We start from the raw sequence: 109,755 nt of genomic DNA, 5'->3' as shown, positions 1-109,755 counted from the left end.
ATCAGGATTACGTCCGATAAACAGAACCAAGGCTACGGGAAAGAAGCGTTACGCTTGCTTGAAGTGATGGTAAAACGGATGAACGTCAAAAAGATTTCGTTACACGTCTTCGCGCATAACGAACGGGCGATTCATGTCTATGACTCGCTTGGGTATGAGAAGACGGATTACTATATGTCGAAACGTCTCGATGACAGCCATTAAAAAGGGGCTGACACAAAAGTCGGTCTCTACAAAGATAAGGGTGGCAGAATGATGATCTGATTGCCTGATCTCATAATAAAAACAATGACGCGTCACACGCCACTCCTACAGGAAAAAGCGCATCTTTGCGCTGTCAGAGACAAACAAGACCCGCTTTCCTGCTTAAATGAAGCGGGAAAACTGGCTTGTGTCTCGCCTGAGGAAAGGGCGTGAAAAGACGCGTCATTCTTTTTTGAGTCAGCCTCTTTCGTTTAACGCCATGTCTGTAAGGTATTCGCGAACTGGATGTTCGTCTCAAGTTCTCCCGTGATTTCGTTTGCTGCGAAATCATTGCCAGCAAGCCAGTCGGCAAAGTCGAACGTGACCGGTTCCTGGTCACCACCGAGTGCGAACCAGACCTTTAACTCCTCCGGGAAATAGGCAGACGTATGGATCGTTCCTGCCCACTGAGCGTAAAGATCAGCGAAGACCCCTTTATCGGTATCGTTGAGTAACCGGAAAGCGGACTCCGCATCCTGAATCATGTGTTGATGGGTCTTCAGCTCCATCATCCGGCGTTTGGAATCATCGAGATGGTACCGGTTCTCGTGTTGGAGCAAATCGAAGTGATTGGTGCACATGTTTGTCTCGCGCACCTGTACATCGCGCGCCGTCGCCTCGATGACGAATGAACGCGCCGATTTATCGTGAACGACGTAAGTGAACGACCCGCGATGCGGAATTTCCTTGACGAGTGAAATCGCATCCTCGACCGACGTACACATCTCGAGAATGATGCGTCCGATCATGAAACTGACGAATCCGTCGCCCGGACGGCGACGGTTGATGAAGTTATAGCCCATCGCAAGACCATGTTCGTTCATCCCGTCCATCCGTCCCGTCACACGTGATGCCGGACCGATGATCGCCGATCCGCCATCGTTTGGCTGAAAGACAGAGAAGCGTCCATCGTACGTCATCGGATGATAATCGTAGTTACGGACGAGGAAATTATCCCCGGTCATGATCGAACAGCCGCTTTTCGGTCCTTCGACGCGGTAATGTCCGAAATGGAGTAACGTATCCGCTAACGACAGTTCAAGCTCATCCTGGAGTCCGAGTAATTCATCCCACATATACGGGGCATATCGGAGAAACATCTCCTTCGTCTCGGCCGGGTCGACCTGAAAACGCGGAACCCGGATTTTCCAGTTGTCCTCCCGGTTATGGAGCAACTGATTTCGTTTGACGTAACGGCCTTGTTCGCGGCCGAAGTCATAGTGACTGCCGCGGAACTGAGTGATCTCATTGGCTACTCGTTGCATGTGATCCACCCTTTCTTCTGCTACTGTATGCTGATTATATCGAACAAGTGGCAGAAAGTCGTACGACAGGTCCTTGACCGGGCACATCAAAATCAAGGAATATTGAAAAATCAATCAACTTTTTCATTCTTACACCGATAACAAAACGGGAGGGGATAGAATGAAACACATGTCAGTCAGACGAAAGATTCAAGCGCTGATTGCGACAGCGGTCATTGCGATGTTGTTGATTGCAGGAGCTGCGCTGTATTTCTTGAATCAGATGTCAAATGCTTCACGCGCGATGTATCAGGAAAATCTGATGCCGATCCAGGAAGTGGCACAAATCCGGATCGATACCCGGGCTCTTGATTCCTTTTTGGTCGAGATGATCTTGACGAAGGACGATGCACGGGTCACGCAGCTACAGGCGGAGATCGACACCCGCCAGGCGCAAATCCGGTCGTCGGTCACAAAAGTCGAGAAGTCAGGGCAATTCACGGCACAATCGAAGAAACAACTCGAGGATCTCAAGGATAATGTCCTCGCATACGATAATTCGATGACGATCGTCCAGGATGCGGCGACACGCAACGAGACGGAGGAAGCGTATACCGCTTACTCGGATGGACTCGAGCAGGTGCGGGATAATGTCGCAAGCTCGGCAAAACGGCTGATGGCGTCGATGACGAAACAGGCGAAGGAGCTGGACGCTCAAAATCAAGCGGAAAAACAAACCGCCTTTTACTTAATGCTCGGTATCTTTTTACTTGCAGTCCTCTTGTTTGCGGGACTCGCTTTATACATTACGCGTCTCATCACGCACCCGATCCGACAGCTTCAAGGTTGGATGGATCAATCAGGCGGCGGAGACTTAACGATTCGGGGCGATTACGACTCAAAAGACGAACTCGGTCAATTGACGGCATCGTTCAATGAGATGATTGCGTCACAGCAACAAGTCGTACTTGAATTGACGGGAACGGCAGACCGCGTTGCCGTTGCATCAGATGAGCTGAGCGTCAATGCGGAATCGACGACGAAAGCAACCGAGATGGTCGCCGTGACAATGGAAGAGATGGCAAGCGGTGCGAGCCAACAGCTGCACCAGGTGTCGGATGCTTCACGGACAATTGAAGAGTTGACGACATCGGTCCGCCATGTTGCCGGTAATGCGCAACAGATGACGGAACGGACGGCTGAGGCGATGGACAAGGTCTCTAAAGGTGGTCAGGTCGTCGGCACACTCGGAACACAGATGGGACGGATTCAGGAAGATTTCACGCGTCTCAGCCAGGTCATCGATGGTCTCGGAAACCGGTCACAGGAAATCGGTCAGATTACCGATTCAATCAAAGGTGTCGCTGCCCAGACGAATCTGCTTGCGCTAAACGCAGCAATCGAGGCGGCACGCGCCGGCGAACAGGGACGCGGGTTTGCTGTTGTTGCAGCGGAAGTCAAGACGCTTGCGGAACAATCGGCGGTCTCGGCAAAACAGATCGAAAACTTGATCCGTGTCATCCAGCAGGAGACGGAAGCATCAGTCGTCTCGATGGAGAAAGTCTCGACTGAGATGACGAACGGAATTGCCGTCGCTGATCAGGCGGGCGCATCGTTCTCCGATATCGAGACAGCGATCACCGACGTGACCGGACACGTCGAGGAAGTGTCCGGTGCCGTTCAGGAGATGGCAGCGGCAAGCGAACAGATTGCTTCGGTCATGCGGACGATCCAGGCGGTGACGGAAGGAACGGCTGCCGGAACACAAAACATTTCCGCTTCGACCGAGGAGCAGATGGCTTCGATGGAAGAAATCGCATCGGCGTCCCAGTCGCTTGCGACGATGGCGGAAGATTTAAAACAAGTCACAGGCAGATTCACTGTTTGATGCAACGACCACAGGATTATTTCTTGTGGTCGCTTTTTTTATGGAAACGAGTGGAAATGAGAAGGGATGTGAAGGCACGTGTCGTATGTAAAGCAAGACAACCAATGAAGGAGGAATAAAGATGGCGTTTCAACCTTTAGCTACAAAACGATTGAAGTTAGTCCGTGTCACGGAGGAACATACCGAGGCATTATTCGAAGTATTATCCGATTTGCGTGTGACGCGGTTTTATGGGATTGATCCGCTGGCATCGATCGAAGAGGCAGAACAAATCATTGGCTCGTTTGACCAGACATTTGCAGCACGCCGTGGTATCCGCTGGGGCATGGTGGACCGCGCTACAGGACGCTTCATCGGAACGGTCGGACTGAATAACTGGAGTCCGTATGCCAAAAAGGCAGAGCTCGGATTTGAACTGCATCCTGATTTTTGGCGGCAAGGATATGGGTCGGAAGCGGTTCAGGAAGTCATCCGGTTTTCGTTCGAAGAGCTTGGTCTATTTCGTCTCGGTGCCGTGACGTTTCTTGAGAATGAGGCGTCATACCGCTTACTTGAAAAACTTGGGTTTACATATGAAGGCGTGTTACGCGGATATCTCTATCAAGATGAACAATCGCATGATGCGCGGATGTACGGGCGCTTACGAACGGATGTCGTCACGCCTCCGGCAAGGATTGAAGAAACTGTTTGACGCTGCGTCGGGATGTCAGATGAACGGTCTGTTTATCGGACATCGTTTCAAGTGTTGAAAGGATACCCGGTCGTTTGTCGACCGGAAAACGCCAGATCCATTTCAGAAAATCGAACGATAGTTTCTCAGGACAGCCTGCCGCCATATCCGGTCGACCGGTCTTGCGATAGCGCCACGTCCGCTTGAGTGCCCGGTAGAGACACAGCGTCCGCGGGAGATCGAGAAAGATGATTGTATCGGCTGCTTCGATCCGTATATCAAGCGTCCCGCCATAGTTCCCGTCGATGATCCACGTATCCCGCGCCGTGAGCGTTTGTTGAATCTGGCGTTGCTCCTCACGTGGCACAGCCTCCCAGTTCGGACGCCAGAGTAATGTATCCAGGTGGTCGACCGGATAGCCGAGTTTTTCGCCCATCTCGCGGGCCAGTGTCGATTTACCGGACCCACCAGAACCAATCAAGATGATTTTTTGCATCATAGACCTCCTATTTTTTGTCATAGAAATTGATCATACCACGGTTTTCTAGTCGAGGATAGAACGAAAGGAGGGAATGAGATGGTACCAAATTTCATAATCGAAGGCATGTCGATTGTTTTTCTATTGCTCATACTGGGATGCGGTGTGATGGTTCTTTCGAAACGCTGGAAGCGGTATGGCTTGATTTTGTTAGGTTTGGTGGCAATCGGGTGCAGTTCCTTTTGGTACATTCGACCGACACTTGTCAATCAACAGATTGCTGAAAATGAGAAGTTGCTGAAGATGGAACTGGCACGTCAATTCCCTGATGAAGTCTACACTACCAAAACACAAACATTTTCATATGAGTCTTCGGCGAATCCAGATTCAATCGAAGTCGAATTTGAGAACGAACCGAACGTAACTTATTTTCTAGATATGGATGGGGACCGGATTACTCTGTCCAGTTTTATCATAAAAAACGAAGAATGGGCATATGAATTACAACATGAATTCAAATGAGAGAGCCCTGTCCATTGATGAAAACATCGGAGGAAACAGATGACAATCAAACGAACCGATCATATCAGTCTAAATGTTGTGGATTTAGAAGAAGCAGTTCGCTTTTTTACGCATTGTGGGCTTGAAGTGCGCGGACGATGGGAAATAGAAGGAACACTGCTCGATCAGCTGCTCGACTTACAGGGGGCAAAGACGGAGTGTGTCGCCCTCGGAGTCCCAGGTGAAGCAGTTTGGCTTGAACTCGTTCGCTTTCAGGAGCCGCATGATCCGTCTAAGAAAATGCATCCTGTCTATGCGAATGGACTACGTCATGTCTGTTTTGAGGTAACAGCACTCGAGGTTCTCGTCAATCGTCTAGCGAATATGGGCTATCAGCCGATTGGAAGCATTGCGGATTACGAGCGCGATTATCGCCTCTGCTATGTGCAGGGACCAGAAGGTGTAATCGTGGAGCTGGCAGAAAAAATCGATCCCGAATAAATACGGGGTCGATTTTTATTTTTCTGTTGTATAACCGAATGGTTATATTATAATCTGAATGAAGAAAGGACGGGATCATCATGCCACGAATCAATAGCGAGATAGAGAGGATGAGTCAATACCTCAAAGGGTTAAGTGATCCGGTACGGCTCGACATCTTGCGTCGCCTGCAGGTGCGGGAGCACTGCGTCTGTGACTTGACGGACGCGTACACCATTTCACAACCTGCCATCAGCCGACATTTGAAGCGATTGCGGGAACAATCAATCATCAGTGAACGTCGGGATCGTCAGTGGATCTATTATCGCGTGAACCGGGAACATCCCTATTACGGTCATCTGGCACGTCTCCTGACACAGTTCGATACAGCAGATGTGCAAACCAGTTCCTGCACCGTAGCGGAAATCTAACAGAAATGAAGTGAATTAATTGACAGCATCACAATGGCTTGCGATCGGAATCTTTCTGATCACCTTATTTTTAATCATCAAACAACCGAAAGGACTCGGCATCGGGTACTCAGCGATCGGGATGGCGGTCGTCGCGCTTTTAACGGGCGTCGTCGAACTGGGAGACGTTGCGACCGTCTGGGGGATCATCTGGAACGCAACGTTCACCTTCATCGCCTTGATCATCATCTCATTGATCTTAGATGAGATCGGCTTCTTTGAGTGGGCCGCGTTACATATGGCTCGCATCGCGCGCGGCGGCGGTCTCAAACTATTCATCTACATGACGTTACTCGGTGCCCTTGTCTCGGCTTTGTTCGCGAATGATGGGGCTGCCTTGATTCTGACACCGATCGTCCTCGCGATGGTCCGGCACTTGAAGTTACCGGACGCGGTCGTCTTAGCATATGTCTTCGCCTCCGGCTTCATCGCCGACACGGCAAGTCTGCCGTTCGTCATCTCGAACCTCGTCAATATCGTCTCGGCGGACTTCTTTCACATTGGTTTTACGGAATATGCGGCGCGGATGGTCTTCGTCAACGTCTTCTCGGTCGCTGGGAGTTTGCTTGTCTTGTATCTCTATTTCAAAAAGCAGATCCCGAACGTCTACGCCGTCGAAGACTTGGCGAATCCAACCTCAGCGATTCGCGACATGCGGATGTTTCGTGCTTCTTGGATTGTCCTTGGTTTGTTGCTCATCGGGTACTTCACGAGTGATGCGATCGGCATTCCGGTCAGTCTCGTTGCCGGTATTATCGCTGTCTTCTTTTTGCTCCTGGCGCAAAAATCACCAAGCGTTGCGACGAAGAAGGTCCTCGCCGGTGCCCCGTGGGCGATCGTCTTCTTCTCACTCGGGATGTATATCGTCGTCTACGGTCTGCGTAATGCGGGACTGACGCAAGTTCTTGCGGAGTTGATTGAGTGGATGGCGACGAATCTCGCAGCGGCGACGTTCGGGATGGGCTTCCTTGCCGCCCTATTGTCCTCTGTCATGAACAATATGCCGACCGTCATGATCAATGCGTTATCAATCGAGCATACGGCAACGACGGGAGCGATCCGCGACGCCTTGATCTACGCGAATGTCATCGGTAGTGACCTCGGTCCAAAGATCACACCGATCGGTAGCCTTGCGACATTACTGTGGTTGCATGTCCTGCGTTCGAAAGGGGTCCGGATCGGCTGGGGACAATACTTCAAGATCGGCACCGTCTTGACGATTCCGACGCTCGCGATCGCGTTGCTCGGTCTTTACATCAGCTTACTGCTCTATTAAAAGGAGGACGTTACTATGACAAAACTACTTATCATCGGCTCGGTCGCTGCCGGCACATCGGTCGGGGCAAAGGCACGCCGGAACAGCGAAGACTTAGAGATCACGATTTACGACCGGGACGAGGACATCTCCTATTCCGGTTGTGGGATTCCGTATTTTATCGGCGGTGAGATCGCTGAGCTTGACGAATTGACGCCACGCGACGCGGCATTCTTCAAGAAACGTTATAACATCGACGTCAAGACGCGTCATAACGTCGAAGCGATTGATCACGAGACGAAGACAGCGACGATCCGTCATCTTGATACGGACGAGACATTCACGGACACGTACGATACGCTCGTTTTTGCGACCGGTGCCTCAAGTATCATTCCGCCGCTACCGGGCGTTGATCTAGAAAACGTCTTCCCGGTCCGCAATATCCGCCATGCCGACGCGATTCGCCGTTACGTCGATGAACAGGGACCGAAACGTGCCGTCATCGTCGGTGGTGGGTTCATCGGGCTCGAGATGGCGGAGCAATTGACGTATCGCGGCATCGAGGTGACGCTTGTCGAACGGTTGCCGCAAGTCATGCCCCCACTAGACGTCGATATGGCGAAACGGGTCAGCGACCACCTCGAAGCAAACGGTGTCATCTTACGGCTCGGTGAGTCCGTTGCTTCGTTTGAAGGAGCAAAGACGGCTCGTACGGTCGCCCTTGCAAGTGGTGAGACAATCGAGACGGATCTCGTCATCCTGTCTGTCGGTGTCAAACCGAATACGCAACTCGCACAGGCGATCGGTGTGACGATCGGGCAGACCGGGGCGATTGCCGTCAACCAAAAGATGCAGACGAATCTCCCGGACGTGTATGCGGTCGGCGACGTCGCGGAGAGCTTCTCTGTCATCACCGGTCACCCCCTCTACCGGCCGCTCGGTTCGACGGCGAACAAGATGGGACGGATTGCCGGAATGGTCATTACCGGTGAAGCGATCGAACATCGTGGGATTCTCGGAACGGGCATCTTCAAAGCGTTCGATCTGACGGTCGCCCAGACGGGATTGTCGGAAAAAGAAGCACGGGACGCCGGGTATGAGATCGAAGTGTTGCATAACATCAAGCCGGATCGCCCGGAATATCTCGGCGGGAAGGACATGGTCATCAAGGCGATTGCTGACCGGAACGATGGACGCGTCCTCGGTGCGCAAATCGTCGGACCGCAAGGGGTCGATAAACGGATCGATGTCCTTGCGACCGCGATCAGCTTCAAAGCAAAAGCGGAAGATTTGTTCCATCTTGATTTAGCCTACGCGCCGCCGTTCTCGACGACGAAGGATCCGGTGCTGTATACCGGAATGGCACTCGATAATGCGATCAAACAGGCTGCCCGCCTGAAGACACCGAATGACTTAATGGAAGAGGTTGCTGCCGGGAAGGTCTTCCAAGTGATCGATACACGCTCACGTGCCCAGTTCGAGAAGAGTCATGTCGACGGTGCAATCCATATCCCACTCGGTGAACTCCGTCTCCGGGCGCAGGAGCTTGATCCGAAACTGCCGACAATTGTCTACTGTAATAAAGGCGTCACCGGAAACGCGGCGCAGAACGTCTTAAAGAATCTCGGATTCACGGACGTCTGTAATTTGTCCGGCGGCAATCAAAACTATCAACACATCAAATCGTGTCTATAATGAGGAAAGTCTTCGCGAAAGCGGAGGCTTTTTTGTTTAATGATGAATAGATTCAGGAAAGGACTAAGGATGGATCCGATAGTCTAATTTATGCGGGGAGGATGAAATCATGATGCATGCCTTATTTTTGAACTGCACATTAAAAGCATCACAAGAACCATCGAACACGGAGGCATTAATCCACGACGTAATCGCGTACTGGGAGCAAGAAGACGTCGAATCGGAAATCGTCCGTGTCGTCGATCATCCAGTCGCATTCGGAGTGACGGACGATGAAGGAGACGGGGACGGGTGGCCAGCGATTTTCGAAAAAGTCAAACAGGCCGATATCGTCGTCATCGGGACACCGCTGTGGCTCGGTGAAAAAAGTAGCGTCGCGACACAAGTCATTGAGCGGTTATACGGAGGGAGCGGCTTGACGAACGACCGTGGTCAAGCGATTTACTATAATAAGGTCGGCGGGGTCATCGTCACCGGCAACGAGGATGGCGCAAAGCATGCGTCTGCCTCCATCTTATATGGGCTATCGCATATCGGGTTCACGATTCCACCGAACGTCGATGCCTACTGGGTCGGTGAAGCAGGACCGGGACCGTCCTACATTGAAGCGGGACGGGACAATGACTTTACGAAACGGCATGCCCAGTTTTTAGCTGCCAATCTGTTGCATCTCGCTCGCCTTTTAAAAGCGCATCCGATTCCAGCAGAAGGGAATGTAATGGAATGAGGAAACGCCGGATGACAGGATATGGGGTAGCCTCGTTATTCGCGATGAGTTTGATGGTGGTTGGATGCGGTAACGATGAGACGGTGACGGACAAGGTCGAGGAAGGGTCGACGAATGCGAATACGTCCGATGATGCGATGGCAGACAAGGAGACGGTCACGAAAAACGCTAAGACGGATTACGGATTTACGCATTTTTCAATCGAAGCGGACGTTGACGGAGAACGGGATGCAATCGACATCAGCTATGACTGGGACGATGGGAAGACGGAAGCTGAATATCGCTATAAAGGGGGAGCGAAACAAGGCGATGCAGCGATGGCGGAGCTCGATCCGAAGTTCAAGAACTTGAACGTGGATGGTAATACGCCTGAAGAAGAAGTCATTGCCGAAGTGGAGCGAGTTTTTGCGATTCAGGATGCTTCTCCTTTAGAAATCGAAATCGACTTTACGGACGAAATCGAAAAAGAATATAAAAAATAAACAACAGGTCGGCGCTTGAAAGAGCATCGACCTGTTGTTTTAGTGGAGTCTCAATTGCGCGAACACCCCGTAATGATCACTCGGTAAAAGGTGATGTGGCAGGCGGTGGTTTCCGATGAGTCGGACCTGTTGCAACGTCACCGGTGAAGGGGATCGCTGACACAGGAGCCAGTCATAGCGGACGGGTATCGTGACGCCGTCATTCTTCTTTAGGTAAGGATTCGTGACCGGATCAAGTGTAGTAGCGGCGGTTTGTCCCGTCCGGGCAGCAAAGCTGTCCGCAAGGTCGACCCAGTCCTGTAGTGCCGCTTGATGTAGCAAAGAGCCTGGACCGTCATTGAAGTCACCGCCTAAGAACTCGATCGTTTCGTCATTTGACTGGGAGGCGATCCATGCATTGACGAATTGCAGTTGATCGAGCCGGATGTCTGACGCACGCCAGTTGAAATGAATGTTCGTCACGGCAAAATGAATATCATCGATCGTAAACGGGATCCGAATCGCACAGTGGTGGTTAATGTTTCTTGTCGCAACCGCGCTTGAATCCGTCCGCTCGAACGGCAGCTTCGTCAAAATGGCAAGTCCTTCGTCTAGTGAATCCATGTAAGGATCCATCATCCAATAAGGGTATCCGGTTGATTGCGCCAAATGCTCGGCGATCGAGACGAACGGTTCGTCCGGCTGAAACGTTGACATGACTTCTTGTAGCAGGAGAATGTCTGGTTGGTGTTGCTTGATTTCCGCGCACAATGCATTGAACCGTTCTTGTCGTTTGTGCGGATGATGCCAAATGTTATAGGTCGCGATTGAAACCGAACGGCTCATAGCTCGAGTCCCATCAGGACGGTATCGTAATAACAACCGTCCGATAATAACCGGTCATGACGTAGTCGTCCTTCTTCCTGAAACCCATGCCGCTGATAGAGCCGGATGGCACTGAGATTCGTTTCGACGACCTCGAGCTGAATTTTTTTAAGAGATTGTGCATTTGCCCACGTGATCACCCGTTTCAAGAGTTGGGTACCGATCCCTTGTCCCCATTCGGACTGCAGCACACCGAGTCCGAATGATGCCTTATGCGCAAAACGCTTTAAATGAAATCCGCGACATCGGGCGTAGGCGACCAGTCGTCCTTCGCATTCGACGACGAGGATGCGGTCGGGAATGGATGATGCACGGAGTTGGTCCGCGAAATCAGTCGCTGTCATCACGTCCTCACCGGGCATCCGGTCAAAGTATTCCGTTTCCGCGTCGAGTACTTGGCGGAGTTCAGCGAGTGCCTCAGCGTCACTCAGCCGTGCCGGACGAATCTGATAACGTTGTGTATCAAACGAGTGGTGCATCGTCTGCATGTGTAATCCTCCGTTCGAATTGGAATATGCTATCATTATGGCAGGAATGGTATCATTTGTAAATTTAAGGAGGGGAACAGTTTGAAGATTCGCTTAGGAACAAAAGAGGACGGGACGTTCGTCCGCGAGCAATTGATTGCCTATAATCGGCAGTATGTCCCTGAAGCCTTATATGAACAATCCGGTGAACTTTGTTTTACAGCTTATAATGAGACGGGCGATTGCATCGGAGGCATTACCGCTTCTTACGGTTGGCAACATATTCATGTCCAGTTTCTTTGGGTGAGCAATACAGCACGACAGGCAGGTGTCGGAACCAGCCTGCTACAAGCAATCGAAGCATATGCGAAGGGAGCGGCGTGTACGAAAATCCTTTTGGATACGTTTGATTTTCAAGCACCAGACTTTTACCGCCAGCATGGTTATGAAGAGTATGGGCGTCTGACCGATCATCCATCGATTGGACAAACACAATATTTCTTCGTCAAGCGACTTTAACGCCGGACGTGTACGATCCAAGCCGACATATATGTGAGTGTTCCGATTGATAAGACAAGAGCAATCGCATAAAACGGAAATGCAGGGTACAGTTGAAGTAATGGTTGCTCGAACAAAAAGGCGATCATTAGGACGGGGAGGCTGATTAAAAAGGCGACATACGCAGCACGCGTCGCTTTCCCGGTAATGAGTGCCTCGCGTTCGTCTGAGTCAGAAAACTCTGCTGTTGCAAACGAGCGCGAACGATCTTCCCGTAAGAAGTAACTGACGATCGAGAGGAGAATCGCAATCACAAGGACAGGAAGGACGCCGATTAGGTTTAATTCAAGCGACAATCCTGTACCAGATACCGGGTCATCTCGAAATAACTGCAGATTCGCATGAATGGCACTGATGAGATAAGCGGCTAAAAAGTAGAGACAACAGTTTAATAAAGATTGAGTGATAACGCGTTTCATCGGGATTCCTCCTCTAATTGAAATAGTTCTTCGATCGGACGATCAAATACACGGGCAATCTGCATCGCGAGTAAGAGCGACGGCGTATAACTTCCTTTTTCAAGCGAGATGACAGTCTGGCGCGTCACGCCGATCCGTTCAGCGAACTGCTCCTGCGTCCACTTATGCTGTTGACGATACAAGCGGACATGGTTCGTCAGCTTCATCTGACGACCTCCTTTCCAGTTGTTTACATTGTAAAGTCTGATTTACATTTTGTAAAGTCAACTTTACTTATTCAGTATGAAAAACCACCGAATCGTTTCGATTCAGTGGTGAAGCCGTACATGATCGATTGTGACTCATCGTATAAAAGAGAGAAGTCCTCCCTTAATAATCACAGGAGGTACGGCGTTACAATGACTGCTAAGAGACATGAGAACGTCGTAACGACTTGGTGATGACGTAAAGATAAGAAAAGCGTGACCAGTCCGGTGATCGTTACGCCAGATAAAATCCATCCTATTAAAAACTCCGTGTCATTTGAAGCAATCGGAATGCTCAATAAATAAGCTGTCGCATGCGGAAAGTAATTCATAGCATCTAAAAGGATACCGCCAAAGACACCAATCAGCAGTAAGCCGATCGACAGACGAAATAGTGATTTACGTTGAATCATACAGATACTCCTGTCTTGTTCGATTTGACGCGTGAGTTTGTTATTTTGCGTCTATTTACTTGAATTCTACAAAAAGAGTCGAATCCCTCTCTGTTATCTTTCTCGGAACTTTATCAAAAATCCTTGCATCTACACATCAAACGGAATATTCAGACAATTATCGGGTATTCTCTTGAAAACACCATCGCCGATTCAGTGGAGAGGAGAAGAGAAGATGATGCCTGAACTGATACCGGATGACCGTGAGCTTGAACGAAGGATTCGGATTGTCCATTTGTTGCGAAAACTGGGCAAGACAGACGAAGCGATTGCCCGATCCTTGTATGTACCGGTCGAATGGGTTCAATCCATTTATGAAGAAGACGACTGGCAGCAAATGCAATCATCCTAAGGCAAGGACGTCTCGTCCTTGTTTTTTCGCGTGTTCCAGTATACTGAAATAAGAAGAACAGCTAGAGAGGATGAAAAGTGATGCACATTGCCATCATTGGGGCGGGAATCAGTGGGCTGTATCTCGCGACGCGCCTGCAGGAGCTTGGACACAACGTGACGATCTATGAAGCACGTGACCGAATTGGTGGACGAATCGAGACAGTTGATTTCGACCTAGCAGGACAAACGTACGCTTTTGATCTTGGACCAACTTGGTTTTGGCCGGATAGTGAACCGCTGATGGTCGATTTGATCGATCGGTTGGATTTACCGACAATAGAACAGTATTCGACCGGAACTCTCCGACTCGAACGGGCGGAGAAACCGATTGAGTCACATGTAGTCGCAAGTCAACCGACGGCGTTGCGTCTCCGTGACGGAATTCGTTCTGTTGCGACAGCACTCGCTGCACAACTCAAACCGGGAACGATTCAACTCAAGTCTCCCATCAGTCAGATCGATGCGACGGATCGGAGCGTCATCAGATTCGAAAAGAGGAGTCAGCCGTACGACGAGATTGTGCTTGCACTTCCCCCGCGTCTAGCGGCGAAACTGACATTCACACCTGCCTTACCTGAAGCAGTCCTCGCGGAACTCGAAGCAGTACCGACCTGGATGGCGCAACAAGCCAAATGTCTAGTTCTGTACGATCAACCGTTTTGGCGGGAATCGGGCTGGTCCGGTCAAGCGATCAGCTGGAACGGGATGTTGCAAGAGATCCATGACGCTTCTCCACAAGACGGACTTGGAGCATTGTTCGGTTTTTTCCGTACGGCGGCGAGCGAACGACAAACACTGACAGAGAGTGAAATCAAAGAAGCTGTCCTTGAACAGTTTACTCGTTTGTTCGGTGAACAAGCGCTTCAACCAATTGGTTGGTTGTATAAAGATTGGTCGACCGACGTGTGGACAGCGACACGCGCGGATGCTACTCCACTAGTCGCTTTCCCTGACTATCATACGATTGATTTCGGAGCGGAACACGCAGCGATTTCCCTGATTGGAACAGAGGCGGATGCCAGTCATGGTGGGCATCTAGAGGGTGCCTTACGATCCGTTGAACGCTATTTAGAAAAGAGAGGAGAAGAAACATGATCGAGACGCTACATTATGATGTGTTCACAACGACACCTGGAGCAGGTAATCCGGCAGGAGTCGTCTTACGCGCTGATCAATTGTCGGAGCAAGAGATGCAGCGGATTGCGCGGACGAATGGATTCACAGAGACGACGTTTGTCCTGTCGTCCGATCAGGTAGACTATCGCATGCGTTACTTTGCACCGGAACGAGAGATGAACTTATGCGGACACGGCACGATTGCTGCACTGACTGCTTTAGAGACAACCGAACGTTTACCGATAACGCTACAAGTCGAAACGAAATCAGGAATCTTACCAGCGTCACGATTAGCAAACGGGATGTTTCGTTTGCAACAAGGGCGACCTGAGATCCAACCTTTCGAAGGTAACATCGATCGAGTCTTAGCATCGATTGGTCTAGGCATGCAACATCTCGATCAAAGATTTCCGGTCGTCTATGGCAGTACTGGCAACTGGACTCTTGTGTTGCCGATTCGACGTCTGGAAGACTTTAAGCAGATGATACCTGATAATGCGCGTTTCGCAGCCGTTCTTTCAGATCATCCCAAAGCATCGATTCACCCGATCTGTTTAGAGACATATGATTCAAAGGCGATTTTACACGGACGCCATTTTTCAGCGACGGGGGCAGGCAGTATCGAAGATCCGGTCACGGGAACAGCAAGTGGGGTGATGGGTGTCTATTACCGAAAATTCATTCAGTCACTTGAAACTGAAACAACGATCATCATCGAACAAGGACACGAGGTGGGACGACCCGGGCAAGTCGGAATCCGGATTTCCGGAGAAGGTCTTGATCATAGCAACTGGAAAGTCGAGATGGATGGGCAAGCCGTTTATGTCGGAGTAAAGCGCACGGGAGAGGAAAAGGCAGATGTTGAAACATTTCATTTGGGATTTTGATGGTACGTTGTTTGATACATATCCTGTATTGATCGATCTATTCGTGGAATTGCTCGAACGTGAGGGGCGACTGGTTGAGCGAGAACGAGTCGCTCGGCTGATGGCGATTTCCGCTCAAACGACGTATGCGGCATTTGGCGTAACGGACGAATTCATCACGACATACAAACAACAGAAAACAACGATCGAGTTCGACCGCTCGTATCCATTTCCGGGAATTCAGAAACTGTTAGAGACGCTGTCGGAGAGAGGTGCGACCCACCATATCGTCACCCACCGGGGGCAGTCGATTCACGCTTTACTTAACAAGCATCAGCTGACACATTATTTTCAAGATGTTCTGACGGCTGAACAAGGCTTCGCCCGGAAACCGAATCCAGAAGCCGTTCAGTACCTGATCGAACAGCATCAGTTGCAACTATCTGAAACGATCATGATTGGCGACCGGGAACTTGACGTCTTAGCCGGATATCACGCTGGCATTGCAACGTGTCTCATCAGCGATCAACCGAGTGAGACGGTTGCGACCTACATTGTTCCATCTCCAGATCGATTACACGAACTCTTGTTGACATAACAAACAGCCCCGCTTCCAGTGATGGAAACGGGGCTGTTGAGTTAAGAAGACAATTGATCCGCTTCGGTTGCTTCCGTGCGTAGGGCGCGCCAGAAGTACGTCAGTAAAATACCGACCGCGAGCATCACTGTCGCGAAATAAAACGGATAGTTCAAATTGACGTCGAACAATAATCCGCCAACGATTGGTCCGAGAATGTTCCCGATGCTCGTAAACATCGAGTTCATTCCACCGACGAATCCTTGTTCATCCCCGGCGATCTTCGAGAGATAGGTCGTAACGGCAGGGCGCATCAGGTCGAACCCGACGAACACGACCATCGTCACGAGAATGATCGAGAGGTAGTTCGTCACGAACGTCATCAAGACGACGAGGAGCGTCGAACCGATCAAGCTATAGCGGATCAAGCGGATCTCACCGAACCAGCGTGTCAACCGGTCGAACAATCCGACCTGGACGATGACACCGACGATCGCTCCGAGCGAAATCGCAAGGGCGATGTCCTTCGCCGTGAAGCCGAACTTGCGGTCGACGAACAGCGCGAACAGGGATTCGAACGAGGCGAGACCGAACGACGCGATCAACAGGACAAGAAACGCGATGAAATAGAGTGGGCTGAACACTTTCCGGAAACCGGTCTGTTGTTTGACGGTCGTCGCCTCATAATGCCGTTTTGGCTCTTTGAGTGTAAAGACGGACAATACCATCGCCGTCAGACCGAAGGCAGCAGCGAAAAAGAACGGCGTCCGCGAGCCGAGGTCAGCGAGAAATCCACCGATCCCGGGTCCGATGATGAAACCGGTCGAGATGGCAGCAGACATATATCCGAGTGCTTTCGGACGGGTCTCATTCGTCGTAATATCGGCAATGAAGGCCGTGACGGCAGGCATGATGAAGGCCGCACTGACGCCGCCGAGAATCCGAGAAGCAAAGAGCACTTCAACGTTTTGACCGAGACCAAACAACAGCTCCGACATGCTGAAGATGAACAGACCGATGATGATCATCGGTTTGCGTCCGTACTGATCGACAGCGCGTCCGGCAAGCGGCGACAGAATCAATTGTGCAAACGCGAAGGCGGATACCATGTATCCGACCGTCGCTCCAGAGATGCTTAACTCATTCATGATTGTCGGGGTGACAGGAATGACGAGACCGATGCCTAAAAAGGCGATGAATAAGTTGAGCAATAATGTACTCAGAATCAAAGTATTGTTTTGCATAGGTCACCTCAGTTGAATTTCGACATACCGCGCCAAACGATCGGCCAAACGGCTTTCTGTCGAGCGTGAAACGCTTCGACGCCGTTATAGACGAGTTCCGTCAACGTGCCTTCCGCGACAGTCAGATAAGCGAGAGCGGCACTTTTGTAATCCGTGGAATAGAGAATCCGTTCCGTCCGGTCCCGTTCGCGCAGTAAACGAGTCAATAAACCGTGAAGCGCGTCGAAGAACGGGTTAAACCGTTCGGTCATCTCTTGTTCGAGTTTCTCCGGTGGGAAATAGGCAGCACGGAGGATGAACCGCATTAGATCGTCTTGCTGCTCCGAGATGAACCAGTCGAAGAAACCATGCAACGACTGCTCAAGCGGGTGATGCCGGGTTTTCGTGAAGTACGTGGCGAATCGACGCTTTTGTTCCTGCAAGGCATAGGTCGTCGCCTGCAGGAAGAGATCGTCCTTGCCTTTATAGTGCGCATAAATCGACGGTTTTTTGATGCCGACCTCTGTCGCAATCTCTTGCAGTGAGGCACCCTCATAGCCATGTGCCGCGAAATGATGGATGCTCGTCTGTAGGATTTGTTGTGCTTTCAGCAGAATCACCTTCCTAACGTTCGTTAGGTAAAACTGTAACAGGGATTTTTGATTGAAGTCAACCGCTTCGTCTTACAACGCAAAAAAAACTGACTCCGCGATGGCGAAATCAGTTTAAAAGGAATCATTATTTGTTCATGACACGACCGCGCGTTGCGACACGTGAGCCGACGATGCCGGCGAATGATGTGAAGATCAGTGTCAGAAGGAGTCCGACGAACGCCCAGATCGACACTTTTGATGCTGTTTGTGTCGCTTGTTCCGTTTGCTGACGGACATCCTGAACCGTTTTCTTCAAGTCAGCTGAAGTCTCATCAAGCGTTTGTTTTGCGTTGTTGATTTGTTGTGTTGTTTCTTTTGTTGCTGTATTAAGACCATCGACGATATTTTGCGTCGCTTCGTCTGCTTCAGCCCCTGTAAGGTCAGTATTTTTCGAGACTGCGTCTGCGATTTTTTCCTCATCAACCGATTTTTCGATTTTTTCAGCACGGGCAGTTAACGAATCCCCGAGATCTTGAACGATTTTATCGAAGTTTTCCGGTTTCGTGATCGCTTCTTTTCCGGCTTCCGTCACATCGTCCTTAACGGCATCAAGCTGTCCTTGCAAGTAGTTCGGTTGCAATTCTTTAATATCCGTGTCTTTCAAAATTTCTTCGACATTGCCATCGAGTTCTTTTGTATCGACTTCAGAGACGTTCTTTGTAATGGAGTCGAATCCTTTTGAGGCAGCGTCCGTTGCTGTCGAAGCGACGGAGCTGATTCCGTTTCCGGCAGCGCCTCCCACTGTTCCGAGCAGAGAGCCGACGGACTGTAGCGTATTGACTGTCGTGAACGTCAAGAGAGCGAACAAGAGAATGACACTTGTCGACCAGGTCAAGAATCCATGGACAAGACCGGCACGGGCTGACGTGACACCGGAAACGAATCCGGCGACGAACAGTGAGATGAGTAACGACAAGATCGCCCAAATGATCAATCCAGTGCCGACCCCATCAAACGGATTATTTGACGTCACGTCCGTGACACCGAGTCCGATCGCTGAACCGATCAAGCTGAATAGAATCAATAAAGATAAAAATGATACCACACCGGCAAAAATCGAGCTCCAAGAGATGTTCCGACCGGCACCGTCTGATTCCGCTCGGAAATGTGACGAAAAGCCTCTGTTTGTTTTTTCCATAATAAGCACTACCTCTCCCCAAATTGGTCTTTCAAGTTTGAGATGTTCATGAATGACAAAGCTTCATCTCACGTTTCTTACGCGCATAGCTCTTATATTTCCGGGAATCCGGATAGAGAAACCTAGTATTACAAGTATATGATTAATGGTCGGGCGAACTTCAATTCTGTGATTGAAGCTGTTCTCGCTTTCAACATTTCGTATGGCTTTGTCAAGTCAGTGCGAACCGTATCGACGTTGGAAGAAGCAACGATGTTCCACATCATCAGGACAGTGGTCTATCAAATGGAAGACATATAGGTGACAGCACATTATAAAATATGATTGCAACAATCGAAAAAAACAGCTTCTTTTTCGGAATAGACCAACGTATAAAAGAAGACTAAGATTTTTTTGATTCATACATGGTTTTCCATTTAAATGTTAATTTAATCTGTCGATAATAATAGTGGATTCTAAAAAAATAAAGGAGAGAAGTCTATGAAGTGGTTCACGAAATCAGCATCACCGTCCTTTGATGGGCTCATCGAAGCCGAACGTCCCCATGTCGTGTTGAACGTTCCAGCATCCTTACATGAACAACTACGTTTAATCGATTTACAAGCTGTCGATTTACAAAATGTCCGGGTCATCCGCGAAGATGTATCCCGTTGGATGCCGAGTATGGTCGATGCGTTCTACGAGGAGCTGGTTCGTATTCCGTCTCTCCGTCAGTTGATCGAGCAGCATTCGACACTTGAACGATTAAAAGGTACGCTCGCCCGGCACATCCTGCAAATGTTCGACGGGCAGGTGACGCCGGACTACATCGAAGCCAGGCGCCGGATTGCGGAGCGACATGTGCAAATCGGATTACACAATAAATGGTACATTGCGGCGTTCCAAAACGTCTGGAACGTCCTCAGCGAAAAAATCGATCAAAGTGATTGGCCGGAAGGTGAACGTCTCCGGATCATGCGGGCAGCGGGGAAACTGTTCAACTTGGAACAACAGATCGTCATGACGATGTATGAGGATCAGGTCGATGAGGAACGGCAAGCAATCGCAACAGCGAAACGTCATGTCGGAGACGGCGTGCAGAAATCGACTGAGGAACTCGCGGCGATGAGTGAAGAGTCGTCCGCCAATTTCCAAGAGATTGAACGTCACGCGAAACATGTCTCGACGACGACGGATGCGATTTCACTTCAATTGACGGAAGCGGTCGGTGAAGCGGAAGCAGGAGTCGCCCTCGTCGAAGAAGAGACACGGCGCTTTGAGACCGTCGTCGCGGATTTGTCACGGACGACCGAACAAGTTGCTGAACTGTCACGCTTGTCGCAAGAAATCGAACGGATTGCCGGAATGGTGACGACGATTTCCGATCAAACGAACCTGCTCAGTCTGAATGCTTCCATCGAAGCAGCGCGTGCCGGGGAGATGGGTCGAGGCTTCACCGTTGTCGCGCAAGAAATTCGGAAACTGGCTGAAGAGAGTAAACAATCGGCAGCAGAAACGTCGCGGATTGCACAAGAAATCACGCAAAAGATGCTCGTCGTCTCCGAGCGGATGGGAACGACCGAGACGGCGGTCGTCCGGACGACGACGGAAATGCAACAAGTCGTCCGTGCCTTTTCACGGATTTCTGAACAGACAGACAATGTCTCGCGTCAAATTCACGAACTATCGACGGATACGAAGGATGTCGCCGGAACGATCGAAGGTATGCGGAAGATCGCAGAAGCGATTGCTGAGACGGCAGATGATTTACAGGAAGTCGCGGCGACGCTCTGATGTGTTCCTCCTTTCTCTAAGAAAGGAGGATTTTTTGTCGCTTTATGGAAAAATAAAGGGTGGAGGTGTAAATAAACTGTGGTTCATAGTCTACTATTGATCATTTTATGCTTTATCGCTTTGATGGGGCATTATGTGATGACGGGGGAACTCGCCCCGCTCGAGCTCTACGCCTTACTCGGTTTAACAGGTGTCGCTTTCTTGACTGGCGGAATCGAGTGGTGGCAAATACGACGTGATTTGCGATATCAGGGACAAGAAGAGGACGTATCGGTCCGACTTGCTGACCGTGCTACACGTAAGACGAATACGATTTTTTTAGGACATGAGAAATGGATGACATTTTCTCGTCGTTACGCGAAGTGGTGGCAGGCACTCGTTGTCCGTTTCGAAAAGTTCGAATCGTTTTTTCTCGACGTGACGTTCAAAGGGGACGGGAAACGTCTCCAAATCAAAGAAACGAAAACGGAGTGGTTGCGCAATACGACCCATTTCGTGATTCGCGAAGACGGACGTGACGTCGGAACGATCTGGACAGACGCTGCACTTCGTCAGCAATTACGACTGCAGGAAGTATTACTCGTCACGTATGCCGGTCAGGAGTATCAGATTCGTTCCTCAACGGTCAAGAGAAAAGTCGGTGTCTACCAAAACGGGAATTGTATCGCAACCGGCTCACGACTCGGGGCGCGACTTGTTTTTGATTGTGACACGAACGAACGTTTAGTAGCGGTCGCCAGTATAATCGTCTTTCGTCTCGTGTATTCAAAATAATTTTATTTCAAATACCTTATTTTTCTAAAAGGAATGATAAAATGATTCAGTATCAAGGGAGTCCTGAATTACATACCGAACGCTTACGATTACGGAAAATTCGAATCGCTGATACGGAGGTCATGTTTCAAAACTGGCTCTCAGACGAACGTGTCATGCGTCATTTAATTAAAGGTCCTCATAAGACACTTGACGAAACCAATGTTCGGGTCGAAGAAATCACTTCATCCTACGAAAGTAAGGATTTTTGCTACTGGGGAATGGAAGAAAAGCGTAGTGGTACCTTAATCGGAGTCATTGATTTGTTTAATTTCGACGAGACGACGGAACACTGCGAAGTCGGATACTGTATCGGTCATGATTGGTGGAACAAAGGGTATGGAAGCGAAGCACTAGCGGCAATCGTCGAGTACGGTTTTGACAAGATGCAGATCCATAAAATTTCAGCAGCCCACAATATTGACAATCCCGCTTCCGGAAGAATTATGCAGAAAGTCGGCATGATTCAAGAAGGAACTGTCCGGGCGATGATCCGTAATGCAGCAGGGGAGTACAAAGATTGTGCGATCTATGGGCTGCTTCGTGAAACATACGAGAGTTTTGATACATGACAAAACACGCGATGCGCCTCAGTAGTCGAGGAACATCGCGTGTTGTCTTATCCAGTTTTTCGAATCGACTCGAACAACCGTCCTTTATAGACATCCGCTATCGCATTGAGGAACGTCTCACTCAATTTTTTCGGGAAGAATGGCTTTGTGTAGATATACTGATACGCCTTCTTCAAATCATCCCACTGGGTACACGGTTCAGTCTGACGGAAGCGAGCGACATCGATGATCCGTGGTCCGTTTGCCGTTAACAAGATATTGCGCAGGTGAATGTCGGACGGATTCAAACCGACGGCACGAGCTTCTGTCAGCGCTGCATCGACCGTCGACAGGACGGTTTCCGGGATGTAGGTTCCACTGACGAGACATTCAAACAACGTCTGTCCTTCGATGTACTCGAGCACGATGTAATCTAAATCATACTCGTACATCGTGGCATACGTCGGAAACGCCGTCAGTTGTTCATAAATACCGCCTTCAAGCGCAGCGAGATGGCGAAACGACGGGAAAAATTTCTTGATGACACGATCGGTTCCGCGAATACGGAACACATAGGCGCTCCGCCCGGTCCCGATCCAGTCAAGTGCATCAGGAAAGGATTCGATGGAACAGGTCGCCCCGGATTGTTTTAATTCGATCCGCTTTGCTAGCTCAGCATCTGTCTTCACATGGATTACGTCCTTTCGTTCGTTTTCTTATTTTCATTATACGCTCATATGACTGGAAAAGTTTCAAAAACGGCTTCTGTGTGAAAGTTTTGAACATTATGTGATATGCTAAAAATGATATACTTCTACATACTTCAAGGGGGTTTTTACACATGTCAACAACACAACAATGGCGTGACCATTTTGATGGTCTGCGTGCTTACGAAGAGGCCGTCGCACTGCTTTATTGGGATATGCGGACGTATATGCCAGAGCAAGGGGCAGGAAACCGCTCTGCTTCGATCGGATTCCTCTCCACAGAGAGTTTCCGGCGCCGGACTGGTGAGACGTATCAACAACTACTCGCGGCGATGGAGCAGGAGACACTGACGGGGATCGAAGCCGTCTCCTTCGCAAAAGCAAAGGAAGCGTTCGACCGTGACTCGAAGATTCCGGAAGCCGAGTATCAAACGTTCATCACGTTAATCTCGGAAGCGGAGAGTGTCTGGGAAAAGGCGAAGGACGCGAACGACTGGTCGATGTTCGAACCCTTCCTCGAGAAAATCGTCGCGATGGAACGTAAATTCGTCGAGTACTGGGGATATGACGCGCATCCGTACGACGCACTGCTCCATGATTATGAGCCGGGGATGACGGTTGCGACACTCGATCCATTGTTCGCGGAACTCCGCCAAGCGATCATCGGTCTGCTTGGTCAACTCGAAGGAAAAGATTTCCCGACGCTCGACTGGTCGGCGGACCGCGAAACGCAGATCGCCCTAAACCAAGAGTGGCTCCGTGATATCGGCTACGACTTCACGTCCGGTCGCTTGGATGAGACGGTCCATCCGTTCCAGACGACGATCAACCGGAAGGACGCGCGGATCACGACGAAGTATGATGAGACCGACTACCGGAACTCGGTCTTCGGCACGATGCATGAAGCGGGACATGCGACGTATGAACAAGGGATTGAACCGGAACTCGACTCACTCGGTCTCGGTGACGGGGCCTCGATGGGAATCCACGAGTCACAATCACTGTTCTTCGAGAACTTCATCGGCCGCAACCAAGGCTTCCTAGAAGCGCGTTATCATGGCTTACAACAAGCGATTCCGTCACTCGCTGACGTCCCGTTCGAACGCTTCTATGCTGCGGTCAACGAAGTCAAGCCGTCACTGATCCGGATTGAAGCCGATGAACTGACGTATGCGCTCCATATCATCATTCGGTATGAGCTGGAAAAACGCCTGATGACGAACGAACTCGAAGTCAAGGATCTGCCGCAGGAATGGAACCGCCTTTATAAAGAGTATCTCGGGGTCGATGTCCCGAGTGACGCAAAAGGGGTCTTACAAGACGTCCACTGGTCAGGGGGGTCATTCGGTTACTTCCCGAGTTACGCCCTTGGTCTCGTCTACGCGGCACAGCTGAACGAAGCGCTCCGTCGTGACGTCGACAATGTTGATGGTCTGATCGCAGCGGGTACACTTGCCCCAATCAAGGACTGGTTGAAGGAAAACATCCACCGGCACGGGAAATCGAAGACACCGGCTGAACTGATCGAAGCGGCAACGGGTCAATCGATCTCGGTTGCACCACTCGTCAATTATTTGACGAAGAAATACACACGTGTCGTCGAGGCACTCTGATGTTGTGGTTCGCACACCGCGGTGTCAGTGACCGTTTTCCGGAGAACACGCTTGAAGCGATTACAGCAGCAATCGAAGACGGTGTCGACGGCGTCGAGTTCGATGTCCATTTCTCAAAGGACGGTGTCGGTGTCATCATCCATGACGAGACCGTCAACCGGACGACGAACGGGACAGGGCGCGTCGTCGACATGACGGTTGCTGAACTGCAGGCACTTGATGCCGGAGCCCGCTTCAAAGGGGATCCAATCGAGACGAAGATTCCGACGCTTGACGAAGTGTTGGCACTCCTCGCCCCCACGTCACTCCGGCTCAATATCGAGCTGAAGACGGATACGATTCGGTATGACGGCATCGAAGCCTATGTTCTCGAACGCTGCGCAGCGCACGGCATCGCGACCGACCGCTTGTTGTTCAGTTCGTTCAACCATTATTCGGTCGCCTTGATCCGCAAGCTCGACCCGATCGTCGAGACAGCGATTCTGTATCCGTATCCGATCTATCATCCGGAAGAACAAGCCCTCCGGATCGGCGCAACCGGCATTCATCCCGATTACCGACGCGTGACGGAGGCAGATGTTGCCTTCGCCCACGCGCAAGGCGTCATGGTCCGGGTCTATACCCCGAAGACGGTCGACGATGTCCGACAGATGCAGGCGATCGGTGTCGACGCCGTCATCGTCAATGATCCGAAAGGAATGCGCGACACACTTAAAGCGTAAGGAGGAGGAAGGGATGCGCAAGGACTACGTATTCGTCATCAGTTTGTCGCTCGTCGCCTTATTCGTCGGACTCCAGCTCGGTTTTGCCCGTTTACCGGAACCGAAACCGAAGCAAGTGACGACGACACCGATGCGTCCGGCTGATTATAAGTCGGGACTTACGGCGGCGAAACAGGAGCTCAAGCAGATCCAGCGTTTCACCCTAAAAAGCACCCTTCCCATCTCTGGAACGACAACGACATGGATTTATGAGACACCGTCCGATGAACGGATCGCTGTCGATTGGTACTATGTCGAAAGCTATCCGGAAGCCCAGGTCCAGATGACGCGCAACGAGACGTCCCGGATCATCTCGTACGAGCGGTACCTGGTCGTCATCCGACCGATTTACGGGACGGTCGTCGATAGTGAACTCGAACAGTTCGCGCTTCGTTTTACGAGCTACTTTACGACACAACAACAGGGGGAAAACGATGTCAGGTAAAATCATTCTCTTGATTGGTGGATCGGGCAGCGGAAAGTCCTCCTTGATCAAACGCCTGCGGACGGAGTACCAACACGTCCGCTTCATCCCATCGGTGACGACACGACCGAAACGTCCGACAGAACTCGACGGCGCGAGCTATCATTTCGTCGACGTCAAGACGTTCCAGCAATTAATCCAGGATGATGGTTTCATCGAGTATGCCCATGTCCACCGGGCGTGGTACGGGACACCGCGTCAAGCATATGTCGACGTCCTCGAACAGGATCAGATCGTCATCAAGGACATCGACCCAAAAGGAGCAGCGAACTTTAAGCGTCTGTTTGGTGACCAGGTGATCACGATTTTCGTCTCGGTTCCGCCCGACTTGATGAAGGAACGGCTGTTGATGCGGGGGGATACACCGGAGTTCGAAGCACGGCTCGTCGATTACGAGGAGGCGTGGAAAGACCGCGATCATTACGATTACATGATTGAAAACATTGATTTCGAGACGGCGTATGCCGATCTGCTTGAGATCATTGCCGGCTATATTCCACAGGCATGACGAAGAGGACGCTCACTCGCGTCCTCTTTTCGTCTGCAGAAAGGAGTACCCATGTTACCGAATCATCCGTTGTTACAAATGATTCAAACCGTTGAGCGGCTTCCTGGCAGGTCAAATCAAGCTGTCTGGTCCGTCAAGACGGCGACGGACCACTATATCGTCAAGATGGTCTTCGATCCAACCAGCCGTCAGTATGATCGAGAAGCAGAGCTTATGATCCCAAAACAAGGTAACGTTTTTCATGCCTTACCGTTAGCGACCGGACGGACCACAACGAGTGCGTACGGCATTTATCCGTATCTCTCTGGGCGTACCGTCCGAAGCGTGCTCCAAGAGACGCCGGAATTAGCGCCACGACTCGGCCAGGAGACAGGGCGTGCATTGAGATGCATTCATGTCGTTACGGCACCGAGCAAGATGGCGTCGTGGCGGGAGCGTTGCCAAGCGAAACACGATCGCTATCGTGCTGCGATCGATGGTTTGCTTGAGCCGACTTGGATTGAGCGTCTTGATCGATTCATCTTAGAAAGGCTTCCCCTTTTAGCAGGGCGTCCGAACCACCTGCAACATGACGATGTCCATCTTGATAATTTACTTGTCGAGGACGGTCATCTCGCCGCTTTCCTTGATTACGGGAACCATGATTACGGCGATCCGTGGCACGATTTCGTCAAATGTGGTTTGTTTCAGGTCGAGACGAGTCCTGAGTTTGTCCGCCATCTGATCAACGGGTACTTCGAGAATCAGGTACCGGAGCGATTTTGGCAGCTGTACAGTCTCTACATGGCGATGGTCGTCTTTTCAGCACTCGTCTGGGCAGAGCGCTTCGACGCAGAAGGAGTAGAAATGATGCAACGGCGCGTTCAGTGGATCATCCGCGATCACGATGGGTTTCAGCGTGAGATACCGCTTTGGTATGAGACGTAAAAAAACAACGGGTCCGTCTCTCACTTGAAGAGAAATGAACCCGTTGTTTTTTTGAAGTTATTGAATATTACCATTCAAAGCCTTCTTCACTGTACTTGCCGTTCGCATTAAAGAATCGTTCTTCGGTTTTACCATTGACGGTATTCGTATAAATGACGTAAACGTCGAGATGATCATTTTGATCCGCCATCTTCTTAGCGGCTTTCTTAGCATCGGCTTCAGTCGTATAAGTCTCCGATTTGCTTGCTTTACCGTGTTTTTCTTGACCTTGTTCTTCATATCCTTCGACTGTCCATACTTTTTTCGATGACATCATTAACTTCCTTTCCTGCCAAAAGCGAGTCCGCTTGGCTGTTATATTATGCTGTGTAGACCAAACCATCGTCAACGGTTGGCATTATTCCATGACGATCTCGTCCAAATGATCGGCATAATAACGGAGTGCCCGGTCAAATGACTGGATCGAGGTGTCTGACGACGTTTCTGCCAGCGTCTTGAGCAAACGACCGATTGCCTGATCGCTTTGACCGAGATTGTATTCCGTCATTGCGAGAAATGTCTGTAAGACATGGGCATCCGGAAACTCTAGCAACGCACGATGGAGAACGTCTGACGCTGCTTCGAACTGACCGGTGACGCGGTAGGTACTGCCGAGCCCGATATAGGCTTGCAAGCGGTCTACTCCCGTAAGACCGAGCGCTAGTGCCCGCTCATAATAGAGGACAGCAGCATGTTCTTCACCGAGACTATCATGACACCACGCCATCTGATAGAGGACGGTCGGATCGTCGGGAGATGTCTCGACATACAGACGGACGCGTTCTTTGGCTGCTTCATACTGTCCGGTCTTTCGTAACTGTTGCACCGATTCGAAATCAAACATCGTATTCCCTCCTCATCGTTGACTTAAAAACGGACCCGGTCGTCCTGACCGGATCCGTTCCATCGAACAGCTTAGACTGTTTTTTCAAGTTTTGTTAAGAGCGAGCGGAACAATTCTAGTTCTTCATCCGAGAAGTCCTCGAACACGTCCGCGAGATAATCCATCTTCAGCGATTCCAGTTTTTCGTACAACTCGATGCCTTTTGGTGTTGCCCGCAGTTCGACGACGCGGCGGTCCAGTTCACTGCGCTCCCGCGAAATCAACTCTTTTTTCGTCAATTCGTCTGCCAGTGCCGTGATCATGCTCGCTGAGAATTGGAACTCTTGCGAGAGGGCGGACGCAATTTGCGGACTGTTTGCACACAGTGATTTCAAGATGAAGAACTCGTTGCGTGTCAAGTAGGTCGTGAACATGCTGCGGACGTCCTTTTTGATCGCACGGTAATTCATCCGTAATCCTTTTTCCGTATCGACGATCAGCTGATCGCGTTGTGCTACTTCTAATGTAGTTGCCATGTATCGTTCACTCTTTCTATACCGTAGTTTCTGTCACTCGTGATTTAGTATAGTGAAAAATTTTAGTTTAATCAATATTTTTCTCTTGAATCATCTGTTTCAACCGCACGGGCGACTTGGGCGACGATCTCTTCGACGTTGCGTAGCTCCGGATAAAAGCGCCGGAAGAAGTAATCGATCCGGTGTGTATCATTTCCTGCAATCGTCAACGCCATGCAGATATAGGCGATCCCGATGCCTTGACGGGGCAGGAAGGGATTCGGCATGACCTTCGCACAACGCAGGGCAAGCGGACTGTGTGTCGTCACCGCTTCAATCAGCTCTCCGTACGTCCGGATATCGACATAATGGAACATCCGGATCAATTCGTTGATCAATTGTTGATCGGAATCAAGCATCATCTGTGACGTGACGAATTGTTTGTCGAGTTCGCTGATGACGGGGGAATGATCGATGAAGTAGTTCAAATTATCCGCCGTGATCCGGACTTGGTGGGGATCTGACAGAATCTGTTGAACGGTCTCGTCCTCGAACTGCTTCAATTGTTTTTTGATGTTGACGAATTCCTGATCGGCGATCTCAAGCAGCCCTGCCACCCGACTGAAACTGCGCCGGACTTCCGCCGGGACGCTGTTCGGATTCTTGTAGCCGAGATCATGTTCAATCTCCGCCCAGGCGTGCTGGAGGATCGAGCGGATCTGGATTTCTGCCGTGTAATCCTTGAAGCGACCGTATTCGCTCAAGGCGAGGCGCTGCTCACTGAGTGCTGCGACGAAATGAACGGAGAGGTACCCGAACTCGGTCGTATCAAGCAGGGTCGACTTATCGACGGATTGATCCCGGTCGATCGCGAACTCGTTTTCAATGATTCGCGCCGCTTCCCGGACGTCATCATGAAAATAGGTGACGATCCGGATTCCGGTCAAGTCATGGACATCCTTTAGTGAACGGTATTTGTTCGGTTGCCGCAACACTTTCTGGTACAGACTCTCGGAATCCTTCGTCCGGGCGACGATCGAGTGGTATTTGATTCCGGCTGCGTCGAGTAGCTCGGACAGGAGCATCTTCAACTTATCGGCATAGGCATCATATTCTTCCTTGTCGTTGACGTATTCAAGCATCATCGTATTTACATCTTGTGATTGCACGGTCTCGCACCTTCCTCATCCTGTAGTCATCTAGCCATATTGTAGCACTCTGGTTCGTTAAACGCACAGCAAGACCCTGTTTGAAGCCTTGCGATTCGTGGGAAAAAGACAAGTAGTACGTTTCCGGGAGGAGATTGAATATGGAAATAGTAGATGCTCGTGCCTTACCTGCTGACCACATGGATGTCCTGCATGTCACACCGTCGTCGATTTATTTCCGGCGCCGTCTCGATGACGCCCGTTACCACATCAGTCGTTACGACCTCGAAGACCAGGAGCAAATCGATCTGACACCAGATGCCCTGACGGATCACGGTCCGACACGTCCGTTCGTACGTAATGGGAAAGTATACTGCCTGAACGAGTTCACGCAGGATGAGGGAGGCGAGACGGAAGTGCTCGTCATCGATCTCCACTCCGGAAAACGCGAGCAGATCGCTTCGTTTTATGTCGATGGGGACTTGACGCTCTACTGGGTGCTCAATGACAACTACCTTGTCTTTTTGCAGACGACGGATACGACCTCCGCCTTTTTGTATGACGTCAAGGACGAGTCCCGACAGACGATTCGCGATCAGCGGTTGTACGGAATGACAGAGAACTACCGGGAACTGTACTTCTTTCTCGTGACGCTTGACGACAAGGACTATATCGTCTGTAATGCACGGCTAGATGAATTTTCCTTTTATGACGCGCTAGAAGGTGGAATCATCTCACCGGAAGATCCAATCGATCATTCGGAAAGCTTGTTGATTGCTCCACTTTCGACCTTAATCGAAGAAATTGAACAGGGGGTCGACCATCTGTCCTTTGCGACACTGTTGAAGTTAGAAGGGGAAGGGGATACCGTCCAGTATCTCGGCGAACAGGACGGTCATCTCATCTTCAGCGCCTATACCGATCGTCAAAATGAAGAAGTCTTTTACCGGATCGATACGGAAGCGAGCGTCGAGGAGGTTGCCCGGATCCAGTGGAGTGACTATGAACCGCTTGATTTCACGTATGACGACGTCGAATCGACGATCTTCATCGTCAATGACCGGTCCGAACATCACCATGAGGTCGTCAATTTACGAAACGGTGCCCGATTCCTCGATAAGGAACCGTTTGAACGCGTCTTACGCGGACGTTTTTACCTGCACGAAGCCATCGGCGATGATGCGGAGCCGATGGTGACGGTATTCGACGCGGAACACAATGAACGCTATCGTTTTGAAGATGCCTATTATGTGATCGTCTCCGGAGAACTCGTCATCTTATCGGTCGATCACTTATAAAAGAAGCGGTTGGTCTCGTCGTGAGAGCAACCGCTTGTCCATCAACACATAAAATTATTTCAATTACCATAATCATAATAAAAAGAAAAAACCAGCAAGAGAGAACCTCAGGCTGGCTAGAAATGCTACACTTATTCTGCGTCCGTCGTACGTGTATAGACATCGACTTGGATGTTTCCAGCAGTCGCACGAGAGTACGGGCAGACCGTATGAGCGACTTTCGCGAGTTCAGCAGCCGCTTCTTCCGAGATTCCGCGGACAAGAACGTCGAGCTCGACTGAAAGCATGAATCCGTCAGCTGCTTCGTTTAATGTCACGTGCGCTGTGACTTCACTACCGTCATGTTTGATGCCTTGTTTGCGTGCAACCATATTGAGTGCAGAGTCGAAGCAAGCAGAGTATCCTGCAGCAAAGAGTTGTTCTGGGTTCGTTGCTTGTTTTTTCGATCCTGGTACTGGCATGGCGAGGGCGACGTCGAGAATTCCGTCCTCTGATACGACGCGTCCGTCGCGACCTCCGACAGCTGTTGCAGATGATGTGAACATTGGTTTCATGTGTGTAACTCCCTTTCGTTGTTAGATTCAAATAAGTAGCTTACAATTAGATTGTATACAATTTAAATCGAATTGCAACTCGTTTGCTCACGATAGGAGGAATTTTTTATGAACCCGTTAGCCTTAGATGAACAACTCTGTTTTCCGTTTTATGCGATTTCGCGTGAAATCACGCGTCGTTACCGCCCGTTACTTGAACCGCTCGGTCTGACGTATCCGCAATACCTCGTCATGCTCGTCGTCTGGGAAGAAGAGGGACAGTCGCTTAAAGCCATCGGTGAACGGCTCCATCTTGACTCCGGTACGTTGACCCCGTTGCTGAAGAAACTCGAAGCAGCAGATCTGTTACGACGCGTCCGTAAGCCGGAAGATGAACGACACATCCAAATCTTTTTGACCGATGCCGGTCGTGCGTTACGGAAACAAGCAGAGAGCGTTCCGCTTGATCTCGTCCGGACGCTTGACGTCGACGAAGAAGACTTACGCGTCGTTAAAGCGGCACTCAATCGTCTAGTCATGAAAATGAGCGACCCGGATTGACCGGATCGCTCATTGTCTTATTTACGGCGGAAGCCTTCTTCTTCAAGATAGTTCGCTGCTTCCTTATACGAGTTGAATGCACCGTCTAAAAGATCACCGGCGTAAACGAGCCACGTGTCGATGTCTTCATTGAGTAACGTCAATTCGAACTGGTTATCATTGACCCACGTTTCTTCAAGCGTTTCAACAGATTGCACTGTCGAGAGTGCTTTGATGGCATCTTCTAACAAGAGGATTAAAGCGGGCTCTGAGAATTCACGGATATTGACGAACCCTTTTTCGTCCGTTTCATATCCCGGAAGACCGGCAGCGTAAACAAAACCATTTCCGTTCGGATGCAAGTGATAGACGAGGTTCTTCTTCTCGTACTGGCTGTCCGGAAACTGGAAATTGACGCGCTTCAGCGAGACATCTTTGCGGACGAGTTGCGGGAATGTCCCGATGATTCGTAATTTTTCTTCAAAAGTTAACATGGTTCCTCCTTGGTGTTACAGTTCTTCACTTCTATTATATGCGATGAAATCAGACAAAATGTCAACCGCTGTCTGAAACCCGACGATGATTTTACACGTAAATGGAAACGAAAGGAAGTGTTTTTAATGTCTACTGGACAATGGCATACGTTGCCCGAACGATCGATCCGGGCTGAACGACTCGGATTACTACCGCTCCATGGTTTGATTGCGATCATTTTGATAGGTACGACGATCACCCAAGTCATGTGGCTCGATCTGACGCCGTGGTGGATGGGGATTGCTGCTTTGCTTTGGCTCATATACTTCATTCCCCGTATCGTCTACATACCCGTTCTGCGTCTGAAGTATATGTGTTTTCGGATCGATGAGGAGTTCCTCGTCGTCCGTAACGGGATTTTTTTCCGCCGCGAAGTGACGGTGCCCCTCGTCAAGGTGCAACTGATTGACAGTCAATCCGGTCCGATCTTGCGGCGTTACGACTTGATCACGCTCGATATCCGGACAGCATCCGGCTTCGTCACGTTAGCTCGTCTTGATCGTACGCAAGGGGACGTTCTACGCAAGCAAGTCGAGCGATTTGCGAAACTCGAGGAGCGTGAGGAGGAATCGTTATGACACGGCGCGTTCATCCGCTGTTCATTTTGATGTCGAGCATCTCGACCATCCGTTCGCTCCTGATCCCGTTCGCCGCCTTGATTTTGAATGCGATCCGGAAAGGCGAAATCAATTCCTACACGTGGATCGGCATCAGTGTCGGCATTTTGTTCGTCATCCTTTACGGGATCGCCTCCTGGTACTTTTATACGTTCACGATTGATGCCGAAACGATTCGCGTCCGCAAAGGGATTGTAAAAAAGAGTGAACGGACGACACAACGCAAACGGATCGAATCGATCGGGATTCAGCAAAATGTGATTGAACGGCTGTTGCGTCTTGCGACATTGACGGTCGAGACATCATCCGAGAGCGGCTCACCGGAAGTCGAACTGAAGGGCATTCGGCTTGATTTTGCGAAGGAGCTGAAGTCATCGATTAAAAACGACGGACCCATCGTTGCTAAGGAAGAATCTGAAGAAATCGCCTATACGATTCCCGTCCGCGACTTAGCACTTGCCGGTGCCTTGTCAGGGCGTGTTGGTCTTGCCCTCGTCGGAATCGGAACTGCTTATCAGTTCATCGACCAATTCATCGAACGCTATGTCGACCGGTTGTTCTCGGAACTGGCCCATCTGTCATTAATCGTCTTGACGGGACTCGGCATTCTTGTCCTGCTTATCATCTACATCGGCTCGATCATCGTCTATATTTTGAAATACGGCGCATACCGTGCTGTCTTGCAACACAATCGTTTGTTAATCGGCTACGGGATGCTGAACCGGACCGAGGTCGCATTTCATGCGGACAAAATTCAAGCGCTCGTCATTCAGGAAAGCTGGATTCAGCGGTTGATCGGTCGGGCGAGCCTATCCTTACACATCATCTCGGCGACCGGGGAGAAGGAGCGGCTGCTGCTCCATCCGTTCATCCGGACGAACGAGATCGATGGATTCCTTGCGACCTACCTGCCGCGTTTTCGCCAGTTCACCCCACAGTACGAAGTTGCAGCGAAGGGGTTCCGTTACCGGGTCCGCTGGCCACTCATCGGGTACGCGCTTCTGTTTACTACACTGAGCAGTGTCGTAAGCATCGTCCTTGATTCTTCGTGGCGCTTCTTGATTCTGTTGCTGTTCATCTGGCTTCCGCTTTACTTTTTCGCCGTTCGAAGCGGCTATAAGAAGACCCGGTTCGGCACCAAACATGATTTGTTGATGTTACGTAAACATTGGATCCAAAAAGAGACCGTCTATACACCGCGACTCAAGATTGAAGAACTGACGTGGTCCGTCTCCCGCTTTCTTGAAGCGAAGGAAATCGCTAAGATTCAGGTGCACTTGCGCGGGAATACCGCATTTAACGCGCTGTATTTTAAGCGAAGTGACATTCAACAGCTGCAAATCTGGTATAAACAATCCTTTCTATCCGATCCACTAGCAGGGGAAGCGGATCAACACGACGAATAAGAAAAGACTCACTGTCGGAAAGGAAGCGAACTGCATGCGCAAATGGGGAATCGGTATCGTGTTGCTCGTGACGTGCCTGCTCTTATTCATCATCTATGACGGCTACCGGATCCAGGACACACTGACCGGTCAGTCGGATGCCTCACCCATCCTGAAGCCACAAGCGGATCCGCAACAGATCAGCGAAGACGAGTCGTGGTTTCAAAAAACGAGCAAGACACAACAATGGTCAAAAGACGGAGTCGGCCGTTTCGGTCGTTATCTACCGGCTACCGGTAGTAAACAGACAGTCCTGCTCGTACCGGACGAGATCGGCTTTTCGCAAACCGGTGTTTATGCGCTCGCCCGTTACTATCATGATGCTGGCTTTAATGTCCTGTTGATTGAGCGTCGCGGTCAGGCACGAAGTGGGGGGATTCGCAATTTCGGCTGGCTCGATCGACTCGATGTCTTGGAGTGGACGAAGCGTCTGCTCGCAGAAAACGGGAATGATACGCGGATCGTCTACCACGGTCTTGGTGTCGGTGGAGCGACGGTCCTACTCGCTGCCGGTGAAACGGTACCACCGCAGGTCCGCGCTGTCGTTGCGGAAGGGGCATATGCCCGGCTCGACGACTGGTTCAGCGTCCTCGCCGATGCCCAAATTCCCTATCCGGCGCTACCGTCTCTGACGGTCGCGAGCATGTGGAACAAAGGCGAGCAGGATTTCTTCTATGGCGATGTCTCCGTGACGCGCCAAGCGACGAAAATTCGGGTTCCGACACTGTTCATCCACGGCATGAACGACGAACGTGTTCCGGTCCGGATGATGTATGAACTCTATCAAGCGAAGAGCGGTCTGAAACAATTGTATCCGGTCCGTAATGCCGGGCATGATGAGACATACGTGAATGATCCTGAGAACTATGAAAAACGATTACGTTTATTCCTGCAGCCATACTTGCGGGATATGTAACGCAGAGGAGAAGTCGTCATGCACACTACACACGTATCCTATTACTGGGTCGGTTCCGACGAACCGTTCGTCGATCAACAGCACATCGACCAGTGGGGTCCCATCACGCTTGGGCGTTTCGGTGGCTGCTCAAGCAGTGGACAATATAAAAACGAAGACGGGGTTGCCGTTCTCGTCGGGGATGACTGGGAGATGACCGTCGTTTTAGATGCCCACAAGACAGCAGATAGTGCGGCGCTCGTCTTACAGTATCTCGCGCAATCCGAGTCGCGCATTCGGGGTGACCTTGACGCACCATTGACGGAAGCGTTCAGCCGAATCGAGACAACGGTACTAAATCTGTTTCAACGTCCAGACTTCTTAGCGGCATGCGAGGCGTTACAAGGTGAGACGGCCTGTTTGATTGCTGTTCGTAAAGGACGCTTCATCTGGTGGTTATCCGTCGGCGACGTCGTCTTGTATCTGTTTCATCCCGATTTGATGAAGATGGGGCAAGCCGCGTTGAACCAGCGACAGTTTTATGAATGGATCGGCCGTGCCAACACGTTCGCCTTACCCGTCCCGAGTTATACCCGGGGTGTCCGGGAGTTGCGAAACGGGGAGAACCGGTTGTTCGTAACGACAGACGGTCTACTTGAATGCCCCGGGACACCGTTTGCTGAACCAAAGCAGATTGAGGAAGCTTTACAATCAGGTGGTATCGCTGAACTACTCTCAAAAATCGAAGCGAATGAAGTACGCGACAGCACGACGGTCGTCACGTGGACGGTCACGATTGACGAACGCGTCACACAACCAAGTGATACATGAAACAACCCGCGCTCTTGATTGAGCGCGGGTTGTTGTTATTCTGTTTCAGTGTTTTGCTCCTGCGGCTGATCGAGTTCGACCGGTTCCTGGTCGACCGGTGCCTTCGCTTCTGCCAAAGGGAAGGCGATACCTGCGCTGGTCAGCAAGGTGATCAAGGCGGCACTCGTCAAGGTTTGGCGCATCGTACGACACATCCTTTCCGTCAATTCTGACACTATATTTTAATAATTCTGAACATTCTTCATCGTTTCGTCAAGTTATCTTTTACTTCCACTACGTATTTTTCCCGAAAACCCAGTATACTTAAACATGGAAAAGGGGGAAATCGATTGAAATTAACGAAAGCCAACACACGTGTACTAGAGAGTGTCTTACCCCGTCTGAATCTGAATGTCGCAGAGCCAGACCGGACAGAAATCGAAGATCGTCTCCGGGCGGATATTTATGAGGCACAGCGCAAACAGCGGTCGTTCGAGGACGTCCACGGTTTATCCGTCGAAGCGCGACTTAATCAGATAATTGCCGAGTTGCCGCAGCGGCACCGGATGGAGACGCAGAAACGCTGGACGCGCAACTATGTCTCGTCAATCCTGATGTTCCTGTTCATCGAGGGAATTGACGGATTGTTCCAATTCGCCCTGATTGATTACCTGTTCTTCTCGATCATCGCCTTATTCCTGATCGATGCGATGTCTCAGGTCATCACGGCACCGAAGCTCAAACAGGTCAAACCGCGAATCTGGATTCAGTTCGTCATCAGCTTTATCCTGTTTTCGACCTATAAAGCGTTACTCGTGACCGTCTTCCCGGCACCGGACGTCTTGATCCAAGTCAGCGGAATCCCGTCCTATGTCATCGGTATCGCAGGACTCGGCGGACTGTACATCTACTGGTCGAAGAATCCATTACGAAAACGCGGCGCTTAATCAACGAGAGGGGATGGTTGCGTGGAGTTCACACATTGGAAACGACGCTTGCAAGACCATTTCGAACGAATGGGCTTTTCCTTACTGACGGAACGGATGGCGATGCAGGACATGGTCAAACTCGAAGCAACGCACGGTGCCTTCTTGTTCTTTCCGGTCACGATCCATCTGTATGAACGGTCCGGCTGGAAGATGATCGCCTTCGAAGCGAAGACGGATGAGGAACCGATGCTCGTCGAACAGCAAATCGCTTCCTTATTCCAATTGCTGATGGTGACGTTTCAGGAGGAAGAACGCGAATTCCTCCTTGGATTTCATGCGAATACGGGACGTTATCTGACGGATCGCAACGCACCCGTCGGTCGGCTCGTCCGCTTGATCGAAGAATGCTGGTATGACGGTGACGTCCTTCGGGTCGAAACGTTTGATCCGTTTCCAGGACTGTTCGTCGCTCCACCGTTTGCCCATCAAAGCTATGCCTTCATGCCGGAAGGTCGGACCTGGCGGTTGTCGGTCGGTCGGACCGGACGTCCGGCAAACGACTACCGCTTCGACGGAACGATTCTCGCACCGCACCGTCTGCCGGAGACGGAGTTGTTCACGCAGACACCTCTTACCGTACCGTTGGAAGAGGAGGACGCGATTCGGTCACTTCTTCAGTCGGAACGTCAGACGATCGCGCGGTTCCATCAGCGGGCGATGGCGACGATCCATGCATATGATCCATCCTTCGGATTCGCCTGGCGCGGCACCCAGACGTTTTTCCACGGTGTTCCCGTCAATCCGTTCGCCCAACGATTATGGCTCGAAGATGGCGTCACCCGGTACCGCATCCTTCAACAAGGTTCGACCCGGGTGCTTGCGTCCGGTGAGACGTGTGACACCGTCATCGAGATGCTAGACGACGCGGTCAGTAGCGAAGAGCCGGATGGACAGGCGGTCAGTCCGATCGGTCAACTGCTCCTCGGGATTTGGCAACAGATCGAGTCCGATGAAGCGACCTATGTGACCGGAGTTGAATGCCGCGGCATCTCGCGCGCGCAAGCCGATAACCGGATCCGCCATGCGCTCGCACGACAGGAAGCGATTGACTGGATTCACCGGGCACCGAATGATCACGATCTGTGCCGCTTTGGCGGCTTGACGTTATCGTTCCCGCACCGTCCACCGGGCGTCGTTACGATTGAACGTACGGAAACCGAATGAACGAACGGGGCTGACTCAAAAATCAGTTTCTACACAGATAAGGGTGGCAGAATGATAATCTGCCACCCTTATCTCGTAAAAAAGAATGACTCATTACGCGCCACTCCTACAGGGAAAAGCGCATTTTTGCGCTGTCAGAGACAAACAAGACCCGTTTTCCTGCTTGAACGAAGCAGGAAAACGGGCTTGTGTCTCGCCTGAGGAAAGGGCGTGAAAAGACGAGTCATTCTTTTTTGAGTCAACCCCGTTCGTTCTGATCCATATGAAGGTCAACTGAATCAATCACACTACAGACCCAGCGAGGCAATCAGCCGTCGAACATCCCTTTCGGCTTGTTTCGGCGTCAAGATCAGGAGCTGGTCTTCCGCAAGCACCTGTGTCTGACCACGGGGCGTCAAAATCTCATCCTCCCGGATGACGGCGACGACGAGGACATCTTGAGGCATTTCGATTTCCTGCAGTGTTTTGCCGGCGACGCGGCTTTTTTTAGAGACGCGGACTTCAATGATTTCTGCTTGCGGATGCGTGACGGTCATGAACTTCAGAAACGGCTCGACCGTCTGTTCCGGTAAAGCGTCGAGACCGAGTCGCCGGACGATCCAGGGTAACGCCGTCCCCTGCAAAAGGGCGGAGGTCATGACCGTAAAGAAGACGATGTTGAAAAGAAGCGGTGCTTCAGTGAGACCGCTCGAAAGCGGATAGGTCGCAAGGATGATCGGGACGGCTCCCCGTAAGCCGGCAGCCGTGATGACGCTTTGTTCCTTTAGCGTATAGCGAAACGGTAGCAGCGACAAGATGACGGCAAGCGGACGGGCGAGCAGGATCAATGTCAAGACGACGATGGCGGAGACGCGTAAGGTGTGCGGATCCAGCAATTGCCTCGGAAAGACGAGTAGTCCGAGCATGATGAACATCCCGACTTCCGCTAAGTGCGACAGGCTACCGCTAAACCGCTTGAGCGTCTCACGGTAGATCATTTCATGGTTGTTGAGCCATATGCCCGTCAAGTAGACGGCAAGGAATCCACTGGCATGTAAGATCGTCGCGAGACCATAGGAAAAGAGGGCACCGCTGAACAGTAACGTCGGATATAAGGCGGAAGACGGCAGGCGGATCCGGTTCAACAGTTGGGTGACGAAGGCACCAATCGCTAGACCGACGACCGTCCCGACCCCCATCTCATAAAGAAAGGCGAGCACCCCGGCACCAATCGAAAACGTTTCCGGTGATAAGGCGAATGACGTGAAGAGAATCGTCAAAAAAACAGCCATCGGATCGTTCGTTCCAGATTCCGCTTCTAGTGTATGTTTGACTTTTCGATCAACCGGTCGTCCGCTGAGCAGGGAAAAGACGGCAGCCGCATCGGTTGAACCGACGAGTGCCCCGATCAATAAAGCGACGGGCCAGGAGAAATCGAGCAGGAGGTGAGTGACGAGAGCGATAATGACTGTCGTTGCCAGTACACCAATCGTGGCAAGCGAGAGAGCGGCGGGCAAAATCTGACGAAAGTGCGACCACTTCGTATGCAATCCGCCATCAAATAAAATCAGGACAAGCGCCATCGTTCCGAAGAGACGGGCTTGTTCAAAGTCAGCAAAATCGATCCAGCCTGTCACGTCGGAACCGGCGACGATTCCGATGAGGACGAATACAATCAGGGTCGGCATGTTCAACCGGACCGCGAACTTCGTCGTCACGATGGCGACGAGCAGGAGGGCTCCTGCGAGGAACAACATCGTACCTTCTTCCATCCGACCACCTCTTTCGAAAAGGACTAGTGCTTTCTTTCAGTATACGTCACTTTTTGAAAATTTCGAAAAATTACGTCAAAACAAGGTGTATAAACGAAAAGAAAAAGGAAAACAAAAAAATAGAACCCTTATGTTCAAAACGGAATTTCAAGGAGGAAGAACGATGAATATCTGTGTCGTCACGGGCGCCAACTCTGGTATGGGAATGGTCACGATTCAAGAATTGCTGGAGCGGGGGGATCGCGTCATCGCCACCGTCCGGTCTCAGAAAAAAGCGACTGCGCTCGTTCAACTATTACGCGAACACGGTGTCTCTCATACACATCTCGAGGTCGAGATCGTCCAGCTCGACCAGCTTGATTCAGTTCGCCGGTTCGCGGACCGTCTATTTGACCTGGTCGGACGAATCGACCGGTTGATTCTCAACGCCGGCGTCATGGTACCTCCGTACCATGTCACACCGGACGGGTTCGAATCGCAGTTTCAAGTCAATTACTTGAGTCACTTTTACTTGATTGAACGCTTGTTGCCGTTACTCGAAAAAGGCAACGACCCCCGCGTCATTTCGATCTCGTCGCTGGCTGGAGAGGGTGGGCTGATCCGGACCGATGTCGAACTCGAGGCGATCGCCCACGTTAAAAAAGAGCATTACAGCCCGATGCGATCGTACCGGGAATCAAAACTTCTGCAAATGATCCATATGCGCGAGCTGGCGGAAAAGCATGGTGACCGGATCACGTTCGTCAGCGTTCACCCGGGGATCGTCAATACCGATCTGTTCTACCGCGGCAAGTACGGCAAAGTGATGAAGACGTTGCTCAAACCGGTCGCTCAAGTCGGATACTGGACCGGAAAACTCTACACGCCGGAATATGGTGCGAAGACGGCACTCTATCTGGCAACGACCGACGAGCCGCTCGATAACGGGGGCTATTATGCCGATTCAGCACCCCGATTGAGTAATCCGATTGTCGAAGATGACGATTACCGGGCGCAGGCGCGCGATTTGTCGCGTCGCTGGGTCGAACTCGCCTAAACACAAAAAAACGACCGGCTCGTGGGAAGCCGGTCGTTATCCGTTGTGACGACTGGGGGTCAGATCACTTCTTAAGGATACGTTACACTGAAATAAAATTGTGGAATATGAAAAAAATCACAAAATAATGGGCAAACGTGAACTCTTGAAGCAAAAGGGTTTTCTTCTCGGCTCACATTCGTTAGGATAGAGAAGAATTTTTTTGTAACAGGAGGAATAACATGATCAGACAAGCTACATCAGAAGACGTTCGAAACATCGCAACCCTACTTGAGCAAAAAGCGCTCTCACTCAAAGCAAACGGAAGTACCCAGTGGTCTGCTTATCTTGAACAAGACATCGAGCAACTCGTTGCCCGTGATCTTGAAGCCGGCCGCCTGTATGTCTTTGAGGACCAGAACGAGCTGCTTGGTTCCGTTGCCCTGCTTCCTTCGCTCGAATGGGATCAATCCTTGTGGGATGATGTAGAAGGTCTATACATTCACCGGATCGTCGTCAGTGACCGGGCTAAAGGTCGTGGTGTCGGACGCAAGCTGCTCGAACATGCGATTGCTGTCACCAATCTAGAGGGGGAAATTCTCCGCCTCGACTGTGTCGCAACGAACGAGTTCCTAAACGCCTATTACGCGTCCTTCGGATTCGTCTATCAGGGAACACGGGACGGCTTTTCGATTTATGAATATGAGCGCATCGAAGCGAGTGCTTAAAGCGGTTCAATCAAGACAACGATCGCTTCGTTTGGTATGGTAAGAGAAAAAGAACGGTTCAAGGAGTGATCGGATGCGACTGAATATCGGCTTCATCGGCTTTGGCAAAAGTACGACCCGTTACCATTTACCGTACGTGATGATTGAGGACGACTATCACGTCACCTGGATTTACAATCGGAAGGAAAAGGCAGAGCTGTTCGCGTCCTATCAGGACCGGCTGCCGGATGCGCGTTTTACGACGGATCTTTCCGAGATGCTCGCAGATCCAAAACTCGACGTCGTCGTCATCAATACACCGCCGGCGACCCACTTCGAGTATGCCTTGCTTGCATTACAACACCAAAAACACGTCCTCGTCGAAAAACCGTTCACGGTAACGGAAGACGAGACACGGCGTCTGTTCGAAGAAGCGAAGACGCAGGGCGTCAAAATCCTCGCCTATCAGAACCGCCGCTATGACAGTGACTTCCAGGTCGTCGCTCAAGTCATCCGGTCCGGAAAGCTCGGACGTCTCGTTGAGGTCGTCTCACACTTTGATTTGTTCCGCCCGGAGGCGGCGTCAGCGGACGTCCGTCATGAGAACGGCGCCCTTTACGGACTCGGTGTCCATACGCTCGACCAAATCATCGCCTTGTTCGGAAAACCGGATCAGGTCGCTTTTGACGTGCGCAGTGTCCGACTACCGAATAATCCTGACGATACGTTTGCGATCGATCTCTACTATCCGGACTTAAAAGTCAGTGTCCGGACGAGTCACGTTGCGCTTGCCCCGGCTCCGCGCTGGATGCTCCACGGGACGAACGGAACGTTCATCAAACAACACGTCGATCGGCAGGAGCTTGATTTAAAAGCGAACTACTTCCCGGGAGAAGAAGGATTCGGGGAAGATTCCGAGGACGATTATGGTCGTCTGATTTATCACGATGAACACGGTCATCTGCAGGACGTCCGGATTCCGAGTCCGGTCGGGGATTACGGTAAGATGTACCGTGCCCTATACCGCAGTATCGTCGAGGATGCCCCGCTTCCCGTCAAAGAAGAAGATACCGTTTTCGTCGCCCACCTGCTTGAACAGGCATTCGCCCAACCATCGCCATATATCTTGACGGTTAAAAATTAAATGTTATTTTGATTTCAGGATGATGACAACTCGACTGTGCCCGTAGGCATGGTCGGGTTTTTTTGTTATAACGAACGTATCCATTCCTTATTTTTCAGATTTTTCTAAAGAAATGTTGATTATTTTTTCAAAAGGTTGGGAAAAGAGGAATGTCTCACCAAATCAAAGCATAGGGGGTCTATCATGAAACGATTCTTATCCGCACTGGTCGTTGCGCTGGTCATTGTCGGGGTACTCAGTCCCTCACTGATCGCCGAAGCGGCGACGAAACTGACGGTGACGACGGATGTGTTACGCGTCCGGGAAAAACCGTCGACGTCGAGCAAAATTCTCGGAAATGTCTACAAAGGGAATGTCTACACGAAAAAGGGAACGTCCGGAAGCTGGTATAAAATCAGCTATAAATCCCGCGCCGGCTACATACACAAGGATTACGTCAAAACATCCTCGTCGAAGTACAGCTCGACCGGAACGAAGTATACGACGGTCGGTACGCTGAACGTCCGGACCGGACCGGGAACGAAATATAAAAGTGTCACGCAACTCAATAAAGGGGTAGCGGTTGCGACGTACGGGACGTCCGGCAGCTGGACCCGTATCCTCTACAAAGGAAGCTATCGGTACATCTCTAGCCAGTATGTTTCGAAATCAAAACCATCAACCTCCACGAAAAAGCTGAATGTCCCGTATTATAACCAGTATTCGCTCGGTTATCCGTCAGGCTGCGAGTTCATCTCCCTGAAGATGGCACTCGAGTACAAGAAAAAAGCCGTCTCTGCTGCGTCGCTCTACAACCAGATGCCGAAAAGCATGAAAAATGCGACGTATAAGAACGGAAAGTATTACTGGGCGGATCCGCAAAAGATGTTCACCGGTAATCCCGCCGGAACGCTGGATTACTACAAGAACTGGGGCATCTATCCGAAAGGGATCTTACCGCTTGCGAAAAAGTACCGCAGTGGTGCCGTCGATATCTCGAAAATGGGGGTGTCGAAGATCGAGCGTGAAATCCGCAGTGGGAACCCCGTCATCGTCTGGGCGACGGTCGACTTCAAGAACCCTTACGGTTACTTCTCCTGGATTAAGCCGGATGGTAAAACATTCACCGGTTACCGCAACTATCACGTCATGCTCGTCACAGGCGTCTCGAGCGGTTCGTTTTACGTCTCGGATCCATACCGTGGCAAATACAGCGTCAGCCGGTCACAGTTTACATCCGTCTTCAATCAGACAGGACAATATGCGTTATCTGTCCGGTAAGATTCGAACCGGTCGCTTCGAGCGATCGGTTTTTTTGTCATTTTTAGGGATAATCAGATGCATTCTCCTGTAAAATGAAGGAGTTCACCTGTTAGGTGTGTAAAAGGAATGACAATCTATCCACGAAAGGAAGTGAAGTGATGGAAGATCCGCGGATCACGCGTCTTGAACAGGAAGTTGCCGCGTTACGCCAACGGGTTGCCGCACTCGAAGAACAACAGGGATCCCCCGGCACATCCGTTCCGACCGAACCGGAAGTCAGTACGGTCGACCGTCCGAAACCGCGTCCTGCCTACACAAAACGGAAACCAATCGTACCGCAGCCGACATTTAAGGAAAAACGGTCCCGTGAAGAGTGGGAACAGGTCATCGCGACCGTTTGGCTTCCGCGCATCGGAGCAATCTTCGCCGCACTCGGCGCCTTGTTCCTGTTCTCCTATGCCTCGGTTGCCGGTCTCATCAGTCCGCCTGTCCGGATCGGGAGTGGGGTTTTAATCGGCTTGCTTGTCATTGCGCTTGGGGAGTATCAGTATGAGAAAAAACGGCGTGAACTCGGCGTCGGACTCGTCGCGACCGGAACAATCGTCGCCTTAGCGGCATTGTTCGCTGGAATGGCCTTATATCAATTTTATCCACCATCTTTAGCGTTCTTACTTGAGCTCGTCGTCGTCTTCATTGCGTACGGATTAATGCTCTGGATGCGATCGCAAGCCTTGCTTGTGCTTGTCTCGATTACCGGCTTCCTATTGCCCTATCTACAATTATCCGACGAGCCGAATTTACCATTTTTCCTATTGTACGAAGTCGTCTTGTTCGCAGCGATTTTCTTCGCGGTTGATCGACTGAAAGCAAAGAAGGCGTTCGTCTTCGCGTGGGTGATCTTTACGATGGCACTCGGATTCGGTCTACTGTCGTTGACGCTCTCGTGGTATGACGATGACGCACCGCGCCTTGATGAATGGTCGGTTTTACTTGCGGCACTCTTCGGTTACGGCGCAACGTCGTTCGTCGGACGACGGATTTCGTTTCAGAAAAATGTGCCGAGCTGGCTTGCTGGCGGTGTCGTTTTACTGACGTTATTGATTCTCGACTGGTCGTTCGGAACACTTGCGGCAATTCTGTTCGCGGGCGTTGCCTACTTACTTGCTGACCGGTTGAAGGATCCGGCACAAAACGGTGTCGGTCATCTCGCCTTGATCGTCGCCGTTCTCTTGATTCCGGCAGATGCCCTCAGTTGGACGTATCAACTGCGGTACTTCCTGATTGCCGGCTTGATCGCAGCATTCTGGTTCGTTCCACGGGCGCGGATGCCGCATCAACGTCTGTTTAACGTCGGGGTGTATGTCATCTTCATTTTCTCAGCGGTGGTCGAATATGAATCGTATCAACGAATCGGTCTTTCGTATGCGTTGACGGTACTCGGAATGGTTCTTGCGTCGACGGCATTCGTCTTGCTCCTCGTACGAACGCATCAGGATCCTGTCTGGAAGGGATCGTGGCAACTTGTACTCGTCCTTGCTGCGATCGGCGTCTTTACGACCTATACGTTGATCATCATGGAGTTACCGTTCTATCGTGGTCTTGAAGAAACGGCCCGCAGTACGACATTGTCCGCTGCCTATATCGTTCTCGCACTCGTCCTCGTCGCTATCGGTCGCATCCGGACGTCGTCGACGTGGCGCTTGTCCGGATTGCTGCTACTGACGATCAGTGCCGTCAAATTGCTCCTATTTGATCTCTCGTTCCTGACACTGTTTCAAAAAGCCTTCGTCTTCATCGGCTTCGGGATCGTCACGTTCATCATTTCCCGGACCTATTTTAAAAAACGAAAAGAAAAAGCCTGATGCAGCGCGTGGATCGGTCCAAAATGACCCGTCCACGCTTTTTTGTATTGTGCAAAAATTTTTATTGATAACGATTATCATTGTCGATTATACTGGTTAAGGAACTGACTTAACCACTTATAGGGGGAACGATTCATGAAACAGGCACTAGTGATGACAGGCGTACTCGCTGTTCTATTAGCAGGATGTAGCGAAGCGAAACAAGCGGAGACACCGGCACCAAAAAAACCGAATTTCGATCATGTCGTCAGCGATTACCGGACGTATGCGATTAACGAAATCGAGACGTTCGTCCGTGAAACAGAAAAATTCACCGATGCCGTTCAGGCCGGCAAGCTGGAAGAAGCAAAAGCGTTGTATGCACCAACGCGGATGTATTACGAACGCGCGGAACCGATCGCAGAAGTGTTCGGGGATCTCGATCCGAAGATCGACGCCCGGGCAGGTGACGTCAAAGCGTCTGAATGGGGCGGTTATCACCGGATCGAACAAGGATTGTTCGAAAAGGGCACGACGAAAGGCTATGAAGCATACGCGAAGCAATTGATGAAGGACGTTCATTTACTACGGGCAAAAGTCGAGACGGTCGAGGTGACACCGGAGTTACTCGTCACTGGGGCGACGGATCTGTTAAACGAGGTCTCGACCTCAAAAGTGACGGGGGAAGAAGACCGTTATTCGCATACGGACTTATATGACTTCGCAGCAAACGTTGAGGGTGCTGAAAAGATCTACGAACTGCTGAACCCAGCACTTCAGAAACAAGATGCAGCATTATCAAAAGAGATCGCGGCTCGCTTCAAAGATGTCCACGCTTTACTTGACGAAAAGAAAAAGGGCGACGGATACGTCCTCTACACGAGTCTCTCAAAACAGGATGTCAAACAGATGAGTATCGCGATCAATGAACTCGCGGAACCGCTCTCGAAGATGGGCATCGTACTGGAGGGATAAGCATGAAACCAATCCAAGAAGGCGTCACGCGGCGTGACGTCCTGAAGGTCGCCGGTTTGACGAGTCTCGGGGCTGCCCTGTACGCGAGTGGTCTTGAAAAATTTCTTCCCCGGACGTTGACTGTCGAAGCAAGTGATCAAGAGCCGTTTTACGGGACGTATCAAGCAGGGATTCTGACACCGCCGCAAAACCACGTCCAAGTCGTGGCCTTTGATATCAAGACGGAACGGCGCGATGAGCTCGTTGATTTACTCAAACGCTGGACACGGTTATGTGCCCGACTGGCAGCCGGGTTACCGTATGGCGACTCCGACTCCCGTTACGTCCCGCCGGAAGACACCGGGGAAGCGGACGGACTGTCTGCCGGTCACCTGACGTTTACGTTCGGTTGCGGTCCGAGTCTGTTCGATGGTCGTTTCGGAATTAAGCACAAACGACCGGAGGCCCTTAAAGCGTTACCGACGTTCGACTTCGACCGTTTAGACGAAAAATGGAGCGGCGGCGATCTCGTCGTCCAAGTGTGCGGGGACGATGCGCAAGTCGTCTTTCATGCGATCCGTAACCTCGTCCGTGTCGGACGCGGAACGGTCGCGATGCGCTGGTCCCAAGCTGGCTTCCAGCGTAGTAAAGCAGCAGATGCTTCTGGCGGCACACCGCGTAATCTGTTCGGCTTTAAGGACGGGACCGGTAATCCTGATGTCTCGAAGAATCAGGTCCGGAAGGAAGCACTCTTTTGCCAGTGGCAGGACGGAACACCGTGGCTGACGAACGGATCATTCCTCGTCGTTCGTCGCATTCAGATGCATCTTGAAGTCTGGGACCGGACGATTTTGAAAGAACAGGAACGGACCTTCGGACGCGAGCGTACGTCCGGAGCACCGCTCGGCTCTAAAGACGAGTTCGCTTCCGTCACACCAGCGACACGGCAAGCGCGTGGCGAAGCCGCTTTACCGGCAGATTCGCATACCGCCGTCGCGCATGGGGACGGGAAGACAGCGATCTTACGCCGTTCCTACTCCTATCAGGACGGCATCGATGAAAAAACGGGTGCCCTCGATGCCGGACTACTCTTTTTATCGTATCAGCGTTCGCCGAAACAATTCATCGAGATTCAGCGCCGTCTTGCCGCACAAGACAGGTTGAATGAATACATCACGCACCGTGGAAGTGCCATCTTCGCCTGCTTCGGTGGGATTTCGAAAGGAGGCTACATCGGTGATGCGTTATTTGCGTAATCTTTTCCTTTTACTTGTACTCCTTATAGCCGGTCAACACACGGTCCCTGTCCATGCCGCTTCGACGGATGATCTCTATGTCGCGATCGGACAAGCGCTGTCTGCCGTCGCAAGTGAAGACCGACCGGCACTCAATCAAGCGATTGATGATCTAGGACAAGCGGCTCACGATTTACCGAAACAGCAAGCGACAATCACGCAAGCCGTCAAACAGGTCGACGCCAAACGGTCGGCAGCGTTCCCGGAGGTCCGCAAGCAACTGACGGCACTCTCTACTGCCGTCCGGAAGCAGGAAGAAGCAACAAAACCGAAGACGGATCCGGTTGCGAAAGCAAAAGTGAAACAATTACTTTCATTGACGAAAGCGATGCGTCAGGTCAAAGTAAGTGAACGTCCGGCAGCGGAGCAACGGTTGTTGACTGCATGGGCGACGCACGAGAGTCTTGTCCGGAATGACAGTGTCGGTCACTACGGCAACATCGAGATGGCACTCGCTTCAATCCGGATTGCGGCGGCGCGACAGCCCGCGGATCCGAAGGAGTGGCGGGCGGCACTGGATCAGTTCGACACGGCGGTCCAGTCCTTCCTCGACGGCGAGCACGTCCAGGCGAAGAAAACGGGACTTCAGTCGTTGCTGACGCCGCTCGAACACGCACAAACCGCACTTGCAGCGAATGACTTACCCAAAGCCAAACAGGCACTAAAATCGTTTCTGAAGACTTGGCCACGCGCGGAAGGAGAGGTCCGGACGCGTAATGAAGGGCTCTATTCTCAACTTGAATCAGACGTACCGCTGTTACTCGCTCGATTGACGCCTGAAACACGGGAAACGACGGCACAGGAACTCCAATCATTTGAGAATGCTATCGCACAATTACAAACGAAGACCCATTATACGTTTGTCGACGCGATGCTCGTCATGCTGCGGGAGGGTCTCGAAGCGTTACTGATCGTCAGTGCACTTGTTGCCTTCGCGCGGAAAAGTCAGTCGAAACAAGAAGGCAAGGTTTGGGCGGGTGCCGGTCTTGGTCTGATGGCGAGCGGTCTGTTAGCTTTGATTTTGCAGATGGTCTTTGATGCTTCGTTCGCAGCGACAGGTCGTGAACAAATCGAGGGCTATACCGGCATCGTCGCAGTCGTCGTCATGTTGTTCGTCGGCTACTGGTTGCATACAAAAAGCGCTGTCGCGAAACGGAAGCACTTCTTAACGTCCTTGTCGACGACCTCCCTGTTCTTCGTCAGTTTCCTGACGATTTTCCGGGAAGGTGCTGAAACGTTGTTGTTCTATATCGGAATGGCACCGGCGATGACCAAGACCGCCTTACTGACAGGAATCGGGCTCGCGATCGTCATCATCGGACTTGTCTCGTATGCGGTCATCCAGATCGGTGTCCGGTTACCGATCCACCGTCTCTTCCAGGTCGCGTCGTGGTTGATTTATCTGATGGCGTTCAAGATTCTCGGGACGAGTCTGCACGCGTTGCAGTTGACGAACGTCCTGCCGATCCATCCGATCAATGGACTCGGGACAGCCGGGTGGATCGGTTTTTACCCGACGCTTGAGACGCTCGTACCGCAAGTCATCCTGATTGTCCTGATTGTGTTGTTTTCAGCGTGGCAAAAGCGACGCACAGCATCAATCCAGACAGCGGCTTGATCCATTTTTCAATTTTAGGTTTTAACTATTATGTTTCGGGTATAACTTCTTATGAGCAGCTTGCTGCATGAAGGAGAGGGATTTTTATGCTTGAAACACGCATCGTACGAAACATGACCGCTGTCGACGCAGAAGTGACGAGCCTCAAATCAAGTGGTTATTCGAATAAACAGATTTACATCTTTGCAAAAGACGAAGAACTCGCGGAACGCATCGCAAATGACACACAGACGTTACCGTACCGCGTGACGAAGAAGTCGTTCTTCGAAACGTTGTTATCCGCTGTAAGAAGCAACCGGAAAGACCGGATCGCTCAATTATCCGAACTCGGCATGACGAAGGATGTCGCTGAGGACTTAGAAGATGAAGTCCGACACGGGCGGATCGTCATCGTCGGTTCAAAGTCCGATTTACTGAATCCGGCATTCGCTGCATCCTACGTGACGGATGAAACAACCGATTACGGTGCCGGTGTCCCGAAACTCGAAGACGAGGAAACGACAACGACACTTCCGGCTGACCAAAACGTGAAGGCAAAAGATGAATGATACGTAAGCCTCCTGCTCCTCATTTCAGAGACAGGAGGTTTTTGTTTAGCCTTCTCTTGGAAGGGAATGGGAAGGGTGAGAGGAGGAAAAACGATGCATTTCTTGTATATCGGCTATTATAATGCGGACTAGATGGACGCCTTATCGAAAGACGAGGTCAACACCTTGATGGCTCGATGTGACTCACTGATGGAGACCTTCAATGAACAAGTCAACGTCATTTCAGACTGGCATCCGGGTCTAGCGACGCAAGCATTTTATTGGCAAGAGGGGGTCGTACAGAAGCAAGTAGAACCCGACCGGACGCACGGGGAGCAGATTGGGAGTCTGATCGTCTTTGAAGCCAATGATCATGAGCATGCCATGGAACTCGCGTCACTTCACCCGACGACTCAAGTCGCAGAAGGGGAAACGTATGGCTGGCGCGCTGAAGTCCGTCCGTTATCGGAGGAGTCCTGATGTATGGTTTGATAACGATGTTTACGATCTGGCCATTGCTATAACACGATGAACGCATTCTCGAGGATCATCCCGTGAGAGGAAAAGGATTCGGATTGTAAACAAAAACCCCTTCTTTCCTGTAAGAAGGGGTTGAATCGTTTAATGCGTTGCCCACTCGATATCGATGACGTCCGACGCTCGCACCATCCGACGCAGACCAGTTGACGTGACGACTTCAATCGTCCCCCGGTCATGAAAGATCGCCTGGATCGAACCGGATATGGTATCGAGTTGTTTCAAGCGGACCTGGACCGTTTGTCCTGTCCGGACGGCACGTTCCATGATGTGTTGCAGGGAGAGGCGATCACGGGCAATCGTCTCTTCGCGTGATTGATACAAATGTTCGAGATGAAGGATATGCTGGCGTGAAGTCAGTTGTTTCCACTTGCGATTCGATCGTTTTTTAGATGCGAACATGGCTGACCACCTCCTGAATTGAGTCGTACGCTCTATTAGTCGTGCGGCTCTGTTTCAGATAATTCCCTTCACGGACGGTGCTTAAACACGTGCTCCTGACATTTTTTCGCGGAACGCTGAAATGGCTGCAAGCGCCTGCTCATCTTGTTCGACCTCACCCGGTGCATTTCCTTCGGCAAGAATCGCTGTCTCAAGCGTCGCGCCGAGGAACGACGCAATGTGCTCAAACTGCGTGACGAGTGCCTGTCCTTTGACGCGTGGCTCGTCTCCTCCGACTGCAATCAAGTGAAATCGTTTCCCTTGCATCCGACGTTTGAAGTCGAGTTCTTCATCTCGGAGTGACTCACTGAAGCGGTCGATGAATAATTTCATCTTCGTCGACATCGAGTACCAGTAGATCGGCGTGATGAACAGGATGTCGTCGTGAAGCAGCATCTCTTCGACAATCCGGCGATAGTCATCGCCAAGCGGTAAAAAGCCGCCGTGATGGCGTCGGTCTTCAACCGGCTGAATCGAGACGTTCGCCAAATCCACTGCTGTATGAGGAATTCCTTTAAGCGCCTGCTCACCGAGCCATTCACTGTTTCCTTTGCGTGAGCTCCCATAAATCGTATACATAACGTGCATCTCCTTTTGAATTCGATTTTCCTATTGTACGCCAATCGATGATGTCAATACACTGATTTGCTCACAATTGGTTTTGAATAGGGGATTTGCGGAAAAAGACTACAAGATGAAAACGATAAGGGGAGGAACGGTTGAAATGGAGAGAAGTACGCTCATTGCGCTAGAAAAACACCTATATGCCATTCATCTTGAGATGGATGGACTGGCGCGCCTCATTACGAAACAACTGATTCATTTGAGCCAAGTGGCTGCATCCGTCGAACATTTTCGACGGATGAGCTTTGATATCTATAAACACCGGACATCACTCGAGCAGATTCCGTCGCAGGTCTTGTATGAGACGGCACTCGACTACGAAGATTGGCTGGACGAGGAATTTGACGAGATTCCGGCGAGTTGGCAACTGGCGAAGAAAGAAGAAGAAGCACTCGAGCAATTGTGGTGGTTCGAGTTTTCACGGATTCAAGCCGAACTCGAGGAATGGCTCAGCCTGTATCTGATTCGCCGGATCCGGGAAGATGTCCGCTACATGCCGCCCGTCATCGAGAAAAATGCCTATGCCTTATCAGAGGATGCCCGTCACGTCTTTTGGCGTCTTTTGCAACGTTCCGTCGCAAAACCCTCATCAAAGATTAAGGCAAATCAGCTTTCTTGCCGGATGGGCATCGCCGAGATCGCCCGTTGTGCCCGACTGAACCAGGACCGGACACGCCGTGCCATCGGTGAACTGACGAACCGAGGACTGGTCGCAATCGAAGGGGACGACGAGAAGCTGAAGATGCGGCTTCGCCTTCAAGTCATCTGATTCAATCCGATGAAACGCTCGATCATCCGTTCATCCCGTCGCGCCGAAGGACCGATCCAGATGAGATGTCCCGGACTTTTTGATTCGATGAATTGGGCATGACGGATCATCCGGCGTGCACGTTCAGCGTGTTCAAACGGTACGGCGCGGTCTGACCTTGAATGGACGATCAGGACCGGGCAGGTCACGGCTTCAAGACGCTCTTGTTCTAAATCCTGTGTGATATCAAACAGCACCCCGCGTCCCGGTCCATTCTGTAGCCCGACTTCATACAGCAGCGAAGCATCCGTCTCACTCAAGTGGGTACGGATTGTTTCGCGTGGCAGTAGACTGGTCATCTCGACCATCCGGACGGCGGCTTCTTGCGGAAACTTCCGTATTTTATCTTTGACATACGTCCAAAGTCCCCATTGAATGAGCTGTAACGGTCGTTGTAAAACAGGCTGGATGAGGATGCGCTGATACGGCAGCACAATCCGTTGCGTCATCGCGCAGGCGAGAACAAGAGACGTGACGGCAGGATTTTGTCCGGCGAGGGCGATTGCCGTCGGTCCCCCTGCGGAAATGCCATAGACGGTATACCGATGGATGTGACGGGAAGCGAGCCAGCCGGCATAAAACGCCGCTAGGGTTTCAGGGGTGTCCGCAAGGTGTAGGGAGGTGATCCCGTATCCGGGTCGCGATGGGACGATGACGCGATACCCTGCAGCAATCAGTTTCTCGACATGATACACTTCACGGTAATCCGACTGCGTACCATGAATCAAGAGGATGACGGGACCGCTCCCGCTATCCCGGTAATCAAACCGTTGACCTTTCCATTCTGCGATATAATGCATCCAAATTCTCCTATCTCTTAATTTTTACCATTTTATTGTTAATCTCGCTTGTGTTTTCATGTATACTGTAAAGTATAACCAAACCATTGTGACTTAGGAAATGAGGATGCGTAGTGTCAAATGAAAAATTAACGAACCGTGACCGCTTATTGGCTGTACGAGAAATCTTCGAACGTCTATCGGATGAGGATCATACGCTGACGCTTGAAGAATTAAGTATGGAACTCTCGAAGCGAGGATTGATTGAAAAACTGTCTCGAAAATCGCTTAAGGATGACATTGCGGCACTTGCCAAATCGGGATTCGACGTCGTGCCGGAGGAGACGAAGAATGGACTTGCCATTCCGTATCATCTCGTCAGTCGTCCTTTTGAACACCATCAACTGCGCTTGCTCGTCGATGCGATTGCCAGTGCGAAGTTCATCTCGGAGAGTGAGACCGCAGCACTCGTCCGGACGATCCAGTCGTTGACGAGTGATAAGATGGCGGAGACCCTTCAACCGGTTCTACATACCGTCAAAAAGCCAAAAGGCATGACGTCTCGCTCGATTGATACGATTCAGAAGGCAATCAGCGATGACCGTGTCATCAGTTTTCAGTACCAGGGGAAATTCAATGAACGGACGCGGAAGTTCGAATTGCGGAAAGACGGTGAACATTACCTTGTCTCGCCAGCCCATCTGCTGATGGATAACGGGAACTATTATCTGATCGGACGCGATGAGCGGAGGAAACAAATCCGGACGTACCGGGTCGACCGGATCGTTGACTGCAAACCATTCGAACCGATGGAAGAACCGGTTCATGTCGAACCCGGTTACTTAAGCAATATGTTTAATATGTATGGCGGTGAGAACGAACAATTGACTCTTAAATTCCAGGAAAGTCTGATGCCGACCGTCGTCGACCGGTTCGGAACAGATATTCGTTGCCGTCGTCTGGATGACGTCTGGTTTGAGGTAAAAGTGGATGCACTGTTTTCGGACGGTTTCATGATGTGGTTGATTCAGTTCGGCAATCAGGCGGAAATCGTTGCTCCAGCCGAGCGGCGGGAGATGTTCAAGCAGAAGGTCGCGGGTCTTACGGCGATGTATCAGACCGAGGCACCGATCCATTAAGACGATATGCAAGGTTCACTTGACCGTGGATCTTGCTTTTTTTTTAGTAGAGGAGTCCAAAAAAATTGTCGTTTTTTGTCGGATATTCATATTTGAATATTTTAAGCGAAAAGTTCCAGCTACTATTAAGGGTATCTGATACTTATGTAGGAGGAACGACATGCAACAGATGGAAAAACGACAACAAAATGGGTGGCGAAAGCTCTGTGCTTTTCTCTTTTTCGTTTGTTTGTCCTATACATCCTGGTACTTATTCTCACTTTTTGTCTTTCATCTCGTGTTCCCGGAAGATGTCGTGACATCACTAGATATCGTCGTGTTCGGATTCAGTCCGGTCATCGCTCTTGTTGTCACCATCAGTTCGTTACGCTTGATTGAACGGCGGATGAAACCTAAATTCACACCGCTATTATTCATCGGGTATACCCTTTCGACAAGTATTCTGATCTATTATTCGATTGCCAACGCGCTTCTGCCCCGACTGTGACTTGCAACTCCTAAGCAATTGGCATATGCTACGCTTATAGCTTGCTAAGGTAAGGGGGGATACGATGAACGCACAGTATATCCTCGACTGGATGCCGCTCGTGATTCCTGTCGGTGCCATCGTCTTTATTGTCGTCATTGCACGGAAAGCTTCGAAAATTGATGCTGAAAAGTAAAAAGACTCCAATTCAGGAGTCTTTTTTTGTTTCCTCTGATCAGTTCGCTCACTCGCGTCTTTTGTGCGTTAATCGAGTTGTTTCGTTGGTGCTAAGACGATTTCCCGGATGTTGACATGTTGGGGCTGTTCAAAAGCGAACAATACGGTATCCGCGACAACCTGCGGATCGAGTCCACCGTCAATCGACTGTTTCCATTCGTTGTAGCCGTCCTTGATTGCATCACTCGTCGTGTGACCGAGTAATTCTGTCTCGACGACACCTGGGGCAATCGTCATGACACGAACGCCATGCGACGCGACTTCTCCCCGGACGTTCTCACTCATCGCATGAACGGCGAATTTCGTGCCGACATACGCCGCGTGATCGGCGAACGTCTTTTTCCCGGCAATCGAGCTGATGTTGATGATTGTTCCGGTCTTGCGTTTTACCATCGACGGGAGGACTGCCTGCATACCATGTAAGACACCGAGCGCGTTGACGTCAAACATCTCTTCCCATTCTGCCGCGTCTTGTGTCTCGATTTGACCGAGTAACATCCGTCCGGCATTGTTGATGATGGCTTCGACCGGTCCGAACGCTTCCGTCGCGTCTGCTAACGCTGCGTCGAGAGCCGCCCGGTCAGTGGCTGCGACTTGGCGGATTAAGACGTCGTCCGAGGCAAGAGGCGCAAGACGGTCAACTCGGCGCCCGAGCAATAAGACACGGTACCCTTTCTGAATGAACGTGTGAGCAATCGCATGCCCGATGCCTGATGTCGCTCCGGTGATCGCGATGAATCCTGGTTTCATGATATCGTCTCCTTATTTGATATGATAGATTGAAGATAACAGAGGGAAGCCATTCCGAGAAGTACGCACTTTTTGGTCAGTGAGTTACCTTTTGGTAAGGGAGTGAGTGTACGGTGTATTTAAATGAGTTCGACGCGACGATGCGTCAGATTCAAGGTAAGTGGAAAGTGATGATCTTGTATGAACTTCATGAAGAGGGGACGGTCCGTTTTAATACGCTCGAGCGATATATCCAGGACGTCTCACCGAAGACGCTGACGCAGCAACTGAAGCAACTCGAACAGGATGGCTTGATCACCCGGACGGTCTATCCGGAAGTGCCACCACGCGTCGAATATGCCTTAAGCGCGAAAGGTACGTCCTTGATTCCACTACTCGATGCCATCTGCGACTGGGGACTTGCGACGACACCCCGGAACCAATTGATGCGGACGTTATGCGACGAAGCCCCTGCTCCATGAGCAAGGGCTTTTTGTCAGCGTTCGATTTGTTCCCGTACTTGCCGACGGAAGGTCTGAATATCGTAGGCGGGTTCACTTGGGCTAAACTCGATGCCGTCAATCAGACGGGCGTTTGGTGACGCATCCGGGAACTCGATCCGTGTCAGCCATTCAAGCGTCGTCTCCTCATGTCGTCTCGGGAAAGCTTGCTCAAGTTGCGAAGCTATCTTCAAGAGCGGGTGATGACTATGCCGCTTTGGCGCATGTGCCCGGATCTGTTTAGACTGCTTGACGGTTTGTTCTCTTTCGAGGGCTACGACTTTTCGTTTCCGGATGACATAGAGTGTGGTCGCTACGAGCACGAGGGTCATGATCGCCATCACGATCCAGAGCCAATTGGACGTTCCGGCATCGATCGTCGAGCGTCCGACGTTTTGCACACCTTTGATGTTATTTAAACCGGTCGCCTGATTCGTCATCGTGTCCGCTTTTCGACTAAGCGGCTCCGTCCACAGGAACAGCGAACCGAATGCTTCCAATAGCGGACGAATCGTACTCGTGACGGATCCGACGAGGGCTTCTTTACTGAGTCGTAAGATGACAGCAAGGAGCAGACCGCCACCCAGCATCAGAGCGACCGTCGGGAAGATGCGACGCCACTCCGTCATATAGGTGATGACGAAGGGATAGGCGACGACGAGGAAGAAGAGGGCAAATGCACCAAGTGGTGGTGTTGCTCCCGGGAATAAGACCATCACGACACCGATGACCAGCGCACTTGCAGCGTAACGCCACGTCGAATCGACCGTATCAAGAAACGCGGTCCAGGCGACGAAGACGAGGGCTAAAACGCTAGCTACGGGAGAGAGGAAAAACAATGATCCCGCTACGAGTAACTGTAACCCAATTCGAATCGAACGATGCGGCACGAAGGCGAGTGCCGGAAGAGCGAGCGCAAGATAGAACGGAACCGGTAACAGACTTGCAAGAAAGATCCACCAGAGAATCATGCGCTCACTCCTTTCTGCCGGTGACCAAGATGAATTTCCGCTGTTGTCGACGGCACGCTACGCTGTAATCGTTTCGTGAAGTACCGACGTTCGAGCGGTAAATCGTACTCCGAAATCCGGGCGAGACATTCCATCGTCCGCAGGAATTGCTGTTTTCCGGTACCGGACGGGACATGATACCACTGGCCCGACCGATTGACCATCGAAATCCAGAGACTATAGGAAGCGCCTTGTTTCTCGAGTTCACGGATGATCGTTGCGGCACGTGATAAAAGTTTCTCGAAGTCCGAACGGAGGGCGAGTCCATCTGCTGACAGACCGTCGACGATCACGGCATAGTCATGATTCCGCTTCCGGTCATACTGGTAGGAATACAATTCATTGGTCTTCGCATAAGCCGACCAGTAGATCGACTTCGCATCACCCGAATAGGGAACGACGGAATGAAAGCTCGACCGATCGGTGAACGGACTCGAGCGATCAATCGTCTCACCGGGAATCATCCGCTCATTCCACTCGACGGACGCGGGCGCAAAGTCAGGAAAGACGTGACCCAGCTCCTGGATGTTCAGCGTCACATAGATCGTCGTCAGATGAAACGGATCCGAAATCATGACGTCAAACGATTGAATCCGGATCGTTCCCCGGTGGGCCGCAATGACATCAATCGAAAACGGAACGATCGTCTGCTTGCCGATATAAAGATGCTGCCGCCAAAATTGGCTGTTTGCATCCGGAATCTTTATCTGATCCCCGAGTAATCCGGAAATCGTGATCCGTCCGAGCGGTAACTTCGTCGTATTCGTCAGTTCGAACGGGATCTGCATCGCCTCCTCCCGAAAAGCACGAACCGTTTCAAGGAGACGTACATCGATCCGTCTTGCGACGTATTCGAGATAATACGGCATCAACCAGCCATATAACGTATAGGCAAACAAGAGTGCGGCAACCCAAATGGAGCCATATAGCCCGAAAAAGATTCCGAGTACGCCTGTCATCGCGAGGATGACCAATTGAAAGGCTTTTGGTGTAATCAGTTGCATGGTTACACCTCAGTCGGGACAGTCAGTGACTCAAGGACCTGCTGGACGAGTCGTTCATTCGACAGTTTCAGCGTCGCTTCGAGCGTCAGGACGAGTCGGTGGGCGAGAAGCGGTGTCGCCAAATGTTTGATGTCCTCAGGTGTCACGTACGTCCGCTCCTGCATCCAGGCACGTGCTTTCGCTGCTTTCAAGAGCGCAAGCGTCGCCCGAGGACTCGGTCCAATCTCAACGTCACGATGGGCACGGAGAGCATCACAGACGTCGAGTAAGTAGTTTTCGACGCTATCCTCAATCGAGACAGCGATGACCTCTTCTTTCCAGTCATTGAGCTGTTCGAGCGGAATGTGCAGCTCGGCTGCTGTCAGATGTGCCCCGCGTAATAATGCTTTTTCCGCCTGACGTGTCAGGGGAGCAAACGATAACTTGAACAAGAAACGGTCAAGCTGGGCATGGGGCAGCGGGAATGTTCCGTGTCCATCGAACGGGTTTTGCGTCGCGATGACGAGAAAGTGTTGTGGCAGCGTATAGGATGTATCCCCAATCGTCACCTGCGCCTCCGCCATCGCCTCTAATAGGGCGGACTGGGTACGTGGTGTCGTCCGGTTGATTTCGTCAACGAGGACGATGTTCGCAAACAATGGACCAAAGCGTTGTTCGAATGATCCTGTCAGTGGATTGAATAACTCCATCCCGAGTAGATCGGTCGGTAACGTATCCGCTGTACACTGCACGCGGGAAAATTTCGCTTCGAGTGTCTGTGCCAGCGCTTTTGCTAATGTCGTTTTCCCAGTCCCCGGCCGGTCTTCGAGTAAAACATGACCTTCTGCGAGTAAACCCATCAATAAATGATCAATCACGTCGTCCTGACCAAGAACGGATTGTTTGAGTGATGTCCGTAACGTTTGAAACATGGATGATTCCCCCTTAAGTAAGATGCTTCGTATTTCTAAAGTGTACGAAAATTCAGAATAAACCGCCAGTGATTTCCCTAAAACGACAGGTATTGAACTACGTCTCTTTTCTATACTACCAGTTTCAACCAAAAGTTTCGTGAACTAGCAAAATAATTGAAACAGGAGGATGAAGTTCCTTAGCGAATAAGAACAATACCGTTACTAGAACAGGGGGATGGACAGATGAGACCACATACGACCGAATCGAACGCTGCTACAGGTGAGCCGCAAGATGTGGCTACCAGTCCGATTGACGACTATCAACGTGCTGTTGCCGGAGGACCACCGAACCGTCGCGCCTTTGCTGTGATCCGTCGATTGCCAATTGGATTACGAATCCTTACGTACACGATAGGTACCGTGTTCGCAGCAGGCATCATCGCCGGGCTCGTCATCAGCCTGTTGAATTAAAAAAGACCCCCTCAGTGTCCTGAGGAAGTCCCTTCACTCTTCAAAGAGGTCATCCATCAAATCGGTGATCTCTTTTTTACGTGTATCCGTCTCCTCGCGTAAGATTCGGATCGACCGCCCCGTCCAATCGAGTCGATCACCAATCGTCGCCTGACGCGGTAAACGGTTTTTCGGTAACGTGATTGTCTCGCGGTCGTCCGTCTCACAAATGGCCAGATCCTCTTCAAAATCAGATAGGGTCAGCCGCATCTGATGCACCTCCACGTTTGATTATTCCGGTCGTAAGTCGGTTCGGTTTGATTCCGTGATTTTGTCACCAGTTGAGGTATACTGAATCGTTCCGGTTTGATCCGTTCGGTCAATCGTAATTTTTTCTTTTTTCAAATCCTGTAAGACCGAAGGACGTGGGTGACGGTAGGCGTTGTCCTTACCTGCTGAAATCAACGCCCGTTTCGGTTGGACAGCTTGTAGGAAGGGCAGGGAGGACGACGTGTCTGCTCCGTGATGCCCAAGTTTCAAGACGTCGGCACGGAGATCTTCCGCCGACTCCAGCAATTGTCGTTCCGTCCGAATCGGTGCGTCGCCCATGAAGAGGAACCGGTCCTGTCCGTTTTCGACGCGGAGGACAGCGCTCCAGCTGTTGAGATCCTGCGTTCCGTCCGTCAACGGGGCAAGGAACGTAAAGCGTGCGGCTTCACTCGGAATCTCAAGACCCGCTTTGACCGGTTTGATTGTCACACCCTCACGTTTGACGGCAAGGAGAAAATCACGGTACGTCTCCGTCGTATGCGTGACGCGCGGGGCATAGACACTCTCAACCGGAAACGCATCGAGGACCGTATCGAGTCCACCGATATGGTCAGCGTCTGGATGTGTTGCAACAATGGCGGTCAGGCGTTTCACACCGAGTTCGTTTAGATAACGGACGACATCTTCCCCTTTGCCGTTATTCCCGCCGTCAATCAAGATCGCATCCTCTTTCGTCCGGATGAACGTGCTATCCCCTTGACCGACGTCGAAGCCGTAGACCTCCATCTGTCCTGCCGTTGGGGCAGGGGGCGCTTCATCCCGTGTCGTATAAAAGATGACGACTAAACAGAGCGCCAGTAAAATCGTTGATCCCCACTTTAACATGACGATTCCTCTTTCTCGAACAGATAGAGCATGCCGTTACGGGGATGACCGAATCGTGGTCCGCGGTAACCCCGGCGCTTCAGTGCAGCGCGCATCAGAATCATCATGCCGCCGTGACCGACGAGTAAGACCCGCTCATCGTCTTCAAACGACAACTGATTCAACAAGACCTCAATCCGTTCGTTCGCATCCTTGATTTCCGCTTGAATCCGTTTGCTGAACGGGGCTGCGAGCCGGCCGATGACCGCCCAGCCGATGAACGGCAAGCGGAGATTCGACCGGATCGTCGGAAACGGTACCTCCCGCAGTAAATCCGTCACGATGATTTCTTTATCGTAAACGCTCTGAGCCGTCTGCACGGCGCGCGGCATACTACTCGCATAACAGACCGTCCAGTCGATTTGTCCGAGCTCGACCGGTTGAATATCGATGTCTGATGTATCGTACCGTTCAATCCATTGTTCGATGTCGCTGGCGCTGATCCAGCCTGTTGTCGGGTAACCTTCCGTCACCCGGTGATGTCTGACTAAGCCGATTTGTTTCATGGTTCATACGACGGACCAAACCGTCTCCCTCACTTTCATTCACCGTTTACACTGCGACGCGAATCGCGAGTCCACATAAGATGGCTCCTAATATACTGAGTAAACTGCCGATGATGTAATATTCCGCAAAGCGGCGATCTTCAAACTGTTTAAAGCGGGCTAGTGCCTTCAATGCAATGACGAACCCGATCGCACCGGTTGCGTTCGTTGCGACGAGCAGGGTGATGATCGCCCGTTCGACAAGACCGATATAGCGTCCGATCCCGTTTAATTCCGTCGTATAGCTCCGGGCAGAATCTTCGACTTCATGTGTGACCGTCCTCGAAACGCCGTCTAATTGCTCCTTGCGGGTCACTTTCCGCTCGAAATGCGATTCAATCAGTCGTGGCGCAAACGGAAGGAGCAGCAGGGAAATCCCGTGTCCAAGCAGTTCCGTCGTCACTAAACTGAAACAGAGAATCCACAGGATTTGCTCCGGGCGTGAGAACGACAGAGACCAATCGACCGGAACGAACACCCACGTCAAGGCGATGATGGCAACGATATGTAACGTTTGATCGATCCAGTACGCCGCCGCCTGCTTGACGCGACGTTTGAGCGGGGAGGCATCGAGCAGGGCGTGAAACACGAGAATGCTTCCTCCTAGCCATCCGGCACTATCAATGCTCAAGGTCCCTCGCATGACGAAAAACGTAAGGACAAACAGCATGAGAACCGCATGGATACTCAAATGACGCAGTAAAACCCGGCGATCGTGATGTTTTCTTGCGGCCATCCGTTTCGTCTGCAGTGGAAAATCAGCCAGCAAGTGGACGAGTAAAAGACTGAGTAAAAGAGTCACCGGATCGCCTCCCAGACCTGAAACTGCTCGAGCGCCTGCGTCAACGCGCCTTCCAAACGCTTCCGTTGCTTGCGCTGTGAGCGGGAGACGAGTTTTGCCACGTTCGCACGGGCATCCTGTTCCTTAAAGCCCATCTTCAGACCGATCTCTTCATACGTATCCTCCGGATATTGATCCATTAAGCGATGGAGCTCGATTTGACGGTCCGTCTTCCCGAAATAAGCGGGGTAGAGCATCTCGAGATAACCGTTCAGCAGGGCGGTCGGTAAATAGGGCGGTCCCGCAAAGGCGATCCGAGACGCAAGTGACTTCGCGTGTTCCTGTGCTTCGAAGGCGTGAATGATCGCACTACCGTTCGCTTCCTCTGCCTGAACCGTCGATACCGTCTCATATTGACCGAAGCCGATCCCGATATAACCAGATAATTCCTGGTTCAAGAGCTGAAGGATGACCGGATAGCTGACTTTATAATCAGCAAAGACTGCCAGTAAGCTGTCACCGGATTTGATTTGAAATGGAACGATACTTGTCGGAAATGCCGCGTTGAGATCATGTGCCAGCGCTCGGAGCTTGTTCAGGAGTACTTCTTTGCTCGGATAATCGCGCGATCCTTTAACGTCGAACGATATGGCAACAGCTTGCAAAATCGATTCCTCCCATCCAATTGTTACCGGAATAGCGGCAACTTTCGATTTGTTACCGATTAAGAGGTAACATTCCCGGTGTTACTGTTAATAGAGTAACAAAAAATGACGGGGAAGACCAACAGGACGATGGACCGATTTTTGAACGACAGGGGGGATTGATCAATAAGACTCAATTCTCGTTTTTTTTAAGTTTACATAACAAATATTATCAATAATTATAAGGATTCGTCTCATAACCAGGGTAAACTTAAGATAGTGAGACAAAACAAAAAAACACGGGATTACCCGTGTTTTCGACAATCGTACGGACGTGTCCGTTCCAATCGGTGAATCAAACGATCTAAGAAAATATGATGGCGGCGTTCAAGTTGTGTGATCCGTTCAAGCGGCAACCACGCGAAATCAAAGAAATCACCGCAATCCTGACCGTCACCAGCCACACAATGCGTCCAGCGGTTCTCCTGGCATTCGATGTGTGCATGGTAGAAATACGTGTAATGGACCCGCATGCGCTCTGGGTAGCGCATCTCTTCTTCACCGACGTACTGAACGGATGCTAACGAGAGACCACTTTCTTCAAGCGTCTCACGGACAGCCGCTTCTTTTGCGATTTCTGCATCTTCGATTGTACCTGCGGGGATCTGCCAATCACTCTCGGGAGCCGATTGTGGATGAAAAACAAGTAGTTCCCATCCGTTAGGTTTTTCCCGAGTGATATAGATTGCTACTTTTTCGCGACGTCTGAATTTCATCTTCATCACCTCTCCAAGGTCGGCAGATTGCACAACAAGCAGCTAAAGGGACGGTCCCGTAGCTGCTTGATCGATTGACGCTATAAGCAAAGCTGCGGAGACGCGTGACCCGACGCTTGATTGTGACGAATCGTGACCTGACTATTTCCTCTATTGTAGCCGTTATTGGTCAGTGTTTCAATTTGTAAACGATATTTCACGCAATAAATCTCAAAATTCCGAGCATTCGTCTCAAAATCCCCCTCTCCTGCCCCGCTAGATGCAAAAAAGCTCCCCCGTTATCCGGAGGAGCCGCGTCTTATCGTGTATACCAATCGAGCAATGGACCGAATTTATCTTCGTCATAGGCAAATGAACCGTTCGACAGGCGATCAAGGAACGATAACGAGCCGATTTGGATCGTTTTCTCCTGCTCTTTCCCGCTGAGGACCAATTCCTTCGCTTGTGTGACATCAATCAATGCTGCGACCTGGTGTGGTTTGGATTTCAAATCACGGAGCAACTGCAAGCCGCGGAGCGCCCGGCTCGAGACTTGGAACTGATCCGCGAGACGCATCTTCTTCAGGGCACCGCGTTGCGTCAAGAGAACGATCTGTGGTGCTTCCTTAAAGCCGATTGCACCTGCGACAACATCCTGATCCTTCAGGTTGATCGCCTTGACACCGGCAGCCCGGACACCAACGACCGGGACGTCGTCTTCCGTGAACCAGAGACCGAAGCCGTTCTGCGTCGCGAGGAAGAGATCCGTTTGACCCGTCGAGACCTGCGCATACAAGACTTCGTCGTCTGCCTTCAGACGAACGCCTTGGAGCGGTTTAGACTTCCGCTGCGCGTTGTAGTCACTCAGTTTCGAGCGTTTGACCATCCCTTGACGGGTGACAAATAAGCAATGCTGTGCTTCGTCGAACGAACGGACGAGATCCGCTGAGAGAACGCGGTCTCCTGGTTCGAGTGGAACGAGGTTCGCGACGTGTTGGCCGCCATCCTTCCACTTCGTATCCGGCAATTGATGGACCGGAATCAGCAAGTAGTTGCCGCGAACGGTCCAGACGATCAAGTGATCGGTCGTCATCGCTTGTCCTTGGAGCAACGGACGATCCTGTTCCTTCAAGTCCGGCAAGTCGTTCGAAGCACCGAATGAACGGAGTGACGAGCGTTTGACATAGCCGTTTTTCGATAGGAAGACCATCGTTTCCTCGACAGCGATCATGACTTCCGTCTTCAGCTTCAGTTCTTCGACTTCCGCTTCAATCGTCGAACGACGTTTGTCCGCAACCTGTTCCTTCAAGACCGTCAATTCCTTGATGATAAGACGATTTCGGGTCTTTTCATCGTTGAGGATCTTCTCGAGACGAGCAATTTCCTTCTCGAGTTTTGCTGCTTCTTCCTGCAACTCGACGATATCGGTATTCGTTAACCGGTACAGCTGAAGCATGACGACGGCTTCCGCTTGACGATCCGTGAAGTTGAAGCGCGCAATCAGCTTGTCCTTCGCATCCGCTTTGTTTGACGCAGACCGGATCAAGGCAAGTGTCTCATCGAGGACAGAGATCGCTGTCATCAAGGCAGAGACGACTTCTTGACGGCGTTTTGCTTGTTCGAGATCAAACGCTGTCCGGCGAATGACGACTTCCTTAACGTGTGCAAGGTAAGCATCAAGCAGCGTCAAGACGCCCATTTGCCGCGGTGTCCGCTCGTGGATTGCGACCATATTGTAGTTATAGGCAATTTGTAGGTCCGTTTGTTTAAGGTAGAAGTGCAAGACACCTTCTGCGTCTGCTTCCTTCTTCAACTCGATGACGACACGTAAACCGTCGCGATCGGTCTCGTCACGAACTTCGGCAACACCTTCGACCTTTTTATCAAGACGGAGTTCTTCCATCCGTTTGACAAGGTTCGCTTTGTTGACCTCATACGGGAGCTCCGTGATGACGATTTGCTGACGACCGCCCCGCAGTGTCTCGATCGTTGAGCGCGAACGGATAATGACTTTCCCGCGTCCTGTTTCAAAAGCTTTCTTAATGCCGTCAAGGCCTTGTACAACACCACCCGTCGGAAAATCAGGTCCTTGCATATGCGTTAATAGATCATCAACGTTCTGAACTGTACCAGAGATCCGACCAATCGCAGCATCGAGGACTTCTCCCGCGTGGTGCGGTGGAATCTCGGTTGCATAACCGGCGGAAATCCCTGTCGAACCGTTCATTAGCAAGTTCGGCAATAGTGATGGCAAGACGAGTGGCTCTTCCGTCGTATCATCGAAGTTGAGCGTGTAATCGACGGTCTGTTTGTTAATCCCGTCGAGAATCAGACTCGAGACTTTCGACAGACGGGCTTCCGTATACCGCATTGCTGCCGCACTATCGCCGTCGATCGATCCGTTGTTCCCTTGCATATCAATCAACGGATAACGCAGTTTCCACTCTTGACTCAAGCGAACCATCGCTTCATAGACCGACGAGTCACCGTGTGGGTGGTAGTTACCGATGACGACACCGACCGTCTTCGCCGATTTCCGGTAGGCACGGTCGAACAGGTTGCCTTCCGTATGCATCGCGTAGAGAATACGGCGTTGTACCGGTTTCAGACCATCGCGGGCATCCGGTAAGGCACGATCTTGGATGATATATTTCGAATAACGACCAAACCGGTCGCCGACAACTTGCTCGAGCGACAGGTTCAGGATGTTTTGTAGATTAGACATGTTCGTTCACACTCTCTTTCGTCACGTGCTCGTTCTCGATGATCGAGAGGTCTTCCGCGAGACCGAAGGCGACATTGTCCTCGATCCACGTCCGACGGTGCCCGACATTGTCGCCCATGAGGACAGAGACCCGTTTTTCAGCAACCGCGGCATCGTCGATCGTGACCCGAATCAACGTCCGTGTCTCCGGATCCATCGTTGTTTCCCAGAGTTGCGGTGCATTCATCTCCCCGAGTCCTTTGTAACGCTGGATCATATAACCTTTACCGAATTTCTTCGTCGTTTTCTTGAGCGTCTCTTCGTCCCAGACGTATTCAAACTTCTCTGATTTGCCTTTCCCTTTTGAGACGCGATAGAGCGGTGGTAAGGCAACGAAGACCTTCCCAGCGTCAATCAACGGGCGCATGTAGCGGAAGAAGAACGTCAACAGCAAGACTTGGATGTGCGCACCATCCGTATCAGCATCGGTCATGATGATGACTTTGTCGAAATTACAATCTGACAAGTCGAAATCAGCGCCGACACCGCCGCCGATCGCGTGAATGATTGTATTGATCTCTTCATTTTTCATGATGTCAGCGAGTTTCGCTTTTTCCGTGTTCAGAACCTTACCGCGCAGTGGCAGGATCGCTTGGAACGTCCGGTTTCGTCCTTGTTTTGCGGAACCACCGGCAGAGTCACCCTCGACGAGGAACAATTCATTCTTGTCCGCGTTCTTCGAAGCCGCAGGTGTCAGTTTTCCGTTCAAGATGCTCGAACGTTTCTTCTTTTTCCCGTTACGTGCTTCTTCGCGCGCTTTGCGTGCTGCTTCACGCGCTTGTGCGGCGCGGATCGCTTTTTTGATTAACAGCGTCGCCGTTTGTGGGTTCTCTTCCAAGTAGGTCGAGAGACGACGGCTGATGACAGCGTCACAGCTCGTCCGTGCTTCCGGTGAACCGAGTTTTGACTTCGTTTGTCCTTCGAACTGGAGGAATTCTTCCGGAATCCGGATCGAAACGATCATCGTCAACCCTTCACGGATGTCGTTTCCGTCGAGGTTCTTATCCTTTTCCTTCAAGAGCGTGTTCTTTCGGGCATATTCATTCATAACCCGTGTCATCGCCGTTTTCGCGCCAACTTCGTGTGTTCCACCGTCGCGTGTCCGGACGTTGTTGACAAATGACAGGACGTTTTCCGAGTAGGCATCCGTGAACTGGAAGGCGATGTCGACTTCGATCTCGTTTTCCGTTCCTTCGAAGGCGACTGTCGGATGAAGCGTATCTTTATCATCGTTCAAGTACTGGACGAATTCACTAACACCGTCTTCATACTGGAAAATATCTAATTTATCGGACCGTTCGTCCGTCAACGTAATCTTCAGACCTTTTAGCAAGAAGGCTGATTCGCGTAAGCGTTCCGCGAGCGTATCGTAGTTGTATGTCAACGTACTGAAGATTGAGCCGTCTGGCTTAAAGTAGACGCTCGTTCCTTTTTGACGTGTCGTACCCGTTTCAAGCAACGTCGTCTTCGGCATCCCACCGTTTTCAAACGTTTGCTCATATTGTTTCCCGTCACGGAAGATCGTTACTTTCAAGTCCGTTGACAGAGCGTTAACGACTGACGCCCCAACGCCGTGTAAGCCACCGGACGTCTTATAACCGCCCTGACCGAACTTACCACCGGCATGTAACACAGTGAAGATGACTTCTGCTGTTGGTTTACCAGACGCATGCATCCCCGTTGGCATTCCGCGTCCGTGGTCACGAACCGTAATCGCATTATCTTTATGGATCGTGACATCAATTTGTTCCCCGAACCCTGCAAGCGCCTCATCAATCGCGTTATCGACGATCTCGTAGACGAGATGGTGAAGTCCACGGTGATCGGTTGAACCGATATACATACCTGGGCGCTTCCGGACTGCTTCGAGTCCTTCGAGCACCTGTATGGCATCATCATTGTAGTTATTTAAGTCTGTCGCCATTCATTTCACCTCAAAATTCGAAATTACGACGTCGTTTTTACAAACGTTCGTTCGTTATTTCAAGTAGTCTGTCTCTAATTGTAGGCATCTTCTTGCTTCCTGACAAGCATAACCTGTAACGCGCATGAAAAAAGACACCTTCACGGACGGGTGAAGATGCCTGAAATCGTGCGATAACTCACAGATATTGATGCTCGATTTTGATGCAACGATTCTCAATATATGGAATTCCGGCGCCAAGTGCAAGACTCTCGGCTTCGACACTTGAGAGACCAAGCTGATTCCAAATCATCCCGACATCGCCGTGAGCGACAGCATCTTTGGCGACATCCGCTAAAAACTCAGACCGACGGAAGACGTCGACGATATCGATGTGTCCTGGAATGCTCGCGACACTCGGATAGACTTTTTGCCCGTTCCACTCGTTTAATGTCGGATTGACCGGAATGACTTCGTAGCCATGTTGGACTAAGTAGTCGGCAATCCAGTTCGCGGTCTTCCCGGAATCACTCGAGATGCCGACGACGGCAATCCGTTTCGCATCCTTCAAATATTGACGTGCTTGTTGATCGGTAATCATCTAGAACTCCCCCTTATGAAAATAACTCTTACCTAACACTCTATACCCGAACCAAGGTGAAGTATGCGAAATCGAGCATGTTTTCGACGTTTTTCAGAAATCGTCTTGAAATCAAATGAGTCGACCGATGACCCGTCGAACAGCTTCTCGATGCAACTGAGAGCGAAATTGAATATTCATTCTTTTTTGATGATTTAGGTGACATAATACTATTATTGTTATTAAAGAAAACATTATAGCTCAAAAACCATAAAAATAGATTAAATTCTCACGTGCATCGAGTTGACCGACGACCCATCTGATACATTGTCGATGCAACTGAGAGCTCCCTGTCTGACAATTTAACATTGCGTGAAATAACTATTTCACGCAAACAAGTGTCTGTCGTACCAACGTTTGGTATACTACTACTAGAGGGGTGATTGTCGGATGAGTTTATTTAAAAACCTAGGAAAAACGATACATAAAACGACCGTTTCAGCTACAGCACCAGCGATTCCCGGTTACGAGCGGATGCCACGCTTCATTCAGTCCTATTTGGATCAGTTAGCAGCTAAACATTTCTCAATAGCAACGATGCGTCGCTACGTCTACGATTACGAAGCATTCTTCCAATTCGTCGCGGCGGCGTCGGGTGAAGAAGTGACGGCGCGGGATATTCCACTTGAGTCGTTTGTCGAGATTGACGCAGCAGGGATCGAAGCCTACGCCGAATACCTGGCCTTAACAAAACAAAATGCACCAAGCGTCATCAACCGGAAGTTATCGGCGTTACAGTCATTGTTCCGTTATTTGGTCGATACGGGTCTACTGTCGGAAAATCCGGTCGCAAAAGTCAACCGACCGAAACAAGCGAAGCGGGAACCGGTTTACCTAACGAAACGCGAATGGGACGAATTGATTCAATTATTACCATCAAACGTTGAGATGAACGACCGCGAAGCGTCGCATTATGAACGCGATCGCGTCCGTGACGTGACGTTATTCCAATTGCTCGGTTATAGCGGTATGCGGTTGAGTGAGATGACCCAACTCGTCTGGAACGATGTCGATTTCCACGAAAATACGCTCCGCGTCATCGGGAAAGGTAACAAAGAACGACTGATTCCGCTAGCAAAACCAGCCCGGATTGCCTTGCGCAAGTATGCGATTCATTATCAGATGCCAACGAGCGGAGCCGTGCCTGTCTTCCAAAAACACGGGAAACCACTCAGTCCACGGGCAGTCCAGCATATTTTGCAGCGGCACACGGAACGATTAAAACCGGTCCTCCCCTTTTTGGAACGCAAAAAAATCACACCACATAAACTGCGGCATACGTTTGCGACACGACTAGCGACTGCCGGCGTCGATGTCCTGACGATCCAGCAGTTACTCGGTCACGAATCGGTTGCAACGACACAAGTCTATGCCCATATCGGTGATTCCGAGAAAAAACGTGCCGTCGATTTATTTGATGGTGAACGATAATCATATTATGTTAACTAAAGGTGGGATAGCATGAATTACGGGCTCAGTGAACGTAAAATCAAACAAATGTCTGATGCCTATGCCTTTCGACGGGGTAAGAAATATGTCGCCGCTCGAAAGGTCACGTTACACAATTACCGGATGGGTGACGAACTGATCGAGGCAAGCGTCGACGGTGAGGAACGATTCACGGTGACCGTCCGCGTTAAAGCGCACGGTGTTGACGCTGGTTGCAACTGTCCGTCGCTTGCGATGGATACATCGTTTTGCGGGCATATCGTCGCCGTTTTACTGGCGATGCATCATGTGCAGGCGCACGGTACACCGACACCGCTGTCGCCGCAAATCCGTCCGTTCTCGGCAATTCAAGTCGACGACGCCGGCGCGCGCAACTATTTACGCAGTCTCACACCCGATCGTCGGGTGGCGATCCATTTTGAATTGACCGGTCCCGTCGTCACGCTCAAACGATTGATGGACAATCAACAGCATCAGTTGTCCCTACCCTACTTCGATCGGTTGCTTGAACAGACGGAGTATTTGCAGCGGGTCGCAGATGTTTCGTTCAGTCCTGATTTGCAGGAACGAATCGTCTCCGGAACGCCAATCGTCAAGTTGCATCTTGACCGAACGGCTCGGGAAGTCGAAGTCCGCGTGTCGTTTGATTATCAAGGGATTCAGCTGAATCCGCTCGACGAAGCGATTTACGCTGGGCGCGATCAAGTAACGGAGCAAAGTGTCTTACGCTTCTTACGTGAATTCCAAGCAACGCCACGAGACATGCGCTACATCATCACGCGTGACGCCGCGCAATATGCCTTTCTGCGGAGTCTGCTTGACGAACGGGTCGCGCTCGGTCAACTGGAGTTATTTGCAACGCAAGCGATTCGGACAACACTACCGAAAGGACCATTTCACCCGCGGATCGACGTCGACGTGACGGACCGACTCGACTGGCTCGTGTTCAACTTTTCGATGGACGGGATTCCGGAAGACGAGCTGAAACGTGTCCTGAAGTCGCTCGTCTTACAAAAACGCTATCACCGCTTGAAATCCGGTCAATTTGTCTCACTAGAGACACGGGCCTTCGAGCAGTTACAACGGGTTCTCGCCCAGATGGAAGCAAGTGAACGGGACTTACGCGATGGACGGATCGTCTTACCTGCCGTCCGGAACATGAAGCATCTAATTGGCGCCTCCATCCTCCATCTTCACGCCGATTTACTGGAGAAATGGCTTGAATTAAAATCGGGACAAGGATTCCGGCTCGACTTGCCGAATTCGTTAGAGTCACGACTCTATCCGTATCAACGGACGGGCATCCAATTTCTGAAGAATCTGGACGCACAAGGGTGTCACGGGATTTTAGCCGATGAGATGGGGCTCGGGAAGACGATTCAAGCAATTGGTTATGTCGCAACGATCCCTGACTGCCGCGCGCTCATCGTCGCGCCGGCGTCACTCCTCCGCAACTGGGAAGCGGAACTGAAGCGCTTTTTACCCGATCGACCGGTTCATGTCGTCACCGGTTCTCAAACAAGCCGACTCCGCGAACTGGAGCACTTAGCTGACGATACGGTAACGATCGTCTCCTATACGACGCTTCGGACCGACGTCCGCCGCCATCCCGTATATGACGTCGTCTTCTTTGATGAAGCACAGCACTTGAAAAATCCGCAGTCACAAACGGTCAGTCAACTACGGCATCTGCAGGCAAAACGTCGGTTTGCTTTAACGGGAACGCCACTTGAAAATCGTCCGCGTGATATCTGGTCGATCTTTCATGTCTTATTCCCGGAATTACTGCCGGATCTAATGACGTTTGAGAAATGGTCGTTTGATGATATGCAACAGTTCATCCAACCGTTCTTATTGCGACGTGAGAAAAAAGATGTCTTACAGGACTTACCGAAGAAACAGATCGAGCATCATTATGTTGAACTCGGACCGAATCAAAAACGGTTATATGCATCGTATCTCGCCAAACTGCAACTCGAGACGCTACAACATTTAGACGAGACGAAACGCGAGGATCGCTTGAAGTTACTGGCTGGCTTAACACGGTTACGGCAAATTTGTAACGATCCGGGATTATTCGTCGAGGGGTATACGGGGGAAGCGACAAAACGAACGCGGCTACTGTCGTTAATTGCTGAAAAACGAGCAGCCGGGAAGCGGATCTTGATTTTCTCGCAGTATACGCAGATGCTTGAACGTATTCGCTCGGATCTCGCGCAACGTCACCTCCCCCACTTCCTCTTGACGGGTGAGACACCGCTTGAAGACCGGGTGGCGTTATGCGATCGGTTCAATGACGGTGAAGTCGATCTGTTCTTGATTTCCCTTAAGGCTGGTGGAACAGGACTCAACCTTGCGTCTGCCGATACCGTCATTCTGTTTGACAGCTGGTGGAATCCGGCTGTCGAACAACAGGCGGCCGACCGTGCTCACCGGCTTGGACAACAGTCTGACGTAACCGTCATCAAACTGCTGACTCGCGGGACGATCGAAGAAAAGATGACGGAATTGCAAGAGCGAAAAGCCCAAATGGTCGATGCCGTCCTGACGGCACCGGACAGTGATGCCTTGACCGTCAAGGAACTCGTTCATCTCGTAACGACAAAGGAGGAACAACGGTGATCCTTGATCTCCTGCTTGGTTATCTCATCGGCAGCATTCTTGGCGGTACGCTCTGGAAGTACGTCAGCCGTACCGATTTGGCACAGGTCGGTTCCGGAAACATCGGTGCCCGTAACGCCCATCGCGCCGGTGGGATTCCGGCCTTTTTATTCGTCTACTTGTTTGATGCCGCGAAGACCGTCCTTGCCTTGCATCTAACGGACGCGTTTTATCCCGTTGCTCTTGCCGTGCTGATCGGTCACTTATTTCCGTTGTTTCACCCGCGGCGTGGCGGCAAAGGGTACGCCGTGTTTTCGGGAATCGTCTTCGCCATCACACCATGGGCATACCTAGGTGGATTAGTCATACTCGGTCTGTCTTATCTCGTAACGAAAGATAGCGTCAAAGCGGGGCTGATCCCGGTTATTCTACTCCCACTACTACCTGTCTCCTTTAATGCGGGACCGATCAACATCTTGTGTACCGTTGCTGCGAGTCTACTTGTCCTGTGGGCTCATGACGCACTTCACAAGCCAGTCATGACATAAGGAGGACGTCTCATGATCGACTTTTCCATTGCAACTGCGAACGACGCGGAAGCAATCCATGAATTGAACTACCTCACTTTTACGGAAGAGATTCCGCAACACCAACCGAACCTCGAACGGAAACGGATTGATCGGTTCCATGATCAGAACACGTACTTAATTGGTAAGGAAGACGATCGACTCGTCGCGATGATCGCCATTCGTAAACATCGTCCCTTTTCACTAGAAGAAAAAGGCGTGACGTTAGACGAGACACTGACAGACCCAGCGGAAATCCGCTTACTCAGCGTTCGACCGGAATACCGCAATAGCCGTACGTTCATGCAATTGATGCGCTTTTTGATGGTCTACTTGGAGCGGGAGTCAATCGACTACGTTTATATTAGTGGCACGACGCGGGAAGCAAAACTCTATGCCCGGTTCGGCTTTACGCCAATCGCAGCGACGCTTGGTAGTGGCGATGCCCAGTTCGTACCGATGTTGTTGTCACGGGCGACGTATGAACGGTCCGTCATCGCGGACGTCTTACGTCCTCTGCATTTTCTCGCAGGACCCGTCGAAGTCGCGCCGGCGGTTCGTCAAGCAGCGCAACAAGCACCACGTCCGCACCGGACAGCCTCGATACGACAACTCGATCAAGATTTACGTGGACGGATGTGTCAGTTGCTGGATTTGCCGCATGTCTCGATGGCTGTCGGCAGCGGTACGCTTGCCAACGATATCGTGGCGCAACAACTGAGCGGACATGGATTGATCCTAAACGGTGGCGAGTTCGGTCAACGCTTAATCGATCACGCAGCACGTGCCGGAAAGTCATTCGATGTTCACACGCTTCCGCTTGGTCATGCGATCAACGTGGAGCAACTTGCACATCAACTGAATGAGGCGACATACGATTGGGTCTGGTTAACGCATTGTGAGACGTCGACCGGTGTCCTCTATGACCTTGATGCGGTAAAAGCACTGTTACCTCAACGAACCGCACTCGTCGTCGATGCGATCAGTGCCGTCGGGACCGGGCGTTTTTCATACGCTGGCTGTACCTTCGTCACGACCGTTTCCGGAAAAGCGATCGGTGGATTACCAGGCCTTGCGTTCATCGGGCACGTTGACAGCATCCTGCCGTCTCCTCGGATTCCACGTTATCTGGATCTCGGCCTCTATGCGAATGGCGTCGCTTTTTCCGGTTCTTCAAATCTATTGCTCGCCTGTCAGGCGGCATTGGATGCGCTCGATCTCGATCAAGCAGCGATCAAGATGACCTATCTCGAACAAGCCGTCCGTGCTACGGGGTTCCAACTGCTCGCGCAACAAGAAGCCCAAGCACCAGGCATCCTGACGATCGTCCATCCGTCCGCTACCGAGTTAGGCGACGCTCTCCGCATTCAGGGCTATCACGTCCAGTACGAAAGTGACTATCTCGTTCGCAATCAATGGCTCCAAATTTCGACGATGGGACAGACGACGATGCGGCAAATGGAACGTCTCATCCGAGTATTAGTCCGTGAAAACCAACGCATCACCATAAAAAATGAAAAAAATGAAAGACCTCTTAACCCTTGATTTCAAGCGGTTTGGAGGTCTTCCGACTTTAAAAAATAAAAAAAGAGGTTTAAGGATTTAAAACATAGGGGTATAAACTCACTAGCACCGCATCAAACCGGTGACTTATTCACACATGTTTCTCAATATCAGCGTAATGACCTGGGAGAGAAATGCAAAGTCACGAAAGCGTCAGGCTCAATGCGAGTCTGAAACCGATTGTCTTAGCATGATTCATATTGTTCAGGATTCGTCCTGCTCCTACATTCATTACCTTTTGAGGGCTATACCAAATTCAAGGGGGAAATGAACATGTCAGTTAAATTAACAGCCGAAAAACGCGAGGTACGTCCACGCTCACTCCGTAAACAATTACGTCATGAAGGAAAAGCTCTTGGTGTCGTGTATGGTTACAAAGTGGAAAGTACACCAATCGCATTCGAAGAAAAAGAATTGCTTAAAATCGTCCGAGAAAACGGGGAGAACGTCTTAATCTCACTCAAACTCGACGGTAAAAATATTAACGTCTTGATTAACCGCCGTGATATGGATGTCTTCACACCAACTGTCGATCACGTTGAATTCATCGCCGTGAAAATGGATGAAGAGACAGAAGTGGAAGCAGACGTCGTACTCGTTGGCGAAGCAGCTGGAGCAAAAGTCGGCGGATTCCTATCACAGACACTCTTTAAAGTAACCGTTGCAGCAACACCAGATAAATTACCAGAGAACGTCGAAGTTGACGTCACGAACCTCGAAATCGGTGATTCGATTTCTGTCGCTGATCTTCCAGAGGAAAAAGATTTCCGCATCGTCACGGAAGGTGATATTCAAGTTGCGGCAGTCGTCGAGTCGACACTCGAGCAGGATCTTGAAGAAATCGAAGAAGCAGAAGCTGAGGCGCAAGCGGAAGCTGGCGAAGACAATGAAGCGGAAGCAACAGAAGAATCTTCAGAAGAAGCAGCTGAAGACAACGAAGACAACAAATAAGTTCTTCAACGATACGCCACTTGTGGCGTATCGTTTTTTTGTGTCTTGACAATAGACAGAAGATTGCCTAAAGTGAACAGCGTATCAACTATTCACTATATCCACTAGGGGAGCCCATTTGGCTGAGACGATTCACTTCGGACCCTTCGAACCTGATCTAGTTCATACTAGCGTAGGAAAGTGGAGCGATCACATCCAATGACTCCTGCTGCGCGCAGTTTTTCTGAGGACCGCTCTCTTTTTTACGGAGGGCGGTCTTTTTTGGCATCTCCCCTATCCTAAAGGAGGACGTATTTGATGAAACACTGGAAAATGAAAGAAATCATGGTCATGATGATGCTCGCTGTCGCTTGCGGGGTCATCTATCTTGGCTGGTCGACGCTCTATTTACCAATCTCCGCCATCTTCGGACCTGTCGGTGCCAACTGGATGTTTGGCATCTGGATCATTGCGAGTCCGCTCGTCGCAGCAATCATCCAAAAGCCAGGTGCCGCTCTGATCGCGGAAATCGTCGCAGCAGCCGTCGAATTGTTCACGGGGAGTCACTTCGGTTTATCCGCTCTTCTAATCGGTGTCTGCCAAGGGCTTGGCGCGGAACTCGTCTTTGCGATGACGCGTTATCGCCGTTATGACACCTGGACGTTGATGTTATCAGGTGTCGGAGCCGCTGTCGGGAGTATCGTCTACAGTCTGATCGCGAACGGATTCGGTTACTACACGACGACGACGTTGCTTGCGACGATTGGCTTACAATTGATTAGTGGTGCGTTACTCGGCGGTTTACTTGCAGCGATTCTCGTCCGTCGCCTTGTTGCGACCGGTGTCTTGAACGGATTTGCCGCAGGACGTGCGAAACGGGAAGTCGCATGATTACTGTCGACGATCTCAGCATCCGTTATCCGGCGCAGGAGAAACAGGTCCTCGATCATGTATCGCTGACGATCAATCAAGGGACGACGCTCCTACTTGGACGAAGCGGGAGTGGGAAGACGACACTGCTTCATGCCCTTGCTGGACTGACACCGGAGACGATTGAAGTCGAACAGACCGGAACCGTTACCCGGTCCGGTTCGGTCGGAGTACTGTTTCAAAATCCAGAAGAACAGTTTTGTATGGAAACGATCGGACGGGAAATCGCCTTTAGTTTAGAAAACCGGTCGATTCCACGCGAAGAGATGGATGAACGAATTGAGCAGTTACTGGCACTCGTTGGTCTCGACCTCCCCTTCTCGACACCTGTTTCGAGTCTTTCTGGGGGAATGAAACAACGCCTCGCACTCGCTGCGGTTCTGGCACTCGAACCGACGATCTTATTACTCGATGAACCGACGGCTCAGATTGATCCAATCGGACAGGGCGAGTTGATGGCATTGATCTTCCAAATTCAGAAGGAACACGATTTGACCATTGTCTTGATCGAGCACCAACTCGATGTCTGTCTACCGTACGTCGATCAGGTCGTCTTGCTTGAGGACGGATCGATAACTGAGATAGCACATCCGCGCGAGCTATTCCCGCATGCTTATGAACGCCTTCAAACGAAAGGGATCGCTGTCCCGTCGCTCTTTCCTTATACAATCAAGACATTACCAGCGGAGGGACCACAAGCGGAGCGACTTCGTGTGACGCCACCTCCAACTACAGCTGGTCTTCCTTTGTTACACGCTGCTAGGTTATCGACGAAAGTCCCGTATTTACTTAAAGACGTCACCGTTTCATTTCGAAGTGGTGAATGGGTGATGGTGCTCGGAGCAAACGGTTCCGGAAAAAGTACGTTGCTTGCAACACTCGGTCGCTTGCTCCCCCATCTTGGAACATATCAGTTCCAGAGTCGACCGGTCGAACGTTATTCCCGGCGTCGTTTTTATGAACAGGTCGGTTACGTTTTCCAGCAACCGGATCTGCAGTTTCTCAAGCTGACGGTCGAAGCGGAAATCGACTGGAGTCACCGGGAAGCTGCAAACGATGCGCGCACGGCGTTACTCGAACACCTGGAACTGACATCCGTCAAGCAGCAGTCACCGCTTGCGCTCAGCACCGGGCAACAACGACGGCTCAGCGTCGCGACGATGCTCGGACAGGCGAAAGAGCTGTTATTACTCGATGAACCAACGTTCGGACAAGACGGGTTGACGACACGGCGTTTAATGGAGCAGTTGTTAATGGAACAACAGAACGGAACGACACTCGTCATGGCAACGCATGATATGGAGCTCGTTGCCCGTTACGCGCAGCGTGTCCTCGTCCTGGAGCAAGGGCGGATTGCTTTTGACGGGTGTCCGAGCGAGTTATTCGCTGACGTTGCATTACTCGAACGCTGTCAGCTACAACGTCCCCTGTCCGATCAATTCCAGGAGGTGTTACGCGATGCAGACGAACGCGTCCCCGTTCGCTAAACTCAATCCCGTCATCAAAGGAAGTGGATTGTTTTTGATGATGTTTGCCCTGATCGCAACGACCGACTGGGGCAAAACGCTGGTGTTCCTTGGATTAGCCACCGGTATACTTCTTCTGTCCGGATGGGGTCCCGTCGATTTCTTGAAGCGGCTCGCCCCTTATAGTCTGTTGTTCCTGTTGACGTTCTGGATGATGGCGGCTTTCGGTAAAGGAACGAACGTCCTCTGGTCGTTCGGTTGGTTTCATGTTACGACGGAAAGTGTCATGCACGGCTGGTTACTTGCCTTGCGGATGGCAACGTTCGTCTGCTTGAGTCTCGCCTTCGTCACGACGACCGATGCGACCCGGTTCGTGATGAGCTTGATCCATCAGGCGAAGATATCTCCTCGCTTCGCCTATGGATTCCTTGCCGGGATTCGCTTTCTGCCGCAACTAGTCGAAGAAGTCCGCGTCTTACGGCAAGTCCGGATGATCCGCAACGTGCAGAGTCGTTTTCCTGGTGATGCGTTCCTATCAATCGGCTTACCACTCTTTACGCGTTCAATCCAGCGGGCAGAGCGGATGGCAATCGCCCTTGAAGCGCGGCATTTTTCAGCAGAGCGGACGTATTACGAGGTACCGGTCGTTCAGCGTCAGGATGTTATCTATCTCATGGTCATCCTCCTGTTTATCAGTCTTGTCTTTTGGCTATGATTACCGCCACCCGTATCCGGGTACACTCTAGCAAGACAGATTGAAGGAGAACGACATGAAACGAATCCTCTTGATTGGTGCAGGGCACGCTCACCTGCATTGTATTACACACGGACCAACAGAAGACGTCGAGTGGCTCGTCTTAAATGCCTCGACGCATCAATATTACTCGGGCATGTACTCCGGGCTTGCTGATGGGACTTATACGATGGACGACATCCGTGTGGATGTTCCCGCGCTTTGCGAAGCCCACGATAAATCGTTCATCGAAGAGACTGTCGTCAAAATCGATCCGGTTAACAAAATCGTCACGGGCATTTCAGGAAGACATTATGTCTATGACGTCGTTTCGGTCAATATCGGATCATTCGATTGGTACGAAGATTCGCACCGCTTATCGATCAAACCGAATTATCGACTACCGGATACGCTGGCACGTCTGCAACAGGCGAAGCATCCGGTCTTGATCGGGAGCGGAGCAGCGGCCGTCGAAATGGCTGCGTCCTTAAAAGCATCGGGTATACCAATCACCCTGATCACGGATCCAGAGTTACTTTCAGGGCATCCAGCAGCGGAAGTGATTGCGAGACGTTTAAAAGAACTCGATGTACACTGGATTCAGGAACGTCCTCTACATGACGAACTACCACTTCGCTTCGAGCATCATCGACCGATTGATTCGGACGCGATCATCCGCTTGACAGGTGCGAAAGCACCGGCGTTATTTAAAAACAGTCACCTTTTCACGGATAATGGGTTTTTACTCGTCAATGAGCACTTACAAGCGCTCGATCATCCGAGTCTGTTTGCTGCGGGTGACGCTGCGACACTCGTCGCCTATCCCGACATCCCGAAAAACGGCGTCACAGCTGTCCGGCAAGCACCGGTTTTGCTTGCGAACCTCTTACGATTCATGCAGGACGAGGCGCTTCGGTCATATCATCCTCAAAAACGCTACCTGACGATTTTATCAATGGGACCATGGCATGCCGTTTCGATGTACGGGAACTACTACACGACCAACCCGTTTGGTTGGTATCTGAAACGCTGGATCGATCAACGGTTCATGCGCAAATATCGTCTTTAAAAGTATGCGCCGGCGCATACTTTTTTTGTAGACGAAAAACAAGCAACGGACGCTAGTCCATTGCTTGTTTAATCGGTTAGACGATTCATTCACCCTTAATATACGACACCAATGTGTCATTGAACTTATCTTGTTCATCGAGTACGGTACCATGCCCACTCTCTTCGAAGACTTCGAGTCGTGCATGGGGAATCTCCTGTTGCATCGCTTCTGCGAACTCAAACGGACAAACCTGGTCTTTTCTTCCGTGGATGATGAGGGTATCGACTTTAATGTCCCCAAGTTTCCCCCGTAAATCCTCATCGCGTAAGGCAATGGCAGATTGAATCGTCCCATGCGAGGAAGCGGCAAGGCTTAGTCCGTAGAACCATTGCTGAAGCGGCTCCGGATGATCCTTTTCAAAGAAGATTTCACCGAATCCTTTGAGCATTGCGGTCCGGTCTTGTTTCGTATCCGCGATTAAATCATCGACTTCTTGTTTCGTCATGCCGTACGGGAAACCATCCCGTTGCGTAAAGACAGGAGCAGCAGCACCAGCCAGGACCAGCTTGTTGACCTTTTGATCCCCGTAATGCAAGAGATAGGACAAGGCGATTCCTCCTCCCATCGAGAAACCGAGAAGTGTCACGTTCGTTAACTTCAATTGTTCGATGACTTCATTGACATCTGATGCCATCGTCTTATAGTCATAACCGGTCGCCGGGGCGTCCGACTTCCCGTACCCGCGGTAATCAATCCCAACATAGCGGTACCCTTCATCAAGCAATCGGTTCTTCTGATATTCGAACATGTTATTATTCGCCGGCCAGCCATGTAAAAAGACGACCGGTTGACCCGTTCCAACGTCTTCGACATAAATCTTCGTTCCATCTACAGCTTGAATGAATGTACCCACTTGTAAAAACCCCCATAGTAATAGATTGACGTGCATGCATCTATTATTCCCGAGTCAAGGGATGTCAAACATCTTGATGTTAAAACATTATAGAAAATTCTGTCTATTCTAGAAATTATGGTAAAATATAGACAATCGTATAAAGGAGGTTTTTCATGAAACGCTATATACATACCGGTATTCTTGTAGGAGCAGTTCTCCTTGCCGGATGCGGAAAAGAAAACTATTTAAATCTTACATATGATGTGAATTACTGGGGTGGCATTTCGACTTCCATTACAGGTCAAGAGATACCGGATCTCCCGAAAAAACAAACAGCGGCTTTGTTGAAGGTTTGTCAGCAAAAACCTGACATGATGCACTTACCTGACCGGTATACACAACATGAAGGATTTAACTTATACTTCCTGCCTGCGAGTGTCCAAGGTCGCGAGTTTCAACACGTCCGTTTCTTATCAGACGAAACCAATGACTATCTGGCCTGCCAGCCGATCCGCCACGCGAATTATGCAGTCCATCAGATCAAGCGAAGTGATTATCCGTTCGTCAACTGGTCAAAACAACCGGTTAAAACTAAATCGACCGTCGTTCGCTTTGGACCCGTTCCAAAAGAAGTTCTCGCTCAGCAAAAACAGGAAAACGAGGAGCGGAAAGAAATAAAAGAACTCGGACGGTATCTCTTCCCTTCCTATCAACTATCTTTGCCACCAGAAGGACAACTCGTCGTCTACATGAAAGAGAAAGGCAAAGATAAAGAACATACACTGTTTGAGACGACCGAGTCACTGACTGGGTCCGAATTGAATCTGGCTTTTCGCGATAGTCCGACTGGTGGTGTCCAACAATCAGCGATCGAACTGATGGTCAGTGGTGACCTTGTCGGATTCCCTTCGGCGATTCAAGAACATGTTAATGGACAAACCTATCAGATTGAGCGGAAGCAACTTCCAGATAGCCTTGAGACGGGGCAAACCGTCCCGTTCGCGACTGTTCGGAAACAAGAGGACGGAAAAATCGTCCAAGAAACATCAATTTATCTGCGTTTTAATAAAACCTACACAAAACCTATGAATTACGATTATGGATTTCTTCAAGCATCCTCAACCGGTTATGTCGGTTTCATCCATCAATCACCAAAACAGCTCGTTGATAGCGATTATAAATATGTCTCAACAATCCCGGATCAACTGGCAAAAAAAATCGCTCAGGAATTAAAAGAGACTGAAGTGATGGAGCCGCAAGGCACAAAACTAAAGCAGAAAAAATTAACCTTGATGCGCCAAGGAAAAAGCCAAACGTTTGAGTTATTCGAACGCAAACGCGCCAAAAAGCTTGAAATCTATGTCGTTAAATCAGGATCAAAGACCGGTGCAAAGTTGTCGGGTTCGACAAGTCAAACACTTAGCGAGGTGCTCAACCAATGAAACGTCACTGGATCGGATTAACACTCGGAGCAACGCTTGCGTTAAGCGGTTGTCAAAGTGATGCGCCGAATTTCAAATGGAGTTATTTGTCTCAAATGTATGATGGAGGACAGTTCGGTAATCAAAAATCTCGGACATTATCTGCTAAGGAACGAACTGTCATTCAAGAAACATGCGCGTCGAAAGCGACCGACGCTCCAGCCGCTTACTCTGTCGGCGGCATCTATTCCGTCATGATGACGAACCCGTTCGAGGATTATGAAGGTCGAACCGTTCGGTACGTGAAAGCTGGGAAAAAGACGTATTTATATTGTCAGTCATCGTTTAAAGGCGGGTACTATCCGTTAGCAAAGAAAAACGATATCTTCAAAAAGACTGCTCTGACTCAACAACGGAAGGACTTTAGCATGAAGCCTGTCGTGCTAAAAAAAGACGACTGGTTTAATCCGGATGAGAAGATCGCAGACCACTCTGCTCGAACATTAGAACTTCCAGGATCCGGTTACCTCGTCATCGAGGCGACGGATATCACAAAAAAAGAGGCACGGACGACGACTTTCGTATACGCGAATTCGCTGACACCGTTCACCCGTGATGTTAATCTCTATCTTGTCTACAATCAACAATTCGATTCGACTTATGACGTTTCGGTTCGAATCCCGCAGTTGTATGGTGGGCGCCGTGCGGAACACCCGATCCATTCCATGAAGCAGCCAGGGAAGGTCCGGTTCATTTCCGGTGACGGCACACCGGAGCATTACGGTACGCTCATCGCAACGGAGAAAAACGGACGCGAGTTCCGCTATGAATTATCGATTCGACATACGATGGAACAACCGACTGAACTTCAAGAACCGGAGCAAACGACAGAGGATCTTGTTATGAATACCCAAGACGAGACACTGATCCATCAAAAACAGTTTTCGCATATTCGTTTTGAAGAAGAGGATCAAGGTCAATTTAATTCGGGAGAAGACTTAGATTGGAAAAACATGATCATGATGACGAGTGATGAATCCGGAAGATTAAAAAAAGCCATCAAGACGAGTGAACAGGCTGATGTGCGGGGAAAACGGGCGAAGTGGAAATACTTAACGTTCCGAAACGGCGTGCAGGGACAACAATACGAAGTTTATCTCGATAAACGCGTCAAAAAGACCGACATCTATTTAAAGGATTCAAAGCGTGACGTGTCGATTCACTTATCGGCAACAGGTCGTGATATCCTCCTTCCATTGTTCAAGCAGTATGAAAATGACTCAAACCATGAAGACGAGGTGCTGCAGTAAATAAATCAAAGAACACCAAAAGATGAAGGCAATCCCTTCTCGTAACCACTCTTTTCGCGTCAACGGTTCACGTAAAAACGACACACAGGCAAATAGTATGACGAAGAAATAGAGATAGATGAACCCGCCGCTTGTCAAGAAACCGAACAGCAGAATCATACCACTTAGTACGGACAGCAGTGAGACGACAGGTTTCCGATACACCATGAGACGCCACCCCGTTTCATCTGTTTTGTTAGAATATACCCAGATTACGGAAAAACAATCTAATGTATTGTACAGACAAGACCCCTAAGAGGATTCCTCTCAGGGGTCTTGTCATTATTGTGTTGCGGAACTGTGGTCAGCGACGATCGCATATTCCGTGACGGTATTCGACGTCACGAGCGGTTTGACTTCCGACGTTCCGTTATCCCGCTTATGGTGCACGCCTTTGTACGCTTGACTCTCCTGCCATGCATGGAATGCTGCTTGATTCGACCAGGTCGTCATGATCGTGACGATGTCCTCCTGCTCCCGGCTGATATCAACGAGGACTTGCATCCGGTGAAATCCTTCCATCCGTTCAATTCCTTTCGTCGTCTTAAAGCGTGCTGCGACTTGATCTGCCGCACCTTTGACGACGTGTAACTCGTTCATGACGATCCACATGTTCCCTTCCCCCTTTTTCGTATTCAGTATACTAGAAGTCACGGGTCGTAGAAAATACGGATGCGTTATCACTTGGTAACGTCAGACGCTGGATTGTCTCTTTTCCGTCGACATCCGTCGCAATCATCTCAAAGTAGAGCGAATGCGGGAACGCGTCCGGCAATGGCTGAACGGTATGAAAACGCTCCTGACCGGCTACCGACAGCGAGCGTTGCATCGGACGCAGCGGTTCATCTCCGTCAGCAGTCGACTTAAATGGCTCGAATCGGATTGTCTGCAGCTGCTTCGACGCATTCATACCGTAAGCAATAAGATACCGTCCTTCTGTCGTTGTCAGCAATCGACCTTCGAACCAGTCCGCTTCCGTCGTCTGCTTCGAGCGAATGATTCGATCGATTCGTTGTTCGTCGCCTGATTGACGAAGCATGACAAACAATCGATCTTGCTTCGATTCCAGATAGGCGACGGCATAATGCTCAGACAGTCGTTCGACGAAGTAGACGTCGCGTGCATCAACCGCTGTACGCGTCATCTTTGAATAGAGTTGAGCGACTTGTTGCGCCGTGAACGAACTGGTCGCTTGATGTTGCTGCATGCCCGTCAACGTTCCAAGTGTTAGTCCGACGACTAAGATGAAGAGGAGTCGCCGTTTCATCAGTCGACCTGTTTGACGAGCAGATGATAGCTCATCCCTGGTGGATAGTCATCGATTCGTCCGACTTCGACGAATCCCTGTCGTTCATAAAACGGAAGCGCTTGAAACGAGAACGTCTCAACACGGATGTGCTTGACACCCGCTTCACGTGCCCATGTTTCTAGTCGTTTGAATAACGTTGCACCTAGCCCGCTCCTCCGCTCTTCCTCAACGACGAAGAACCATTCAATATGTAACCAGCCCCAGTACATTTCCCCTGAAATACCACCGATCGGTTGATCGACACGTGTCGCAAGTAATGTGACGGCTTGTGTTCCCTCAGAGCGTTTCATCGCATGAAATGGTGAATGCTCGACATTGTGTTGACGCACTTGTTGTCGAATCCAGTCCTGTCCGTCCTCATTTTCATTTAGTTGAAATTGCAGCATAGCCGAACTCCTTTCTTGTTATAGTAGTAATGGAGGTGAATTCGATGGAGCCTACGTTCCAGATTGATTGTACGAAGTGTTTTGGTTTATGTTGTACAGCACTCGCTTTTTCGAAATCCAGTGATTTTGGTCATGACAAACCGGAAGCAACACCGTGTCGTAATCTTGATACGAATTACAGCTGTCGTATCCATGACCGGTTACGCGACAGTGGCTACAAAGGCTGTACCGTCTATGACTGTTTCGGTGCTGGACAGCATCTGTCACAGCAGACGTTCCAAGGCGATGATGCACCCGATCGACGCCAAGCGATCTATGCTGCCTTCCCGAAGATGGTTCATTTGTTTGAGATGATGTGGTACATAACCGACGGGAAACGCGAAGTCACGCGTGACATCCACGATCAACTCGATGAAACACTTGCCGCACTGACCCGGTACGCGGCATTACCAGCCGATCAATTTGAACGACTTGATGTGATATCCGTTCGTCAAACCGTCCGATCACTCCTTGAGATGGTCGCATCACGTGTTCAAGCTCAGTATAGCGGAAGACGCGACCAGACACCACGTGACTGGGTCGGAAAACAGTTACCCGGTCGTGATTTTTCAGGTACCAGTTTTCAGAACCAGTGGTTGCTCGCGACGAACTTATCAAATAGCCGCTTGCGCGGGGTAAACTTTCTCGGGGCTGATTTGCGAGACTGTAACGTCACAGGCGCGGATTTGACGGATGCGCTCTTTTTGACACAAGCACAAATCAATGCAGCAATCGGCAATGCGGCGACACAGTTACCGAATCGTTTGCTCCGTCCATCCCATTGGCGTTAAACAGAAGTGAACGATAAAGAGGCACGTTTTCGGTCGATTGATCCGAAAGCGTGCCTCCTTTTGAATGCTTGTTATTGTTTACCGAGCGTAAAACCGTTAAAGTAACGTCCGCCAAACGGTGCAAGATAAGCATCGATTAACGCGATGACTTCTCGTCGGTCACCCGATTGGTAATACAGCTCGAATGCCATTGTATGTCGGCTGGCATAGTCTTCGTCAAACTCTGCAAGAGCGCGAATCGCCCACTTCCCTTGACCGATGTAGCAACGATTAGCGCGTAGGATAAATTCGATGCTCTGTTCATACAAACGCGACGCAATCGCAAGACCTTCCGCGCGGTTCACTACACTCTCGAAATCGTCGAGTAAATCACTTAAAAAATACCGGGCGCGCTCTTGTTCCGAATTCGTCCAAGCGATCGGTCCGTCCGCTAATTGTTGAATGGCTTCCTGACGGATAGATGCAACGTGTGGATGATCCTTGATCGTCCAGCTGTCAGCAATCATTCGTTGCAGGGACGGGCGACCACGTTCCCGGTCACGCTCGAAAAACGGCACGATCGTCTCAAAGGAATGGATGAATGCTTCGACCGGGACACCGTCATGGATGAACGACTCCCGAAACGCTTGTCGTCGACTTGTTTCAAAGATGATCACATCGACGTCTGACTGAGCAGTCGCCTGCCCGCGCGTATGACTGCCGGTGAGCAAAACGGCACAGTGACCCGGGTAACGTGACGTAACGAGCGGCATGATCCAGTCACACCACTCATCACGTGTCCACTCAATCTTCAATTTGTTCACCAATGCCGGAGAAGACAGCGAGCTCGTCACCCGGTACGGCAACGATCGTTGCATCGGCCCGGTGTGGAGCGAGACCGATATCGATCGCCCATGACTCGTAATATGTATCCGATCCGTTCAAGACGAGCGTTTGTCCGTTGCTGAATGTTAAGAATAGATGTGGCGCGGTCTTACCGATCCGTACACCAGTGATCCGTTCTGCATGAAGCGAGACGATCAAGTGCAACATCTCTTCCTTCGTTGCATGACGGACGACCCAATCTTGCGTCGTCTCGACATCCCCATAAAATAGACGGTCCGTCTCGATCCGGAGTCGGAGTTCAGGAGCTGTCGTATCAAATAGATTGATGAATTCGAGCGTGACGTATCCTGCGACATGGACCGTCGCCAATTGCGTTCCGACGAAATACGTCGTCAAGAGTTGACGGGCGAGTTGATGATCTTCTTTGTTCATGATGAGCACCTCATTTAAAAAGAATGAATGATAGGGGGATGAGTCGGAAAACTTACTTCCACTCAATTTACCACAAATTAGTCGATACGAACATGAGAAGAAAGGCGTGTTTTCAGTTTTCTACGGCACAGAGACGAGAATACGGTATACTGAGGAGGAACTGACGTCGATCTTGATCGACAGAGAGGAGCTCCATTCATGCAATATTTCTATATGAGACCCTATCCGGATGATCCAGATTGTGCTGTTCAACAAGCCGAAGCGGATCAGATTGATGTAACACGACGCGTCATCGAGTCCCATGACTCGGCAAAACGGCGGACGGAACTGGAACAGATGCTGAAGGCACTCGAGCCGGGAGATGAGGTCGTCGTCACGCATTTATATGTCCTTGCCGACTCGACCCGCCATCTCATCGAGTTACTGGAACAGATGGAGGAAACCGGTGCGTCCTTATGGTCGCTTCGTGAACAGATCCGGACGAAGGAATCCGCTTCCTTAAACTTCCTCGAGACAGCTCGCCACCTGGTACAGTTACAAAGTGACGTCATCAGCATGTCGACGCGTGCTGGACTAACAAAAGCTAAAGAACAAGGAAAACAGACGGGGCGTCCCCGTAAACCGGATGAGAATGTCCGCCGGGCGATCGCGATGTATCAAAGTAAAAATCATTCACTCGCTGATATCCGAGAACAAACAGGAATCAGTAAGAGTACCCTGTACCGCTATCTCGAGAGCGAAACGATTGATTAATCCGACAGACAAAGGCTGACTCCATCAGGAATCAGCCTTTTCTTTAGCTATGCTGTTTTAACGTGTTACCGAGCCATTTTTGTAGAGCTTTTCCGCCTTCATAAAACGAACTGTCTCGTAACTCATACGTATGACCGCCTTGTTCAATCAAGTCGAGGAACGTATTCCCGACGTCCCGATTTTCCCATTTCCGCTGATCGGTCAAATATTTGAACCCGAAGTTGCATTCGACGTTGAAGATGATATGGAATGGTTCCTTAAACGATTGAACGGCGCGGATCATCTCAATCAAGATCATCCGTTTCGGTGATGACGCTTCAAACGTATCGAACAGTGTCGTCCGGCGTCCATGAAACTCGATGACGCGGATGGCTTTTCCGGTATCGGCTTTAAAATCATAACTCGTTCGGATTGAAACGATGATTTCACGTTGATCGGATTGTGCTGGCATGGTGTATCGCTTCCTTTCTCTCGGTCGATTATAGCATGGACTTCGACAGTTGTAACAGAGGTCGTTGATTCAGCCTCAAGAAGGATTGTCGTACCCTAAAATTTGTCTTATACTAAAATTACCAAATACATAAAGGAGCGTTTCTGTGAAACATCTATTTTCAATCCTTCTCTCGGCTTGTCTCCTGTTCACTGGAAGCTATTGTGCTTTAGACGCACGAACCGATGAACCCCACTTTAAATCACGCGCCCGCTCCATCTCCACTTATCACACTTTTGATATTGAATACACAAAGGGATTGCGGAAAGATCAAGTCTCGAACCGGACCGTCACCGTAACGGATTCGAATGGAGAACGGATGCAGACTGAAATTGAGATTCTTGATGGCAAGGAAATCCGGATCAAACCACCGCGCACTGGATACAAAAAAGGACGTCGCTACATCATCCACATTCGGGATTCAATCGACGCCCGGAAACAAGTACATACGAATACGATTCGGGAACGAACCTTCACTGTCGACCGCTGACAGCCAAGGTTCGTTTTTTATTTGGACCGAGCCGGAAACACCGTGTAACTCATCGAAATGACACCATCGATCACGAGGACAAGTCCCCACAGTTGTAACGTCCGTAAGAGACTTTCCGTTTGTTCGGTATTTCCGAGCCAAAGAATCATGGCTCCGAGTAAGGCACCGCCAATCAAGAATGCCAGGATGTGCCGATAGAATCCGTTTCGTTCTTTACGTGCTCGTGAAATCCGCTCCCGAGATACTTGTTCTCGCAAAATAATTCGTCGATACATCTTATCCGCCCAGGCAATCATCTGCTTTCCGAATGCGAGTGAGACGCCGATGTAGATCGCAGCAAGTCCGTGTGCAAGCGTCGCTGTACTACCGCGACTTAAGTCAAACACCGTTAAGACGAGTAAAACGATATCAATGACGGGTGACATTGCCATCAATCGAAAGCCGAGTTTCTCTCGCCTGAACCCATAACGAACAATTAACCCTGCAACGATGAAGACCCAAAATAGAATTTCACAACAAATGATTGCCCACGCGACGAGTTGCATGTGATCCTCCCCTTTTTAATACGACTGTATTATAAAGATAACATGCCTTTTAGCGAATGAATAGTCTTTTTAATACATTTGTGCTAAAAAAGATGATATACTCGATGTATGCCAAAACAAGTCAATCACGAAGAACGCAAACGCATCATTGCAGAAGCAACATGGCGAACGATTTCTCAAGTCGGGATCGAACAAGCTAGTGTCCGGACGATCGCCAAGGAAGCCGGACTGTCCCTTGGTGCCTTACGCTATTACTTCACGACCCAAGAGGAACTGCTCCGTTTCTCGATGCAACTCGTCCAGAAACGGGTTCAGGAACGCATCACTACCATTTTCGAGAAAGGAGGAACACCAGAAGAGACGTTATGCGACGTCTTACTCGAAGTCTTGCCCTACGCACCCGAGCATCAGCTGGAGATGCAGGTCTGGTTCCAATTCATGATGTCCGCGTATGCATCGCAAACGACAGAAAACCCGGACGACATCTATCAGATGTGTCAGGTCTTACTGACACGGATTCCGGACGGGACGCTCCGAGCAGGGTTAGACATCGAGCTTGAGAGCGAACGACTCGCGGCACTCGTTGATGGGTTAGCCTTTCATGCACTGTTTCGCCCGGAACGGCTCCCGAAAGAACGATTGCGCCATGTCCTTGTCCATCACTTGAATGCCTTATTCGTCCGTCCTTTAGCGATCGACGACAAATAACCCGAAGTTCCTTCATCTGCATGAGGGAACTTCGGGTTATTCATTGTTTCGCTTCGACGAGGATCAACGAGAAGGAACGAATCAAGAAGAACGTCAGAAATGCTGCCCAGACACCCTGATTTCCAAAAGTCGGTGTCAGCAGGAGTACGACCGCAAAACCAATCCCTGCTTGAATCATCGAGTTCCGGACCGGTGTTGCCTCGACACGTCCGGCAAAAATTCCTTCGTAAATCATCGCCCACCCGGCAATCAGCGGTAGGATGATGATCCAGAAATAATAGTCGCGTGCCGCGTCAAGTATCGTCTCTTCTGAAGTGAATAAATGAAGAAGCGGTGTCTCAAGGAAGAGGAGCACAAATGACCAGAAGACGACCGAGTAGAACCCGAACGTCCGTGCTAAACGGACACTCTTTCGGTATCCAGTTTGATCCTGATTCCCTCTCGCCCGACCGACGAGAACGGTTGAGGCGTGACCGAGTCCACCGAACCAGTAAGAGATCAGATACTGGATTTGCAGTAAGATGGCATTGGCTGCGAGGATGTCCGGTCCAAATTGTCCCCCCGCTCGCGTAAACCAGCCGGTGACGAGTAACAGGAAAATCGTTCGGATGAACAGATCACGATTGACGCGAAAGAATTGTCGGTAAGCCTGCCAATCCGTCAAGGCACGCAGTTCGGCGCGTGTCATCGACAACTGACTTCGAATCAGATAGAGACTGCAGACGACGATGCTGATTTCTGCAATGACGGTCGCCATCGCGATTCCGGCAACACCAGCATTCAGTCCGTAGACGAATCCGATATCGAGCACGACATTGACCCCGATACTGAACAATTGGACGAATAAGGCATGTTTGACCTGCCCGGTACCAATCAACCAGCCAAGTAACGCATAGCCCATCAACACGAATGGTGCGCCAATCATCCGGTATGAGATGTACGTCTTGACCGAATCGAGCAAATCAGCGGGAGGTGCTAGTAAGTAGAGTCCCATCTGTTCAAGCGGCTGGCGGAACAATAGAATGAGTAGACCGATACAGGCTGCTAGGAACAGCGGTCGGTAGAGTGATGTCCGTAAGGCATGAACGTCATTTGCGCCGCTTGCCTGAGCACTGAATCCTGTCGTACTGACTTTTAAGAAGCCGAACAACCAATAGATCGTATTAAAGAAGACAGCACCGACCGCGATGCCGCCGATTGCTTGCGGATCACCCGATTGTCCGATGACGACAGTGTCGGTCACACCAAGCAACGGTGTCGCAATACTTGAGAGGATCAGCGGATAAGCAAGTAACCAAAACGTTTTATGATTCGGATGGCTGTTTACCATCTAAACGGGACCTCGATATGTAAAACTAAAGCCATTATTTCAGGTGTTTGTTTCATTGACTCACGACCTTCCTTAAGCATTCAGAATCAGGTAAGGATTAAGAATAGCAAATTCTTTTTCTAAAAACCATCATTTTTGTGGTAATAAGAAACACCAGAGGGTAACTTCTTGTCGTTTAAAAAATTTTTAATATGTATATGGTAATTGAAATAAAAATTCTCTTTTCTTCTTGAATCGTCCACACTTTGTCTTTATTAACAGTTTGGCAGCAGCTTTTGTTCGCTTTTCTCACAAAAAAAGAAGTCGGACACGAGGTCGACCTCTTTCTTGTGCTATTTACAAGACATCAACGAACAGTTTCGCCTGACGCTCGAGTTGTTTCGCTGAATCGGCTAACTGGTCGAACTCACTGACCGTATGTTCGAGTTGACCCGTACTGTCCTTGACCTTAGACGAAATCCGCTCGATGCTGTGCGAAACATCTTCGATTCGTTCGACGATCCCTTCGATATTTTCCTTGATTTCCCCGATGGAGTGCGACACCTTGTTCGACAGGTTTCGCACTTCCGTCGCGACGACCTCGAATCCGCGCCCATGTTCTCCGGCGCGTGCTGCCTCGATTGCCGCATTCAAGGCGAGCAGGTTCGTCTGGGCCGCGATATCCCGAATCGTCTTGACGATGTTCGTAATCGAGTTTGCATCTTTTCGCAAGGCAACAAGACTCGATAAGTTCTCGACGGATTCCGCCTCGACTTGCTGGACCGTCGCCAGCACGTTCAGACCGTCTTGTCGCCCACTCTCCGATTTGACCGTTAAAAACGCGGATGTCTCGTTGAGTTCAGCCGCCATTCGTAAGACATCCTGCTGGCGAATCGTGATGTCCGACGCAATTTTCGAGACGCCGACGACCCGTCGCCCGTCATCGGAGTAAATCGGCATATACGTCGCTTCGAGCCATTTCTGTTGTCCATCGGCGGCCCGACGTTCAATCTTATCCTGATAGGTGATGCCCTGCATCAATTTGCGCCAAAACAACTCATAATCCGGACTGTTGACGTACGCTGGAAAACAAAGATCACGGTGGTATTTACCGATTAGTTCTTCCACCTCATACCCCATCGTCCGGGCAAATAACTCATTGACATATGCGACTTTTCGTCGATCGTCAAACCGAATGATTGCCAGATTTTGTTCGATTGCTCGAATGACTTGTGTGTCGGTGATGTGTGTTGCCTGTTCCTGCATCGACATGCCGATTCCTCCCTGGATTCAAACTCAAGGTTATAATGCTCCTTTTGTCATATTATCCCTTATATCGACAAGTTCCTGCCATTTTAAACTACAATCCAGTCAATAAGATGTGTTTTTTAATACGCGCTCCATCCGCCATCCGCGACAACGATCGCCCCGTTAACGAAACTCGCCTCGTCAGACACGAGGAACAATGCCAATTTCGCGATTTCATCCGGCTGACCGGTACGCGGATTCAGCCCCATACCAAGCATCGCCCGGCCCATCCCGAATTCATTCAGATTCGTCATCGATTGTCCGATATTCGTCTCAACGGCTCCGGGTGCGATGCCGTTACACCGGATCCCCTCTCCAGCATAAAAGAAGGCGGTATTTTTCGTCAGACCGATGACGGCATGTTTCGACGCCGTATAGGCTGCTCCTGCCCGGGCACCGTTCAGACCGCCAATCGAGATGTTGTTGAGAATGACACCACCTCCAACCCCTTTGAAATGGTTGACTGCTTCCCGCATCAGCCGCATCGTGCCCGTCGTATTGACTGCAAGGACGTGGTCCCATCGTTCATCCGAAATGTCTGTCACGCCTTCCATTCCGTCCATGATGCCGGCGTTATTGACGAGAACATCCAGTTTACCGTACACCTCGATCGCTTGTTTGATGAGTTCGCCTGCCGCACTAGGCTTTGCGATATCACTTGTGACAGCCGTCGCTTCTCCACCCATAGCCGTGATATCCGAGACGACCCGTTCGCCGGTCTCTAACCGAATGTCCGCTGCGACGATCCGTGCGCCTTCTTGTGCAAACAATTTTGCCATGGCTTCCCCCATTCCAGAGCCAGCACCGGTGACGATGATCGTTTTTCCTGTGAGTCGCATCGTGAATCATCCTTTCGTTTATCGTGATACTAATCTATTCCCGTTCTCGTCATGAAATGAATCAAACGTCATGTCGATTCCATGAAAAAAGACCCGACGATTTCCGTCAGGTCTTTCCCTACTTATTGCAATTCGCGGCTTTTTTCTTCTTGTTCGTTGTTCGATTTATTTTTTGCTTCGAACTCGGCTCGTGTCATGACGTCCTCGACGTGCATGTTGACTTCGACGACTTCTAGCCCTGTCATGTCACTGATTGATTTTTTGATTTTTGCGACCGTCTCTTGGAAAATCGACGGAATGTTTTTGCCGTATTCGACGATGACTTTCAAATCGAGTGCGACTTGACGTTCACCGACTTCGGCACCGATTCCTTTTGTGATGTCTTCCGTGCTCCGGAGACGACCCGTCAGTCCACTCATGAATCCACCACTCATTGACAAGATGCCCGTCACTTCATTCGACGCAATCCCAGCGATTTTTTTGATGACTTGATCTTCGAACGTCAATTTATTCTCGCGTACCACTTCGTTTTCAGTTGTTGTGTTTACTTCGTTTGCCATTTGAAATCTCTCCTTGTGAATGTGTAGTTAGATTTATATGAATCAGTCCCGTTGAAAGAACTGAATCCACCCTTCGATATCGAGCGCACCATCGCGCCACTTTCCAATCAAGAATCCGATCGCTGCGAAGGCAACGATGAGAATTGTCGGACCAAAGCCAATCGTCAAGAATAAGATGGCGAGGATTAGACCGACAAGTCCTCCGATCAGTCGGAACCGATACGGATAGAGTACTTCTCTTGTCTTCATGTTCCCTCTCCTCCTTTAGACGACACGTTCCGATGTTTTTGTTTTTGTATCACTGATCGTGACCTTCGTACGCGTCACTGGCAATTCAAGTAAGGATTCGACGGCTTGTTTCGCTCGTTCTTGAATATCCTTTGCAATCGTCGGTAATCCCTCTTGTCCGAAGACGGAGCAGTCTACTTTTAAAGCAACTGTCTCTTTTTTCGAATGAATGTCTGCATGAACACGCGGTGTCCGTACGCCACCGATGCCACGAATCGACTCTAACGCCGTCCGTTCGATCGTTTCCTTCGAAATCGAGATCGTTCCGTCACCCGTTTGAATCAACAGACGTTGACCTTTCGAGCGGCTGAATAAACCAGTGAATAATAGAATGACGAATACGAATGCTAAAAATCCTCCGATGGATAGAACGGTATAGCTATACCATTGCTGATCCTGCCACTGCTCCATCAATGTACTGAGCCTTGGCACATCATACACACCGAGCACAAGCAGCCCAATACTGATGAGTCCGAGTATGCCTATGATGACGAGTAAGAAGCGATTGAACCCATTCATCTGCACCTCTCCTTTGCGATTGTTATCTTCTTTCACCTAGGTGATTCAACACATGAAATATTATGTGTATGGTGTGTTTATTCCCGTTCATTCGAACCCGAAACATTTAAATATACTTTCATTAAAATGTTTATTTATTCTGATTATTCAGACTGAAAACCGTTAATCAAGTGGATTATTTACTGTATTTCACGAAAAAAGACCTCTTTCAACTAAATAAGAGGTTAACGCTCCAATTATTTATCATTAAACATATATCCTGTCAATATGTTTTTGTCCCGTGATTGATTTTACATTAATCGGAAAGGCAAAATCCCCTTCGCCCTCTTTCCAGTCGGCCGTAATCTGATAGACATATCGACCGGGAATCGTCGGGACGGTAAACTGCCCGGTCTTCTTATATGTTTTCATCTTTTCATTATTCTTGTCCGACCATAAGACGACCGTGACAGACTTCGGAGTTGGTCCCTCCTCAAAACGGATTGTCAATCGGTCTTCAGAATTTGCTTGCGTACTCGGCTTGTTTTCCACTAAATCGATGGCACCCGCTTTTGCATCTGCTATCTCTCCGCGGAACATTCCTGACCAATCATACGTGCCGGTATATACTTTCACGTCACGGTCTTCAATCGTCACTTCAGGTTCCGGTGGTTGATGTCGAAATGGGTCAAGCGATAAAAACCAGCCGACTGCTATCGTCATCATCAATCCAATAAATAGATACCGTTTCATAAATAAACCTCCTATTCGATGTTTCTAAAACAGGAAAAGCGGCAATACCTTTCAAGGAGTACGTTATTCAGAAGGAGGAGTTCAGATGATTCAAGATAAAGTCGTCATCATTACAGGAGCATCCAGCGGTATTGGGGAAGCAACCGCAAAAGAACTTGCGAAACAAGGCGCAAAACTTGTACTTGCGGCTCGCCGGGAAGATCGTTTGGAAGAACTCGTCAAAGATGTCGAATCAGCAGGCGGTCAAGCCATCTATCAAGTGACGGACGTTACGGATCGTGAGCAAGTCGACGCTCTCGCTAAACTTGCGAAAGATAAGTTCGGCTCAGTTGATGTCATCGTCAACAACGCCGGATTGATGCCACTATCACATCTCCATAAGAATCAGCAGGACGAATGGAACACGATGGTCGACGTCAACATCAAAGGGGTCCTTCACGGAATCGGAGCAGTCCTGCCGTATATGCGCGAGCAAAAAAGCGGTCACGTCATCAACATCTCGTCCGTCGCAGGTCATGAGGTCATGCCGTCGAGTGCCGTCTATAGCGGGACGAAATTCGCCGTTCGCGCCATTACGGAAGGTCTCCGTAAGGAAGAATCGGTCGACAACCACATCCGGGCAACAATCATCTCCCCGGGAGCGGTCGATACGGAATTGAAGGATCATATCTCGGATGAAGAGATCAAACAAGGCATCGGAGATTTGAAAGCGATCGATGCGAGTGCGATTGCCCGTGCCATCGCCTATGCGGTCAATGAACCAGACGATGTTGCAATTAATGAAATCTTGATTCGTCCAACTGGTCAGCGTTGATTAAAAAATCCAGTAACTAGATCGATGAGTAAACAGGACCCCGCTTTAGCTGTTTTGCTAAAGCGGGGTCCTGTTACGTTTAGAGTAGCCGCTCTGCGATGAGCTCGTACGACTGCAATCGTTTTTCTTGATCAAAGGCGTTATTGATCAGTAAAAACTGATCCGTTTGATAACGCGCTGCTAACGTCTCAAGCTCGCGTGCAACCATATCCGGTGTTCCGACAATCGCCCGCCGGCGATCTTTCCGGATCCGTTCCGCTTGAACGTCATTAAAGACTTTTGCGTCAGTCGACGAAAACGACGGAACGATTGAATTCCCGAGTCGGATACCTTGAATCCAGGCATCCTGCGTCCGAGCGAGACGCTCGGCTTCTTCTTGCGTCGGTGCACAGATGACGAAAACGCAGACGATGACGCTTGTTCCTCCTGACTCGCGATACGTCGATAACGTCTCTTCCCAACGATCCGGATTGATGAAGTGACCAAAAACGAGACCACGATCCTGTTCTGCTGCGATCCGCGCACTACGTGGCGACAGACCAAGGATTGAGATCGGTGACGGTTGCCGGTCACGCGGTGTCGTCTTGACGATCCGGTACGGGTGTCGATTCGATAGACTATCTGTCAAGAAGCCAGCCGTTTCATTGACAAGTCGACTAAACTCAGCTGCCCGGTTGTCTTCTCCATCCGTCAAAGCAAGGCGTGTCCGTTCGCTTCCACCCGGCGAATTGCCGATGCCGAGTTCGATGCGTCCCGGATAAAACGCATCGAGCGTCGCAAAACTCTCGGCGACTTTCAGGGGATGGTATTGCGGTAACAAAATGCCCCCTGAACCCAGCTTGATCGTCGACGTCCGTGCACCCATTCGGGCAATGAACAGTTCCGGTGCCGCACTGAGCAACCCATTCGTATTATGGTGTTCAGCGAACCAGTACCGCTCATATCCGAGTCGCTCCGCTTCTAGAACGAGTCGTTCCGTCGCTTCCATCGTCGCTTCGACCGTATCGCCTTCGTGTAACGGTACCTGATCCAAAATTCCAAGTCGCATCAATCATTCCTCCTCTACCCTTTTAGTGTAAGGGGTGAAGGAGATGAGTTCAAAAACGGGGCTCAGGCATGAACGAGTCGGTCTTCGATGATGACACCATCTCGCATCTCGATTGTCCGGTTCGCCCGTTCAGCAAGCGCCGGGTCATGGGTGACGAATAACACGCCGCAGCCCTTCTCTTCGTTTAACGACCGTAAGAGATTAAATATGATTTCGCCTGTATCCGTATCAAGGTTTCCTGTCGGCTCATCGGCAAGTAGCCATTTCGGTTCATGGACGAGTGCGCGGGCAACGGCGACCCGTTGTTGTTGTCCACCTGAGAGTTGCGATGGCAGGCTGCCCGCTTTATCAGTGAGACCCACTTGCGCGAGCAACTGTTCTGCGCGCTCTTTTTTATCGTACGGTACTTTTCGACCGAATAACGGCGCCATGACGTTCTCAAGCGCCGTCAGCGTCGGAATCAGATGAAACTGCTGGAAGATGAAGCCGATGTTCTCGAAACGGAAGTCGGACAGTTCTTTACTGTTCAATTTGTTGATCGGCTTCCCGTCATAATGCAATTCCCCGCTCGTCGGACGATCGAGCGTTCCGATCAAGCTGAGTAATGTCGACTTTCCAGAACCCGATGGTCCGATGATCGAGATGAAGTCACCCGCTTCAAGCGTCACGTCGATATCTTGTAACGCATGTGTCTCGACACCGTCTCCCGAGAATGATTTTCCCATCTGTTTGCATTGAAATGTTCCTTCCATATGTAAGCCCTCCATGAATTCGTGATAATCTACTATTCAAGAATCTATTGGAAATTCCTTCTAAAAATATGGAAATAAAAAAAGTACTCTCATGCGATGAGAATACTTTTATGATACGCCCGGCTGAACCGTCACAAAATTTTTCCGATAAACGATTTCGTAGGGCAAAACGAATAACAGACAACCTAGAAAAGTGAATTGAATCATGCTGCCAATTGGTGGTAATGGAGAAAACGATGCATCATGCCATGCTTCATATAGACCGATGAATAACAATAAGACGACGGCACTCGTCGTTACATAAGTAAGAAGTCGAAGCGTAAACGGATAATGACGAACAAGCCATAACATCGGTAAGCCAAAGATGAAATACGATAACGTCATGGCAAACGTCCCGAACTGATAGACGATTTCAAAGTCAATCGTCGTCAGGAACGAATACGCCGTGAACGCTAGGAACGAAAGAATCGTCACGACAGCCGCATAACTGATCCAGCGCATACGGATGGCTCCTCTCCTGAATTTCGTTTCTGTGCGCGCGATCGCGACAGAAACCGGATGTGTACAATTAGTGTAGGCAGTCCGATTTCATTTGTCAATTGTCTTCAGATTGACTTATTCAGTCACTGAACGGTTGCAATGGAAGCGCCACCATTCAATAATGGAAAAAACAGACTAGGAAAGTGAGGTTTTCCCCATGGATGAACAACTAACGCCATTTCAAGATCGCTTTAACCAAAATCCTGATCGTCATGACGAACTTTCGTATGATGAAGTACGGTCTCGCCTGACACCTGAAAAAATAGCTGCCCTTCTGTGGATGGAGCAGACCGGCGGTGAACCGGACGTCATAAAGCTCAATGGGCACTGGGTCATCATCGATTGTGTCAAGGAAAGTCCGACCGGTCGACGGAGCGTCTGTTTGGATGAAGCAGCACGACTCAACCGCAAGAAAAATGCACCAGCCGCTAGCGTCGAATCCATGATTAAGATGTTTCCTCTACACCTATTGACACCTGATCAATATCAAGCTGTACAAGCGAAGCTTACTCTTGATGAAAAGACATCGAACTGGCTCGCGACTCCGGAGGCGATTCGTCAAAAAGGTGGCGCCTTGTTCGGTGACCGTCGTTATGAGACGACGTTCATCTACCATAACGGGGCGGACTCCTATTATGCCAGCCGTGGTTTCCGTGTCTTCCTTGAACTCGATTAAATGAAGCATTCCGCTCCAACTGGCGGAATGTTTTTTTACAATTATAGGGAATAATACCCGATTATGATATGCTGAGACAAGTGTATGGGAGGTGGACGTCATATTTGTGTTGGGTTTGATGATTGGTAGTCTCGTGATGTTGCTTCGTTTTCGGTTATTCCGGCAGCAACCACCGGATACGATCGCATTGTGTAAAGACATCTTCTATGTGTTTGAAGTGCAGCCGGAATATCGGTTTCGTTATATCAGTCCTTCCCTCGATGACCATATGGGGAAAGGGGTCGCAGCCGCCAGCTACATGGATCCAGACGAGTGTTTCGCGCGGATTCATCCGGAAGACATCGAAGTCTTGATGTCGAAGATTTCGGGTGAATGTGATTACAATCAGCCGTTTCGCCAGCGTTGGCGGACGAACGGTGGGACGTACGTCTGGTTTGAAGAATATGCGACACCGATTCGCGAAAATGGACAGATCGTTGCCATCCAAGGCGTAATCCGTAACATCGATGACCAGTTAAAATCACAACAAGCGATGCTTGATTAATACCGGACTGATTCCTTAACAGGGCTCGGTAATCGCCATGCCTTCGATGAAGCGATTCGCAGATTGGATCAAGCGGAAACGACATATGGTCTGATTCTGCTTGACTTAAATGAACTAAAGGAACTGAACGATCGGTTCGGTCACGCTGTCGGTGATGCCTTACTGGAACAGACGGGACTCTGTATCCGTCGCTTGACGGAACGTGGTTACCGGATCGGCGGCGATGAATTCGTCTTAATCGATGACAGTCCGACCCGCGACACGTTCGAGACATTCGTCGCCCACGTCCGCTCGACGTTTGCGACGCACGAGATCGGCCTCGCAATCGGTGCCGTCCACACGACAACAGGACGCCGTGTCGACGACGTCCTGCATGAGGCAGATGAGCAGATGTATCAAGAAAAGATGAACGAACGCTTAAGTCGTCAGCATGGATTGCCGCACCTGAAGCAATAACGTGTTAAAGCGTTCCGGTTGATCGAGATTCGCCGTATGCCCTGCTCCCTCGACTGGTAAGACGATGACGTTCGGCACGTGTGCCGCAACGAACGCGGCTGAGTCGACTTCGTAGGTTTCATTCGTCCCGTTTAGGATGACGACCGGAAGCGTGATCGATTGCAGCATCGCTTCCGTCAGTGCCGGGAAACGGAATGTCATCAAATCGAGGACTGCCCGTGCTGTCGTTTTCCAAGCCGGACCATGCAGTTGTTCGAACTGTTCGGCAATTTCCGGTGCTTGCTGTTCGAGGTCGAGGAAGAACTCTCGTTGCTCGCGCATCAACGGTTCCATCGCTTCCGGAATGAACGGTGAATAACCCGTCAGAATAACACCTTCGAGTTCTTCAGGTGGATCGAGTGCCAGTTGCATCGCAAGCGTCGCCCCGAGCGACAACCCGAGAATCCATCCTGGACCTTCCTGTGCCATCCGTTCGCGGATGGCACGTGTTGCTTGTGATAAGTAATCGTCCGATGCCGGTTCCGTCGTGAATCCGTGCCCCGGTAGATCAATCGGAATGAACATAAAATCATCCGCTAAAGCGGAGAGCTGTGGTGCAAAGTGTGTATCTGCCGTGCCCATTAAACCATGTAGTACATACATACGTGTCATACGGTAAACTCCTTCGATTGATGTAGTGTTAAAATCGCGTTTGTGACGACGTCCGGACGATTGTGATGCATCATGTGTGACGCATCCGGAACGAACGTCACGTTCGCCTGATAGGATAGATTCGCCTGTCGCCGGATTAATTCCTGCCATTTATTTTCCATTCGTTCCAGTTCATCTTCCGGAAAACCGGCTGCCATCATCGTCTGGATCGATTTCGTTTTATCCCGACCGAGAACGGTCATCGGGAACCCAAGATCGCGCATGCGTGGTTGAAGATCTTTCGCATCAGCTTTCCACTGCGAGATGATCGCATGCATCGCCCGGTAATACGCCGGGTTCCAATCCGTACGGTCATCCCCGTCCGGGAAACGGTCACGTAAATCAGTTGCTTTTGATAGTTCCGCGAACCGGTCGATCCAGACCGCGTCATCCCCTTCTTGGTCGAGCATCGGTGTATCCAGCTGATCGAGTTCTGCTAAATCAACGGACGTCGCATCCACGAGCACGAGACCGGCGACACGTTCTGGATGATGTAAAGCAAAAGCTTGCGCAACAAGTCCACCGTAGGAATGACCGACGAGTGTGACCGGAGTCGTGATCTCCATCGCGTTAAGTAACTGTTCGATTTGCCGCAATATGCCTGTCGTCCCGTCGATGTAATCGTCCGACCATTCGTGCAGATGAAAGCTGACGACCCGGTAGTCCGGTGTCAGTTTCGTCAGAATATCCGCCCAGTCCTGATACGTCCCACCGAGCGAGGGTAATAACAACAACGGTCGACCTGTCGAACCGTCATCATAGTACGTCACTTGTTTCCCCTGTTGCTGAATCGTTCGTTCCATTCAAATCACTCCTCTATCCTATGAAAGGTGGTATTAATCTTGATTCGTGCTTTATTATTTGATTTAGACGAGACGTTACATGACCGGTCCGGTTCTCTTCCCTATTTCCTTCGAGACCAACATCAACGTTTTCGTGAAGTGTCGCATGTTCCGATCGACGACTACATCACGACGTTCTTGGCACTTGATCAAGAAGGACGCGTCTGGAAGGACGTCGTCTATGCGGAGATGATTCGTCGCTTCCAATTGTCGCTTTCTGTTGAAGTGCTGCTACACGACTACGTGACGCGTTATCCGACCTTCGCACGGAGCTTCCCTGGCGTTACTACCTTTTTTGCAGAATTACCGCCTGAGCTCCCGATTGGTTTACTCTCGAACGGTCGGACGACGTTCCAACGTGCCGTCTGTGACGCAATCGGACTGTCTCCCTCTTTTACGCAGATCGGGATCTCGGAACAAGAAGGCGTTCGTAAACCGGATCCGGCATTTTTCCTGCGCTTAACGGACCGTTTAGGTGTTCGCCCGGACGAAGTCCTTTATGTCGGCGACCATTTCGACCACGACATCTTACCGGCGCGCGCCCTCGGCATGCAGGCGATTTGGAAGCGCACAGGCGATGTTCCGTTGACCGACACGCAATTTTTGGACTGGCGCCAGTTACCTGCTCCACTCCAAAACCTGATACGAAAGGAGAACCAGCCATGACAGAACAGATTCGCCGTTTCCAACCTGACGATTTTGATCAGATTCATCGCTTGAACGCATTAGAAGGGTGGCAGGATCTCGTCTCTGATCAAGAGCGGACCCGCAACGCGTGGATGAATGCCAATGCCGCTTTCGTCCTTGAGTCTGACGGAGAAATCCTTGCCTATGTCCGCGCTTTAACGGACGGTTCAGTGACGACGTTCGTCTGTGAGCTCCTCGTCAGTCGCGACGCACGCAAGCGTGGGTACGGACAACAGTTACTCGATCACTTGCAACTCACCTATCCGACGCGGATCGATCTCCTAGCAACCCGTCAGTCGGCTTCCTTTTATGAACAACAGGGATTTCGTGCTTTCCATGGTTTCCGTCAATCACGATGAAGCGAATGATTTCGAATAACTCGTGCTCGTTACGCTGTAGCCCATTGCTTGGTAAAAGTGATGGGCTGCTTCGCGTTCCGGGCGATTGCCACTGTTCAGCAAGACAGCAGTCGCTCCTCTTGCATGTGCCCAGTCTTCCGCTGCTTGGATTAAGCGACGACCGAGTCCGCGCCGACGATGCGTCGCGTTGACGACGAAAGTAACGATCCGGACATAGGTCATATCGTGCTCGAACGCTTGCGCCTGAAATAGACCGACGCAGCCGAGAAGCATATCGTCGTCTTCTAGCACAAGCAATTCATAATCTGGATGACGGGTGACCCGCGAAAATCGTTCGCGTAAGACGTCCTCGCTTGCCGGATAACCAAGTTGCGTCATCAATCCGACCAATTGTGGTAGATCGTCTGTTGTCCAAGACCGGATGTTCATCTCTCTTTCCCCCTTTTACTGTTCTGGTGACAGAATCATCACCCGTTCTCGTCCCTCTTCCTGACCAACGACCAGCACGTGCTCAGATATCGGATCATCCTTGATTTGATAGACGGTAAACGCATCAAGGTTCGACGCAAAATCAGATGTGTCCTGTTCCAGTCCCGTATCGGTCAAGACATCATCCGTGACGCCGAGTCGCTTCCCTTTCAGCTGTTGCCAGTCTGTATCCGTAATTTTTCTGGCTACCGTGTATAACTGTTCATCATAATACATGCCGACCACCATCGATTGCGACGATTTCTCGGGAACGGTTTCATGCAAGGAACTAAAGCCGATGATCGTCAGACCGGCTGCAAGGCAAACAGTTTGTACCGAGCGCCGGCGCCGTTTTGCTTTACGGATGCCCTGAATTGTTCGTTGCCTGACGGATGACGGTACGTCGATCAAGAATTTTGGTTCGTGATTCATAGACTCATCCCCTTCTGTCGTCGTACTTTCTCGAGTGCGCGGTACAACGTGCTTTTGATCGTACTCAGTGGCACATTGAAGGTTTGCGCAATCTCTTGCAATGACAAATCTTCTTCATACCGCAAGTAGACGATCGAGCGCTCGGTCGGCTCAAGGACTTCCAGTAAATCGTCCAAGTACAAGCGATCGACGAGACGCTCTTCAAACGACGTCGTTTGACTCGGTTCGATCGCGAGCGGCTGAAACGACGCTCGATGTTGCTGGAAAGCGCAATTCATCGTGATGCGCGTCAACCATGTCTTAAAATACGAAGCATCCCGTAGACTCTTTCGCCCACGCCATGCCCGGTACGCGACCTCTTGGACGTTCTCAAGCGCTGCCGCCTCCTCTTTCAGATAAATGAAGGAAATACGGTACACATAGTCTTCTTCTGCGAATAAAGCTGCTTCAAAAGCAGCGTCGGATAATGCTGCATCTGACTTTCGAAACACATCGGCATCCTCCTTTTTTGCAATCACTCCCCTATTAGATACGCAACACGTTTAAAAAGTTTCATTTTTTTCAAATTTTTCTTATAAATCCCTTTTCTTGCATGAATGAATTCGATAGGATGGGAAACAGAGAGATAAAAAAGGAGGATGTACGGAGAATGAAACTCTATATCGCTTCTCGCTTTGACCACACGTTGACCGTCCGCTGGCTCCGCGATGAACTCCGCTTGCATGGTCACGACTTAACATATGACTGGACGATGAATGATCGGGCAGAGGATTCTGAAGCATTACGAAAGATTGGTCTTGTTGAATTCGAAGCCGTGCAACAAGCGGACGCCTTCGTCCTCGTGTTACCAGCAGGAAAAAGTAGTCACGTCGAACTCGGGATTGCGCTCGCGACGAATCGCCCGATTTACTTATGTATGCCGGATGCGACCTACTTCATCGGACCATTGACCAGTACGTTTTATCATATCGGACGGACGACTCCTTGCTTCGGAACGAAAGAAGACTGGCTCGCGCAGATTCTCGCCGATCGTTTACCGGAAGAACAACTGACGTCATGAGGACGGTCCTGTTGACGATCGGAACGACCCATGCCGGGAAAACGACGTTCGCGCGACAGCTTGCTCAACGTCTACCAGCAAGCCTTGTCATCGATCAGGATCTTCAAGCACATTTTTTGCTCGAACATTATCCAGACCTCGTTCCATCAGAAGGACCGAATCAGATCAAACATGACTTGACGGGATGGTTGATCGAACAGGCAATCACGTCTTCCGTTGAGACGATCATCTTATGTAACGCCAACACTACGCGGATTGGTCGAAAACAACTGTTGCAGCATTTTCCCCGCGCGACGTTCCGCTCAATCCTCGTCTGGTTTGATTTACCTGAAGCGACGCTTGTTGACCGACTGACCCATTCGACACGTGATGGACGAGAGGTTCGAGGCGATTCTTCTTACCAAGAGATTTATCAACGGCAACGGATTGAGCCACCTGCTCAACATGAAGCGGACAAGATCATTCATTTTCAATCGATAAGCGAGATTGATATGTTCCTGCATCACTATTTATCCAGCACCTCAGTGAATGAAAAAATACGTTTCCTAAATAGGATTTGAAGGAGAGGATTAGATCAATGTCTGAAGAACAACGACTGACTGGCGGAAATGTCTCCGCCGTCTACAAAAAAGGGGAGCATGTCTTTCGCTCACAAAAAGAGAACAGCAAAAACGTACAGCGTTTATTGCGCCATTTAGAAGCAAAACAACTACCCGGTGTTCCCCGCTTCGTCGGCATCGACGAACAACATCGAGAGATCCTGACCTTCCTCCCCGGCGAGACGGCAGATTATCCGCTAAAAGCATACATGTGGCATGATGACGTATTAGACGATGTCGCACGTCTGATGCGCCAGTATCATGACGCGACGGTCGACTTCGAAACCGATGACTGGGAACCATTGATCAACACCCCGACTCCATACGAAGTCGTCTGCCACAATGATTTTGCTGTCTATAATACGATTTTTCAGGATCAGCGCCTCAGTGGCGTGATCGACTTTGACCTCGCGGCACCCGGTCCGCGTGCTTGGGATATCGTCTATGCGCTCTATACGTTCGTTCCGCTCAGTAGGAGACGACAAGCACCTGACGGATCCGTTATCGATTATGTATCGGAGCAGGATGACGTACGCTTTTCCGAACGTGTGAGTCGATTCCTTGATGCGTATGGTTATGAAGGTTCACGTGCCGAATTGCTACCTATGTTATTGTTGCGCGTCGAAGCCCTCTATCTATTAATTGATCAAAGAGCTGCGGACGGTGATGCTGCCTTCATCAGGATGAAAGAAGAAGGTCACGACACACATTATCGTGCGGAACATCGTTTCATCACCGAACATGGACAGAAATGGTTTATCGATAAAACTCTTAAGAAATATAACACGCAATACTATATCTACAATTGTCTATGACACACTGACATTCCAACAAAGCGCTGACATTCACGAAGTGATCGTGATCGTCAGCGCTTTGTTGTTAATTAAACAGGTCATAGTATTCAATTCCAGATGTAATTTTAAACGCAATCCAAACACGGAGCATCTCTACTACACTCTTCTTATGATTTTATTTGATGATATGTCGTCATCGATCACTCTCCTTTAATCTTAAAACACAATAGACAAAATTTTCTAAAAATAATACACTGAACATAACCAAATTATGTAAAAGGAGTGGTCATATGGATATTACCTTTCAAGATATTTCGCATACATTCGAACGAAGCGGTGTCCGGACCGATGTCTTGCATCAACTAAACGGTCAGTTTTCGCAAAGTGAGGTGACAGCACTCGTTGGTCCTTCCGGATCCGGAAAATCAACGTTCCTGAGTCTCCTTGGTTCACTTGATCGTCCAACGTCCGGTCAGATCCTCTATGACGGGCAGGACATCACGTCTTGGAAGAACAAACGGTTATCGCAATTCCGCTCGCAGGAGATCGGCTTCATCTTCCAGCAGTTTCACTTATTACCGGCACTGACGGTGTCTGAGAACTTAAAGGTCGCCTTGTTAAAACAAAAGACGTCGTTTAATCAAGACGAGCGAATTCTCGAGCTGCTCGAACGGGTTGGACTCGACGATAAACGAAATGCCCTACCTGCTCAATTATCCGGTGGACAACAACAACGGGTCGCGATCGCCCGTGCCCTGCTCCATCATCCGCAATGGATTCTCGCGGACGAGCCGACCGGAAATCTTGATTCCGTGACCGGCGACGCGATTTTCGAGTTGTTACTGGAGTTGCATCGTGAAGCCAAATGTGGCGTTTTATTTGTCACGCACGATTTGGAACTCGCCGAACGTGCTGACCGGATTCTCTTCATGCAGGATGGTCGGATCGTCGAAGACCGCCGAAAACGCACGGTGCAAAGTGTCTAAATACTGTTCATAGGGAGGTGTTCCGCGATGCATACGTTTCGTGCCAAATTAATCGCGAGCTTCATCGGCTCACTCGTCGTATTTCTGTTGCTGTCGGTATCGACGCAGTCTGCATATGAAGCGTTTCGGAATGCGGACTTTTCGGAACAGGAGACGACGATCGTCAGGGGATGTGGAAAGGATACATTATCAAATCTGCTATTTTCAAAATATAATTGCCAAGACGATGGCATAATTGACGAAGATTCTGAAGATGAGATTTTAGGTATAAGTTCAGGTAAAACGGAAAAAGTGGATGGAACAGCACGTGGAAAAGCCAATGCTACCAAGTCGCCAGGCTTTTTGGAATCAGCAGAAGAAAAGGCAGGCTCTAGTTTTTCGATCATCCTTCTCTTGTTGCTTCTTGTCGGAAGTTTCATCATTTATTTTGTAATCAAAAAACGAAAGCGACTCACAGGAAAACATACTTTAGACATTACGGAGACTATGGAAGATCAATCAAATCTTTCTTTCAAGAATAAAACTTCGTCTAAAACAACTCAGTCGATACCTACTCCTCCTATCGAATCACTGCGCCTGATGCTATTTGATTTTAATCAACGATTACCACGTGCCCTTCAGCGACGAAGTCATGAATCGTTGACGGACTGGACGGAGCGCATTCATCTGGTGACGCCACTCTCCCCTTATTTCGTCACCCGCTACGCAACGCAAGCAGATGTAGAAGCACTCGATGCACAATCGATTCACCATTTTGAACAAGATCTTGCGCGTTATTTAAAGACGCAAATCTCCCAATAACAAGCAAAGGAGACTACATATGCTACGTTTCGTCATCAATCAATGGCGCCGGCAGCGCGGGAAGTTCATCCTAACGCTCGTCGGTGCGCTCATCATCAGCGCTGGACTCAGTTTGATGTTTAACCTCACCGACTCCAGTCAAGGAACGGTCGAACAGACGTTACAAAAGAAATGGTCGTCTGCGTATGATATCGTCGTCCGACCGAAGGGAAGTCAGCTTGCAAGTGAATCGAATGACTTACTGGAACCGAATTACTTGAATGGCATTAGTGGTGGGATTTCCTTCAAACAATACGAAACCATCAAGAAAATGAACGACATTGCAATTGCGGCACCCGTCGCCGTGATGGGGTATGTAAGCATCAATGTTAACGTTCCTAAAGTGTTGAACTTTCCAAAAGA

Annotated in this window: 131 protein-coding genes, 1 pseudogene and 1 riboswitch (2 of these 133 only partly in view); of the genes and pseudogenes, 73 read left to right on the top strand and 59 right to left on the bottom strand. The window is 50.3% G+C overall.

Annotation, left to right across the window (positions count from 1 at the left end):
• Positions 1 to 204 carry the end of a GNAT family N-acetyltransferase gene (locus ACRPK8_RS07955; RefSeq protein WP_432237732.1) on the top strand. It extends 273 nt beyond the left edge of the window, so only the last 204 of its 477 coding nucleotides appear in the window; the start codon falls outside the window, past its left edge; the stop codon is at positions 202 to 204.
• Between the two features lie 251 nt (positions 205 to 455).
• Here ACRPK8_RS07955 and ACRPK8_RS07950 read toward each other — a convergent pair whose 3' ends face one another.
• Positions 456 to 1,508, bottom strand: a complete 1,053-nt coding sequence (locus tag ACRPK8_RS07950; protein WP_432237731.1) for a C45 family autoproteolytic acyltransferase/hydolase — start codon at positions 1,506 to 1,508, stop codon at positions 456 to 458.
• 160 nt (positions 1,509 to 1,668) lie between these two features.
• On the opposite strand from ACRPK8_RS07950, the gene ACRPK8_RS07945 reads away from it, so the two are divergent.
• Complete coding sequence (locus ACRPK8_RS07945) at positions 1,669 to 3,375, top strand: methyl-accepting chemotaxis protein (RefSeq protein ID WP_432237730.1); 1,707 nt, start codon at positions 1,669 to 1,671, stop codon at positions 3,373 to 3,375.
• A 121-nt stretch (positions 3,376 to 3,496) separates the two neighbouring features.
• Positions 3,497 to 4,066 carry a GNAT family N-acetyltransferase gene (locus ACRPK8_RS07940; protein ID WP_432237729.1) on the top strand — a complete coding sequence of 190 codons (570 nt, stop codon included), beginning with the start codon at positions 3,497 to 3,499 and terminating at the stop codon, positions 4,064 to 4,066.
• Here the strand turns inward: ACRPK8_RS07940 and ACRPK8_RS07935 are convergent.
• Complete coding sequence (locus tag ACRPK8_RS07935; RefSeq protein ID WP_432237728.1) at positions 4,032 to 4,541, bottom strand: DNA topology modulation protein; 510 nt, start codon at positions 4,539 to 4,541, stop codon at positions 4,032 to 4,034. The genes ACRPK8_RS07940 and ACRPK8_RS07935 overlap by 35 nt on opposite strands.
• Positions 4,542 to 4,622: 81 nt before the next feature.
• Here ACRPK8_RS07935 and ACRPK8_RS07930 point away from each other — a divergent pair, with 81 nt between their 5' ends.
• The 7 genes from ACRPK8_RS07930 to ACRPK8_RS07900 all read left to right on the top strand — a co-directional run bounded on the left by ACRPK8_RS07930 (position 4,623) and on the right by ACRPK8_RS07900 (position 10,133).
• Entirely contained in the window at positions 4,623 to 5,045 is a 423-nt protein-coding gene (locus tag ACRPK8_RS07930; protein ID WP_432237727.1) for a hypothetical protein, read from the top strand.
• A gap of 39 nt (positions 5,046 to 5,084) precedes the next feature.
• Positions 5,085 to 5,525: a VOC family protein gene (locus ACRPK8_RS07925; protein WP_432237726.1), complete on the top strand. Its 441-nt coding sequence runs from the start codon at positions 5,085 to 5,087 to the stop codon at positions 5,523 to 5,525.
• 80 nt (positions 5,526 to 5,605) lie between these two features.
• Positions 5,606 to 5,935 (top strand): ArsR/SmtB family transcription factor, encoded by a 330-nt coding sequence (locus tag ACRPK8_RS07920; protein ID WP_432237725.1) that lies wholly within the window; start codon positions 5,606 to 5,608, stop codon positions 5,933 to 5,935.
• A gap of 19 nt (positions 5,936 to 5,954) precedes the next feature.
• Positions 5,955 to 7,250 (top strand): arsenic transporter, encoded by a 1,296-nt coding sequence (locus ACRPK8_RS07915; protein ID WP_432237724.1) that lies wholly within the window; start codon positions 5,955 to 5,957, stop codon positions 7,248 to 7,250.
• A gap of 15 nt (positions 7,251 to 7,265) precedes the next feature.
• On the top strand, positions 7,266 to 8,924 hold the full coding sequence (locus tag ACRPK8_RS07910; protein WP_432237723.1) for an FAD-dependent oxidoreductase: 1,659 nt from the start codon (positions 7,266 to 7,268) through the stop codon (positions 8,922 to 8,924).
• Between the two features lie 112 nt (positions 8,925 to 9,036).
• Positions 9,037 to 9,651 (top strand): flavodoxin family protein, encoded by a 615-nt coding sequence (locus ACRPK8_RS07905; protein WP_432237743.1) that lies wholly within the window; start codon positions 9,037 to 9,039, stop codon positions 9,649 to 9,651.
• Positions 9,648 to 10,133 (top strand): YusW family protein, encoded by a 486-nt coding sequence (locus tag ACRPK8_RS07900; RefSeq protein WP_432237722.1) that lies wholly within the window; start codon positions 9,648 to 9,650, stop codon positions 10,131 to 10,133. Before ACRPK8_RS07905 ends, ACRPK8_RS07900 begins: the two co-directional genes overlap by 4 nt.
• Before the next feature lie 39 nt (positions 10,134 to 10,172).
• Here ACRPK8_RS07900 and ACRPK8_RS07895 read toward each other — a convergent pair whose 3' ends face one another.
• Positions 10,173 to 10,958, bottom strand: coding sequence for an endonuclease/exonuclease/phosphatase family protein (locus ACRPK8_RS07895; RefSeq protein WP_432237721.1), 786 nt, complete (start codon positions 10,956 to 10,958; stop codon positions 10,173 to 10,175).
• Positions 10,955 to 11,485, bottom strand: coding sequence for an N-acetyltransferase family protein (locus tag ACRPK8_RS07890; protein ID WP_432237720.1), 531 nt, complete (start codon positions 11,483 to 11,485; stop codon positions 10,955 to 10,957). The genes ACRPK8_RS07895 and ACRPK8_RS07890 overlap by 4 nt, the downstream gene beginning before the upstream one ends.
• Positions 11,486 to 11,566: 81 nt before the next feature.
• On the opposite strand from ACRPK8_RS07890, the gene ACRPK8_RS07885 reads away from it, so the two are divergent.
• Positions 11,567 to 11,983: a GNAT family N-acetyltransferase gene (locus tag ACRPK8_RS07885; RefSeq protein WP_432237719.1), complete on the top strand. Its 417-nt coding sequence runs from the start codon at positions 11,567 to 11,569 to the stop codon at positions 11,981 to 11,983.
• Here the strand turns inward: ACRPK8_RS07885 and ACRPK8_RS07880 are convergent.
• From ACRPK8_RS07880 to ACRPK8_RS07870, 3 genes are all read right to left on the bottom strand, one after another.
• Positions 11,980 to 12,441, bottom strand: coding sequence for a hypothetical protein (locus ACRPK8_RS07880; protein WP_432237718.1), 462 nt, complete (start codon positions 12,439 to 12,441; stop codon positions 11,980 to 11,982). The two genes, ACRPK8_RS07885 and ACRPK8_RS07880, sit on opposite strands and share 4 nt — an antisense overlap.
• The gene (locus ACRPK8_RS07875) at positions 12,438 to 12,647 is read right to left on the bottom strand and encodes a helix-turn-helix transcriptional regulator (RefSeq protein ID WP_214723164.1); all 210 of its coding nucleotides are present in this window, start codon (positions 12,645 to 12,647) and stop codon (positions 12,438 to 12,440) included. Before ACRPK8_RS07875 ends, ACRPK8_RS07880 begins: the two co-directional genes overlap by 4 nt.
• Positions 12,648 to 12,817: 170 nt before the next feature.
• Complete coding sequence (locus ACRPK8_RS07870; RefSeq protein ID WP_432237717.1) at positions 12,818 to 13,099, bottom strand: hypothetical protein; 282 nt, start codon at positions 13,097 to 13,099, stop codon at positions 12,818 to 12,820.
• A gap of 214 nt (positions 13,100 to 13,313) precedes the next feature.
• Between ACRPK8_RS07870 and ACRPK8_RS07865 the strand changes: the two genes are divergently transcribed.
• The 4 genes from ACRPK8_RS07865 to ACRPK8_RS07850 all read left to right on the top strand — a co-directional run bounded on the left by ACRPK8_RS07865 (position 13,314) and on the right by ACRPK8_RS07850 (position 16,111).
• Entirely contained in the window at positions 13,314 to 13,490 is a 177-nt protein-coding gene (locus ACRPK8_RS07865) for a hypothetical protein (protein WP_200904894.1), read from the top strand.
• Positions 13,491 to 13,570: 80 nt separating this feature from the next.
• On the top strand, positions 13,571 to 14,626 hold the full coding sequence (locus ACRPK8_RS07860) for a flavin monoamine oxidase family protein (protein ID WP_432237716.1): 1,056 nt from the start codon (positions 13,571 to 13,573) through the stop codon (positions 14,624 to 14,626).
• The gene (locus tag ACRPK8_RS07855) at positions 14,623 to 15,534 is read left to right on the top strand and encodes a PhzF family phenazine biosynthesis protein (RefSeq protein ID WP_432237715.1); all 912 of its coding nucleotides are present in this window, start codon (positions 14,623 to 14,625) and stop codon (positions 15,532 to 15,534) included. The genes ACRPK8_RS07860 and ACRPK8_RS07855 overlap by 4 nt, the downstream gene beginning before the upstream one ends.
• A complete protein-coding gene (locus ACRPK8_RS07850) occupies positions 15,506 to 16,111 on the top strand; it encodes an HAD-IA family hydrolase (RefSeq protein ID WP_432237714.1) in 606 nt (201 codons plus the stop codon). Before ACRPK8_RS07855 ends, ACRPK8_RS07850 begins: the two co-directional genes overlap by 29 nt.
• 41 nt (positions 16,112 to 16,152) lie before the next feature.
• Here ACRPK8_RS07850 and ACRPK8_RS07845 read toward each other — a convergent pair whose 3' ends face one another.
• The 3 genes from ACRPK8_RS07845 to ACRPK8_RS07835 all read right to left on the bottom strand — a co-directional run bounded on the left by ACRPK8_RS07845 (position 16,153) and on the right by ACRPK8_RS07835 (position 19,104).
• A complete protein-coding gene (locus ACRPK8_RS07845) occupies positions 16,153 to 17,334 on the bottom strand; it encodes an MFS transporter (RefSeq protein ID WP_432237713.1) in 1,182 nt (393 codons plus the stop codon).
• An 8-nt stretch (positions 17,335 to 17,342) separates the two neighbouring features.
• Positions 17,343 to 17,933 (bottom strand): TetR/AcrR family transcriptional regulator, encoded by a 591-nt coding sequence (locus tag ACRPK8_RS07840; protein ID WP_432237712.1) that lies wholly within the window; start codon positions 17,931 to 17,933, stop codon positions 17,343 to 17,345.
• A gap of 118 nt (positions 17,934 to 18,051) precedes the next feature.
• Positions 18,052 to 19,104, bottom strand: coding sequence for a hypothetical protein (locus ACRPK8_RS07835; RefSeq protein ID WP_432237711.1), 1,053 nt, complete (start codon positions 19,102 to 19,104; stop codon positions 18,052 to 18,054).
• A gap of 480 nt (positions 19,105 to 19,584) precedes the next feature.
• On the opposite strand from ACRPK8_RS07835, the gene ACRPK8_RS07830 reads away from it, so the two are divergent.
• From ACRPK8_RS07830 to ACRPK8_RS07820, 3 genes are all read left to right on the top strand, one after another.
• Entirely contained in the window at positions 19,585 to 20,877 is a 1,293-nt protein-coding gene (locus tag ACRPK8_RS07830) for a methyl-accepting chemotaxis protein (RefSeq protein ID WP_432237710.1), read from the top strand.
• A gap of 96 nt (positions 20,878 to 20,973) precedes the next feature.
• Positions 20,974 to 21,651, top strand: coding sequence for a hypothetical protein (locus tag ACRPK8_RS07825; RefSeq protein WP_432237709.1), 678 nt, complete (start codon positions 20,974 to 20,976; stop codon positions 21,649 to 21,651).
• 41 nt (positions 21,652 to 21,692) lie between these two features.
• A complete protein-coding gene (locus tag ACRPK8_RS07820; protein ID WP_432237708.1) occupies positions 21,693 to 22,262 on the top strand; it encodes a GNAT family N-acetyltransferase in 570 nt (189 codons plus the stop codon).
• 47 nt (positions 22,263 to 22,309) lie between these two features.
• On the opposite strand, the gene ACRPK8_RS07815 is transcribed toward ACRPK8_RS07820, so the two are convergent.
• Positions 22,310 to 22,930: a serine/threonine protein kinase gene (locus ACRPK8_RS07815; RefSeq protein ID WP_432237707.1), complete on the bottom strand. Its 621-nt coding sequence runs from the start codon at positions 22,928 to 22,930 to the stop codon at positions 22,310 to 22,312.
• 152 nt (positions 22,931 to 23,082) lie between these two features.
• Between ACRPK8_RS07815 and ACRPK8_RS07810 the strand changes: the two genes are divergently transcribed.
• The 5 genes from ACRPK8_RS07810 to ACRPK8_RS07790 are packed head-to-tail and all read left to right on the top strand — an operon-like array spanning position 23,083 to position 27,241.
• Entirely contained in the window at positions 23,083 to 24,561 is a 1,479-nt protein-coding gene (locus tag ACRPK8_RS07810; RefSeq protein ID WP_432237706.1) for a carboxypeptidase M32, read from the top strand.
• The gene (locus tag ACRPK8_RS07805; protein ID WP_432237705.1) at positions 24,561 to 25,283 is read left to right on the top strand and encodes a glycerophosphodiester phosphodiesterase; all 723 of its coding nucleotides are present in this window, start codon (positions 24,561 to 24,563) and stop codon (positions 25,281 to 25,283) included. Before ACRPK8_RS07810 ends, ACRPK8_RS07805 begins: the two co-directional genes overlap by 1 nt.
• Before the next feature lie 13 nt (positions 25,284 to 25,296).
• Positions 25,297 to 25,767: a hypothetical protein gene (locus ACRPK8_RS07800; RefSeq protein WP_432237704.1), complete on the top strand. Its 471-nt coding sequence runs from the start codon at positions 25,297 to 25,299 to the stop codon at positions 25,765 to 25,767.
• Positions 25,757 to 26,314: a guanylate kinase gene (locus ACRPK8_RS07795; RefSeq protein ID WP_432237703.1), complete on the top strand. Its 558-nt coding sequence runs from the start codon at positions 25,757 to 25,759 to the stop codon at positions 26,312 to 26,314. The genes ACRPK8_RS07800 and ACRPK8_RS07795 overlap by 11 nt, the downstream gene beginning before the upstream one ends.
• 51 nt (positions 26,315 to 26,365) lie before the next feature.
• The gene (locus ACRPK8_RS07790; RefSeq protein ID WP_432237702.1) at positions 26,366 to 27,241 is read left to right on the top strand and encodes an aminoglycoside phosphotransferase family protein; all 876 of its coding nucleotides are present in this window, start codon (positions 26,366 to 26,368) and stop codon (positions 27,239 to 27,241) included.
• Between the two features lie 67 nt (positions 27,242 to 27,308).
• On the opposite strand, the gene ACRPK8_RS07785 is transcribed toward ACRPK8_RS07790, so the two are convergent.
• From ACRPK8_RS07785 to ACRPK8_RS07770, 4 genes are all read right to left on the bottom strand, one after another.
• On the bottom strand, positions 27,309 to 27,554 hold the full coding sequence (locus tag ACRPK8_RS07785) for a hypothetical protein (protein WP_432237701.1): 246 nt from the start codon (positions 27,552 to 27,554) through the stop codon (positions 27,309 to 27,311).
• An 84-nt stretch (positions 27,555 to 27,638) separates the two neighbouring features.
• A complete protein-coding gene (locus ACRPK8_RS07780) occupies positions 27,639 to 28,124 on the bottom strand; it encodes a tetratricopeptide repeat protein (RefSeq protein WP_432237700.1) in 486 nt (161 codons plus the stop codon).
• Positions 28,125 to 28,195: 71 nt separating this feature from the next.
• The gene (locus ACRPK8_RS07775) at positions 28,196 to 28,639 is read right to left on the bottom strand and encodes a MarR family winged helix-turn-helix transcriptional regulator (protein ID WP_432237699.1); all 444 of its coding nucleotides are present in this window, start codon (positions 28,637 to 28,639) and stop codon (positions 28,196 to 28,198) included.
• 71 nt (positions 28,640 to 28,710) lie between these two features.
• Positions 28,711 to 29,787, bottom strand: a complete 1,077-nt coding sequence (locus ACRPK8_RS07770) for a GTP pyrophosphokinase (RefSeq protein WP_432237698.1) — start codon at positions 29,785 to 29,787, stop codon at positions 28,711 to 28,713.
• A 140-nt stretch (positions 29,788 to 29,927) separates the two neighbouring features.
• Between ACRPK8_RS07770 and ACRPK8_RS07765 the strand changes: the two genes are divergently transcribed.
• A complete protein-coding gene (locus tag ACRPK8_RS07765; protein ID WP_432237697.1) occupies positions 29,928 to 31,064 on the top strand; it encodes a Six-bladed beta-propeller, TolB-like protein in 1,137 nt (378 codons plus the stop codon).
• 131 nt (positions 31,065 to 31,195) lie between these two features.
• Here ACRPK8_RS07765 and ACRPK8_RS07760 read toward each other — a convergent pair whose 3' ends face one another.
• Positions 31,196 to 31,618, bottom strand: a complete 423-nt coding sequence (locus ACRPK8_RS07760) for an organic hydroperoxide resistance protein (RefSeq protein WP_023468292.1) — start codon at positions 31,616 to 31,618, stop codon at positions 31,196 to 31,198.
• 108 nt (positions 31,619 to 31,726) lie between these two features.
• On the opposite strand from ACRPK8_RS07760, the gene ACRPK8_RS07755 reads away from it, so the two are divergent.
• On the top strand, positions 31,727 to 32,158 hold the full coding sequence (locus ACRPK8_RS07755) for a MarR family winged helix-turn-helix transcriptional regulator (protein ID WP_432237696.1): 432 nt from the start codon (positions 31,727 to 31,729) through the stop codon (positions 32,156 to 32,158).
• A gap of 17 nt (positions 32,159 to 32,175) precedes the next feature.
• On the opposite strand, the gene ACRPK8_RS07750 is transcribed toward ACRPK8_RS07755, so the two are convergent.
• A complete protein-coding gene (locus tag ACRPK8_RS07750) occupies positions 32,176 to 32,631 on the bottom strand; it encodes a hypothetical protein (protein ID WP_432237695.1) in 456 nt (151 codons plus the stop codon).
• Positions 32,632 to 32,757: 126 nt separating this feature from the next.
• On the opposite strand from ACRPK8_RS07750, the gene ACRPK8_RS07745 reads away from it, so the two are divergent.
• From ACRPK8_RS07745 to ACRPK8_RS07730, 4 genes are read left to right on the top strand one after another with little or no spacing between them, the layout of a single operon-like run.
• Positions 32,758 to 33,249 carry a PH domain-containing protein gene (locus tag ACRPK8_RS07745; RefSeq protein ID WP_432237694.1) on the top strand — a complete coding sequence of 164 codons (492 nt, stop codon included), beginning with the start codon at positions 32,758 to 32,760 and terminating at the stop codon, positions 33,247 to 33,249.
• Entirely contained in the window at positions 33,246 to 34,694 is a 1,449-nt protein-coding gene (locus ACRPK8_RS07740; RefSeq protein WP_432237693.1) for a PH domain-containing protein, read from the top strand. Before ACRPK8_RS07745 ends, ACRPK8_RS07740 begins: the two co-directional genes overlap by 4 nt.
• Positions 34,695 to 34,728: 34 nt before the next feature.
• Positions 34,729 to 35,649 carry an alpha/beta hydrolase gene (locus ACRPK8_RS07735; RefSeq protein WP_432237692.1) on the top strand — a complete coding sequence of 307 codons (921 nt, stop codon included), beginning with the start codon at positions 34,729 to 34,731 and terminating at the stop codon, positions 35,647 to 35,649.
• 18 nt (positions 35,650 to 35,667) lie between these two features.
• Entirely contained in the window at positions 35,668 to 36,459 is a 792-nt protein-coding gene (locus ACRPK8_RS07730) for a protein phosphatase 2C domain-containing protein (protein ID WP_432237691.1), read from the top strand.
• A 35-nt stretch (positions 36,460 to 36,494) separates the two neighbouring features.
• On the opposite strand, the gene ACRPK8_RS07725 is transcribed toward ACRPK8_RS07730, so the two are convergent.
• On the bottom strand, positions 36,495 to 36,641 hold the full coding sequence (locus ACRPK8_RS07725) for a hypothetical protein (protein ID WP_432237690.1): 147 nt from the start codon (positions 36,639 to 36,641) through the stop codon (positions 36,495 to 36,497).
• Positions 36,642 to 36,788: 147 nt separating this feature from the next.
• Here ACRPK8_RS07725 and ACRPK8_RS07720 point away from each other — a divergent pair, with 147 nt between their 5' ends.
• Positions 36,789 to 37,385, top strand: a complete 597-nt coding sequence (locus tag ACRPK8_RS07720; RefSeq protein ID WP_432237689.1) for a hypothetical protein — start codon at positions 36,789 to 36,791, stop codon at positions 37,383 to 37,385.
• Positions 37,386 to 37,406: 21 nt separating this feature from the next.
• Complete coding sequence (locus ACRPK8_RS07715; protein ID WP_432237688.1) at positions 37,407 to 38,591, top strand: hypothetical protein; 1,185 nt, start codon at positions 37,407 to 37,409, stop codon at positions 38,589 to 38,591.
• A gap of 287 nt (positions 38,592 to 38,878) precedes the next feature.
• On the opposite strand, the gene ACRPK8_RS07710 is transcribed toward ACRPK8_RS07715, so the two are convergent.
• Positions 38,879 to 40,342 (bottom strand): potassium/proton antiporter, encoded by a 1,464-nt coding sequence (locus ACRPK8_RS07710; protein ID WP_432237687.1) that lies wholly within the window; start codon positions 40,340 to 40,342, stop codon positions 38,879 to 38,881.
• Between the two features lie 163 nt (positions 40,343 to 40,505).
• On the opposite strand from ACRPK8_RS07710, the gene ACRPK8_RS07705 reads away from it, so the two are divergent.
• The 10 genes from ACRPK8_RS07705 (at position 40,506) to ACRPK8_RS07660 (ending at position 51,165) form a co-directional block, all read left to right on the top strand.
• The gene (locus ACRPK8_RS07705; RefSeq protein ID WP_432237686.1) at positions 40,506 to 41,378 is read left to right on the top strand and encodes an SDR family NAD(P)-dependent oxidoreductase; all 873 of its coding nucleotides are present in this window, start codon (positions 40,506 to 40,508) and stop codon (positions 41,376 to 41,378) included.
• 221 nt (positions 41,379 to 41,599) lie between these two features.
• Positions 41,600 to 42,085: a GNAT family N-acetyltransferase gene (locus tag ACRPK8_RS07700; protein ID WP_432237685.1), complete on the top strand. Its 486-nt coding sequence runs from the start codon at positions 41,600 to 41,602 to the stop codon at positions 42,083 to 42,085.
• Positions 42,086 to 42,158: 73 nt separating this feature from the next.
• Complete coding sequence (locus ACRPK8_RS07695) at positions 42,159 to 43,208, top strand: oxidoreductase (RefSeq protein WP_432237684.1); 1,050 nt, start codon at positions 42,159 to 42,161, stop codon at positions 43,206 to 43,208.
• A gap of 183 nt (positions 43,209 to 43,391) precedes the next feature.
• Entirely contained in the window at positions 43,392 to 44,468 is a 1,077-nt protein-coding gene (locus ACRPK8_RS07690) for a C39 family peptidase (protein WP_432237683.1), read from the top strand.
• A gap of 140 nt (positions 44,469 to 44,608) precedes the next feature.
• Entirely contained in the window at positions 44,609 to 46,312 is a 1,704-nt protein-coding gene (locus tag ACRPK8_RS07685) for a DUF2339 domain-containing protein (protein WP_432237682.1), read from the top strand.
• Between the two features lie 135 nt (positions 46,313 to 46,447).
• On the top strand, positions 46,448 to 47,266 hold the full coding sequence (gene efeO / locus ACRPK8_RS07680; RefSeq protein ID WP_432237681.1) for an iron uptake system protein EfeO: 819 nt from the start codon (positions 46,448 to 46,450) through the stop codon (positions 47,264 to 47,266).
• A gap of 2 nt (positions 47,267 to 47,268) precedes the next feature.
• Positions 47,269 to 48,501: an iron uptake transporter deferrochelatase/peroxidase subunit gene (gene efeB / locus ACRPK8_RS07675; protein WP_432237680.1), complete on the top strand. Its 1,233-nt coding sequence runs from the start codon at positions 47,269 to 47,271 to the stop codon at positions 48,499 to 48,501.
• Positions 48,485 to 50,158, top strand: a complete 1,674-nt coding sequence (locus ACRPK8_RS07670; protein ID WP_432237742.1) for an FTR1 family protein — start codon at positions 48,485 to 48,487, stop codon at positions 50,156 to 50,158. Before efeB ends, ACRPK8_RS07670 begins: the two co-directional genes overlap by 17 nt.
• Positions 50,159 to 50,244: 86 nt before the next feature.
• Positions 50,245 to 50,706: a general stress protein gene (locus ACRPK8_RS07665; protein WP_432237679.1), complete on the top strand. Its 462-nt coding sequence runs from the start codon at positions 50,245 to 50,247 to the stop codon at positions 50,704 to 50,706.
• Between the two features lie 132 nt (positions 50,707 to 50,838).
• On the top strand, positions 50,839 to 51,165 hold the full coding sequence (locus ACRPK8_RS07660; RefSeq protein ID WP_432237678.1) for a YciI family protein: 327 nt from the start codon (positions 50,839 to 50,841) through the stop codon (positions 51,163 to 51,165).
• Positions 51,166 to 51,306: 141 nt separating this feature from the next.
• On the opposite strand, the gene ACRPK8_RS07655 is transcribed toward ACRPK8_RS07660, so the two are convergent.
• Both ACRPK8_RS07655 and ACRPK8_RS07650 read right to left on the bottom strand, forming a co-directional pair.
• Complete coding sequence (locus ACRPK8_RS07655) at positions 51,307 to 51,624, bottom strand: hypothetical protein (RefSeq protein WP_432237677.1); 318 nt, start codon at positions 51,622 to 51,624, stop codon at positions 51,307 to 51,309.
• Positions 51,625 to 51,705: 81 nt separating this feature from the next.
• On the bottom strand, positions 51,706 to 52,242 hold the full coding sequence (locus tag ACRPK8_RS07650; protein WP_432237676.1) for a flavodoxin family protein: 537 nt from the start codon (positions 52,240 to 52,242) through the stop codon (positions 51,706 to 51,708).
• A gap of 145 nt (positions 52,243 to 52,387) precedes the next feature.
• Here ACRPK8_RS07650 and ACRPK8_RS07645 point away from each other — a divergent pair, with 145 nt between their 5' ends.
• Positions 52,388 to 53,056: a hypothetical protein gene (locus ACRPK8_RS07645; protein ID WP_432237675.1), complete on the top strand. Its 669-nt coding sequence runs from the start codon at positions 52,388 to 52,390 to the stop codon at positions 53,054 to 53,056.
• On the opposite strand, the gene ACRPK8_RS07640 is transcribed toward ACRPK8_RS07645, so the two are convergent.
• Positions 53,044 to 53,895, bottom strand: coding sequence for an alpha/beta fold hydrolase (locus ACRPK8_RS07640; RefSeq protein WP_432237674.1), 852 nt, complete (start codon positions 53,893 to 53,895; stop codon positions 53,044 to 53,046). The two genes, ACRPK8_RS07645 and ACRPK8_RS07640, sit on opposite strands and share 13 nt — an antisense overlap.
• Positions 53,896 to 54,008: 113 nt before the next feature.
• Here ACRPK8_RS07640 and ACRPK8_RS07635 point away from each other — a divergent pair, with 113 nt between their 5' ends.
• Together ACRPK8_RS07635 and ACRPK8_RS07630 are read left to right on the top strand one after the other, a co-directional pair.
• Entirely contained in the window at positions 54,009 to 55,013 is a 1,005-nt protein-coding gene (locus ACRPK8_RS07635) for a helix-turn-helix transcriptional regulator (RefSeq protein WP_432237673.1), read from the top strand.
• 160 nt (positions 55,014 to 55,173) lie between these two features.
• Positions 55,174 to 55,500: a hypothetical protein gene (locus ACRPK8_RS07630; protein WP_432237672.1), complete on the top strand. Its 327-nt coding sequence runs from the start codon at positions 55,174 to 55,176 to the stop codon at positions 55,498 to 55,500.
• Between the two features lie 243 nt (positions 55,501 to 55,743).
• On the opposite strand, the gene ACRPK8_RS07625 is transcribed toward ACRPK8_RS07630, so the two are convergent.
• A complete protein-coding gene (locus ACRPK8_RS07625) occupies positions 55,744 to 56,466 on the bottom strand; it encodes an SDR family oxidoreductase (protein ID WP_432237671.1) in 723 nt (240 codons plus the stop codon).
• A gap of 140 nt (positions 56,467 to 56,606) precedes the next feature.
• Here ACRPK8_RS07625 and ACRPK8_RS07620 point away from each other — a divergent pair, with 140 nt between their 5' ends.
• Positions 56,607 to 56,927 carry a winged helix-turn-helix transcriptional regulator gene (locus tag ACRPK8_RS07620; RefSeq protein WP_432237741.1) on the top strand — a complete coding sequence of 107 codons (321 nt, stop codon included), beginning with the start codon at positions 56,607 to 56,609 and terminating at the stop codon, positions 56,925 to 56,927.
• 14 nt (positions 56,928 to 56,941) lie between these two features.
• On the opposite strand, the gene ACRPK8_RS07615 is transcribed toward ACRPK8_RS07620, so the two are convergent.
• From ACRPK8_RS07615 to ACRPK8_RS07605, 3 genes are read right to left on the bottom strand one after another with little or no spacing between them, the layout of a single operon-like run.
• Positions 56,942 to 57,916: a hypothetical protein gene (locus ACRPK8_RS07615; protein WP_432237670.1), complete on the bottom strand. Its 975-nt coding sequence runs from the start codon at positions 57,914 to 57,916 to the stop codon at positions 56,942 to 56,944.
• Complete coding sequence (locus tag ACRPK8_RS07610; protein ID WP_432237669.1) at positions 57,913 to 58,959, bottom strand: DUF58 domain-containing protein; 1,047 nt, start codon at positions 58,957 to 58,959, stop codon at positions 57,913 to 57,915. Before ACRPK8_RS07610 ends, ACRPK8_RS07615 begins: the two co-directional genes overlap by 4 nt.
• 2 nt (positions 58,960 to 58,961) lie before the next feature.
• Positions 58,962 to 59,870, bottom strand: coding sequence for an AAA family ATPase (locus ACRPK8_RS07605; RefSeq protein WP_432237668.1), 909 nt, complete (start codon positions 59,868 to 59,870; stop codon positions 58,962 to 58,964).
• A gap of 225 nt (positions 59,871 to 60,095) precedes the next feature.
• On the opposite strand from ACRPK8_RS07605, the gene ACRPK8_RS07600 reads away from it, so the two are divergent.
• Complete coding sequence (locus ACRPK8_RS07600) at positions 60,096 to 60,323, top strand: hypothetical protein (protein ID WP_432237667.1); 228 nt, start codon at positions 60,096 to 60,098, stop codon at positions 60,321 to 60,323.
• Between the two features lie 33 nt (positions 60,324 to 60,356).
• On the opposite strand, the gene ACRPK8_RS07595 is transcribed toward ACRPK8_RS07600, so the two are convergent.
• The 9 genes from ACRPK8_RS07595 to ACRPK8_RS07555 form a co-directional block, all read right to left on the bottom strand.
• Positions 60,357 to 60,572, bottom strand: a complete 216-nt coding sequence (locus ACRPK8_RS07595; RefSeq protein ID WP_432237666.1) for a DUF3006 domain-containing protein — start codon at positions 60,570 to 60,572, stop codon at positions 60,357 to 60,359.
• Positions 60,573 to 60,593: 21 nt separating this feature from the next.
• Positions 60,594 to 61,457 (bottom strand): ComEC/Rec2 family competence protein, encoded by an 864-nt coding sequence (locus ACRPK8_RS07590; RefSeq protein ID WP_432237665.1) that lies wholly within the window; start codon positions 61,455 to 61,457, stop codon positions 60,594 to 60,596.
• On the bottom strand, positions 61,451 to 62,002 hold the full coding sequence (locus tag ACRPK8_RS07585) for a histidine phosphatase family protein (RefSeq protein WP_432237664.1): 552 nt from the start codon (positions 62,000 to 62,002) through the stop codon (positions 61,451 to 61,453). Before ACRPK8_RS07585 ends, ACRPK8_RS07590 begins: the two co-directional genes overlap by 7 nt.
• Before the next feature lie 46 nt (positions 62,003 to 62,048).
• Positions 62,049 to 62,843, bottom strand: a complete 795-nt coding sequence (locus tag ACRPK8_RS07580; RefSeq protein ID WP_432237663.1) for a DUF3307 domain-containing protein — start codon at positions 62,841 to 62,843, stop codon at positions 62,049 to 62,051.
• Complete coding sequence (locus ACRPK8_RS07575) at positions 62,840 to 63,487, bottom strand: hypothetical protein (protein ID WP_432237662.1); 648 nt, start codon at positions 63,485 to 63,487, stop codon at positions 62,840 to 62,842. Before ACRPK8_RS07575 ends, ACRPK8_RS07580 begins: the two co-directional genes overlap by 4 nt.
• Positions 63,488 to 63,771: 284 nt before the next feature.
• A complete protein-coding gene (locus ACRPK8_RS07570; RefSeq protein ID WP_235504877.1) occupies positions 63,772 to 64,242 on the bottom strand; it encodes an NUDIX domain-containing protein in 471 nt (156 codons plus the stop codon).
• Between the two features lie 298 nt (positions 64,243 to 64,540).
• Positions 64,541 to 66,946 carry a DNA topoisomerase IV subunit A gene (gene parC / locus ACRPK8_RS07565; protein WP_432237661.1) on the bottom strand — a complete coding sequence of 802 codons (2,406 nt, stop codon included), beginning with the start codon at positions 66,944 to 66,946 and terminating at the stop codon, positions 64,541 to 64,543.
• The gene (gene parE, locus ACRPK8_RS07560; protein WP_432237660.1) at positions 66,939 to 68,909 is read right to left on the bottom strand and encodes a DNA topoisomerase IV subunit B; all 1,971 of its coding nucleotides are present in this window, start codon (positions 68,907 to 68,909) and stop codon (positions 66,939 to 66,941) included. Before parE ends, parC begins: the two co-directional genes overlap by 8 nt.
• 178 nt (positions 68,910 to 69,087) lie before the next feature.
• Positions 69,088 to 69,489, bottom strand: a complete 402-nt coding sequence (locus ACRPK8_RS07555) for a CoA-binding protein (protein ID WP_195865041.1) — start codon at positions 69,487 to 69,489, stop codon at positions 69,088 to 69,090.
• 429 nt (positions 69,490 to 69,918) lie between these two features.
• Between ACRPK8_RS07555 and ACRPK8_RS07550 the strand changes: the two genes are divergently transcribed.
• From ACRPK8_RS07550 to ACRPK8_RS07510, 9 genes are all read left to right on the top strand, one after another.
• Complete coding sequence (locus ACRPK8_RS07550; protein ID WP_432237659.1) at positions 69,919 to 70,959, top strand: tyrosine-type recombinase/integrase; 1,041 nt, start codon at positions 69,919 to 69,921, stop codon at positions 70,957 to 70,959.
• A gap of 30 nt (positions 70,960 to 70,989) precedes the next feature.
• A complete protein-coding gene (locus ACRPK8_RS07545; protein WP_432237658.1) occupies positions 70,990 to 73,599 on the top strand; it encodes a DEAD/DEAH box helicase in 2,610 nt (869 codons plus the stop codon).
• Complete coding sequence (locus tag ACRPK8_RS07540) at positions 73,596 to 74,126, top strand: glycerol-3-phosphate acyltransferase (RefSeq protein WP_432237657.1); 531 nt, start codon at positions 73,596 to 73,598, stop codon at positions 74,124 to 74,126. Before ACRPK8_RS07545 ends, ACRPK8_RS07540 begins: the two co-directional genes overlap by 4 nt.
• A gap of 12 nt (positions 74,127 to 74,138) precedes the next feature.
• The gene (locus tag ACRPK8_RS07535) at positions 74,139 to 75,689 is read left to right on the top strand and encodes a GNAT family N-acetyltransferase (protein WP_432237656.1); all 1,551 of its coding nucleotides are present in this window, start codon (positions 74,139 to 74,141) and stop codon (positions 75,687 to 75,689) included.
• A gap of 291 nt (positions 75,690 to 75,980) precedes the next feature.
• Positions 75,981 to 76,658, top strand: a complete 678-nt coding sequence (locus tag ACRPK8_RS07530) for a 50S ribosomal protein L25/general stress protein Ctc (RefSeq protein WP_432237655.1) — start codon at positions 75,981 to 75,983, stop codon at positions 76,656 to 76,658.
• A 96-nt stretch (positions 76,659 to 76,754) separates the two neighbouring features.
• Positions 76,755 to 76,854, top strand: a riboswitch (TPP riboswitch).
• A 101-nt stretch (positions 76,855 to 76,955) separates the two neighbouring features.
• Positions 76,956 to 77,528: an ECF transporter S component gene (locus tag ACRPK8_RS07525; protein WP_432237654.1), complete on the top strand. Its 573-nt coding sequence runs from the start codon at positions 76,956 to 76,958 to the stop codon at positions 77,526 to 77,528.
• Entirely contained in the window at positions 77,525 to 79,054 is a 1,530-nt protein-coding gene (locus ACRPK8_RS07520; protein ID WP_432237653.1) for an ABC transporter ATP-binding protein, read from the top strand. The genes ACRPK8_RS07525 and ACRPK8_RS07520 overlap by 4 nt, the downstream gene beginning before the upstream one ends.
• On the top strand, positions 79,026 to 79,748 hold the full coding sequence (locus tag ACRPK8_RS07515) for an energy-coupling factor transporter transmembrane component T family protein (protein ID WP_432237652.1): 723 nt from the start codon (positions 79,026 to 79,028) through the stop codon (positions 79,746 to 79,748). Before ACRPK8_RS07520 ends, ACRPK8_RS07515 begins: the two co-directional genes overlap by 29 nt.
• Positions 79,749 to 79,803: 55 nt before the next feature.
• The gene (locus tag ACRPK8_RS07510) at positions 79,804 to 80,835 is read left to right on the top strand and encodes an NAD(P)/FAD-dependent oxidoreductase (protein ID WP_432237651.1); all 1,032 of its coding nucleotides are present in this window, start codon (positions 79,804 to 79,806) and stop codon (positions 80,833 to 80,835) included.
• An 85-nt stretch (positions 80,836 to 80,920) separates the two neighbouring features.
• Here ACRPK8_RS07510 and ACRPK8_RS07505 read toward each other — a convergent pair whose 3' ends face one another.
• On the bottom strand, positions 80,921 to 81,730 hold the full coding sequence (locus ACRPK8_RS07505) for an alpha/beta fold hydrolase (protein WP_432237650.1): 810 nt from the start codon (positions 81,728 to 81,730) through the stop codon (positions 80,921 to 80,923).
• Between the two features lie 155 nt (positions 81,731 to 81,885).
• On the opposite strand from ACRPK8_RS07505, the gene ACRPK8_RS07500 reads away from it, so the two are divergent.
• Both ACRPK8_RS07500 and ACRPK8_RS07495 read left to right on the top strand, forming a co-directional pair.
• On the top strand, positions 81,886 to 83,154 hold the full coding sequence (locus ACRPK8_RS07500; protein WP_432237649.1) for a hypothetical protein: 1,269 nt from the start codon (positions 81,886 to 81,888) through the stop codon (positions 83,152 to 83,154).
• Positions 83,151 to 84,443, top strand: coding sequence for a hypothetical protein (locus tag ACRPK8_RS07495; protein ID WP_432237648.1), 1,293 nt, complete (start codon positions 83,151 to 83,153; stop codon positions 84,441 to 84,443). Before ACRPK8_RS07500 ends, ACRPK8_RS07495 begins: the two co-directional genes overlap by 4 nt.
• Here the strand turns inward: ACRPK8_RS07495 and ACRPK8_RS07490 are convergent.
• From ACRPK8_RS07490 to ACRPK8_RS07475, 4 genes are all read right to left on the bottom strand, one after another.
• Positions 84,414 to 84,650, bottom strand: a complete 237-nt coding sequence (locus ACRPK8_RS07490) for a hypothetical protein (RefSeq protein ID WP_432237647.1) — start codon at positions 84,648 to 84,650, stop codon at positions 84,414 to 84,416. The two genes, ACRPK8_RS07495 and ACRPK8_RS07490, sit on opposite strands and share 30 nt — an antisense overlap.
• A 114-nt stretch (positions 84,651 to 84,764) precedes the next feature.
• On the bottom strand, positions 84,765 to 85,094 hold the full coding sequence (locus ACRPK8_RS07485) for an antibiotic biosynthesis monooxygenase (protein WP_432237646.1): 330 nt from the start codon (positions 85,092 to 85,094) through the stop codon (positions 84,765 to 84,767).
• Between the two features lie 31 nt (positions 85,095 to 85,125).
• Complete coding sequence (locus ACRPK8_RS07480) at positions 85,126 to 85,749, bottom strand: hypothetical protein (RefSeq protein WP_432237645.1); 624 nt, start codon at positions 85,747 to 85,749, stop codon at positions 85,126 to 85,128.
• Positions 85,749 to 86,177, bottom strand: coding sequence for a GNAT family N-acetyltransferase (locus tag ACRPK8_RS07475; protein ID WP_432237644.1), 429 nt, complete (start codon positions 86,175 to 86,177; stop codon positions 85,749 to 85,751). Before ACRPK8_RS07475 ends, ACRPK8_RS07480 begins: the two co-directional genes overlap by 1 nt.
• A gap of 44 nt (positions 86,178 to 86,221) precedes the next feature.
• On the opposite strand from ACRPK8_RS07475, the gene ACRPK8_RS07470 reads away from it, so the two are divergent.
• Positions 86,222 to 87,007, top strand: a complete 786-nt coding sequence (locus ACRPK8_RS07470) for a pentapeptide repeat-containing protein (RefSeq protein WP_432237643.1) — start codon at positions 86,222 to 86,224, stop codon at positions 87,005 to 87,007.
• A 71-nt stretch (positions 87,008 to 87,078) separates the two neighbouring features.
• Here ACRPK8_RS07470 and ACRPK8_RS07465 read toward each other — a convergent pair whose 3' ends face one another.
• Together ACRPK8_RS07465 and ACRPK8_RS07460 are read right to left on the bottom strand one after the other, a co-directional pair.
• Positions 87,079 to 87,864, bottom strand: coding sequence for a nucleotidyltransferase domain-containing protein (locus tag ACRPK8_RS07465; RefSeq protein ID WP_432237642.1), 786 nt, complete (start codon positions 87,862 to 87,864; stop codon positions 87,079 to 87,081).
• Positions 87,791 to 88,264: a hypothetical protein gene (locus tag ACRPK8_RS07460; RefSeq protein WP_432237641.1), complete on the bottom strand. Its 474-nt coding sequence runs from the start codon at positions 88,262 to 88,264 to the stop codon at positions 87,791 to 87,793. Before ACRPK8_RS07460 ends, ACRPK8_RS07465 begins: the two co-directional genes overlap by 74 nt.
• Positions 88,265 to 88,462: 198 nt before the next feature.
• On the opposite strand from ACRPK8_RS07460, the gene ACRPK8_RS07455 reads away from it, so the two are divergent.
• On the top strand, positions 88,463 to 89,017 hold the full coding sequence (locus ACRPK8_RS07455; protein ID WP_432237640.1) for a recombinase family protein: 555 nt from the start codon (positions 88,463 to 88,465) through the stop codon (positions 89,015 to 89,017).
• A 43-nt stretch (positions 89,018 to 89,060) separates the two neighbouring features.
• Here ACRPK8_RS07455 and ACRPK8_RS07450 read toward each other — a convergent pair whose 3' ends face one another.
• Positions 89,061 to 89,468 (bottom strand): hypothetical protein, encoded by a 408-nt coding sequence (locus ACRPK8_RS07450; RefSeq protein ID WP_432237639.1) that lies wholly within the window; start codon positions 89,466 to 89,468, stop codon positions 89,061 to 89,063.
• A 145-nt stretch (positions 89,469 to 89,613) separates the two neighbouring features.
• Here ACRPK8_RS07450 and ACRPK8_RS07445 point away from each other — a divergent pair, with 145 nt between their 5' ends.
• Positions 89,614 to 89,997 (top strand): hypothetical protein, encoded by a 384-nt coding sequence (locus ACRPK8_RS07445; RefSeq protein WP_432237638.1) that lies wholly within the window; start codon positions 89,614 to 89,616, stop codon positions 89,995 to 89,997.
• A 17-nt stretch (positions 89,998 to 90,014) separates the two neighbouring features.
• On the opposite strand, the gene ACRPK8_RS07440 is transcribed toward ACRPK8_RS07445, so the two are convergent.
• Positions 90,015 to 90,542: a hypothetical protein gene (locus ACRPK8_RS07440; RefSeq protein ID WP_432237637.1), complete on the bottom strand. Its 528-nt coding sequence runs from the start codon at positions 90,540 to 90,542 to the stop codon at positions 90,015 to 90,017.
• 108 nt (positions 90,543 to 90,650) lie between these two features.
• Between ACRPK8_RS07440 and ACRPK8_RS07435 the strand changes: the two genes are divergently transcribed.
• Positions 90,651 to 91,250: a TetR/AcrR family transcriptional regulator gene (locus ACRPK8_RS07435; RefSeq protein WP_432237636.1), complete on the top strand. Its 600-nt coding sequence runs from the start codon at positions 90,651 to 90,653 to the stop codon at positions 91,248 to 91,250.
• Positions 91,251 to 91,290: 40 nt separating this feature from the next.
• Here the strand turns inward: ACRPK8_RS07435 and ACRPK8_RS07430 are convergent, their stop codons facing one another.
• The 7 genes from ACRPK8_RS07430 to ACRPK8_RS07400 all read right to left on the bottom strand — a co-directional run bounded on the left by ACRPK8_RS07430 (position 91,291) and on the right by ACRPK8_RS07400 (position 96,805).
• The gene (locus ACRPK8_RS07430) at positions 91,291 to 92,580 is read right to left on the bottom strand and encodes an MATE family efflux transporter (RefSeq protein ID WP_432237635.1); all 1,290 of its coding nucleotides are present in this window, start codon (positions 92,578 to 92,580) and stop codon (positions 91,291 to 91,293) included.
• Between the two features lie 336 nt (positions 92,581 to 92,916).
• Positions 92,917 to 93,831: a methyl-accepting chemotaxis protein gene (locus tag ACRPK8_RS07425; RefSeq protein ID WP_432237634.1), complete on the bottom strand. Its 915-nt coding sequence runs from the start codon at positions 93,829 to 93,831 to the stop codon at positions 92,917 to 92,919.
• Between the two features lie 116 nt (positions 93,832 to 93,947).
• Positions 93,948 to 94,706, bottom strand: coding sequence for a glucose 1-dehydrogenase (locus ACRPK8_RS07420; RefSeq protein WP_432237633.1), 759 nt, complete (start codon positions 94,704 to 94,706; stop codon positions 93,948 to 93,950).
• Between the two features lie 122 nt (positions 94,707 to 94,828).
• Positions 94,829 to 95,266 (bottom strand): Asp23/Gls24 family envelope stress response protein, encoded by a 438-nt coding sequence (locus tag ACRPK8_RS07415; protein WP_432237632.1) that lies wholly within the window; start codon positions 95,264 to 95,266, stop codon positions 94,829 to 94,831.
• 42 nt (positions 95,267 to 95,308) lie between these two features.
• On the bottom strand, positions 95,309 to 95,515 hold the full coding sequence (locus ACRPK8_RS07410; protein WP_432237631.1) for a DUF2273 domain-containing protein: 207 nt from the start codon (positions 95,513 to 95,515) through the stop codon (positions 95,309 to 95,311).
• Positions 95,516 to 95,530: 15 nt separating this feature from the next.
• Positions 95,531 to 96,073 carry an alkaline shock response membrane anchor protein AmaP gene (gene amaP / locus ACRPK8_RS07405; RefSeq protein ID WP_432237630.1) on the bottom strand — a complete coding sequence of 181 codons (543 nt, stop codon included), beginning with the start codon at positions 96,071 to 96,073 and terminating at the stop codon, positions 95,531 to 95,533.
• Between the two features lie 246 nt (positions 96,074 to 96,319).
• The gene (locus ACRPK8_RS07400) at positions 96,320 to 96,805 is read right to left on the bottom strand and encodes a hypothetical protein (RefSeq protein ID WP_432237629.1); all 486 of its coding nucleotides are present in this window, start codon (positions 96,803 to 96,805) and stop codon (positions 96,320 to 96,322) included.
• An 85-nt stretch (positions 96,806 to 96,890) separates the two neighbouring features.
• Between ACRPK8_RS07400 and ACRPK8_RS07395 the strand changes: the two genes are divergently transcribed.
• Positions 96,891 to 97,619, top strand: coding sequence for an SDR family oxidoreductase (locus ACRPK8_RS07395; RefSeq protein WP_432237628.1), 729 nt, complete (start codon positions 96,891 to 96,893; stop codon positions 97,617 to 97,619).
• Between the two features lie 79 nt (positions 97,620 to 97,698).
• Here the strand turns inward: ACRPK8_RS07395 and ACRPK8_RS07390 are convergent, their stop codons facing one another.
• The 3 genes from ACRPK8_RS07390 to ACRPK8_RS07380 form a co-directional block, all read right to left on the bottom strand.
• Entirely contained in the window at positions 97,699 to 98,667 is a 969-nt protein-coding gene (locus ACRPK8_RS07390; protein ID WP_432237627.1) for an LLM class flavin-dependent oxidoreductase, read from the bottom strand.
• Positions 98,668 to 98,729: 62 nt separating this feature from the next.
• Positions 98,730 to 99,419: an ABC transporter ATP-binding protein gene (locus tag ACRPK8_RS07385; RefSeq protein WP_432237626.1), complete on the bottom strand. Its 690-nt coding sequence runs from the start codon at positions 99,417 to 99,419 to the stop codon at positions 98,730 to 98,732.
• A 108-nt stretch (positions 99,420 to 99,527) separates the two neighbouring features.
• Positions 99,528 to 99,920, bottom strand: coding sequence for a hypothetical protein (locus ACRPK8_RS07380; RefSeq protein ID WP_432237625.1), 393 nt, complete (start codon positions 99,918 to 99,920; stop codon positions 99,528 to 99,530).
• Positions 99,921 to 100,116: 196 nt separating this feature from the next.
• Between ACRPK8_RS07380 and ACRPK8_RS07375 the strand changes: the two genes are divergently transcribed.
• From ACRPK8_RS07375 to ACRPK8_RS07365, 3 genes and pseudogenes are all read left to right on the top strand, one after another.
• Complete coding sequence (locus ACRPK8_RS07375; RefSeq protein WP_432237624.1) at positions 100,117 to 100,635, top strand: DUF4256 domain-containing protein; 519 nt, start codon at positions 100,117 to 100,119, stop codon at positions 100,633 to 100,635.
• Positions 100,636 to 100,753: 118 nt separating this feature from the next.
• The gene (locus ACRPK8_RS07370; protein ID WP_432237740.1) at positions 100,754 to 101,179 is read left to right on the top strand and encodes a PAS domain-containing protein; all 426 of its coding nucleotides are present in this window, start codon (positions 100,754 to 100,756) and stop codon (positions 101,177 to 101,179) included.
• Between the two features lie 18 nt (positions 101,180 to 101,197).
• Positions 101,198 to 101,635, top strand: a pseudogene (locus ACRPK8_RS07365) (GGDEF domain-containing protein); the annotation flags it as partial.
• On the opposite strand, the gene ACRPK8_RS07360 reads toward ACRPK8_RS07365, so the two are convergent.
• Entirely contained in the window at positions 101,597 to 102,286 is a 690-nt protein-coding gene (locus ACRPK8_RS07360) for an alpha/beta fold hydrolase (RefSeq protein ID WP_432237623.1), read from the bottom strand. The pseudogene ACRPK8_RS07365 and the gene ACRPK8_RS07360 sit on opposite strands and share 39 nt — an antisense overlap.
• On the bottom strand, positions 102,283 to 103,128 hold the full coding sequence (locus ACRPK8_RS07355) for an alpha/beta fold hydrolase (protein ID WP_432237622.1): 846 nt from the start codon (positions 103,126 to 103,128) through the stop codon (positions 102,283 to 102,285). Before ACRPK8_RS07355 ends, ACRPK8_RS07360 begins: the two co-directional genes overlap by 4 nt.
• 39 nt (positions 103,129 to 103,167) lie before the next feature.
• Between ACRPK8_RS07355 and ACRPK8_RS07350 the strand changes: the two genes are divergently transcribed.
• Both ACRPK8_RS07350 and ACRPK8_RS07345 read left to right on the top strand, forming a co-directional pair.
• Complete coding sequence (locus ACRPK8_RS07350) at positions 103,168 to 103,833, top strand: HAD family hydrolase (protein ID WP_432237621.1); 666 nt, start codon at positions 103,168 to 103,170, stop codon at positions 103,831 to 103,833.
• Positions 103,830 to 104,213 (top strand): GNAT family N-acetyltransferase, encoded by a 384-nt coding sequence (locus tag ACRPK8_RS07345; protein WP_432237620.1) that lies wholly within the window; start codon positions 103,830 to 103,832, stop codon positions 104,211 to 104,213. The genes ACRPK8_RS07350 and ACRPK8_RS07345 overlap by 4 nt, the downstream gene beginning before the upstream one ends.
• Here ACRPK8_RS07345 and ACRPK8_RS07340 read toward each other — a convergent pair.
• Genes ACRPK8_RS07340 through ACRPK8_RS07330 form a run of 3 tightly spaced genes read right to left on the bottom strand, consistent with a single transcriptional unit; the run spans position 104,205 to position 105,604 of the window.
• Complete coding sequence (locus ACRPK8_RS07340; protein ID WP_432237619.1) at positions 104,205 to 104,642, bottom strand: GNAT family N-acetyltransferase; 438 nt, start codon at positions 104,640 to 104,642, stop codon at positions 104,205 to 104,207. The two genes, ACRPK8_RS07345 and ACRPK8_RS07340, sit on opposite strands and share 9 nt — an antisense overlap.
• 15 nt (positions 104,643 to 104,657) lie before the next feature.
• Entirely contained in the window at positions 104,658 to 105,113 is a 456-nt protein-coding gene (locus tag ACRPK8_RS07335) for a hypothetical protein (RefSeq protein ID WP_432237618.1), read from the bottom strand.
• Positions 105,110 to 105,604: an RNA polymerase sigma factor gene (locus ACRPK8_RS07330; RefSeq protein WP_432237617.1), complete on the bottom strand. Its 495-nt coding sequence runs from the start codon at positions 105,602 to 105,604 to the stop codon at positions 105,110 to 105,112. Before ACRPK8_RS07330 ends, ACRPK8_RS07335 begins: the two co-directional genes overlap by 4 nt.
• A gap of 158 nt (positions 105,605 to 105,762) precedes the next feature.
• On the opposite strand from ACRPK8_RS07330, the gene ACRPK8_RS07325 reads away from it, so the two are divergent.
• The 6 genes from ACRPK8_RS07325 to ACRPK8_RS07300 form a co-directional block, all read left to right on the top strand.
• The gene (locus ACRPK8_RS07325) at positions 105,763 to 106,173 is read left to right on the top strand and encodes a group-specific protein (protein ID WP_432237616.1); all 411 of its coding nucleotides are present in this window, start codon (positions 105,763 to 105,765) and stop codon (positions 106,171 to 106,173) included.
• Complete coding sequence (locus ACRPK8_RS07320; RefSeq protein ID WP_432237615.1) at positions 106,170 to 106,733, top strand: ATP-binding protein; 564 nt, start codon at positions 106,170 to 106,172, stop codon at positions 106,731 to 106,733. Before ACRPK8_RS07325 ends, ACRPK8_RS07320 begins: the two co-directional genes overlap by 4 nt.
• A 17-nt stretch (positions 106,734 to 106,750) precedes the next feature.
• A complete protein-coding gene (locus ACRPK8_RS07315; RefSeq protein ID WP_432237614.1) occupies positions 106,751 to 107,587 on the top strand; it encodes a phosphotransferase in 837 nt (278 codons plus the stop codon).
• Between the two features lie 269 nt (positions 107,588 to 107,856).
• Positions 107,857 to 108,552 (top strand): ABC transporter ATP-binding protein, encoded by a 696-nt coding sequence (locus tag ACRPK8_RS07310; RefSeq protein WP_290721962.1) that lies wholly within the window; start codon positions 107,857 to 107,859, stop codon positions 108,550 to 108,552.
• A 27-nt stretch (positions 108,553 to 108,579) separates the two neighbouring features.
• Positions 108,580 to 109,353 carry a hypothetical protein gene (locus ACRPK8_RS07305; protein ID WP_432237613.1) on the top strand — a complete coding sequence of 258 codons (774 nt, stop codon included), beginning with the start codon at positions 108,580 to 108,582 and terminating at the stop codon, positions 109,351 to 109,353.
• 19 nt (positions 109,354 to 109,372) lie between these two features.
• Positions 109,373 to 109,755, top strand: the 5' end (the start) of a protein-coding gene (locus ACRPK8_RS07300; protein WP_432237612.1) for an ABC transporter permease. The gene runs 2,260 nt beyond the window's last position; 383 of the gene's 2,643 nt are visible here — the first part of the coding sequence; its start codon is at positions 109,373 to 109,375; its stop codon lies off the right edge, out of view.

The organism is Exiguobacterium sp. TDN 0502 (assembly GCF_050846835.1).
Classification (GTDB): Bacteria; Bacillota; Bacilli; order Exiguobacteriales; family Exiguobacteriaceae; genus Exiguobacterium_A.
The sequence above is the reverse complement of the archived record's forward strand: the minus strand, read 5'-3'. Positions and strand labels throughout refer to the sequence as shown.

Bases quoted from the DNA above. Each gene is read 5' to 3' on its own strand.
- ACRPK8_RS07740 (WP_432237693.1), top strand. From the start codon at position 33,246: ATGACACGGCGCGTTCATCCGCTGTTCATTTTGATGTCGAGCATCTCG.
- ACRPK8_RS07835 (WP_432237711.1), bottom strand. From the start codon at position 19,104: ATGGAAAAAACAAACAGAGGCTTTTCGTCACATTTCCGAGCGGAATCA.
- parC (WP_432237661.1), bottom strand. From the start codon at position 66,946: ATGTCTAATCTACAAAACATCCTGAACCTGTCGCTCGAGCAAGTTGTC.
- ACRPK8_RS07500 (WP_432237649.1), top strand. From the start codon at position 81,886: ATGAAACGCTATATACATACCGGTATTCTTGTAGGAGCAGTTCTCCTT.
- ACRPK8_RS07820 (WP_432237708.1), top strand. From the start codon at position 21,693: ATGATTCAGTATCAAGGGAGTCCTGAATTACATACCGAACGCTTACGA.
- amaP (WP_432237630.1), bottom strand. From the start codon at position 96,073: ATGAATGGGTTCAATCGCTTCTTACTCGTCATCATAGGCATACTCGGA.
- ACRPK8_RS07645 (WP_432237675.1), top strand. From the start codon at position 52,388: ATGGAGAGAAGTACGCTCATTGCGCTAGAAAAACACCTATATGCCATT.
- ACRPK8_RS07610 (WP_432237669.1), bottom strand. From the start codon at position 58,959: ATGCAACTGATTACACCAAAAGCCTTTCAATTGGTCATCCTCGCGATG.
- ACRPK8_RS07800 (WP_432237704.1), top strand. From the start codon at position 25,297: ATGCGCAAGGACTACGTATTCGTCATCAGTTTGTCGCTCGTCGCCTTA.
- ACRPK8_RS07850 (WP_432237714.1), top strand. From the start codon at position 15,506: ATGTTGAAACATTTCATTTGGGATTTTGATGGTACGTTGTTTGATACA.
- ACRPK8_RS07410 (WP_432237631.1), bottom strand. From the start codon at position 95,515: ATGAAGACAAGAGAAGTACTCTATCCGTATCGGTTCCGACTGATCGGA.
- ACRPK8_RS07880 (WP_432237718.1), bottom strand. From the start codon at position 12,441: ATGAAACGCGTTATCACTCAATCTTTATTAAACTGTTGTCTCTACTTT.
- ACRPK8_RS07550 (WP_432237659.1), top strand. From the start codon at position 69,919: ATGAGTTTATTTAAAAACCTAGGAAAAACGATACATAAAACGACCGTT.
- ACRPK8_RS07805 (WP_432237705.1), top strand. From the start codon at position 24,561: ATGTTGTGGTTCGCACACCGCGGTGTCAGTGACCGTTTTCCGGAGAAC.
- ACRPK8_RS07490 (WP_432237647.1), bottom strand. From the start codon at position 84,650: ATGGTGTATCGGAAACCTGTCGTCTCACTGCTGTCCGTACTAAGTGGT.
- ACRPK8_RS07870 (WP_432237717.1), bottom strand. From the start codon at position 13,099: ATGATTCAACGTAAATCACTATTTCGTCTGTCGATCGGCTTACTGCTG.
- ACRPK8_RS07485 (WP_432237646.1), bottom strand. From the start codon at position 85,094: ATGTGGATCGTCATGAACGAGTTACACGTCGTCAAAGGTGCGGCAGAT.
- ACRPK8_RS07450 (WP_432237639.1), bottom strand. From the start codon at position 89,468: ATGCCAGCACAATCCGATCAACGTGAAATCATCGTTTCAATCCGAACG.
- ACRPK8_RS07625 (WP_432237671.1), bottom strand. From the start codon at position 56,466: ATGAAACCAGGATTCATCGCGATCACCGGAGCGACATCAGGCATCGGG.
- ACRPK8_RS07735 (WP_432237692.1), top strand. From the start codon at position 34,729: ATGCGCAAATGGGGAATCGGTATCGTGTTGCTCGTGACGTGCCTGCTC.
- ACRPK8_RS07695 (WP_432237684.1), top strand. From the start codon at position 42,159: ATGCGACTGAATATCGGCTTCATCGGCTTTGGCAAAAGTACGACCCGT.
- ACRPK8_RS07370 (WP_432237740.1), top strand. From the start codon at position 100,754: ATGATTGGTAGTCTCGTGATGTTGCTTCGTTTTCGGTTATTCCGGCAG.
- ACRPK8_RS07525 (WP_432237654.1), top strand. From the start codon at position 76,956: ATGAAACACTGGAAAATGAAAGAAATCATGGTCATGATGATGCTCGCT.
- ACRPK8_RS07380 (WP_432237625.1), bottom strand. From the start codon at position 99,920: ATGCGCTGGATCAGTTATGCGGCTGTCGTGACGATTCTTTCGTTCCTA.
- ACRPK8_RS07660 (WP_432237678.1), top strand. From the start codon at position 50,839: ATGGACGCCTTATCGAAAGACGAGGTCAACACCTTGATGGCTCGATGT.
- ACRPK8_RS07600 (WP_432237667.1), top strand. From the start codon at position 60,096: ATGAGACCACATACGACCGAATCGAACGCTGCTACAGGTGAGCCGCAA.
- ACRPK8_RS07535 (WP_432237656.1), top strand. From the start codon at position 74,139: ATGATCGACTTTTCCATTGCAACTGCGAACGACGCGGAAGCAATCCAT.
- ACRPK8_RS07430 (WP_432237635.1), bottom strand. From the start codon at position 92,580: ATGGTAAACAGCCATCCGAATCATAAAACGTTTTGGTTACTTGCTTAT.
- ACRPK8_RS07775 (WP_432237699.1), bottom strand. From the start codon at position 28,639: ATGGCAACTACATTAGAAGTAGCACAACGCGATCAGCTGATCGTCGAT.
- ACRPK8_RS07470 (WP_432237643.1), top strand. From the start codon at position 86,222: ATGGAGCCTACGTTCCAGATTGATTGTACGAAGTGTTTTGGTTTATGT.
- ACRPK8_RS07640 (WP_432237674.1), bottom strand. From the start codon at position 53,895: ATGCATTATATCGCAGAATGGAAAGGTCAACGGTTTGATTACCGGGAT.
- ACRPK8_RS07515 (WP_432237652.1), top strand. From the start codon at position 79,026: ATGCAGACGAACGCGTCCCCGTTCGCTAAACTCAATCCCGTCATCAAA.
- ACRPK8_RS07360 (WP_432237623.1), bottom strand. From the start codon at position 102,286: ATGACACGTATGTATGTACTACATGGTTTAATGGGCACGGCAGATACA.
- ACRPK8_RS07780 (WP_432237700.1), bottom strand. From the start codon at position 28,124: ATGTTTGATTTCGAATCGGTGCAACAGTTACGAAAGACCGGACAGTAT.
- efeB (WP_432237680.1), top strand. From the start codon at position 47,269: ATGAAACCAATCCAAGAAGGCGTCACGCGGCGTGACGTCCTGAAGGTC.
- ACRPK8_RS07400 (WP_432237629.1), bottom strand. From the start codon at position 96,805: ATGAAACGGTATCTATTTATTGGATTGATGATGACGATAGCAGTCGGC.
- parE (WP_432237660.1), bottom strand. From the start codon at position 68,909: ATGGCGACAGACTTAAATAACTACAATGATGATGCCATACAGGTGCTC.
- ACRPK8_RS07585 (WP_432237664.1), bottom strand. From the start codon at position 62,002: ATGAAACAAATCGGCTTAGTCAGACATCACCGGGTGACGGAAGGTTAC.
- ACRPK8_RS07900 (WP_432237722.1), top strand. From the start codon at position 9,648: ATGAGGAAACGCCGGATGACAGGATATGGGGTAGCCTCGTTATTCGCG.
- ACRPK8_RS07705 (WP_432237686.1), top strand. From the start codon at position 40,506: ATGAATATCTGTGTCGTCACGGGCGCCAACTCTGGTATGGGAATGGTC.
- ACRPK8_RS07810 (WP_432237706.1), top strand. From the start codon at position 23,083: ATGTCAACAACACAACAATGGCGTGACCATTTTGATGGTCTGCGTGCT.
- ACRPK8_RS07605 (WP_432237668.1), bottom strand. From the start codon at position 59,870: ATGTTTCAAACGTTACGGACATCACTCAAACAATCCGTTCTTGGTCAG.
- ACRPK8_RS07375 (WP_432237624.1), top strand. From the start codon at position 100,117: ATGGATGAACAACTAACGCCATTTCAAGATCGCTTTAACCAAAATCCT.
- ACRPK8_RS07920 (WP_432237725.1), top strand. From the start codon at position 5,606: ATGCCACGAATCAATAGCGAGATAGAGAGGATGAGTCAATACCTCAAA.
- ACRPK8_RS07620 (WP_432237741.1), top strand. From the start codon at position 56,607: ATGCGTCAGATTCAAGGTAAGTGGAAAGTGATGATCTTGTATGAACTT.
- ACRPK8_RS07460 (WP_432237641.1), bottom strand. From the start codon at position 88,264: ATGAACAAAGAAGATCATCAACTCGCCCGTCAACTCTTGACGACGTAT.
- ACRPK8_RS07335 (WP_432237618.1), bottom strand. From the start codon at position 105,113: ATGAATCACGAACCAAAATTCTTGATCGACGTACCGTCATCCGTCAGG.
- ACRPK8_RS07345 (WP_432237620.1), top strand. From the start codon at position 103,830: ATGACAGAACAGATTCGCCGTTTCCAACCTGACGATTTTGATCAGATT.
- ACRPK8_RS07745 (WP_432237694.1), top strand. From the start codon at position 32,758: ATGTCTACTGGACAATGGCATACGTTGCCCGAACGATCGATCCGGGCT.
- ACRPK8_RS07530 (WP_432237655.1), top strand. From the start codon at position 75,981: ATGTCAGTTAAATTAACAGCCGAAAAACGCGAGGTACGTCCACGCTCA.
- efeO (WP_432237681.1), top strand. From the start codon at position 46,448: ATGAAACAGGCACTAGTGATGACAGGCGTACTCGCTGTTCTATTAGCA.
- ACRPK8_RS07665 (WP_432237679.1), top strand. From the start codon at position 50,245: ATGCTTGAAACACGCATCGTACGAAACATGACCGCTGTCGACGCAGAA.
- ACRPK8_RS07315 (WP_432237614.1), top strand. From the start codon at position 106,751: ATGTCTGAAGAACAACGACTGACTGGCGGAAATGTCTCCGCCGTCTAC.
- ACRPK8_RS07340 (WP_432237619.1), bottom strand. From the start codon at position 104,642: ATGAACATCCGGTCTTGGACAACAGACGATCTACCACAATTGGTCGGA.
- ACRPK8_RS07510 (WP_432237651.1), top strand. From the start codon at position 79,804: ATGAAACGAATCCTCTTGATTGGTGCAGGGCACGCTCACCTGCATTGT.
- ACRPK8_RS07790 (WP_432237702.1), top strand. From the start codon at position 26,366: ATGTTACCGAATCATCCGTTGTTACAAATGATTCAAACCGTTGAGCGG.
- ACRPK8_RS07320 (WP_432237615.1), top strand. From the start codon at position 106,170: ATGAGGACGGTCCTGTTGACGATCGGAACGACCCATGCCGGGAAAACG.
- ACRPK8_RS07465 (WP_432237642.1), bottom strand. From the start codon at position 87,864: ATGCAACGATCGTTGCCGTACCGGGTGACGAGCTCGCTGTCTTCTCCG.
- ACRPK8_RS07725 (WP_432237690.1), bottom strand. From the start codon at position 36,641: ATGCGCCAAACCTTGACGAGTGCCGCCTTGATCACCTTGCTGACCAGC.
- ACRPK8_RS07895 (WP_432237721.1), bottom strand. From the start codon at position 10,958: ATGAGCCGTTCGGTTTCAATCGCGACCTATAACATTTGGCATCATCCG.
- ACRPK8_RS07700 (WP_432237685.1), top strand. From the start codon at position 41,600: ATGATCAGACAAGCTACATCAGAAGACGTTCGAAACATCGCAACCCTA.
- ACRPK8_RS07390 (WP_432237627.1), bottom strand. From the start codon at position 98,667: ATGCGACTTGGAATTTTGGATCAGGTACCGTTACACGAAGGCGATACG.
- ACRPK8_RS07615 (WP_432237670.1), bottom strand. From the start codon at position 57,916: ATGATTCTCTGGTGGATCTTTCTTGCAAGTCTGTTACCGGTTCCGTTC.
- ACRPK8_RS07760 (WP_023468292.1), bottom strand. From the start codon at position 31,618: ATGAAACCAATGTTCACATCATCTGCAACAGCTGTCGGAGGTCGCGAC.
- ACRPK8_RS07830 (WP_432237710.1), top strand. From the start codon at position 19,585: ATGAAGTGGTTCACGAAATCAGCATCACCGTCCTTTGATGGGCTCATC.
- ACRPK8_RS07440 (WP_432237637.1), bottom strand. From the start codon at position 90,542: ATGCAACTCGTCGCGTGGGCAATCATTTGTTGTGAAATTCTATTTTGG.
- ACRPK8_RS07420 (WP_432237633.1), bottom strand. From the start codon at position 94,706: ATGCGACTCACAGGAAAAACGATCATCGTCACCGGTGCTGGCTCTGGA.
- ACRPK8_RS07750 (WP_432237695.1), bottom strand. From the start codon at position 32,631: ATGTTAACTTTTGAAGAAAAATTACGAATCATCGGGACATTCCCGCAA.
- ACRPK8_RS07755 (WP_432237696.1), top strand. From the start codon at position 31,727: ATGAACCCGTTAGCCTTAGATGAACAACTCTGTTTTCCGTTTTATGCG.
- ACRPK8_RS07650 (WP_432237676.1), bottom strand. From the start codon at position 52,242: ATGTATACGATTTATGGGAGCTCACGCAAAGGAAACAGTGAATGGCTC.
- ACRPK8_RS07630 (WP_432237672.1), top strand. From the start codon at position 55,174: ATGCAACAGATGGAAAAACGACAACAAAATGGGTGGCGAAAGCTCTGT.
- ACRPK8_RS07595 (WP_432237666.1), bottom strand. From the start codon at position 60,572: ATGCGGCTGACCCTATCTGATTTTGAAGAGGATCTGGCCATTTGTGAG.
- ACRPK8_RS07555 (WP_195865041.1), bottom strand. From the start codon at position 69,489: ATGATTACCGATCAACAAGCACGTCAATATTTGAAGGATGCGAAACGG.
- ACRPK8_RS07945 (WP_432237730.1), top strand. From the start codon at position 1,669: ATGAAACACATGTCAGTCAGACGAAAGATTCAAGCGCTGATTGCGACA.
- ACRPK8_RS07855 (WP_432237715.1), top strand. From the start codon at position 14,623: ATGATCGAGACGCTACATTATGATGTGTTCACAACGACACCTGGAGCA.
- ACRPK8_RS07570 (WP_235504877.1), bottom strand. From the start codon at position 64,242: ATGAAATTCAGACGTCGCGAAAAAGTAGCAATCTATATCACTCGGGAA.
- ACRPK8_RS07930 (WP_432237727.1), top strand. From the start codon at position 4,623: ATGGTACCAAATTTCATAATCGAAGGCATGTCGATTGTTTTTCTATTG.
- ACRPK8_RS07935 (WP_432237728.1), bottom strand. From the start codon at position 4,541: ATGCAAAAAATCATCTTGATTGGTTCTGGTGGGTCCGGTAAATCGACA.
- ACRPK8_RS07860 (WP_432237716.1), top strand. From the start codon at position 13,571: ATGCACATTGCCATCATTGGGGCGGGAATCAGTGGGCTGTATCTCGCG.
- ACRPK8_RS07925 (WP_432237726.1), top strand. From the start codon at position 5,085: ATGACAATCAAACGAACCGATCATATCAGTCTAAATGTTGTGGATTTA.
- ACRPK8_RS07385 (WP_432237626.1), bottom strand. From the start codon at position 99,419: ATGGAAGGAACATTTCAATGCAAACAGATGGGAAAATCATTCTCGGGA.
- ACRPK8_RS07730 (WP_432237691.1), top strand. From the start codon at position 35,668: ATGCACACTACACACGTATCCTATTACTGGGTCGGTTCCGACGAACCG.
- ACRPK8_RS07905 (WP_432237743.1), top strand. From the start codon at position 9,037: ATGCATGCCTTATTTTTGAACTGCACATTAAAAGCATCACAAGAACCA.
- ACRPK8_RS07890 (WP_432237720.1), bottom strand. From the start codon at position 11,485: ATGCAGACGATGCACCACTCGTTTGATACACAACGTTATCAGATTCGT.
- ACRPK8_RS07865 (WP_200904894.1), top strand. From the start codon at position 13,314: ATGATGCCTGAACTGATACCGGATGACCGTGAGCTTGAACGAAGGATT.
- ACRPK8_RS07655 (WP_432237677.1), bottom strand. From the start codon at position 51,624: ATGTTCGCATCTAAAAAACGATCGAATCGCAAGTGGAAACAACTGACT.
- ACRPK8_RS07415 (WP_432237632.1), bottom strand. From the start codon at position 95,266: ATGGCAAACGAAGTAAACACAACAACTGAAAACGAAGTGGTACGCGAG.
- ACRPK8_RS07590 (WP_432237665.1), bottom strand. From the start codon at position 61,457: ATGTTAAAGTGGGGATCAACGATTTTACTGGCGCTCTGTTTAGTCGTC.
- ACRPK8_RS07710 (WP_432237687.1), bottom strand. From the start codon at position 40,342: ATGGAAGAAGGTACGATGTTGTTCCTCGCAGGAGCCCTCCTGCTCGTC.
- ACRPK8_RS07425 (WP_432237634.1), bottom strand. From the start codon at position 93,831: ATGTCGATGCAGGAACAGGCAACACACATCACCGACACACAAGTCATT.
- ACRPK8_RS07310 (WP_290721962.1), top strand. From the start codon at position 107,857: ATGGATATTACCTTTCAAGATATTTCGCATACATTCGAACGAAGCGGT.
- ACRPK8_RS07685 (WP_432237682.1), top strand. From the start codon at position 44,609: ATGGAAGATCCGCGGATCACGCGTCTTGAACAGGAAGTTGCCGCGTTA.
- ACRPK8_RS07795 (WP_432237703.1), top strand. From the start codon at position 25,757: ATGTCAGGTAAAATCATTCTCTTGATTGGTGGATCGGGCAGCGGAAAG.
- ACRPK8_RS07765 (WP_432237697.1), top strand. From the start codon at position 29,928: ATGGAAATAGTAGATGCTCGTGCCTTACCTGCTGACCACATGGATGTC.
- ACRPK8_RS07355 (WP_432237622.1), bottom strand. From the start codon at position 103,128: ATGGAACGAACGATTCAGCAACAGGGGAAACAAGTGACGTACTATGAT.
- ACRPK8_RS07395 (WP_432237628.1), top strand. From the start codon at position 96,891: ATGATTCAAGATAAAGTCGTCATCATTACAGGAGCATCCAGCGGTATT.
- ACRPK8_RS07875 (WP_214723164.1), bottom strand. From the start codon at position 12,647: ATGAAGCTGACGAACCATGTCCGCTTGTATCGTCAACAGCATAAGTGG.
- ACRPK8_RS07670 (WP_432237742.1), top strand. From the start codon at position 48,485: ATGCGTTATTTGCGTAATCTTTTCCTTTTACTTGTACTCCTTATAGCC.
- ACRPK8_RS07520 (WP_432237653.1), top strand. From the start codon at position 77,525: ATGATTACTGTCGACGATCTCAGCATCCGTTATCCGGCGCAGGAGAAA.
- ACRPK8_RS07325 (WP_432237616.1), top strand. From the start codon at position 105,763: ATGAAACTCTATATCGCTTCTCGCTTTGACCACACGTTGACCGTCCGC.
- ACRPK8_RS07435 (WP_432237636.1), top strand. From the start codon at position 90,651: ATGCCAAAACAAGTCAATCACGAAGAACGCAAACGCATCATTGCAGAA.
- ACRPK8_RS07940 (WP_432237729.1), top strand. From the start codon at position 3,497: ATGGCGTTTCAACCTTTAGCTACAAAACGATTGAAGTTAGTCCGTGTC.
- ACRPK8_RS07475 (WP_432237644.1), bottom strand. From the start codon at position 86,177: ATGCTGCAATTTCAACTAAATGAAAATGAGGACGGACAGGACTGGATT.
- ACRPK8_RS07785 (WP_432237701.1), bottom strand. From the start codon at position 27,554: ATGTCATCGAAAAAAGTATGGACAGTCGAAGGATATGAAGAACAAGGT.
- ACRPK8_RS07545 (WP_432237658.1), top strand. From the start codon at position 70,990: ATGAATTACGGGCTCAGTGAACGTAAAATCAAACAAATGTCTGATGCC.
- ACRPK8_RS07480 (WP_432237645.1), bottom strand. From the start codon at position 85,749: ATGAAACGGCGACTCCTCTTCATCTTAGTCGTCGGACTAACACTTGGA.
- ACRPK8_RS07950 (WP_432237731.1), bottom strand. From the start codon at position 1,508: ATGCAACGAGTAGCCAATGAGATCACTCAGTTCCGCGGCAGTCACTAT.
- ACRPK8_RS07910 (WP_432237723.1), top strand. From the start codon at position 7,266: ATGACAAAACTACTTATCATCGGCTCGGTCGCTGCCGGCACATCGGTC.
- ACRPK8_RS07690 (WP_432237683.1), top strand. From the start codon at position 43,392: ATGAAACGATTCTTATCCGCACTGGTCGTTGCGCTGGTCATTGTCGGG.
- ACRPK8_RS07455 (WP_432237640.1), top strand. From the start codon at position 88,463: ATGCAATATTTCTATATGAGACCCTATCCGGATGATCCAGATTGTGCT.
- ACRPK8_RS07495 (WP_432237648.1), top strand. From the start codon at position 83,151: ATGAAACGTCACTGGATCGGATTAACACTCGGAGCAACGCTTGCGTTA.
- ACRPK8_RS07845 (WP_432237713.1), bottom strand. From the start codon at position 17,334: ATGCAAAACAATACTTTGATTCTGAGTACATTATTGCTCAACTTATTC.
- ACRPK8_RS07305 (WP_432237613.1), top strand. From the start codon at position 108,580: ATGCATACGTTTCGTGCCAAATTAATCGCGAGCTTCATCGGCTCACTC.